Source organism: Pseudomonas sp. PAMC 26793 (genome assembly GCF_000313235.1).
In the GTDB taxonomy this organism is placed as follows: Bacteria; Pseudomonadota; Gammaproteobacteria; order Pseudomonadales; family Pseudomonadaceae; genus Aquipseudomonas; species Aquipseudomonas yamanorum.
The window spans coordinates 57,672-170,248 of the sequence record NZ_AMXG01000036.1; the positions used below are offsets into that span (position 1 = coordinate 57,672).

The following is a 112,577-nucleotide window of genomic DNA, read 5'->3' on the forward strand; positions in this document are numbered from 1 at the left end:
GCCGCGCACCACGGAAGATCCGGTGCTTGGCCAGGTGATAGGCCGGCAGGCCGCTGTAACGGTCCATGTGGTCTTCGCTGACGTTGAGCACGGTGGCCACTTCGGCGTTGAGCTGGTCGGTGGTTTCCAGCTGGAAACTCGACAGCTCCATCACGTACAACTCGACGTCGTCGCTGAGCAGGTCCAGGGCCGGCGTGCCGAGGTTGCCGCCCACGGCCACGCGCTTGCCGGCCGCAGCCGCCATCTCGCCCACCAGGGTGGTCACAGTGCTTTTGGCATTGGAACCGCTGATGGCCACGATCGGCGCCTTCGCGTTACGCGCGAACAGCTCGATATCGCCGGACAACTTCACCCCACGGGCCGCCGCCGCTTGCAGGGCCGGGGTCGCCAGGGCCAGGCCGGGGCTCACGTAGAGCTCATCGGCACGGCACAGAAACTCGACATCCAGCTCGCCACAACGCACTTCCACGTGCGGGTAGTCACGGCGCAGCGTGACCAGCTCCGGTGGATTTTCCCGCGTATCGGCCACGGCAAACGACGTGCCCCGGTTCGCCAGGAAGCGAACCAGGGACATGCCGCTCTTGCCGAGGCCGACAACGATGCGGAAGTGGTCTGAAGCGATCAGGGACACTCGTTTCTACCTCAGTTTCAGGGTGGCAAGGCCGAACAGAACCAGAATCACCGTGATAATCCAGAAACGGACGATCACTCGCGGCTCAGGCCAGCCCTTGAGTTCAAAGTGGTGGTGAATCGGCGCCATGCGGAACACGCGGCGCCCGGTCAATTTGAAGGAGGCAACCTGGATCACCACCGACAGGGTTTCCATCACGAACACACCGCCCATGATGAACAGGACGATTTCCTGGCGGACGATCACCGCGATGGTGCCCAGGGCCGCGCCCAGCGCCAGTGCGCCGACGTCGCCCATGAAGACTTGTGCCGGATAGGTGTTGAACCACAGGAAGCCCAGGCCCGCACCGATCAACGCGCCGCAGAACACGATCAGTTCACCCGCGCCCGGTACATACGGAATCAGCAGGTATTCAGCGAATTTCACGTTACCCGACAGGTAGCAGAAGATGCCGAGCGCGCCGCCCACCATCACCGTCGGCATGATCGCCAGGCCGTCGAGGCCGTCAGTCAGGTTAACCGCGTTGCTCGACCCGACGATCACGAAGTAAGTCAGTACCACGAAGCCAACACCCAGCGGGATGCTGGCGTCCTTGAGCATCGGGATGATCAGGGTGGTCTCGACCGCGCTTGGCGCAGTCGTATAAAGAAAGATCGCCGCCGCCAGGCCGAACACCGACTGCCAGAAATACTTCCAGCGGCTTGGCAGCCCCTTGGAGTTCTTCTCGATCACCTTGCGGTAGTCATCCACCCAACCGATGGCGCCGAACAGCAGGGTCACCAGCAGCACGGTCCAGACATAGCGGTTATGCAGGTCGGCCCACAGCAGCGTACTGATACCGATGGACGACAGGATCAACGCACCGCCCATGGTCGGGGTGCCGGACTTGGACAGGTGCGACTGCGGGCCGTCGTTGCGCACGGACTGGCCAATCTGCAGGTTTTGCAGGGTACGGATCATCCATGGCCCGAGGAACAGCGACAACGACAGCGCGGTCAGCACACCCAGAATCCCGCGCAGGGTCAGGTACTGAAAGACCGCGAAGCCTTTGTGGAACTGTTGCAGATACTCAGCCAGCAGCAGCAGCATTAATGTTTCTCCGTACTTGAGCCACACAAAGCCACGACGACGTTTTCCATCACCGCGCTGCGCGATCCCTTGATCAAAATAGTGGTGTGTTTGTCTTGTTCAGCTGCGCTCAGCGCCTGGATCAGCTCGGCCTGGCTGGCGAAATGCCTGGCGCCCGGCCCGAAGGTGTCCACGGCGTGAAGCATGTTCGGCCCAACGGCGTACAGGGCATCGACCTTACCGGCCGCGTACGCGCCGACTTCACGGTGAGACTGTTCGGCCCACTCGCCCAGTTCGGCGATATCCCCCAGCACCAGCACCTTGCGACCGGCGAAACCGGTCAGCAGGTCGATAGCAGCGCAAATCGAAGATTGGTTGGCGTTGTAGGTGTCATCAATCACGCGCATGCCGTTGCTGGCCAGTTGCGCGACGGTGCGGCCCTTGACCGGTTGCACCGCGCCAAGGCCGGTGGCGATACCAAACAACGACACGCCCAGCACATGGGCAGCGGCGGCGGCAGCCAGCGCATTGGCGACGTTGTGGTTGCCCAGCAGGTTCAGTTGTACGTGCTCGTCACCTTGCGGGGTATGCAGGGTGAAGGACGGGCAACCACGGGCGTCGGCCTTGATATTCGAGGCATGGAAATCGGCAGCGGCGTTGTGCACCGCGAAGCTCAAGACCTTGCGACCGGCGGCACGTACACGCCAGGTTTCGAAGGCCTTGTCGTCGAGGTTCAGCACGGCAGTGCCGGATGCGTCGAGGCCTTCGATGATTTCGCCCTTGGCTTCAACAATCTTTTCAGGGCCGCCAAACTCGCCGACGTGGGCGGTGCCAGCATTGCTGATCACCGCGACATGAGGCTTGGTCATGGCCACGGTGTAGGCGATTTCGCCGATGCGCGAAGCACCCAGCTCGATGACGGCCGCCGTGTGTTCCGGGGCCAGTTCGAGCAGGGTCAGCGGAGCGCCGAAGTCATTGTTCAGGTTGCCACGGGTCGCCAGGACCGGGCCGCGCGTGCGCAGGATGCCGGCCAGCAGTTCCTTCACCGTGGTTTTGCCGCTGGAGCCGGTGATTGCCGCAACAGGATTAGTGAACGCGGCACGGTTCAGCGCACCCAGTTGGCCGAGGGCCAGGCGGGTGTCGGCGACCAGCAATTGTGGCAGCGTCGAGTCAGCGACCTCGCGCTGCACCAGAGCGCCGACAGCGCCTTTGGCAGCGACGTCATTCAGGTAGTCATGGCCATCAAAACTCGGGCCGGCCAAGGCGACAAACAGCTGCCCGGGCTTAATGGTACGGCTGTCGATGCTGACGCCATCAAAGCTGCAATCTGCCGACAGCACGCGGGCCGACAAGGCCTGGGTCAGTTCGCTGAATGTGAGCGCCTTAAGCATGGGCCACCTCCCATGCGGTCAAGGCGTGATCAGCCTCGACCAGATCCGAGAAAGCATGGCGTTCGCCGTTGATTTCCTGATAGTCCTCGTGACCTTTACCGGCCAGCACCACCACGTCGTCAGCACTTGCACTGGCGATCAATTGGGCGATAGCTGCACCGCGACCGGCAACGAACGTCGCTTTGGACGCGTCTTTAAAGCCGACACGAATGTCATCGAAAATCTGGCTTGGGTCTTCGCTGCGCGGGTTGTCGTCAGTGACCAGGACGCCATCGGCCAGGCGCTCGACGATTTCAGCCATCAGCGGGCGCTTGCCGCGATCGCGGTCACCGCCACAGCCGAACAGACACAGCAACTTGCCCTTGGCGTGGGGACGCAGGGCTTGCAGGATTTTTTCCAGGGCGTCTGGGGTGTGGGCGTAATCGACCACCACCAGCGGCTGGGTGCCTCCGCCGAGGCGCTGCATACGACCGGCCGGGCCTTCCAGCTTCGGCAGCACGCGCAGGATTTCGTCGAGGGCGTAATCCAGGCCGAGCAAGGCACCAACAGCAGCCAATACGTTGCTCAGGTTGAAACGCCCGAGCAAGGTGCTGCGCAAATGGTGCTCGCCCTGCGGCGTCACCAGGGTGGCGCGCACGCCTTCGTCATCAAAGCTGGCTTCACGGCAATACAGGTAGGCGCTGGAATCTTCCAGGCTGTAGCTGATCAGGCGACCGTCGCCTTGGGCGGCGGCCAGCTGACGACCGAATTCGTCGTCCAGGTTGACCACCCGGCACTTCAGGTCATTCCAGGCAAACAGCCGGGCCTTGGTGGCTGCATAGGCCTCCATGGTCCCGTGATAATCCAGGTGATCCCGGGACAGGTTGGTCATCACCGCCACGTCGAACGCCAGGGCAGTGACGCGCCCCTGGTCCAGCCCGTGGGACGAGACTTCCATGGCAACTGCCTTGGCACCGGCCTTTTTCAGGTCGGCCAGGGTCGCCTGCACGGCAATCGGGTTAGGCGTGGTGTGCAGGCCGCTTCGCAGCGCGCCATAGAAACCGGTGCCCAGGGTGCCGACGATGCCGCAATGTTGGCCCAGCAGGTCAAGCGCCTGGGCAACCAACTGGGTCACGCTGGTCTTGCCGTTGGTGCCAGTGACGCCCACCAGGTTCAGGGTGCGGCTCGGGTCGCCATAAAATCGCCCGGCGATGTCCGACAGTTGCGCCGCCAGGCCCTTGACCGGAATCAATGGCACGTCGGTGATCGGCAGCACAGTGGCGCCTTCCACTTCATAGGCTACGGCCGCCGCGCCGCGTTGCAACGCGTCAGCGATATGGTGGCGGCCATCGAACTTGCCACCCGGCACGGCCAGGAACAGGTCACCGGCGCGCACATTACGGCTGTCCAGGGTCAACTCGCGAATCAGCAGATCGCGGCCAGCGTGGGCAAAAATCTTGTTCAGGCTAAGGGACATCAGCCGCGCCCTCCATTGGCTTTTACAGCAGCGGCCGGCGGTCCGGCGTTCGCTTGTTGGGTCGCCGGCAGGTTGTCCGGCGTGATGTTCATCAGGCGCAGCGTCCCGGACATCACCTTGCTGAACACCGGCGCCGATACCAGGCCACCGAAGTAACCGGCTTTGCTCGGCTCATCGATCACCACAACAATGGCGTAACGCGGATCGCTCATCGGGCCGAAGCCTGCGAACAGCGAGCGGTAGGAGTTCTCGGCGTAGCCCTTGGTGCCTACGGCGGTTTTACGCGCGGTACCGGACTTGCCTGCCACGTGATACGCCGGCACCTGGGCACGGAACACGCCACGCGGTGCTTCGATCACTTGTTGCAGCATGCCTTGCATGGTCTTGGCGACGTTTTCCGGGATGACCTGGGTCGCAGGCGGCGCCTCGTCCAGGTGGATAAGGCTCAGCGGCACCATGCGGCCATTGTTGGCCAACACCGAGAAGGCGTGGGCCAGTTGGATGGCCGTCACCGACAGGCCATAACCGTAGGAAAGCGTGGCGGTCTCGGCCTTTTTCCAGTCGCGGTAGTTCGGAAGGTTGCCCACACGTTCGCCCGGGAAGTCCAGGCCGGTGGGTTGCCCCAGACCGACTTTCTGCGCGAGGTGGTAGATGGCTTCGCCGCCGATATCGAAGGCGACTTTACTCATGCCCACGTTACTGGAGTTGATCAGGATACCTGTCAGATCCAGCACAGGACCTTCGGTACGGGACACGTCACGAATGGTGTATTTGCCCAACTGCAGCGTGCCCGGGTACACCTCGACCTTGTCGGAGGGCTTCCAGCGCCCGGTTTCCAGGGCGGCACTCATGGAGATGGCTTTCATGGTCGAACCTGGCTCGAACACGTCGATCATGGCGCGGTTGCGCATCATCGCCGGCTGCAGGTTGCGACGGTTGTTCGGGTTGTAGGTGGGCTGGTTGACCATGGCGAGAATCTCGCCGGTCTTCACATCCATGATCACCAGGCTGCCGGCTTTCGCACCGTTCTCGATGATCGCGTTACGCAGCTCACGGTTGGCCAGGTATTGCAGGCGCAGGTCAATCGACAACGCCAAGGGCTTACCGGCCTTGGCGTTTTTGGTGACCTGGACATCCTTGATCAGTCTGCCGCGCCGATCCTTGATGACCTGCCGTTTGCCGGGAACCCCGGCCAGCCATTCGTCGTAGGCGAGTTCCACGCCTTCGCGACCGTGATCATCAATGTCGGTGAAGCCCACCATATGGGCAGTGGTTTCGCCGGCCGGGTAGAAACGCCGAAACTCCTCGATGCCGTAGACACCGGGGACTTTTAGGTCGAGCACTTGCTGGCCTTGTTCGGGGGTGAGCCCGCGAACCAGGTAGATGAATTCTTTGTTGGCCTGGGCTTCGAGACGCTCGCTCAGGGCTTTCGGGTCCTGACCCAGGGCGGCAGCCAGTTCCGGCCATTTGTCCTTGGCGGTCTGCATTTCCTTGGCGTTGGCCCACAGGGTGGTTACCGGCGTACTGACAGCCAGAGGCTCGCCATTACGGTCGGTGATCAGGCCACGGTGCGCAGGAATCGGGATATGCCGCAGGCTACGGGCATCGCCCTGGCCAATCAGGAAGTCACGGTCCACCACTTGCAGGTCGATAATCCGCCAGGCAATCGCACCCACCATCAGTGCCAGCAACCCCAGCACTACGCGGAAACGCCATGGGTAGAGTGCGCCCTCGAGTTTCATCATGGCGCCACCATACGAACTTCTGCAGCGCCCGGGATGTGCATCTTCAGCTGTTCAGTGGCCAGCACTTCGATACGACTGTGGGCCGTCCAGGTGCTTTGCTCGAGGATCAACCGGCCCCACTCCGCCTGCGCCTTGTCGCGCACGCTCAGTTCCCCGTACAGGGTATTGAGCAACTGACGGTTGTAGTGGGCGCTGTAGGACACCGCAATCGCGGATACCAGGACGCCAACAAACAGCAGCAACATAAAGAAGCTGCCGCCCGGGAGGGGCTTGGCGAAAAGCTTGCTCACCGCAACTTCTCCGCAACGCGCATGACAGCGCTACGGGCACGTGGGTTGGCCTTGAGTTCGGCTTCGGAAGCGAACTGCGCTTTGCCATGGATTTTGATTTTCGGCACAAAGGCTTCGTAACGTACCGGCAGGTTGCGCGGCAGGTTGTCGGATTCGCCCTTGACCAGACGACGCATGAACAATTTGACGATGCGGTCTTCCAGGGAGTGGAAGCTGATCACCACCAGGCGACCGCCCACTTCCAAGGCTTCCAGGGCGGCTTCGAGGCCGGCTTCCAGATCGCCCAATTCGTTGTTGACGTGAATGCGCAGGCCCTGGAACGCACGGGTTGCCGGGTTCTTGCCCTTTTCCCACGCAGGGTTGGCGACTTTCAGCACTTCAGCCAAGTCGGCGGTGCGTTCGAACGGCTGGATTTCCCGGCGTTCGACCACGGCACGCGCCATGCGGCCAGCGAAGCGCTCTTCGCCGTATTCCTTGAACACACGGGTGATTTCTTCGTGGGGCGCGGTGGCGATGAACTGCGCGGCGCTGATGCCACGGCTTGGGTCCATGCGCATGTCGAGCGGGCCGTCGTTCATGAAACTGAAGCCGCGCTCAGGGTCGTCCAGCTGCGGCGAAGACACGCCCAGGTCCAGCAGAACCCCGGCCACCTTGCCCGCCATGCCACGCTCGGCAACTTCTGCGCCGAGTTCGGCAAAGCTACGCTGCACAACGACAAAGCGGCCGTCTTCGGCCGCTAGCGCTTGCCCGGTGGCAATCGCTTGAGGGTCTTTGTCGAACCCGAGGAGCTTACCGTCCGGACCAAGCTGGCTGAGAATCAGCCGACTGTGCCCGCCCCTGCCGAAGGTGCCATCCAAATAGCAGCCATCCGCGCGTACGGCGAGAGCCTCAACGGCTTCGTCAAGCAGTACGGTGATGTGGTTAAAGCCGCTATCAATAGTCACAGGATCAAATCACGCAGTTCATCAGGCATGGCGCCCGGTTGTTGAATAGCAGCCAGGTCAGCTGCAGAAACAGCATCCCAGGCATCTTCGTCCCACAATTGGAACTTGTTCAGCTGGCCTACCAGCATCGCGCGCTTGTCCAACTTGGCGTATTCGCGCAGACGCGGTGGAACCAGGAAACGACCACTGCCATCGAGTTCGAGGTCGACGGCATTACCAATCAGCAAGCGTTGCAGGCGGCGGTTCTCTTCACGCAGTGAAGGCAGCGCACGCAACTTGGTTTCAATCAGCTCCCACTCATCGAGCGGGTACACACACAAACAAGGATCAACGGCATCAATGGTGATGATTAATTGCCCGGAACTTCGCGAAATGAGCTCGTCACGATACCGGCTCGGCATGGCGAGACGGCCTTTTGCATCGAGACTGATAGCGTTAGCTCCGCGAAACACAGATGCGTTTCTCCAAATTTTAGCGTTTTGCGTTCAAAAAACCCACTTTGTGCCACTTTCCGCCACTTGCGCACACTATAGGAATGCGCCCACCACACCGTCAAGGCGCGGATTCAAGGAAAAGCCTTACAGAACGGAGATTTAGGAAGGTAAAGGGAGGAGAAACGAGAGTTTGACGGCGATTTTGACTCAACAACACCAAATAGCTCAAAGAGCTAGGGTTTAAAGTTAAAGTAATTTATTAAGAGTAAGATTTTTTCGGTATTACGAAGACGCATCTGCTGATGATTCAGCAGGGAGGGATTCTCGCGTTACTACCAGGTTCCTGCCCGAGATTCGGACAGAAGGAAAAAAGGTGGAGAGTCGATCTGTAAGCCGGGTTCTGTCTTGAACAGTCATTCGTCTACGATGGCCATCACTGGACATCTTTAGCAACCTACCCGGTCCCAGCGCGGGCCACGCCTTGGGACCCTATTTGGTCTTGCTCCAAGTGGGGTTTACCTAGCCACGAACTGTTGCCAGTCGTGCGGTGCGCTCTTACCGCACCTTTTCACCCTTACCGGTACCGAAGTACTTAGGCGGTTATTTTCTGTGGCACTTTCCGTAGGCTCACGCCTCCCAGGCATTACCTGGCACTTCGCCCTATGGAGCCCGGACTTTCCTCCCCCCTCTAATTTTCATAGAAGGCAGCGACTGTCCAATCGACTCTCCGCCGCGCAGGTTAACGGCACGGCGGCGTTAGAACAAGTATTAAAAGGCACGAATGCCATCATCTTCAGACGGAGTGCAAGTTAGCACCCGGAACTATTCGCCCTTTTGTTTATCCAGCGCGACTTGATACAACACGTTCTTGCGTACACCGGTAATTTCCGCGGCCAGGGCGGCTGCGCGCTTCAATGGCATCTCCTTGAGCAGCAGGTCAAGAATGCGCATTGCCTCGCCGCCCACCGCCTCTTCACTTTCCGGCGCCGACCAGCCCGCCACCAACACCACGCACTCGCCGCGCTGTTGATTGCTGTCGCCTTCGACAAATTCGCGCAGCTCTTGCAGCGGCAGGCCCTTGAGGGTTTCGAAGGTCTTGGTGATTTCCCGCGCCAGCAGCGCCAGGCGATCACCACCGAACACCAGCTCCATGTCTTGCAGGCACTCAAGGATGCGGTGCGGGGCTTCGTAGAAGATCAGCGTGCGCGGTTCTTCCTTCACCAACTCCAGGCGCGCCCGGCGACCAACAGCCTTGGCCGGCAGGAAGCCTTCAAAGATAAACCGGTCCGACGGCAAGCCGGCTGCAGACAATGCAGCAATCAGCGCGCACGCTCCCGGAACAGGCACTACATTGATACCAGCCGCCCGCGCCTGGCGAACCAGGTGATAGCCAGGGTCGGAAATCAGCGGCGTACCCGCATCCGAGATCAACGCCACGTCATCACCCGCCAACAAACGGGTGATAAAACGACTGCCTTCTTCACGTTCGTTGTGTTCGTGGCACGCGGCCAGGGGGGTCGGAATGCCAAAATGTTGCATCAACCGCTGGGAGTGCCGAGTGTCTTCGGCGGCGATCAGCTTTACGTCACGCAGCACTTTCAGTGCCCGCGCACTGATGTCGTCCAGGTTGCCAATGGGCGTCGCCACGACAAAAAGCGAGCCAGCAGTGGAATTCAAAGGACCTGGAGCAGTCAAAGCGCACACCTCGATGATTGGCAAAAGCCGCATTGTAGCGCGTAGATGCCTTGAATATATGCCCTCGGGGCAAGCTCCATTTCAGCTATCTGTAGGCTCTTGCAACATTTACACGACCTAAATAGACGGTTTCACGCCAGTAACATCGCGCCCCGGCCAGTGCTTGGGTACAATTCCACGCTAATTTGATCGGTATCAGGAACACTACATGATCGCTTGCCTGCGGCTGTTCTCTGCCCTCTGCCTCGCTGCCCTGTTGGCGGCTTGCGCCAGCTCGCCGTCGTCCAGCCTTGGCGACCTCCCCCGAACCCCGGATGCCAGCATCGAGCAACTGCTCGAACAGGCGACTTCGGCCAAGACTCCGGAAAAAGCCGCGCTGTTGCGCTTGAGTGCGGCAGACCTGGCGTTCCACCAAAACAATCCGGGACGCTCGGCGCAGATTCTTGCCCAAGTGCCACTGGACGTCCTGAAGCCGGCGGCGCAGGTATTTGCCAGCACCCTGTCGGCCGAACTGGCGATGGCCCGCAATCAGCCCAAGGCCGCGTTGACGGCGTTGAACCACCCGAGCCTGCAAAGCCTGAAGGAGCTGCCGCCTGAACAGCAGATCCGTACCGGCACCGTGCATGCCCGCGCCTATGAGGCCGACGGCCAGACCCTGGCCGCCGCTCGTGAGCGTGTCGCCATGGCCCCGCTGCTGACGGGCGACGCCTACAACAGCAACCACGAGGCCATCTGGGCACTGATTGCCGCCTTGCCTGCCGATCAACTGCAAGCCAGCGGCAACCCGACGCTGGACGGCTGGATCAGCCTGGCCCAAGCGGTCAAGGGCGCCGGCACTCTGGAGCAACAGCAGGCAGCCATCGATACCTGGCGCGCCCAGAACCCGGGCCATCCGGCAGCTTCGCAATTGCCGCAGCCACTGACCAAGCTCAAGGAACTGGCCAGCCAGCCGCTGAACAAGATCGCCCTGCTGCTCCCGCAGGAAGGTCCGCTGGCCGGCGTTGCCAAAGCGCTGCGCGAAGGCTTCATGGCCGCGCACTACCAGGCTGAACAAGCCGGGCAGAAGCCACCGGTGATCGAGTTCTACGACAGCTCGCGCCTGACCTCCATCGACGACTTCTACGCCAAGGCCCAGGCCGCCGGCGTGCAACTGGTGGTCGGCCCGCTGGAGAAACCGCTGGTCAAGCAACTCAGCGCACGCCCGCAGTTGCCGATTACCACCCTGGCCCTGAACTACAGCGAAGCCGACCAGAACCCGGCGCAACTGTTCCAGTTTGGCCTGGCCGCTGAAGACGAGGCCCGTGAAGTGTCCCGTCGTGCTCGCGCCGATGGCCTGCACCGCGCCGCGGCCATGGTGCCGAAAGGCGAATGGGGCGAGCGCGTCTACAAAGCCTTCCGTCAGGATTGGGAAGCCAATGGCGGCACCGTGGTGGGCGTCGAGTACGTTGACCAGCCGGTAGCCCTGGCCCAACAGATCGCCGACCTGTTCCAGCTGCGCAAAAGCGAAGGCCGTGCGAAGAGCCTGCAAAGCACCGTCGGTTCGGATGTTTCCGCCCAGCCGTCGCGCCGCCAGGACATCGAGTTCATCTTCCTCGCCGTAACCCCGCAACTGGCCCAGCAGATCAAGCCAACCCTGAACTTCCAATACGCTGGCGACGTGCCGGTGTATGCGACGTCCCATGTGTTCAGCGCCAGTGGCGACAAGAACCAGTACCTGGACATGACCAACGTGATGTTCTGCGAAACCCCTTGGCTCCTGAACACCACCGACCCGCTGCGCAACCAGGTTGCCGCCCAATGGCCACAAGCCAACGGCAGCCTCGGTCGTCTGTACGCGATGGGTGTGGATGCCTACCGCCTGGCGCCGCGCCTGGGGCAACTCAAGGCACTGCCGGACACTCGTGTTGACGGTCTGTCGGGGAACCTGGGCGTCAGCGCCAACCAGCGTGTCGACCGCCAGATGCCATGGGCCAAGTTCGTGGGTGGCGAGATCCAGCGCCTGCCTGATACCCCGCGCTGATGCCCGAGCGGTCAAGCGCACAAAGCGGCAAGGACGCCGAACTTCAAGCCCTCGAGTACCTGCAACAACAGGGTCTGCGCCTGCTGGCGCAGAACTGGTTATGCAAGCGCGGCGAGCTTGATCTGGTCATGCTTGACGGCGATACAGTAGTATTTGTCGAAGTCCGCTACAGAAAACACGCACAATGGGGTGGCGCGCTTGCCAGTAGCGACGGGCGCAAGCGCCAGAAGCTGATACTCGCCGCGCAGTTTTTCCTGCTCAAAGAGCGTCGCTGGGCCGATCACCCCTGCCGTTTCGATGTGGTTGCCATAGAAAGCACTCCCCGGGGAGCAGCCGATCTGAACTGGCTGCAAGATGCCTTTGACAGCTGATTCGCCGGACATCTACACCGCACACTTTTGCTCTTTGCTTTGCGGGCTGCACATTCCTGTGCCAAACAGCCGCGCTACTTAAGGTCACACAGATGGACATGCAATCCCGAATTCGCCAGCTTTTCCAGGCCAGTATCGATACCAAGCAACAGGCGATGGACGTACTTGCACCGCACATCGAGCAAGCCAGTCAGGTCATGGTCAACGCCTTGCTCAACGAGGGCAAAATGCTTTCGTGCGGCAACGGCGGTTCGGCCGGCGATGCCCAGCATTTCTCCTCCGAGCTGCTCAACCGCTTCGAGCGTGAGCGCCCGAGCCTGCCGGCCATCGCATTGACCACCGACACCTCGACGATCACCTCGATCGCCAACGACTACAGCTACAACGAAATCTTCTCCAAACAGATTCGCGCCCTTGGCCAGCCGGGGGACGTACTGCTGGCGATCTCCACCAGCGGTAACTCGGCGAACATTATTCAAGCGATCCAGGCCGCACATGATCGTGAAATGATTGTCGTAGCATTGACCGGACGCGACGGCGGCGGCATGGCCTCGCTGCTGCTGCCCGAAGACGTGGAAATTCGCGTCCCGGCCAATGTCACCGCACGTATCCAGGAAGTCCACCTGCTGGCGATCCACTGCCTGTGCGATCTGATCGACAGCCAACTGTTCGGGAGTGAAGAATGACCGTTAAACGCCTTAGCCTATTGGCAATCACGCTGTGCCTGGGCATCAGCGGCTGCAGCTCGGTAATCGAAGCGAGTCGCGACACGCCTATCCAGGACGATAAAGGCACCCGCACTTTCGGCAGCAAAATCGATGATTCGCTGATCGAAACCAAAGTTTCCGTCAACGTATCCAAGGCCGCTCCGGACTTGGGCAACGGCGCCTCGCGCATTGTGGTCGTCAGTTTCAACGGCGTGGTGCTGCTCACCGGCCAAACCCCGCGCGCTGACTTGAAGGCCCAGGCTGAACAAGCCGCCGCCACGGTTCAACGGGTCAAGAAGGTCCACAACGAATTGCAGGTGATGGACCCGATCACCCTGCTGGCCATCAGCAACGACGCCCTGCTGACCACCAAGATCAAGACGCAGATGCTGACCGACAGTGCAATCCCCGGCTCTCGGATCAAGATCGTCACCGATAACGGCATCGTCTACATGATGGGCCTGTTGACCCAGGCAGAAGCCACTCGCGCCGCCAACCTGGTACAGGGCGTGTCCGGCGTACAGAAGATTGTGAAGCTGTTCGAATACATCGACTGAGTCCTCGGCAGCCACAAAAAAGGGCGCCGTGCATTGACTGCACGGCGCCCTTTTTATTAGCTGACGGTTACTGGTACTGCTGGTACGGGTTGCCTTGGAACTGGTTGTTCTGCTGTGGCGCCTGTTGCTGCTGGGCACCTGGCTGACCGTACTGCTGGCCAGGGATCGGGCCCAGGTTAACCTCTACGCGACGGTTCTGGGCACGGCCATTAACGTCGGCGTTGCTGGCGATCGGGTTATCCGGGCCGGCACCGCGAGCACTCAGGTTGGTCGGGCTGACACCTTGGGAGGTCAGGTAATTAGCCACGCTCTGCGCACGGCGCTGGGACAGGTCCATGTTGAGCTGACGGCTGCCCGTGCTGTCGGTGTAGCCAACGATCTGGATGGTGTTCTGGTTGAACTGCTTGAGGGAGTTCGCCAGGTTGTTCAGCGGCGTGTAGAAGCTGCTGGAGATCGCGTCCGAGTTGGTGGCGAAGGTAATGTTACCCGGCATGATCAGTTTGATCTGGTCGCCCTGGCGCTGCACCTCGACACCGGTGTTGGCCATGCTGGCGCGCAGTTTCTTTTCCTGCTGGTCGGCGTAGTAGCCGTAACCCGCACCACCGATACCGGCGACGGCAGCGCCGATCAGCGCACCTTTGCCGCGGTTGTTGTGGTCGATGGCGGCACCGGCCAGTGCACCCGCCAGGGCGCCCAGGCCACCGTACTTGGCGGTGTTGCTCACACCAGAAGAGCCACCGCCCTGTGCCTGGCTGCCGTCATAAGGATTAGGTGAAGCGCAGCCCGACAACAAGGCTACGGCGGTAGCGACAACAAGCAGACGACGAGAAGTGAACATGAAGGAAGCTCCTACTTTTGCATTCTGTGATGCAGAGGACATTGGCAATGGACCTGTGCCGAGTTTGGAACACGACAAACGGTAAAAATTCCATCTCCACACAAGCCCGGCCGCACTCAAACCCTAGCAGAGACTTGCTGAACGGGAATTGTCATTTTTTCTATAAGGTTCGTCCGATAGTCGCCATTTGGTATCCGAAAAACTACCCCGGTTTCCCTTCACGCCCGCACGAATGGATTCTCACGCATTTCATCTCCCAGGCGTGTATCCGGACCATGCCCCGCCACCACAACCGCCGCCTCATCCAGGGTGTAGAGCCGTTGCTTGATCGAACGCACGATGGTCGCCTGGTCCCCGCCCCACAAATCCGTACGCCCTACCCCACGCCGAAACAGGGTGTCACCGGCAATCAACAACTTCGCATCGGCGAACCAGAAACTCATCGAGCCCGGTGTGTGTCCAGGTGTGTGCAAGGCCACCCCGCAACCACAGGCCAGCTCTTCTTCATCCTCCAGCCAGCGATCCGGCGACGGTACTGGCGTATAAGGCACGCGGAACATCTGGCACTGCATTTCCAGGTTGTCCCACAGAAACTGGTCTTCCTTGTGCAAGTGCAAGGTAGCCCCGGTCTTTTCCTTCAACTGGCCGGAAGCCAGGAAGTGATCGAGATGGGCATGAGTGTGAATGATGCTGACCACTTTCAGGCCCAGCGCATCAAGTCGCGCCAGGATCAACTCGTGGTTGCCCCCCGGGTCTACGACGATGGCTTTTTTGGTGACGGGGTCGCCGATGATCGTGCAGTTGCACTGCAACGGACCGACCGGGAAGGTTTCGCGGATCAGCGCGGGGGACTGAATATTCATGGGCATTCCTGCAAATTCAAAGGCACACTCTTTTGTACTGCATTCTGGCGCACAGTATGTTCGACGATGCGCCCGATCCGAAAGCGCCCACAAGCGCACAGGTATCAAACCCGCCAACTGCTAAGCTACGCTGGCGCCAGTCATACAACGCGCAACATAGAGCGCTTGGAGTGGGACTCATGGCGACCCTCAGCCCATTGATCATCTGCGAACACTGCGATTGCGTGTATGAAAAAGTCACGCTCGCCAAACATCAGAAGACCCTCTGCACCCGCTGCGCAGGCGTGCTCCAGCGCTACAACGGGCTGTCGGTGGAACAGCGCCTGGCCCTGACCCTGACCGCCGCGGTGCTGTGGGTCTTCGCCAACTTCTACCCGGTGATGAGCATCAGCCTCCAGGGCCTGAAAAGCAGCGCCACCTTGTGGGACTCAGTAGTGGCGCTGGCTCAGGGCCCGATTACCTTTATCGCGCTGGTGGCGGCCATTTCCATCATCATCGCGCCGGTGTTCCAGTTGTTGCTGTTGATCTGGGTGCTGGGCTTTGCGATGCAGGGCAGGCGCTCGCCGGCGTTCAAGATGTGCATGCGCTGGCTGGAAGCGCTCCGCCCCTGGAGCATGCTGGAAGTCTGCCTGCTGGGCGCCATGGTGGCGGTGTTCAAGCTCGCCGGGATGCTGGATGTGTTGCCCGGCACCGGCCTGTTTGCCCTGGCGGCGCTCAGCCTGTTGCTGATCCGCATCGCCGGGCGTGATATTCGCGACCTGTGGGACACTTTATGAGCCGGCCACCGACCGCCAGCGAGCTGAACCTGTGCCTGTGCCACAGCTGCGGCCAGGCCTGCGACGTCAGCGCCAACCCCGACGAATGCGAGCGTTGCAGCGCGCCCCTGCACCGGCGCAAGGTCCACTCGCTGACCCGTACCTGGGCCTACATGCTGACGGCGCTGGCGTTTTATGTGCCCGCCAATCTACTGCCGGTGATGAATACCTCGATGCTCGGCTCCGGCGCCGACAGCACCATCATGAGCGGCGTGCTGGAGTTCTGGCAGCATGGCGCCTGGGACATTGCCCTGATCATTTTCATCGCCAGCATCGCGGTGCCGGGCATCAAGTTCGTCGCGCTGACGTTGCTGCTGGTTACCGTGCAGCGCAATAACCAGTGGGCACGCAAGGAGCGCTCGAAGCTGTTTCGCTTCGTCGAAGTGATTGGCTACTGGTCGATGCTGGATGTGATCGTGGTGGCGCTGGTAGCCGCCTTGGTGCGTTTCCAGGCCCTGGGCACCATCGAGCCGCGCCTGGGCATTCTGTTCTTTGGCCTGGTGGTGGTGTTCACCATGCTCTCGGCCATGAGTTTCGACCCCCGCCTGATCTGGGAAAACCACCACAACGAGGAGATGCCGGATGGCGTCGCAACCCCCTGACAAACCGCTGCCGCCGGGCTCTCCGGCGATCAAGACGCGGCGCTTCAGCGTGTCGCTGGTGTGGATCGTGCCGATTGTCGCGGTGCTGGTGGGCATTTCGCTGGTGGTGCACAGCCTCCTTCAGCAAGGGCCGAGTATTACCATTACCTTCAAGACCGGCAGCGGCCTGACCGCCAACAAGACCGACGTGAAATACCGCAACGTGGTGATCGGTCAGGTGACTGACGTGGAGTTGAGCGACGACCAGAAAAGCGTCAACGCCACGATCAAACTGTCCAAGCAGGCTGAAAGCTTCACCCGTGAAGACTCGCAGTTCTGGGTAGTGCGCCCACGTATCGGCGCCGGCGGCGTTTCCGGTATCGATACGCTGCTCTCCGGGGATTACATCGGCGCCGACATCGGCCGGTCCGATACACGGGCCAACCAGTTCACCGGCCTGGAAAACCCGCCGCCCATCACCTATGGCGAGCCTGGTAAACGCTTCACCTTGCACACCCAGGATTTGGGCTCGCTGGACATCGGCTCCCCCGTCTATTACCGCAAAATTCCCGTCGGCCAAGTGGTCGCCTATGCCTTGGACGCCGATGGAAAAGGCGTGAACATCGACGTGTTCGTGCATGCACCGAATGATGCCTACGTGACCGAGAACACCCGTTTCTGGAACGCCAGCGGGATTGATGTGAGTGTCGGCGCCAACGGGTTTGCGCTGAAGACCGAATCCTTGTCGTCCATGCTGGTGGGCGGCATCGCTTTCCTGGCGCCGCCCTACAGCCCTGACGACAAGCCGGCCAGTGAGGAGCATTCCTATGAACTGTTCGCCGACCAGCAAACGGCGCTGGCGCCGCCCAATGGCAAGGGGCAATACCTGACCCTGCGTTTCGATCAAGCCTTGCGCGGGCTCACAGTGGGTGCGCCGGTGGAGTTTTTGGGGATTGAGTTCGGCAAAGTGGTGTCGATCAACCTGGATTTCGACGAGAAAAAACGTAGCTTCCCCGTTAACGTCGGCATCGTCATCTACCCGCAGCGTCTCGGCGAAGCCAACACCAAAATGCTCACGGTCCTGAAACATGACCCTAACGATGAGGCCGGCGGTGTACGCCTGATAGGCAGCTTCATTGAACACGGCCTGCGGGCCCAGGCGCGCAGCGGCAACCTGCTCACCGGCCAGCTGTACATCGCCCTGGACTTCTTCCCCAAGGCCGACAAAGTCGTGTTCGACCCGAACCTGCGCCCCGTCAGCATTCCGACCATCCCCGGCAACCTGGAACAACTGCAGGAAAAACTCGAAGGCATCGTCAACAAGATCAACCAGCTGCCGATCGAGCGGATTGCCGGCAACCTCGACGGCAGCCTGGTCGAATTGCGCAAAAGCCTCGGCCAGGTCAACGCCAAGACACTGCCGAGCGTGCAGAACACCCTGGCCGACGTGAGTAAAACCCTGCAGTCAGCCAGTTCGACCCTGGCCGAAGATTCGCCGCAGCGGGAACAGTTGACCCAGACCCTGGATGAACTGAGCCGCATGTCGCGCTCCCTGCGAGAGCTCTCGGATTACCTGGCACGCCATCCCGAATCCCTGATTCGTGGTCGCCCCGACAACGCTGCGCCATCGGACCTGCAAGGGCCACCGCGCAAATGACCACAGGAGCAACCACCATGGCTTTCCCACTGAAGATCACATTGCTCGCCGGGTTGCTGCTGCTGGCGGCGTGCCGCAGCGAGCCGATTCAATTTCACACCCTGACGCCGGTGCATCGAAGCACTGCGTCACTGGCCGCCGGTGGTGAGATCCGCATTGAAAGCATCACGGTACCGCCCCAGGTCGACCGTCCGCAGATTGTCATCCGCCAGGGCGACAGCGGCGTGGCGATTCTTGAGACGCAATGGTGGGCCGCCAGCCTGGTGGATGAGCTGCGCAGCGCGCTGGTGGATCAACTCGCCAGCAACCGGAAAAACCTGGCGGTGCGCATTGAAGTGCAGCGCTTTGACTCGATTCCCGGGCAGTACGCCCTGCTCGATGCCAAATGGCGACTTCGCCAGACGGGCGCCGACGAACGCACGCCGCTGACGTGCCGGACGGTGGTGCAGTCCCCCGCAGGTCCGACCATTGATGACCTGGTGATTGCGCAGCAAAACAACGTCAAACGGTTCGCCGCGCTGCTCAGCCAGGCCGCCGACAAGTCACCGAGTGAATGCCCTCCCGCGAATCTACCCTAACAACCCCATCTCCTGAGCGCGCGCCACCGCCTGGGTGCGTCGCTCCACTCCCAACTTGCTGTTGATATGGCTGGCGTGGGTTTTCACGGTGTGCAGGGAGATAAACAGCTGATTGCTGATTTCCTGGTTCGAGCAACCCTGGGCGATCAAGTGCAGCACTGCCAGCTCGCGGGTGCTCAGGGTTTCAAGGGTGTGTGGGGCTTCCACCACCGCAACATTCGGCAAGCGTGCCAGCAGGCTTTGGTTCAGCAGGCCATGGGGATCCCGCGACAGCTGCTCCCGCGTCCAGTCGGGATAACGCTCCAGCAAACGCTGGAAAGGCTGCATCGCACCACCGGCAGCCGCTTCCAGCGCGCGGGCAAACACCGGGCGGGCCAACGCTTCCTGACCGCCGTCCAGCAGTAACTGCGCCTGCTGGGTCAGCGCCATCAGGCTGATCATCTGCCGGCCGCTGTTATGGGCCTGGCGCGCCAGCTCGTCGAGCCGTTGCAGTGAGGCCGCCGGCTGCTGACGGATCGCGTCCAGCGCCGCCTGTTGCAGCTCGATATGTTGCGCCAGGTGCGGGTGAAACTCCGGCGCGGCCGCGGCCTGTTCACCGTTGTAGGTTTGCCCCAGCCGCGTCAACCAGGCATCGGCCAGGTCGGTGCGACCCTGGGCCAGCCACAGTTCGCATTTGACCAGGGTGATCATCGCCAGATAGAAAATCGGTGGCACATCCCAGATATGCATCAAGCGCTCGGCTTCGGCCAGTTCGGCAAAGGCCATGGGGAAGTCGCCCCGGCGGCCTTCGAAGCTGGCGATCACGCAATGGCCGATCAACACGCTGATATCCCGGCAGGCTCGCGCCTCGGTCAACCCGGCGCGCAGTCGAGCGAGCCCGGCTTCTGGCTGGCAGCGCATCAGCAGCAGGTAGCCTTCGTACAACGCCAAACGCGCACGGACCGCGTACAGCCGTTGCGGCGCCAGGCCTTGCAAACGTTGCAGGCCCTGGCGCACTTCATCCAGGGAACGCAGGATCTCGCCACGGGCCTGCAGTACGCGTGCGCGGTCGTAATGGGCGAGGGCCTCAAATAACGGATTGCCGACGCGCTGCGCCAGCTCCAGAGACTCGCGATTCAAACCCCGGGCGCGCCACAGGTCAGCGTCGACGATGGCCAAGTTGGACAGGGTCGACAGGCACATCAACCGCTGGCCATACCGTTTGTGCGGCAGGCTTTCCAGGGCCTCGCTGCAATACAACTGGGTCAGCTCGCGATCGCCACGGCCCCGGGCGATGATCCCGCTGAGGGCCAGCCATTGGGCCAACATCGATTTTTGCGCAGTGGCCGATGGCGCCGGCAGAAAGCGGCTGAGATGGCTGGCCAACTCTTGCGCTGCGTCCAGTTGGCAGGCCAACCCCAATGCCCAGCTGTAGAGCACGATCAGACGTGGCGTGCTCATCAACAGACTGTCGGGCAAGTCCATTTTCCAGCGCAGCAGCATGCCGACGTTTTGCTCCGCCAGCAGTTGCTCTTCGGAGAGGTTCTGCACCAGGTTTGCCGCCACGTCCAGGTGGCCGGCACGCAGCGCCTGCTCCACCGCCTCATCGATCAAGCCCTGGGCATTGAACCAACGGCAGGCCCGCAGGTGCAGACTGGCGGCCGGCAACACGGCATTACTCGCGCGCCGGGTGCGCAGCAGGTCGGAAAACAGATGGTGATAACGGTACCAATGGCCCTGCTCGTCCAGCGGCACCAGGAATACCTGGTGGGCTTGCAGGTAGCGCAGGATTTCCGTGCTGTCGTGGGCCTCACGCACGGCGTCGCACAGCTCGCTGCAAAAGCGCTCCTGGGACGCGGTGTCGTAGAGGAACGCCTGGACTTCCGAGGGCAGGCAGTCGATGACTTCTTCCAGCAGGTAATCGCGGATCAACCCTTCCCCACCGTGCAGGCCTTGGGGCAAGGCGCCTTCGCTGCCGGCTTCGGAGGCCGCCAGCAGCCAGAAACGCAGGCCGGCCACCCAGCCTTCGCTGCGCCGGATCAGGTTATCCAGGGCTTCGCCGCGCAATGAGCTGCTGTGGCGATCCAGCAGGGCCAGGGATTCGGCGCGAGTCAGGCGCAGGTCCTGCTCGTGCAGCTCCAGCAAATGGCGGGACAGGCGCAGGCGCGCCAGGTGCCAGTCGGGGCGCTGGCGGCTGGTCACCAGCACCAGCAGGCCGTCGGGCAGATGATTAAGGAAAAATTGCAGGCAGCGGTCGAGTACCGGGCCCTGGGCCAGATGGTAGTCATCCAGCACCAGCAACAGCGGCGCCTGGGTCGACAGGTGCACCGTCAGTTCATCCAGCAGGCCGTCGAGCCATTCTTCAAAGGCGAAGGGTTGATGACGCTGGCGCATTTTCAGCAAGCCCAGGGACTGGGCGCCCAACTGCGGAAAGTATTGCTGCAAGCCATCGAGCAGGCGTTCAAGGAAACGTCCCGGGTCGTTATCCCGCGGGCTGAGCCCCAACCACAGGCTTTGCCAGTGGGCCGGCAGGCTCTGGCAGAACTCCACCGCCAGCGAACTCTTGCCGAACCCGGCCGGCGCACTCACCAGCAATAAGCGCCCGGCCAATCCTTCACTCAGCCGTTCGCACAGGCGCGGTCGCAACACGTAGCCGTCAGGCAGTGGGGGTCGATAGAAGCGCCCTTCCAGGGTCGGAATCACCGCGCTGGCAGGCCCTTGAATTCGGGACAGATCAGTCATCGCCGGGCTCTTGTAGAAGGCTGTTGTCGGCATTGCAGATGTCCGCAGACTAGCGGTAAAAACGGCAGCTTTGTAGATCTTTGCAACAATTGTCTGAAAAAGACTACGACAAAAAATATCCGGCGGTCCTGGCTCAAATATTCCAAACACCCCAAATAAAAGGTGGGAGCCGGGCTTGTGTGGGAGCGGGCTTGCTCGCGAAGACGGTGGGTCAGTCACACATGTATTGACTGACACTCTGCTTTCGCGAGCAAGCCCGCTCCCACACAAGCCCGGCTCCCACCTTCGAGGATGCGGCCTCGTTTACAGCGGGTTAGCGAACACCATCCTGGCGCAGGGCCGCCGGGGTGAAGTCGCTGGTGGTGGCGGTGAAGCCGAAGTCATAGGCCTGTTTCTCTTCGTTCTTCATGCCCAGTGCCAGGTAGCGGCCGGACTGCAGGTCGTAGAGGGTTTCGAGGGCGTACCACGGCACTTGCTTGTCGTAGTAGTTCTCGGCATGGGCTTCCGCCACGCGCCACAATTGGCCACGACCGTCGTAGTGGTCGATGACCGCAGCTTGCCAGGTGTCTTCGTCGATGAAGAAGTCACGCTTGGCGTAGATGTGGCGCTGGCCTTCCTTCAGGGTTGCAACCACATGCCACACACGGCGCAGCTCGTAGCGCGCCAGGTCCTGGTTGATGTGGCCGGCCTTGATGATGTCCACATACTTGAGCTTCGGATCGTCGAGCTTGTAGCTGTTTTCGGCGATGTAGAGCTCTTTCTTGCCTTCCAGTTTCCAGTCGTAGCGGTCCGGCGCACCGTTGAACATGTCGAGGTTGTCGGAGGTACGCAGGCCGTCAGCGGCGGTACCCGGGCCGTCATAGGACACTTGCGGTGCCCGGCGCACACGGCGCTGGCCGGCATTGTAGACCCACGCCGAACGCGGTTCTTTCACCTGGTCGAGGGTTTCGTGCACCAGCAGCACACCACCGGCCAGACGTGCCGGCGCGGTTACTTGCTGCTTGAAGTAGAACAGGATGTTGCCCGGATTTTTCGGGTCGTAATCCTTCATCTTGTCGCGGAACACGAACTGGTCGCGGAAGTACACCAGGCTGAACGAGCCGTTGGTTTGCGGCGTGGCCTGGGTTACCAGGCGGGTCACGCTGCCACCGCGATAGCGGGTGATGTGGTTCCAGATCACTTCAACGCCGCTTTTCGGAATCGGGAACGGTACGGCGGTTTCGAAGTTTTCCAGGCCGTTGCCGCCGGACACCAGGTTGGTGCTGGTGGCGTTTTTCTTGATGGCGGCGAACACATCAGCCGGCACCGTGGCGCCGCGATGGGTGGTGTAGACCGGCATCTTGAAGGTGTCCGGGTAGCGCTTGAACATCGCGTACTGCCCCGGCGCCAGCTTGTCCTTGTACTGCTCGACGTTCTGCGCGGTGATGGTGAACAGCGGTTGTTCGCTGGCGTACGGGTTGGCCAGGAAGCCACGGGCATCCACGGCGCCGGCGTTGGTGGGCAGTGGCGACCATTTCGGGATTGTGCCGGCCGCGTTGCCGGCCATTTCAGCACCCATCGGGGTCAGGGTCGTGCCGAGCTTGGCGGCTTCATCGGCCGAGACCGCCGCCATGACGCTACCCGCCATGATCGACAGCCCCAGCACACCCACCTGCAACAGATTTTTAGTTATTTTCATGTTCTGGTTCTTCCTTAAAACATACTGCTTAAAGAGAGTGTGCTTAGAAGTTCACGCCGACGCTTAAGGCGATAAAGTCGCGATCATCCACGGTGCTGAAGTCGCCACCGAAGAAGTTGGTGTAGTTCAGGCTTGCGGTGTAGGTGTTCTGGTATTCAGCATCCAGGCCGAGGCTGACCGCCTTGCGGCCCTCTTCGAAGTTGCCGCCAGGGCCAGGCGAGTAGCCTTTGACGTCGTGCGACCAGGCCACGTTAGGTTTGAGGTTTACACCGGCAAACACGTCCGGGTATTCCCAGATCGCCCGGCCACGGTAGCCCCAGGAAGTCGCGGTGGTGAAGCCGTCATTGTTGCAGTTGGTATTCAGGCCATTGGCGTTAGGCAGGCCGGCGCCTTGGGCAGTGGAGTTGTTGAGCGCAGGGCATGCGCCGTTAGGCAGAGTGCCTGGGCCGAACACCGGATCACGTCCGTAACGCACTTTGGATTTGCTCTCCAAGCCACCGACATAGGTCATGCCGACTTCGCCCACCAGCGTCAGGCGGCTGGCGCCCATGACCTGGTCAAAGAAGTGGGTGAAGGTGGTTTGGAGTTGGGTGATCTCCTTGCGGTTGTAACCATGCAGGTCCTGCCCCGGCACCCCTTTCAACAGCGAGGCGTTGCCCAACAACGGGCCGCCCAAAGGCACCACGCCGGCATACAGGATGTCTGTAGAGTTCAACTGCACAGGTGCGTTCGGCCGATAGCTGACCTCGCCGCTCCAGGCCGTCCCCGTAGGCAATGTGGTAGAGAAGCTCAAACCAAAGAGATGGATGTCTTCGGGATACTCCATGAAGTATTGCGAGTTACCCGCCACGACCAACGGAGCAGCCGTCCCCAAAAAGGGCGCCCTGTTGTAGACCGACTGAGAGGCGCCGGTGGCACTGAAAATCGGCGCACGGCTGTGATAGTTCATGTAGTAGGCACCGAACTCGGTGTCCAGCGGCTCAAAGTTGTAATGCATCGCGAAACCGTACTGCCCGCCGTCGCGGGCGTTACGGTTCGGACCGCGGCGCACCAAAACACCTTCGTCGTTGATGTCCACGCCCAAGCCATTCAAGGTCGGTATAGCGGCCGGGTTGATCGTCGAGCGCTTGTTCAATACCCGCAAGTTGTCGTTACAGCCCGTCGTAACGATGTCCGGCTGCGAGAAGAACGTGCCGCAGTTATCGGTAACGGTCTTGTCCCAACCAATCTGATAGAAGCCCTCAGCCGACAAGTTATCGGTCAAGGTTTGCGACAGGTAGAACATGTTGACCGGAATCAGGCCTTCCTTGATCTCGGCCCCCGGACGACGGAACGCGGACACGTCAATCGGGTTGATGGCGTTGATGCCGCCACCAATAAAGGTGCTTTCGCCCCAACTCACTACCTGCTTGCCCAGACGCACGGAACCCGGCTCATCGGCAATCGAGTAGTTGTGGTAGATGAAGGCATCGAGAATCTGCCCGCCGGAAGACCGCGCGCCGGTTGGGCGATGGTCGTTACTGACGTTCTTGAAATCCAGGTCTTCGTTTTGCAGCGCGAAGTCATACCAGTACTTGCCCCGGACAAACACGCCGGTGTCGCCGTATTTCAACTCAAGGTCATGGATACCCTTGAAGATTTTCGAGAAGGAATCACCTTTGTCGAAGTTCAGGTGACCGTCATCCGAGGTTTGCGACAACCCCCTGCCACCGTTGTTGGCACCGATCAGGTCTTTATTGCGACCTGCGGTCGACCAACTGGCCCCGACCGACAGGGACGAGTCGAAGCTGCCTTCGATTTCACCGATGTTGAAACTGACGCCGAATGCGGGCCCGGCGAGCGTAGAGGCGAGACTGACGGCCAAGGGCAGTCTTGCCCGGCGCCAGAACTGGTGTGCTGAGATCATCGACGCTACTCCATGTGCATTATTGTTATGGCAGTGAGTCGTTTCTAAGGGCTTGTAACGGCCGGAATACAACGATTCCAATGCCGGGCGAACAGATGAACCCGCCAGGTTCACAGCACCGCACCTTGAAAAACTCTGGGATGGACTATAGCCAGCAGGGGGTAGCGCTTGATCCCTCTAAAGTGTGATTTGCATCACCAACCCGTCTGCCACAACCCTTTCGCCATGCTGGCGAAGGCCAGCGCGAGAAGGATGGCTGAAAATTGGCAAATCACAAGTGAAGGCTTGGACTAGAGCGCTGCCGTGCCCGCGAGGGCACGGCAAGCAGCGTCAGAGGGTGGAGAGGAAGGTGCTGTTGTTGGCCTGCCATTCGATGATGTCGATACGGATACGTTTTTTGTCGAGCTTGCCGACACTGGTCTTGGGAATTTCCGTAACAACGGCGATCTGGCTTGGAATCGCCCACTTGCTTAGGTGGCCCAATTCCACGAATGGCTTGAGATGTTCCTTGAGCTCCTTGGCCCCTATCACATGGCCATCACGCACCACCAGCAACGCAAACGGGCGTTCGCCCCACTGCGGGTCGGCAATCCCCACCACCGCTACTTCACGTACCGCCGGGTGGCGGCTGACCAGGTCTTCCAGCGCCAGGGAGGAGATCCACTCGCCGCCGGTCTTGATCACGTCCTTGATGCGGTCGCGAATATCGATCACGCCGAAGGCGTCGAGGGTGGCCACGTCGCCGGTGTGCATCCAGCCGCCGGCCCACAGCTCGGCGCCCTTCTCCGGCTCGTTGAAATAGCCTTCGCTGAGCCATGGCGCCCGCAGCACCAGTTCGCCCTGGGATTCGCCGTCGGCAGGCAGGAAGTTGCCGTCGCCGTCGATGATCGCTGCCTCCACCAGCGGCCCGGGCACGCCGGCCTTGATGCGGTAGGTGGTGCGTTCGTCTTCGGTGCCGGCCATCAATTCTTCGTTGAGGTGGGCGCAGGACACCAGCGGCCCGGTCTCGGACATGCCGTACGCCGCCGTCAGCTGAATCCCGCGAGCCTTCGACGCTTCATACAGCGAACGATTGAGGGCGCTGCCGCCGATGACGATTTTCCAGCCGCCGAAATCCACGCCCTGGCCGGCCTTGGCGTTGAGCACCATTTGCAGGATGGTCGGCACACAATGGGAGAACGTGACCTTCTCCTTGCGCCACAGCTCCACCAGGTATTCGGGGTCGTAGCGGCCGGGATAAACCTGCTTCAGGCCGAGCATGGTCGCCACATAGGGCAAGCCCCAGGCGTGCACATGGAACATCGGGGTGATCGGCATGTAGACGTCGTTGGTGCCCAGCAGGCGCACGCTGTCGACGCTGCCCATGATGGTCGCCACGCCCATGGTGTGCAGCACCAATTGGCGGTGGGTGAAATACACGCCTTTGGGATTGCCCGTGGTGCCGGTGGTGTAGAAGGTGGTGGCGACGGAGTTTTCGTCGAAATCCTGGAAATCGTAGCGCGGGCTTGCTGCTGCCAGCAGCGTTTCATACTCGCCTACGAGGTTGGGTAGCTCGGCGGTTTTGTCCGCGCCGTCGGTGAGCAGCAGGGTTTTGTCGACGGTGGTGAGGTGGCCGGCGATAGCTTGGTAAAGGCCCACGAACTCGCTGTTGACCAGCACAAAACGGTCCGCGGCGTGGTTCATGGTGTAGAGAATCTGCTCCGGCGACAGGCGCACGTTGATGGTGTGGATCACCGCGCCAATCATCGGGATAGCAAACATGCATTCCAGGTAGCGGTGGCTGTCCCAGTCCATCACGGCCACGGTGTCGCCAGCCTTGACGCCCGCCTCGGTCAGCACATTGGCCAGGCGGGCGACGCGCTCGATCAGGGTCGGATAGGTATAACGCAACTGGTCGCGGTAGACGATTTCCCGGGTCTTCTCGTAGCGTGTCCCGGACATCAACAGGCGTTTGATCAACAGCGGGTATTGGTAGGCGCCTTCGGCGGGCGGGATAACACGAGTCTGCAACATACGAATCCCTTATCTGACTGCACGGTCTTGGCTGAAACATCTGCACTGTAGAGCGCTTATGTTTCAGCCAAATCAGCCAAAGGAATGATTTGCAGAGCCCAATGAATGCTAGCTTTGCGCCAGCATCCAGCTTATTTCATGCTGGTAAACGCCAGCTTCACACCAATGGCAATCAACACCGCGCCCATGGTGCGGTCGAACCAGTGGCCCATGCGTGCAAAACCGGCACGTACCCGCTGCTGGCTGAACAGCATGGCCACCAGGCAGAACCAGATCGCGGTGGCGACGGCCAGGTACACGCCGTAACCGGCCTGGATCGCCAGCGGCGTGTGGGGATTGATCACCACGGTGAACAGCGACAGGAAGAACAGCGTGGCCTTGGGATTCAAGCCGTTGGTAACAAAACCCGAGGTGAACGCGCCACGGGCGGTGCGCTCGCCCACTTCCAGGTGCAGGTCTTCTTCGCTGGCAGGCTTGGCCGGCTGGGCGCGCAGGGCCTTGAAGCCGATGTACAGCAGGTAAGCCGCAGCCGCCCATTTCAATGCGTTGAACAGCACGATGGACTGCGACACGATCAAGCCGATGCCCAGCAGTGAATACCCCACGTGCAGGAAAATCGCCGAGCCGACGCCCAACGCCGTCCAGGTGCCGGCGCGCCGGCCATGGGTCACGCTTTCACGCACCACCACGGCGAAGTCCGGGCCAGGGCTGGCCACCGCCAACAGGTGAATCAGTGCCACGGTCAAGAACTCGGTGAGGTACATGCACACTCCAGGAAGTAACTGATTATTTCATCTGATAGGCTCGGCAGATTACGCCTTCGAACCTCGTCGCAAAAGGTACAGTTGATAATGAACAATCGCCGCGCCGCCTTCCTTGATCACCCTTCCCTGGACCTCGGGGACCTGGACCTCAGCGGGTTGCGGGCACTCTTCAGCGAGCTGAGCCTGCACCAGCAGACCACACCCGAGAACATTATCGAACGCCTGCAAGGCGCGCAGGTGGCCATCAGCAACAAGATCGCGCTGAATGCCGAGACCCTGGCGGCCTGCCCCGAGCTGAAGCTGATTCTGGTGACCGCCACCGGCACCAACAACGTCGACCTCGCCGCCGCCCGCGCCCACGGCGTTACCGTGAGCAATTGCCAGGGTTACGGCACGCCGTCGGTGGCGCAGCATACGATCATGCTGCTGCTCAATCTTGTGACGCGCCTGAACGACTATCAGCGGGATGTGCAGGCGGGGCTCTGGCAAAAAGCCAAGCAGTTCTGCCTGCTGGACCATCCGATCGTCGAGCTGGAAGGCAAAACCCTCGGGCTGCTGGGTCATGGCGAATTGGGCGGTGCCGTTGCGCGCCTGGCCGAAGCCTTCGGTATGCGCGTGATCCTGGGTGCGATTCCAGGCCGTCCGACCCGTGCCGATCGCGTGCCGCTGGACGAGTTGCTGGCGCAGGTCGACGCGCTGACCCTGCACTGCCCGCTCAACGAGCACACCCGCGACTTTATCGGTGCCCGTGAACTCGCCTTGCTCAAGCCCGGCGCCTTCATCGTCAACACGGCCCGCGGTGGTCTGATCAATGAACAAGCCTTGGCCGATGCCCTGCGCAACGGTCATCTGGGCGGCGCGGCGACCGATGTGTTGAGTGTGGAACCCCCGGTCAACGGCAACCCATTGCTGGCCGGCGACATACCGCGCCTGATCGTCACGCCCCACAATGCGTGGGGCAGCCGCGAAGCGCGGCAGCGGATCGTCGGCCAATTGATCGAAAACGCCCAAGGCTTTTTCAGCGGCGCCCCGCTGCGGGTCGTCAGTTGATAAACTGCGCCCCTTTTCAAGGAGCAGACCATGGATCCGCGCAGTGAAGTACTGCTTCGCCAGGCCGAACTTTTTCAGGGCGACGTGCTGCTGGTAGGCTTGCCCGCCGACGACCTGCTGGGCCGCCTGCCCAATGCCCATGGCTGGAGCTGGCATGCCGGCGACCAGGCCGCACTGGACGCGCGTTTTGCCGAGCGCAGCCAGTTCGGCGTGAACGTGCCCGAGCGTTCGTTCGACACGGCGGTGGTGTTCCTGCCCAAGTCCAAGGACCTCACCGACTACCTGCTTAATGCCGTGGCGGCGCGTTTGCCCGGCAAGGAGTTGTACCTGGTCGGGGAAAAGAAAGGCGGTATCGAAAGTGCGGCCAAGCAACTGAACCCGTTCGGCAAACCGCGCAAGCTCGACAATGCGCGGCACTGCCAGCTGTGGCTGATCACGGTGGCCAATGCCCCCGAGCCGGTTGAGCTGGAAAGTCTGGCGCAAGTGTTCGAGGTGCCGCTGGCTGAGGGCCCGCTCAAGGTGGTGAGCCTGCCGGGCGTGTTCAGCCACGGTCGCCTGGATCGCGGTACCGCATTGCTGCTGGAGCATCTGGACAAGTTGCCAAGCGGTCACTTGCTGGATTTCGGTTGTGGGGCGGGCGTGCTTGGAGCCGCCGTGAAACGTCGCTACCCGCATAACACGGTGACGATGCTCGACGTGGATGCCTTTGCCGCCGCCAGCAGTCGCCTGACCTTGGCGGCCAACGGTCTGGAAGCCGAGGTGTTGACCGGTGATGGCATCGACGCAGCGCCGATGAATCTGAACACGATTCTGAGCAACCCACCGTTCCATGTCGGGGTGCACACCGATTATTTCGCCACGGAGAACTTGCTGCGAAAAGCGGCCAAACATCTGGCAAAAGGCGGTGAACTGCGCTTGGTTGCAAACAGCTTCCTGAAGTATCAGCCGCTGATTGAAGAGCATCTTGGCGTGTGCGCAATCAAGGCAGAAGGCCAGGGTTTTCGCGTTTACCGTGCCAAGCGTGGCTGAAATCTTTTTCCGAAAGAAGGCTTGCCGAATGGATTTTGCCTAGGCAGAATCCGCTCCGTCCTAGGGGAGTAGTCTCCCACGAGCGCCACGCTCGTCCGGCATACGTCAACATACTTGGTCAACAGGCCATGGCGTATGCGACCCAGGAGTCCGCACAGACGGACCGGGGTTTGACAAGACCTATGACACGAACACCTTACCCGGGGCGGGAAGGCTGTACGTGTCATAGCCGTGTCGACCCGCCCCTGGAACTTACCTGATGCTGGATTCTCTGCTCGTCCCTACCGCAATCGTTGCCTTGGCCGAAATTGGCGACAAGACGCAACTGCTCGCACTCGTTCTCGCTGCACGCTTTCGCAAACCCTGGCCGATCATCGCCGGTATCATTGCCGCGACCCTCGCCAACCATGCGGCCGCCGGCGCCGTGGGGGCCTGGTTCGGGAGTTTCTTCTCGGATGCGGTGTTGCACTGGATCCTCGCGGCGAGTTTCTGTGCCACGGCGCTCTGGACCCTGGTACCCGACAAACTCGACGATGACGAAACCAGTACTGCACGCAAGTTCGGGCCCTTCCTGACCACCCTGATCGCGTTCTTCCTCGCGGAAATCGGCGACAAGACCCAGATCGCTACCGTGATGCTCGCGGCGCAATACCCGGAACTGTGGCTGGTGATTATCGGCACGACCCTGGGCATGTTGATTGCCAACGTACCGGTGGTGCTGGCGGGGAATTTTGCAGCGGATAAATTGCCGCTGACGCTGATTCGTCGACTGGCGGCTACGGCGTTTTTCATCCTGGCCATTGTTGCGGTGTACAAGGCCATGCAGAGCAGCGGCTGGATCTAAACGCAACCCGATAGGGGGGCTGGGCTTTGGTGGGAGTTGGCTTGCCTGCGATAGCATCACCTCGGTGCAACTGACACACCGAGGTGCCTGCATCGCGGGCAAGCCCGGCTCCCACACAAGCCGGGCTCCCACATTCAGATTTGCATTTCAGTCTTATAAATCAGGACTTTTTGGCCTGCTGATACAACGGCATCACCTTCGGAATCGCCGCCTGCAACGAGGCGATCCGGCTGTCGGAGGCCGGGTGAGTGCTCATGAACTCAGGTGGCGAACCTTCCGAGGCCTTGGCCATTTTGTTCCACAGGGTGATCGCCGCGTTCGGGTTGTAACCGGCACGCGCCGACAACTCCAGGCCAATCAGGTCCGCTTCGTTTTCGTTGCTGCGGCTGTTGGGCAAGGTCATGCCGTAGTTGGCCACGGTATCGGCCAGCGCCAGGCTGTCCTGACCCAGGCCGAACAAGGCACCAGCCCCCTGCTTCGCCATTTCGATACCGTAGGCCTTGGACATGGCTTCGCGGCCGTGTTCACGCAAGGCGTGGGCAATTTCATGGCCCATCACGGCGGCGAGTTCGTCGTCGGTCAGTTTGAGATTGTCGATCAACGCGCTGTAGACAAAGATCTTGCCGCCTGGCCCGCAGTTGGCGTTCATCTCGTCACTTTTGATCAGGTTCACTTCCCACTTCCACTGCGCCGCGTCCGCGCGGAAAGTGGGCGCCTGGGCGATCAAGCGGTTGGCAATCGCCTGCACCCGCTTGGCGTTGGCACTGGTTTTGTCCACCAGGCCTTTGCCGCTGGCTTCACCCAGGGTCTGCTGGTACGACTGCGCATACATCTGGTCGACTTCCTGGCTCGACAACATGCTGAACATGTACTGCTTGCGCTCAACGCCCACGGCACCGCCGCTGGTGGTGTTGACCGACTGGCAACCGGCGAGCAATACCGCAGCGCCCAATGCACATACCGCTACTGTCTTTTTCATCAACCTGCTCCCTGAAAACATGGCGCGTATCGTAGCCGGCCAATTGTATCGACGCCAGATACAACAGACGTGTAGCCGTCTATTTTCAGATACATCCCACACTGCCGCAAAAAATTCATAAACGCTGGCAATCATTCCATTTGCGACATTCGCCGATCCGGCACAGTCATTTCGAGGGTGTCGCCCTCATGTCTCCCCCGCCCGCGGCCGATACAAACAAGCAGCTAATCTCACCCCGCGCTCGGAGCCGTCATGAAGTTCAAGTCGATTCAATTTTCTGTCGCAGCCCTGGCCGGGGCCATTGTCCTGAGCGTGGTAGCGGTGTTGGTGCTCTACGCCTTGTTCGCCGGCGCGCGCACCCAGGAGATGGTGCAGGAACGCACCCAGGGGCAATTCGAACAGATCATCGAACAACGCCTGACGGCGCTGGCACACACCCAGGCGACGCTGATCCAGCGCGAACTCGAAGCACCGCTGGTGACGGCCAAGGGCCTGGCCACCGCCAACGCCCTGATGGGCATGAAGGACGCCAACGGCAACCCGCAACTGACCGTTTCCCGCGAACAACTGATCAACCTGATCCACGAAACCGTGGTGCGCAACCCGAAGATTCTCGGTGCCTACATAGGCTGGGAAGCCAACGCCATCGACCACAACGACGCCGCCTACGTAAACAGCCCGGTGGTGGGTATCGAAACCAACGGGCGCTTCCTGCCGTGGTGGTTCCGTAATGCCGACGGCAGCCTGGGCCTGGATAAACTTGCCGACGTGGCCGACCAGAAAATCCTCTCCACCGGCGTGCGCGCCAGTGAGTACTACCTGTGCTCCAAGGAAAGCAAAAAGCCCTGCGCCATCGACCCGGCCCCTTATAAAGTGGGCAACGCAATGGTGATGCTCGCTTCGTTTATCGAACCGATCATGATCGACGGCACCTTCCAGGGCATCGTCGGTGCTGACCTGTCGGTGAACTTCATCCAGGAAATGCTCACCAAGGCTGATCAGAATTTGTACAACGGTGCCGGTGAACTGGCGCTGATCTCCAGCAACGGCCGCCTGGTGGCCTATACCAAGGACGCCAGCAAGCTGGGGGAAAAAGCCAGCGACCTGCTCGACAGCAACGAGCTGTCCAACCTCGGCCAGTTGAAGATCGGCGAAGTGCGTTACGACGTGGATAAGGAGCACGGGCATATCGAGTTGTTCCTGCCGTTCAACATCGGCCAGACCGATGCCCGCTGGACCCTGTTGCTGCAACTGCCCTTGAGCGCGGTGATGGCGGACTTGCAGGCGATGCAACACGACCTCGACGCCCAGCGCAAAACCGATATTTTCGGCATGGCCGTGGCCGGGCTGCTGATCGCCGGCATCGGCTTGCTGGTGATCTGGCTGGTGGGCCACGGGATTGCCCGGCCGCTCAAGCAAATGGTGGCGATGCTCAATGACATCGCCCAGGGCGAAGGTGACCTGACGCGGCGCCTGACCAGTGATCGCGCCGACGAACTGGGGGCGATTGCCAGCGGTTTCAACACGTTCCTGGCCAAGTTGCAGGGAATGATTACCCAGGTGGTGAGTTCGGTGCAGAAGGTCAGCGACTCGTCGGAGCACACCGCCGACATCGCGATTCGCACCAACCAGGGCGTGCACAAGCAAATGGTTGAGATCGACCAGGTAGCCACCGCCGTGCACGAGATGACCGCGACCGCCCAGGACGTGGCGCGCAACGCCACCCAGGCCGCACAAGCCGCCAGCCACGCTGATCAAGCGGCGAGCCAGGGCATGCAGATTGTGCGCGACACCTCCACCTCCATCGGTGCCCTCGCCGAGGAAATCGGCAAGGCGGTCGATGTGGTGCAGGCGCTGGCCAAGGACAGCGAAAACATCAATGCCATCCTTACAGCGATTCGCGGAATTGCCGAGCAGACCAACCTGCTGGCGCTCAACGCAGCGATCGAAGCCGCACGGGCCGGAGAACAGGGACGCGGGTTTGCGGTGGTGGCCGACGAGGTGCGCAATCTCGCGCAGAAGACTCAAAAGGCCACTGAAGAAATCCAGACCATGATCCAGCAACTACAGCAAGGCACCCGCGACGTGGTGCGGGTGATGGAAGACAGCCAGAACCGTACCGATGAAAGCGTGCAACACGCGGCCAAGGCGGCTCAGGCGCTGGAGACCATTACCCAGGCGGTGTCGGTGATCAACGATATGAACACCCAGATCGCCAGCGCCGCCGAGGAACAGAGCGCGGTGGCCGAGGACATTAACCGTAACGTGATCAATATCGGGCAGGTGGCCAATGAAGTGGCGGGTGGGGCGGATGAATCGAGTGCAGCCAGTGCGGACCTGACCAAGTTGGCGGAGCAGCAGCGGCGGTTGATCAATCAGTTCAAGGTTTAACCCGGCGGCGCCCTTCAGGCCGCCTTCGCGAGCAAGCCCGCTCCCACATTCGACCGATTTTCACCTGTGGAATGCAATCAAATGTGGGAGCGGGCTTGCTCGCGAAGAGGCCAGCTGATTCAACATCTAACTCAACCCGGAGTCAGGCACTCCGGTCCATTCAGCTTCGGGTCGTTGACCATATTGGCCAACACCCGCTCGCGCAACGCGGTGGGCTCACTGGCCAACAAGGCTTGCAAGGTGTGCAACGGCGTCTCGGGGTTCAGCCAGGCTGCCTGCCCCGCCGCATCCAGGATCAGCGGCCGGCGCTGGCTCTGCGCCGCCTGGGTCACCACCGCCGTGCTTAGCCATACCTGTTCCTGCACCGGATACGCTTCCCAGATCGCCGCAAAGAACAGCGTGCTGCCCTCCCCCGGCGTCAGCCAGTACGGGCGCTTGCGCTGGGTGCCACGCCATTCGTAGAACCCATTGGCCGGCAACAGGCAGCGGCGCTGGCGAAAGGCTTCGCGAAACATCGGTTGCTCTGCCAGGGTTTCCGCCCGGGCATGGGCCGGGGTGCGCGAGAGATCGGTCAGCCAGGGCGGCGTCAGGCCCCAGCGCGCCCGCGCCAGGGTGTGCTGACCGTCGCTCAGGCGCTGGATCAGCACCGAATCATTCGGAGAAATGTTCCACTGGGCCTGCTGGTCGGCCGGAAAGCCCGGCAAGGCAGCAAACGTGGGGTTCCAGCGAAACAGGGCATAACGTCCACACATGGGGCAACACGACTCTTGGAGAAACTGGCCGACAGCCTAACAGACCAACACGTCGGGGAAGCTGTCGGGTTCATCACCGGGCAACGGTTGCGCACCGTTGTAGGCGGTAATCAGCTCACGGGCATAAGCGGCCTGGTCGTTCTCCACCGCCAAGGCCAGGAGGCCATAAATCGGTAATTCACCAGTGCCACCGAGCAAATCGCGTCCTACCAGATGCGCGGTGATGCCCTCGCTTTCGAGCATGCCTTGCAGCAGCTCGCCTTCCATCAGGTTTTCCGGCTCGTAGATTCGCTGCATGGGCGTACCTTTATTCGTTCTCGCTGCGCACGTTGAGCATCCATTCGTCGCCATGAACCTGCAGTTCGAAAACGATGGGCCGGCAGCACACCGGGCAATCTTCTATATATTCCTGATCGCCTGCCGACAGGTCCAGTAACGCCGTGACTACCTCGCCACAATAAGGACATTCGTACGACTCCTCTTCCATCGCGGTCTCCAAGGTGACTTGTGCGTATAATCGCCGGTCTATTTACAGGGCTATTTTTCGTCCCGGCCAATTGCCCGGACCACGCCCTGATATTTATTGTTCCAACCCTTTACTTACCCTAGCCGTTTCTAACAAGAGAGCATGATGGGCGAATTCGATACCATCCGACCTTACAACGACAGCGAAGTCCCGGCAGTGCTGGCCCGACTGTTCAGTGACAAGGCCTTTCTGGACATCCTGACCCACTTTCGCTTCCCGCGCTTTGCCGGCGCCTTCGGCTGGCTGCTCAAGCCGATGATCGCCCATAAACTGCGCCGTGAGTTCGCCGGCGTCACCACCGTGGCCACGCTGCAGGACAAAGTCGAATTTTACGTCGACCACACTATAGAGCGAGCGACCGACGGCGTAACTTATACCGGCGTCGAGCAGTTCAAGTCTGGCAGCGCCTACCTGTTCCTGGCCAACCACCGCGACATCGTGATGGACCCGGCCTTCGTCAACTACGCCGTGTACCACGCCGGCCTGCCCACGCCACGCATCGCCATCGGCGACAACCTGCTGCAAAAGCCGTTTGTCAGCGACCTGATGCGCCTGAACAAGAGTTTCATCGTGCACCGCTCGATTACCGGGCGCAAAGAGAAGATGGCGGCTTATCAGTTGTTGTCGGCGTACATCAACCATTCGATTCGCAACGACTGCCAGTCGATCTGGATCGCCCAGGCCGAAGGCCGCGCCAAGGATGGGGATGATCGCACCGAGTCAGCGATCCTCAAGATGTTCCACATGAGCCGCAAGGACGAGCCGTTCGCCGAGGTCATTCAGTCACTGAACCTGACGCCAGTGTCCATCAGCTACGAATACGACCCGTGCGACGCAGCCAAGGCCCGCGAACTGTACATCCGCGCCACCACCGGCACCTACAGCAAGGCGCCGGGGGAAGATGACGTGAGCATTGCCCTGGGCATCACCGGCTACAAGGGCCGGGTGCACGTCAACTTCGCGCCGCCGATCACCCAGGCGTTCGAAGACACCAAGCTGCTGGCCATCGAAATGGACCGGCAGATTCTGGGCGGTTATCGGTTGTTCCCGGTGCATTACCTGGCGTACGCCCAATGGAGCGATGCCGACCCGCAATTGCAGGTGCCGACCGCAGCCGAGGTATTCCCTGCGGACGAGCTGGCCAAGGCGAAAGCGGAGTGGGAGCGGCGCTTGAATGCGTGCCCGGCCGAGCATCGGCCGTATCTGGTGCTGCAATACGCGACGCCGGTGAGGAATCAGTACCGGGTCAAGGCCGGGATTGCCCTGTAACCCGGTACCAGCAACCGCGCAAACCTAATGTGGGAGCGGGCTTGCTCGCGAAGGCGGTGGATCAGCCAATCATCTATTGACTGACACCGCGCTTTTGCGAGCACGCCCGCTCCCACATTTGTTTCAGGGTGTTCTTACAATCGGGTACTGAACAAGGACACCAGCAACGCCAGCCCCAGACAGGCAAACCCCAGCCGGTAGAACAGGCGATGGGTACGCTGGGTCAGCACATCAAGAAACAGCATCGGTTGATCAATGGCACGCAGCTCGCTTTGCGCGGCAAGCCTGGCTATCGCGCGCTGTTCCCGCAGGCGTGTGACAAACAGCAGCCAAGCCGCCGGGCAGGCCAGCAACAGGGCAAGGGAATTGAGCAGTAGTGCGGTCAGCGACATCGCAAACCTCGATGTTTCAGTGTCTTGGTATCAGTTCAGATACAAACCTGAATGATATGCGCCGCATGCGCTTTATTACTCCTTCCCCATTGACAGCTAATGTATCCAGTAATTTACAGCGTCACCTGAACGTCACCTTAACAAGCCACTCTGTTGTCCTTCGAAAGCCCGGGAGCTTGTCATGTTGCACGCGCAGAACCAGGATCGACTGTATTTGATTGCCCCAAGCGACGAACAAGAGGCGCTGGTAGGCGGCCTCGCGTTCAATGTGCAGGACCGCCACTGGCTGGTGTATTGCGCCCTCGGCGGGCATCAGCATGCCGACCTGCCGGAGCTGGATTTACTGACTGGGGTGAGTGTGCTGGACTTTTATGTCGAAACGGCGGCATGAAAACCGCAGGCGTAAAAAAACCGGGCTCATCGCTGAGCCCGGTTGATCGTTCCCACGCGCCGCAAAGGAATGCCGACTGGGGCGCTCCGCGCCCGCCTGACGGTTATTGCGAGCTGAGCAGCGAACCGATACTCGGGTCCTTGAACAGACGCGTCAGGGCATCGCTCAACACATCGCTGACCAGCTTGGTGTTGGTTTCCTGGTTCGGCGCCATGCCGAAGCGCTGGTCCAGGGAGGCACCGTAACGGCCACTGTAGCGACGAGTGCCGGCAGTCACGTCGGACTTGAAGGTCGCGCCGATGGTGGCTTCAGTCACGTACAGGCCTTCCTTGGGCGACTGATACTTCAGCTCGGCCAGGGTAATGGTCAGTTGTGGAGCACCTGGCGAGTTGGCCGGGGTGAAGCCCAGCAGGCGCACAGCCGCTTCGGCCTGGGCTTGCAGCTTGGGCAGCACGTCGGCACCGGTCACCGTGATAGCGCTGGTTTCCGGGTACAGGCCGCCACGGGTGCCGAGGGTCGGCGACGGGCGCCCATCAACCACACGCACCGACACCGGCTGGCCATGGCCGACAGGCGCCAGTTGGGTGGTGATTTTCGGTTGCGGGCTGAGTTGTTGCGGGCTGTGGGCGCAGCCAACCAGGGTCAAACTGGTCACAGTGATCAAACCGAACAACAGGCGTTGCAACATACTCATTTCTCCAGGACTAGATGCAAACAGGGCGCCAGTATAACGGTGAGCGCTCGCCACTCACCAGAATTCCTGAACGGCGCCTGAACTGTCAGCGAAATTACAATTTTCACACAGAACCGTCACCCCACTGTCATGCCAGACTGCCAATCTTCGCAGCATGTAACGAACCGGGTACAAAATAATGCGCCTTCTCAAATCATTGTTCTTTTCCCACGACCATCTTCGTCATTTCGCCCTGCTCGACGCCCAAGGCTGCTGCCAGGCCTTCAAGCAGTGCAGCCTGCCGCCCGTCGGCGAAGGCTGGGTCGAAGTCGAAGAGACTCGCCTGAGCTGGATGCACCGCCCGCTGCCGGCCAGCGCCCGCATCAACCCACGGGTTTCGCAGCCACAGCAACGGCATGTGTTGGCCTCCTGACCAGACTGCTAATAAAAGTCATTAAACACGCCCATTTGCGCGCATTTCTTCGCTACAATCTCCCCCCGATTATAAGGACGTCTCCTGATCGGGCCTCGCAGCATCGCTAATGCACTTGTATTAGCTCCCCGCACCGCCCACAGAGAGCCGCCCACACAGATCGAGTGAAGCTGGCGAGCTTGCTGTTTTCTCTGCAAACCATCGTCTTTACCCGAATCTGCCAGAGCTGCCATGCGCTCGGCCACTTGAGTTGTTTGCCCGTTTTGCCGCTTGCCGGCAGTGATTTCGGGCCAGGTGCCAGGCTGGGGCAGCCCTTTTTTGAGGTTCACGTCTTCAAAAGAGCGTGAAAAAAACGGGTTTTCACAACTTCACAAGAGTGTGGCGAGCAAATGAATAGTTTTGCGTTTGTACAAGCACCATCAGCGTCTGGAACAGCCCCACCACACAGGACCGAGTACTCCTCAAAAACCGGAGCTTGAAGCCTGTCCGCTACGGATTTGGTTGCACGATCGGACGAGCTTGACCATAAGTCGAATTGCCACAGGTACCCTTAAATGCGTTCATACGCAGATCAGGCCCGGTCGGCAGCGTCCGCTTGCGATAAATTGCGAAGAATCGGACATGGCGATCCTGGCCATGGGTAACCTGGGGCATCACGTGAACCGCCCCGTCACTCCTGGCAGCCATGCCGTCAATTTGGTGCTGCAGATTTTGGAGACGCGTTAAATGGCGCATAACGAAGCAGTCGACGTAGTACTGGTAGGTGCGGGCATCATGAGTGCCACCCTCGCCGTACTGCTCAAAGAGCTCGACCCCGGCCTCAAGCTGGAAGTCGTTGAGCTGATGGATTCGGGTGCCGCGGAAAGTTCCAACCCGTGGAACAACGCCGGTACCGGCCACGCCGGGCTGTGTGAGCTGAACTACACACCGCAGGCCGCTGACGGCTCCATCGACATCAAGAAAGCCGTGCACATCAACACCCAATTCGAGGTGTCGAAGCAGTTCTGGGCTTACTTGACCAAGAAAGGCACCTTTGGCTCGTCCAAGTCCTTTATCAGCCCCGTGCCGCACCTGAGTTTCGTGCAGGGCGAGAAAGGCGTGTCGTTCCTCAAGAAGCGTTTTGAAACCCTCAGCCAGCACCACGCGTTCTCGGACATGCACTACACCGAAGACCGCAGCGAGATGGCCGAGTGGATGCCGCTGATGATGCCTGGCCGCCCGCTGGACGAAAAAATCGCTGCCACCCGCGTGATGAACGGCACCGACGTCAACTTCGGCGCCCTGACCAACCAACTGCTCTCGCACCTGACCAGCGCACCGGCTGCCCAGGTCAAGTACAGCAAGCGCGTCACCGGCCTCAAGCGCAACGGCGCCGGCTGGACCGTGAGCATCAAGGACGTCAACAGCGGCAATTCCCGTGATGTGGACGCCAAGTTCGTGTTCCTCGGCGCCGGTGGCGCGGCCCTGCCGCTGCTGCAAGCCTCGGGCATCGAAGAAAGCAAAGGCTTCGGCGGCTTCCCGGTCAGCGGCCAGTGGCTGCGTTGCGACAACCCGGAAGTGGTCAAGCACCACCAGGCCAAGGTCTACAGCCAGGCGGCTGTGGGTTCGCCACCGATGTCGGTGCCGCACCTGGACACTCGTGTGGTCGACGGCAAGAAGTCCCTGCTGTTCGGGCCATACGCCGGCTTCACCACCAAGTTCCTCAAACACGGCTCGTTCCTTGACCTGCCCCTGTCGATTCGCGCCGGCAACATCGGCCCGATGCTGGCCGTGGCCCGGGACAACATGGACCTGACCAAGTACCTGGTCAGCGAAGTGCGCCAGTCCATGGAGCAGCGCCTGGAATCCCTGCGTCGCTTCTACCCCGAGGCGAAAGCCGAAGACTGGCGCCTGGAAGTGGCCGGCCAACGGGTGCAGATCATCAAGAAAGACCCGAAGAAAGGCGGCGTGCTGCAATTCGGTACCGAACTGGTTGCGGCCAAGGACGGTTCGTTGGCCGCCCTGCTGGGCGCATCCCCGGGCGCTTCGGTGACGGTGTCGATCATGCTGGAACTGATCGAACGCTGCTTCCCGACCAAAGCGGCCGGTGAATGGGCTGCCAAGCTGCACGAGATCTTCCCGGCTCGGGAAAAGGTCCTGGAGACCGATGCCGAGCTGTATCGCAAGATCAACACGCAGAACAACATCAGCCTGGAACTGGTTGAGCAGAGCAGCGAGACCGAAAGCTACGCTTGAGCGTCGTGACGCAGAGCGTCAGTGGATGCATTCCCACGCAGAGCGTGGGAACGAAAAAACGCCCCGAATGGGGCGTTTTTTTTCGTGTGTAGCAATCAGCCGCGGGCTTGTTCGATCGCCTCGATGTACTCAGCGGCGTTGCGCTGGTCCTTGATCACTTCAACGAAGGTCTGGCCGTGCTCGTCCTTGCCATCGAGGTCCAGGCCGGCTTCCTTGAAAAAGCCCAGGAAGCGCTCGAAGTCGTCGATACGCAGGCCACGGTAGGCCTTGATCAGCTTGTGCAGGGACGGCGAAGTGGCGTCTACCGGCTCGAAATCCAGGAACAGCTTGATTTGCTCGTCGCCGATTTCGTCACCAATCACCTGTTTCTTATCTTTACGCATTACCGACTCCAGCCTGCAGACATTTACACGGGAAAAACAGTTTACCTGCGGCACAGCGGCTTCGAAAGCGACGCGAACCAATGTGGGAGCTGGCTTGCCTGCGACAGCGGTGGGTCCGCTGGCCCATCTGTTACTGATGCATCGCTATCGCAGGCAAGCCAGCTCCCACATTGACTGTATTTACACCGCCGAATCCGCGTCGGCTGGATTATTTGGCGCGCACCGCCCCGGTGTGCAAATCGGCCCAGATATGGCCGTTGGCGTAACTGAGGAACTGCACATACACCGTGTCGTTGCGCAGCAGATCGACGATCACCCGATACTGGGTCATCGGGTACGACAAGGTCAGGGTTTTGCTTTTATCGTCGAACACCGGTTTTTTCAGGCTTTTGCTTTCGGCATCGAAGTTGAGGATCACCTGGGCGATGGTCGCGCCCTTGTTCAGGGGCTTGCCCTTGAGGCGGATCATCAACGGCGAGGTCACCGGGATCGGCTGCTGGGTGGATTGGCGCTGGTTACCCACCACCACCGAATACTCGGTGACTTGCAACAATTGTTGCTGGTCCGGAGCTTCGGCGCGCAGGGTCAGGTCGTCAGGCGGCAGGAATTGGCTATGCAGCGGCGCCGGAGCAGCCGCCAGGGGCAAACTGAGGGTCAGCGCCAGGACGGCGCAACTGCGGATCAAAAAGCGCATGGGCCGCTCCGTGGAAGATGGCCCAGCACTTTAGCTCAATCGAACTGGGCAAGCATCCAGCGCTGATACTCAGGCACTTCAGCATCGCCTTCACGGGGAGCCCAACTCGCCAGCTCACCCTCGCCCACCGGTCGATACGGTCCGGCTTTGCATTCGAACATCAAGGTATCGGGCTCCAGCACCACCAGGCCGTGAAACACACCGGGCGGCAAATCGACACCCTGGCACTCACCGCCCGCCTGCATCACGCGCTTGGCCAGCACCTCGCCGGTCTCGCTGAAAATCAACAAGCCGAGACGGCCCTTGAGCACCAGCAAGGTTTCCGCCTTATCGGCACTCAAATGACGATGAGGCGGCACATAGGTGTTGGGCTGCATCGCGACGGCCATGCGATGGCATGGCTCTTCCATCTGGTGAAAGTTGTGGTGATGCCGGCCACGAGGACTGTCAGCCGCTTTCTCGGCCAACTCCGCAAACAGCGTTTGATCAAGAAAGCTTGCCATTGATTACATCCCCTTAACGGCGTAGATCCCATTGGCATTACGCCAGTAGCCTTTGTAGTCCATGCCGTAACCGAAGATGTAGCGGTCAATGCATGGCAGGCCTACGTAATCGGCCTTCAGGTCCGGACGGGCTTTGCGGTCGTGGTCCTTGTCGATCAGCACGGCGGTGTGCACTTTACGCGCGCCAGCGTGCTTGCAGAAGTCGATGATCGCGCCCAGGGTGTGCCCTTCGTCGAGGATGTCGTCGATGATCAGCACATCGCGGTCGATGAACGAGACTTCCGGCTTGGCTTTCCAGAACAGGTCGCCGCCGCTGGTTTCGTTGCGATAGCGGGTGGCGTGCAGGTAGGACGCTTCCAGCGGGAATTGCAGATGGGTGAGCAATTTGCCGGCGAAAATCAGGCCACCGTTCATCACGCAAAAGACCACCGGGTTGGTGTCGGCCATTTCACGGGAGATGTGCGCGCCGACCTTGGCGATGGCCTCTTCGACTTGCGCTTCGGTGTACAGGCAGTCAGCCTCGCGCATGATTTGACGGATATGCTCGAGATCAGCGGACATGGCGCTCTCCAAGGGGGTGCTGTGGCAAGAAAAGCGGGCAAAGGTACGCATGTGAGGCGCAACGTTCAAGCCTTAATGGACTAACGTACTAGATGTCTATAGGACAACACCCTCGGATAGATTAATCTAGGCCGCTTTTTTTTGCCCGCCGCCGGAGCCTTTCCCCATGCCCATCCGTGAGATCCGCCACCCGCTGATCCGACATAAACTCGGCCTTATGCGCCGCGCCGACATTAGCACGAAGAACTTCCGCGAGCTTGCTCAGGAAGTCGGAGCACTGCTCACCTACGAGGCGACCAAAGACCTGCCCCTGGAAAACTACGAGATCGCCGGTTGGTGTGGTCCTGTCCAGGTCGAGAAAATCGCCGGCAAGAAGATTACCGTGGTGCCGATCCTGCGCGCCGGTATCGGCATGCTCGAAGGTGTACTCAGCCTGATCCCGGGCGCCAAGGTCAGCGCCGTGGGCGTGGCCCGCAACGAAGAGACACTGCAGGCCCACACCTACCTGGAAAAACTCGTACCGGAAATCGACGAGCGCCTGGCGATGATCATCGACCCGATGCTCGCCACCGGCAGCTCGATGGTTGCCACCATCGACCTGCTGAAAAAAGCCGGTTGCAAGGACATCCGCGCCATGGTGCTGGTGGCCGCTCCCGAAGGCATCGCCGCCGTCGAGAAAGCTCACCCGGACGTGCTGATCTACACCGCGTCGATCGATGAACGCCTGAACGAACACGGCTACATCATCCCGGGCCTGGGCGACGCCGGCGACAAGATCTTCGGTACCAAGCAGAAGGACGCGTGACCATGCAGGATGAATTCAACGACCCGCTTTGGCGCCAGATCCTGTCTGGCGCACAGATGCTCTTCGTAGCATTTGGCGCGCTGGTGTTGATGCCGCTGATCACCGGTCTCGATCCAAACGTCGCCCTGTTTACCGCAGGCTTGGGCACCTTGTTGTTCCAAGTGGTCACCGGGCGCCAAGTGCCGGTGTTCCTGGCGTCGAGCTTTGCGTTTATCACCCCGATCATTCTCGCCAAGGGCCAATTCGGCCTCGCGGCGACCATGGGCGGCGTGATGGCGGCAGGCTTCGTTTACACCTTCCTGGGGCTGGCGGTGAAGATCAAAGGCACCGGTTTCATCGACCGCCTGCTGCCGCCGGTGGTGATCGGGCCAGTGATTATTTCCATCGGCCTGGCCATGGCGCCGATTGCCGCCAACATGGCGATGGGCAAGGCGGGTGACGGTAGCGAGTTGATCCACTACCAGACCGCCATGCTGATCTCGATGCCGGCGCTGCTGACCACGCTGATCGTGGCGGTATTCGGCAAAGGCATTTTCCGCCTGGTGCCGATCATCTCCGGCGTGCTGGTGGGTTTCGCCATGTCGTTCTACTTCGGTGTAGTCGACACGGCGAAGATCGCTGCCGCACCGTGGTTCGCCCTGCCCCACTTCACCGCGCCGGAATTCAACTGGCAGGCGATCCTGTTTATCGTCCCGGTAGCCCTGGCCCCGGCCATCGAACACATCGGTGGTGTGATTGCAGTGGGCAGCGTGACTGGTCGCGACTACCTGAAGAAGCCTGGCCTGCACCGCACGCTGCTGGGTGATGGTATCGCCACCACCGCTGCCGGCCTCTTCGGCGGCCCGCCCAATACGACCTACGCGGAAGTGACGGGCGCAGTGATGCTGACCAAGAACTACAACCCGAAAATCATGACCTGGGCGGCAGTGTTTGCCATCAGCCTGGCGTTTATCGGCAAGTTCGGCGCACTGCTGCAAAGCATTCCAGTCCCGGTAATGGGCGGGATTCTGTGCCTGCTGTTCGGATCGATTGCCGCAGTGGGGATGAACACCTTGATCCGCCACAAGATCGACCTGGGCGAAGCACGCAACCTGGTGATTGTGTCGGTGACCCTGGTGTTCGGGATTGGCGGCGTGCTGGTAGGTACCGGCACCGGCCCGGATGACTTTGGCCTGAAGGGCATTGCCCTGTGTGCGGTGGTAGCGATTGCATTGAATCTGCTGCTGCCGGGCAATGACGGCTGGAAGAACAAGAAGCCGGATGAGCCGCTGATCTAACTGCCAACGCAAAACCAATGTGGGAGCGGGCTTGCTCGCGAATGCAGTGTGTCATTCAGCACATCAGTGACTGAACCACCGCATTCGCGAGCAAGCCCGCTCCCACATTTTTTTGAGCTTCAGTGTGGCTTAGAGCTCGCCCAACGCATCGATCAGCGCCTGGTTCTGCTCTGGCGTGCCGATGCTGATCCGCAGGAACTGGGCAATCCGCTCCTGCTTGAAGTGCCGCACAATTACCCCTTGTTCCCGCACTTTGGCCGCCAGCCCGGCAGCGTCGTGCCGTGGGTGCCGGGCAAAGATGAAGTTGGCCGCAGACGGCAACACTTCAAACCCCTTGGCCTGCAACTGCTCCACCAGCTTTTCACGGCTGTCGATCACCAACTTGCAGGTGTTCTGGAAGTATTCGCGGTCTTCAAAGGCGGCGGCCGCGCCGACAATCGCCAGGCGATCCAGCGGATAGGAGTTGAAGCTGTTCTTGACCCGCTCCAGCGCCTCGATCAGGTCCGGATGGCCCACGGCCAGGCCCACCCGCAAACCGGCCAGAGAGCGCGACTTGGAGAGGGTCTGGGTCACCAGCAGGTTCGGGTAGCGGTCCACCAGGCTGATAGCGGTTTCGCCGCCGAAGTCGATATAGGCTTCATCGACCACCACCACCGAGTCCGGGCTGGCCTTGAGGATTTGCTCCACGGCGTCCAGCGCCATTACGCAACCGGTTGGCGCATTCGGGTTCGGGAAGATGATCCCGCCGTTGGGCTTGGCGTAGTCCGACACGCGGATCTGGAACTGCTCATCCAGCGGCACGGCGTCGAAGGCAATGCGGTAAAGGCCGCAGTACACCGGGTAGAAGCTGTAGCTAATGTCCGGGAACAGCAGCGGCAGGTCGTGCTGGAACAAACCGTGGAAGATGTGCGCCAGGACTTCATCGGAACCGTTGCCGAGGAACACCTTGCCCGCGTCGATCCCGTAATACTTCGCCACCGCCTGCTTGAGCAGGTCGCTGTTGGGGTCCGGGTACAAACGCAGGTTGTCGTTCAGCTCGGCCTGCATGGCCGCCAGCGCCTTGGGCGATGGGCCGTAGGGGTTTTCATTGGTGTTGAGTTTCACCAGTTTGGTCAGCTTCGGTTGCTCACCGGGCACGTAAGGCACGAGATCCTTGACGAGCGGGCTCCAGAATTTGCTCATGTTTCAGTTCCCCTGCTTATCGTCAACGATACGGTATTCGGCGCTGCGGGCGTGGGCGGTCAGCGACTCGCCACGGGCCAGCACGGAAGCGGTCTTGCCCAACTCCGACGCGCCCTGGGGCGAGCAGAAGATGATCGACGAGCGCTTCTGGAAGTCATACACACCCAACGGCGAGGAGAACCGCGCGGTGCCCGAGGTCGGCAGCACGTGGTTGGGGCCGGCGCAGTAGTCGCCCAGGGCTTCGCTGGTGTGGCGGCCCATGAAGATTGCGCCCGCGTGACGAATCAGCGGCAGCCAGGCTTGTGGATCGGCGACGGACAACTCCAGGTGTTCCGGCGCAATGCGGTTGGCCACCTCGATGGCCTGCTCCATGTCGCGCACCTGGATCAAGGCACCACGACCATTGATCGACTTCTCGATGATCTCGGCGCGCTCCATGGTCGGCAGCAGTTTGGCGATGCTGGCGGCGACCTTGTCCAGGAATTCGGCATCCGGGCTGACCAGGATCGCCTGGGCGTCTTCGTCGTGCTCGGCCTGGGAGAACAGGTCCATGGCGATCCAGTCCGGGTCGGTCTGGCCGTCACACACCACGAGGATTTCCGAAGGACCGGCGATCATGTCGATGCCGACCTGGCCAAATACATGGCGCTTGGCCGTGGCCACGTAGATGTTGCCCGGGCCCACCACCTTGTCGACCTTCGGCACGCTTTCGGTGCCATAGGCCAAGGCCGCCACGGCTTGGGCGCCACCGATGGTGAACACGCGATCAACGCCCGCGATGCAGGCCGCTGCCAGCACCAGTTCGTTGATTTCGCCGCGTGGCGTAGGCACCACCATGACCACTTCGGTCACGCCGGCCACCTTGGCCGGAATCGCGTTCATCAGTACCGAGGACGGGTACGACGCTTTGCCGCCCGGCACGTACAGGCCGGCGCGGTCCAGCGGCGTGACCTTCTGGCCCAGCACGGTGCCGTCGGCCTCGGTGTAGCTCCAGGAATCCTGTTTCTGTTTCTCGTGGTAGCTGCGCACCCGGGCGGCCGCCACTTCCAAGGCTTCGCGCTGGGGCGCGGTGATGCGGGTCAAGGCCAGTTCCAGGCGTTCGCGGGGCAGGATCAGGTCGGCCATAGAGGCGACGTCCAAGCCATCGAACTGCCGGGTGAAATCCACCAGCGCCGCGTCACCGCGCTCGCGCACGGCCTTGATGATGTCGAGCACCCGCTGGTTGACCGTATCGTCGGACACGCTTTCCCAGCTCAGCAGATGATCCAGATGATGGGCGAAATCCGGGTCGGCAGCGTTGAGTCGGGCAATTGCAGTGGACGTGGTCATAGCGAGGGCCTCAATAGAATTGGCAAAAACTCAGGCGCCCTAAACTAGCAGTCGTTTCCGCTTGGGCACCTGAGAATTCTGGCTATGAGGCGGATAGACGGGCGCGGCTTAGGGCCGCGCGGGTGAGTCAACCGCGGTGTCGAGACTCCACTGCCTTGCGCAGGGTGTCGATCAACGCCTGGATACGGGCGTGCTGCATTTTCATCGAAGCTTTGTTGACGATCAGGCGGGAGCTGATGTCGGCGATAAAGTCCTGGGGCTCCAGGCCGTTGGCGCGCAGGGTGTTGCCGGTGTCGACCACGTCGATGATCTTGTCGGCCAGGCCGATCAGCGGTGCCAGCTCCATCGAACCGTAAAGCTTGATGATGTCGACCTGGCGACCTTGCTCGGCGTAGTAACGCTTGGCAACGTTGACGAACTTGGTCGCCACCCGCAGGCGGCCCTTGGGCTCGACGTCACCGACGCGGCCGGCGGTCATCAGTTTGCACAGGGCAATACGCAGGTCCAATGGCTCGTACAGGCCCTGGCCGCCGTATTCCATCAACACGTCTTTACCCGCGACGCCGAGGTCGGCCGCGCCATGCTCAACGTAGGTTGGCACGTCGGTGGCACGCACGATCAGCAGGCGAACGTCGTCCTGGGTCGTGGGGATGATCAGCTTGCGGCTCTTGTCCGGATTCTCGGTTGGCACGATGCCCGCTTCAGCCAGAAGCGGCAAAGTGTCGTCAAGGATGCGGCCCTTGGACAGTGCGATGGTCAACATGGGAAACGTCAGTCCTTCATCAGGCTATTGCTGTCCGGTCGCAATCGGCGCCAGACACAGATCGAGGCCATTACAGCCTCGATTTGAAACAAATCAGTTAACAGCATACATCGTCCTGTGGCGAGGGCGCTTGCTCCCGCTGGGGCGCGAAGCGGCCCTGGTCTTTGTTTAAAAAGACTGGGACTGCTGCGCAGTCCAGCGGGAGCAAGCTCCCTCGCCACAATGACCGTGTTTGCAGTTCCTGGAACTAGCCCGGTACGCGGCGGATTTTCGCGCCGAGCATCTGCAGCTTCTCTTCGATGCACTCGTAACCACGGTCTATGTGGTAAATGCGGTCGATCAGGGTGTCGCCGTCAGCGCACAGCGCCGAGATCACCAGGCTGGCCGAGGCACGCAGGTCGGTGGCCATCACTGGCGCGCCCTTGAGCTTCTCGATGCCGGTCACGATGGCAGTGTTGCCTTCGACCTGGATCTTGGCGCCCATGCGGTGCAGTTCATACACGTGCATGAAGCGGTTTTCGAAGATGGTCTCGATCACGGCACCGGTGCCTTCGGCAATCGCGTTCAGGGAAATGAACTGCGCCTGCATGTCGGTCGGGAACGCCGGGTACGGAGCAGTACGCACGTTGACGGCTTTTGGCCGCTTGCCGTGCATGTCCAGCTCGATCCAGTCTTCACCGGTGGTGATCTCGGCGCCGGCTTCCTTGAGTTTTTCCAGGACGGCTTCAAGGATCGTCGGATCGGTGTCCTTGACCTTGACGCGACCACCGGTAACGGCAGCAGCCACCAGGTAGGTACCGGTCTCGATGCGGTCCGGCATCACTTTGTAAGTGGCCGAATGCAGGCGCTTCACACCTTCGATGGTGATGGTGTCGGTGCCGGCGCCGGTGATGTTGGCGCCCATGGCGATCAGGAAGTTGGCCAGGTCGACCACTTCAGGCTCGCGCGCGGCGTTTTGCAGGACACTGCGGCCGTTGGCCAGGGCAGCAGCCATCATGATGTTCTCGGTACCGGTCACACTGACGGTATCAAAGAAGAAGTTCGCGCCACGCAGGCCGCCTTCCGGCGCCTTGGCCTTGATGTAGCCGCCTTCGACGTCGATGGTTGCCCCCATGGCTTCGAGGCCACGGATGTGCAGGTCCACTGGACGCGAACCAATCGCGCAACCGCCAGGCAGTGCGACTTCGGCTTCGCCGAAACGGGCAACCATCGGGCCCAGCACCAGGATCGAGGCGCGCATGGTTTTCACCAGCTCGTACGGTGCGATCAAGGTCTTGATGGTGCGCGGGTCGATTTCGACGCTGAGTTTCTCGTCGATCACCGGCTCGATGCCCATGCGACCGAACAGCTCGATCATGGTGGTGATGTCATGCAGGTGCGGCAGGTTGGCCACGGTAACCGGGCCATCGCACAGCAAGGTCGCTGCCAGGATCGGCAGGGCGGAGTTCTTCGCCCCGGAAATACGGATCTCGCCATCAAGACGAGCACCGCCGGTAATAATCAATTTATCCATAAGAATCTCGACGCCTTGGGGGCTCAGGTGCGCTCGGCCCAGGCCGCGCGGCTGAAAAATTTCATAGTGACCGCATGGATGCTGCCATCGGTGATCCACGGGTTCAAATGGGCATAGATCTGCTGCTGACGCTTGACCGGGCTCAATGCCGCCAGTTCATCGCTAATCACGTTCAGCTGGAAGTTACAGCCTTCGCCCTCAACTTCTACTTGAGTTTCGGGGAGCTTTTCTTCGAGAAAGCGCTTCACTTCTAAGGCCTGCATGCTCAACCTCTATCGGCGCCCAGTGCGCGCGGGTCGCACATCATACAAAAAAGCCCCGCGCCTGCGAACCCCGCATAGCAGGACTCTGACGGGGGGCTTCTTTAATAATGCGTATTAAGGATGCGCCAACAGCTCGGTCAGCCCGGAAACTTCAGCGATTTCACGCATGTCTTCGGGCAACGCACGGATGCTCACCGGCTTTTTGACAGCCTGCGCATCACGCATGAAACACAGCAGCAACGACAAGCCGACACTGCTGGACTTCACCACCGCCGAGCAATCCAGCACCAGCGCGGACGCGGTGCTGGCGTTGATCAGCGCTTGGCCCTGCTTGCGCAGGGCTGGCCCGGTGCTGTAATCCAGCACGCCGCTGAGCAGCAGCTCACCGGACTCGCCAAGGCGAATGGCCGACTCGGTCATTGGGCAGGCTTCCCGGCAGCTTTGTCGGTTTCTTCCTTGGCCTTGGCCACTTCACCGGCCCAACCATTGATGGTTTTGTCCAGGTCGTTGCCATTGCGCTGCATGGCGTCCGCAAACTGATCACGGAACAGCTTGCCAATGTTGATACCGTTGATCACGACGTTACGCAGTTTCCACTCGCCATTGATCTTCGTCAGGGTATAGGACACCGGATACACCGCGCCATTGGTGCCCTTCACGGTCATGCCAACTTCGGCACGGTCACCCGTTTCGGACTTCGGCGCATCAACCGTAATGCCCTGGTTGTTGTACTCGAGCAATGCGTTGCCATAGAACTGGAACAGGCCGCGCTTGAAGTTTTCCTGGAAGCGGGTCATCTGCTCCGGGGTCGCCTTGCGCGAGTACTTGACGGTCATGATGCTTTTGGAAATGCCTTCAGCATCCACCACAGGCCCGACAATCGTGTTCAGCGCGTTATAAAACTGACTCGGGTCTTGCTTGTACTTTTCCTTGTTGGCGCTCAGGTCAGCCAACATCTTGTTGGTGGTGTCCTGCACCAGGTCATGTGCAGAGCCGCCGGCAGCGGCGTTAGCCATCAACGGCAATGCCGCGAGCAGTACCAACAGGCCACGTCGCAAAGTAGAGATCATCAACACATTCCTCATTTGGCGTCTTTATTGACGGTATTGAGCAGGAATTTACCGATCAAGTCCTCCAGCACCAACGACGACTGTGTGTCATGAATGGTCGAACCATCCTTGAGCAGAGCTGTTTCCCCGCCCACGCTGATACCGATGTACTTCTCGCCCAGCAAACCAGCGGTGAGAATAGACGCAGTGGAGTCAGTCGGCAGGTTATCGACCTTCTTGTTCACTTGCATCGTCACCCGGCCGGTGAAGCTGTCGCGGTCCAGATCGATCGCCGTGACCTTGCCGATGGTTACACCCGCCATGGTCACTTTAGCTCTGACAGTCAAACCGGCGATATTGTCGAAGTAGGCGTAAAGTTTATAAGTATCGGCGGTGGGGCTGGCCGATAGGCCGCTGACTCGCAGGGCGAGCAACAGTAAAGCCAGGATGCCAGCCAGCAAGAAAAGGCCGACACCGATTTCCACAGTGCGGTTTTGCATCAGAAATCTCCAAACATCAAGGCGGTCAAAATGAAGTCAAGGCCAAGTACCGCCAGCGAGGCGTACACAACGGTCTTGGTGGTGGCGCGACTGATCCCCTCTGAAGTGGGCTCACAGTCGTAGCCTTGGAATACGGCGATCCAGGTCACTACAAAGGCGAAAACGATGCTTTTAATGATGCCATTGAGCACGTCACCGGTGAAGGTCACGCTGTTTTGCATGTTGCCCCAGTAGGAGCCGTCGTAGACACCCAGCCAGTCAACCGCCACCCACGAGCCACCCCAGATGCCCACCACGCTGAACACCATCGCCAGCAGTGGCAGGGAGATGAAGCCGGCCCACAGGCGCGGGGCAACAATGTACTTGAGCGGGTCGACACCGATCATTTCCAGGCTGGACAGTTGCTCGGTGGCCTTCATGTTGCCGATTTCGGCCGTCAGCGCCGAGCCGGCACGTCCGGCAAACAGCAGCGCAGTCACCACCGGGCCCAACTCACGCAACAGCGTCAGGGCGACCATCTGCCCCACCGCCTGCTCGGAACCATAGCTGGACAGGATATTAAAGCCCTGCAGCGCAAGCACCATACCGATGAATACACCGGAGACCACAATGATCACCAGGGACATTACGCCCACCGAGTGCAGTTGCTTGATCAGCAGGCCGAAACCGCCGCCAATACCGCCGCGGCCGAGCAAGGCATGAAACAGGAAAATCGTCGAACGGCCCAGCACACCAATGATATCGATGCCGGAGCGGCCGAAAAGGCGAACCTTTTCGAGTAAAGATTTCTTGCGCATCAGCGCTTCCCCAGAAGATCTGAGCGGTAGTCCGCTGCCGGAAAATGAAAAGGCACCGGGCCATCGGGATCGCCGGTCATGAATTGGCGAATGCGCGGGTTATCAGCGTTCATCAGCTCTTCAGGCGTGCCCTGCCCCAGCACCTGACCATCGCCCACGACATAAAGGTAGTCGGCAATGCTCGCGGTCTCGGCCAGGTCGTGGGAGACCACGATACTGGTGATACCCAGTGCGTCGTTGAGCAGGCGGATCAGGCGCACCAGGACGCCCATGGCGATCGGGTCCTGGCCAACGAAAGGCTCGTCGTACATGAGAATTTGCGGGTCGAGGGCGATGGCACGCGCCAGGGCGACACGACGCTTCATGCCACCGGACAGCTCGTCGGGCATTAAATCGATGGCACCGCGCAGCCCTACGGCCTGCAATTTCAGCAACACAATGTCACGAATCATCTCATCGGACAGCTGTGTGTGCACCCGCAGCGGGAACGCCACGTTTTCGAAAACATCGAGATCGGTAAACAACGCACCGCTCTGGAACAGCACTCCCATGTGCTTGCGCGCATCGAACAGGTCGCTGCGCGAGAGGGTCGGCAGGTTCTGGCCATTGACCCAGACTTCACCGGCGGAGGGGCGCAATTGCATGCCCATCAGACGCAACAGCGTCGTCTTGCCGCAGCCGGAAGGTCCCATGATGCCCGTGACTTTGCCGCGGGGAATGCGAATATCCACATTATTGAAGATGCTGCGCGTACCGCGCTTGAAGGACAGACCCTTCAGCTCGACCGCGTAGGCGTTATCGGCACTCATCTAAACTCCTTGGGATGCAGCCTTTCACTCAGACACCTTGTTTTCGACAAATGCTTGCGCCGAATAGACAAAAAGGCTGCGCGGACCGAACTGGCGGAGAACTATATCACTGCTGGTGCAGCGCCCCCAAGGCCGGAACAGAGCTTGTTCAGAAACAGGACAGGTAATAAATCGCAATATTAAGGGTTGCTCGGAGGCTTGACTAAATAAAGGCTGACGAACTTACGTGAGCGATTCGATCATTACCGTTATAATCGCCGACTTTTCGTCAGGCTATACGATTTCAGACATGAGCCAATCCAGCGACCTTATTCAATCCGCACAACGCACCATCCGCCTCGAGCTTGAAGCCGTAGAAGGTTTACTGGCCCATATCGACGCGGATTTCGTACGCGCATGCGAGATGATTCTGGCCAGCAAGGGCCGCGTTGTCGTGGTCGGCATGGGCAAATCCGGGCATGTTGGCAACAAGATCGCCGCCACCCTGGCGAGCACCGGAACCACCGCGTTCTTCGTGCACCCGGCCGAAGCCAGCCATGGCGACATGGGCATGATCACCCGGGACGACATCATCCTGGCACTGTCCAACTCCGGCACCACCAACGAAATCGTGACCCTGCTGCCGCTGATCAAGCGCCTGGGCATCCAGTTGATCAGCGTGACCGGCAACCCGGACTCGACGCTGGCAAAAGCCGCCGAAGTGAACTTGAACGTGCACGTAGCCCACGAGGCCTGCCCGCTGAACCTGGCACCGACCTCCTCCACCACCGCCGCCCTGGTCATGGGAGATGCGCTGGCCGTGGCATTGCTGGAGGCCCGCGGATTTACCGCCGAAGACTTCGCGTTTTCCCACCCGGGTGGTGCCTTGGGCCGTCGTCTGCTGCTTAAAGTGGAAAACGTGATGCACGCCGGCGACGAGCTGCCGCAAGTGGCGCGCGGCACCCTGCTTAAAGACGCCTTGATGGAAATGACCCTCAAGCGCCTGGGCATGACCGTGATCCTGGAAGACGACGGGCGCCTGGCCGGGGTTTTCACCGACGGTGACCTGCGTCGCACCCTGGACCGCAACCTCGACATCCAGACTGCCACCATCGACGAAGTCATGACTCCCCACGGCAAGACCGCCCGCCCTGACATGCTTGCGGCCGAAGCGCTGAAGATCATGGAAGACCATAAAATCCTGGCGCTGGTGGTGGTCGACAGTGACGACCGCCCGGTTGGCGCCCTGAACATGCACGATTTGCTGCGTGCGGGAGTGATGTAAATGACCACCGACCTGTTGCAACGGGGCAAAAACATCAAGCTGGCGATTTTCGACGTCGACGGCGTGCTGACGGATGGCCGCCTGTACTTCCTGGAAGACGGCAGCGAATTCAAGACCTTCAACACCCTCGATGGCCAAGGCATCAAGATGCTGATGGCGGCGGGCGTGCAAACCGGCATCATCAGCGGTCGCAAGACCCCGGTTGTGGAACGCCGCGCACAAAACCTGGGGATTCCTCACCTGTATCAGGGCCGCGAGGATAAACTGGTGGTTCTGGACGAGCTTCTTGGCCAACTCAACCTAAGCTATGAGCAAGTTGCCTACCTCGGTGACGATTTACCCGACCTGCCGGTGATTCGCCGGGTCGGCCTGGGCATGGCCGTGGCCAATGCGGCGGCGTTCGTTCGCGAACACGCCCATGGTGTGACGACAGCCCGTGGCGGCGAAGGCGCCGCCCGTGAGTTCTGCGAGTTGATTCTGCGCGCCCAAGGCAGCCTTGAAGCGGCTCACGCCGCCTACCTATAGAGCGTTTTATGCTGAGTAAAAAGATTCGCAATTTCCTGATATTTGCCATCATCGCCGCGGTTTTCCTCGCGGTCGGCTACTGGAATATCAGCCCGGAGCGCTTCCTCGACAAGCCTGTTGCGCAGGTTGACGAGAGCGCTATCGACTATTACGCCATCAACGCCCACAGCATTCAGTACCTGCCCGATGGCAAGGTCCAGTATGAAATGACCTCCGACAAGGTCGAACACTTGAAGGCATCCGAGGTCACGTTATTGACCAAGCCGGACATGAACCTGTATCGCGGTGCCGAATTTCCATGGCACGTGACCAGCGAGCGTGGCGAGGTCAACCCGGACGGCACCCAAGTGGAATTGATTGACTCGGTGCGCGTAGCCCGCACCGACGCCAAGAACCGCGACACTATTATTACCAGCAGTCGCATGACCGTATTCCCACAGAAGCAATATGCGCAGACCGAGCAAGACGTTAGAATTGACGGCGCTGGCGGTGTATCGACTGGCAAGGGAATGAAAGCGTATTTGAAAGAAAGCAGGATACACCTGCTATCGAACGTAAGAGGACAGTATGAGGCTCGTTAAAACCCTCCCTATTTTGCTCGGCCTGGGCGCAGCACTGGGAAGCGTGAGCGCCTGGGCTCTGCCGAACGATAGCCAGCAACCGATCCACATTCAGGCTGACGATGCGCAGCTGGATGACAAGCAAGGTATCGCGACTTACACCGGTAGCGTGATCATCACCCAGGGCTCGATGAAGGTGACGGGTAACACCGTGACGCTGACTCGCACCCCGGCAGGCGATATCGACGTGGTCACTTCGGTGGGCAACCTGGCGTATTTCGAACAGCTGCAGAAAGTGGGCGACCCTACACCGGTCAAAGGCTATGGCAAGACGATCCAGTACCACGCCCAGCAAAACCGTATCGTGCTGATCGACCAGGCCCGCGTCATCAATGACGGCAACACCACCGACGGCGAAAAAATCGTCTACGACACGGTGAAGCAGATTGCCCAGGCCGGTCGCGCCACCGGTTCGAAAATCAGCACGCCGAAGCCGCGTATCGACATGGTTATCCAGCCGAAGCAGAAACCGGGCGCAGCCCAGCCGGCGCCGAAACCCGACGCGAAGAAGGCGAATTAATGGCAACCCTGAAAGCCCAGCATCTGGCCAAGGCCTATAAAAGCCGTCAGGTCGTGCGCGACGTCAGCCTGTCGATCGACAGCGGGCAGATCGTCGGCTTGCTCGGCCCCAACGGTGCCGGCAAGACCACCTGTTTCTACATGATCGTCGGCCTGGTACAGGCCGATCAAGGCCGCGTCCTGATCGACGACCTGGACGTGAGCCACCAGCCTATGCACGGTCGTGCGCAGGCGGGTATCGGCTATCTTCCCCAGGAAGCATCGATCTTCCGCAAACTGTCGGTTTCCGACAACATCATGGCCATCCTCGAGACCCGCAAGGAACTCGACCGCGCCGGGCGCAAGAAAGAGCTGGAAAGCCTGCTGCAGGAATTCCATATCAACCACATTCGCGACAACCTCGGCATGAGCCTTTCCGGCGGCGAGCGGCGTCGTGTGGAAATCGCCCGAGCCCTGGCCACTGCGCCGAAGTTCATCCTGCTGGACGAACCCTTCGCCGGTGTCGACCCGATCTCCGTCGGCGACATCAAGCAGATCATCCATCACCTCAAGGCCAAGGGCATCGGTGTATTGATCACCGACCACAACGTCCGCGAGACCCTCGATATCTGCGAAACCGCGTATATCGTCAACGATGGACAGCTGATTGCCGAAGGTGACTCCGCCACTATCCTGGCCAACGAACTGGTCAAGGAAGTGTATCTGGGTCACGAGTTCCGCCTGTAAACACGGTGGTATCAGGCCATTCGCCATGGAGCGCGGTAGTCAATAAAAACCTCAGTATTTTTATTGTTACCGCGCTCTAGGCAAAGCCCCCGATATCAGGCATATAATTTGCTTATGTTTGGCGCTCACGCGCCCTGTCGTGGATGGCGCATTGCGCCGGCGAATAAGGTGTTAAGCCCCTGCCATGAAACCATCGCTAGTCCTGAGAATGGGCCAGCAGCTGACGATGACACCGCAGCTGCAACAGGCCATCCGCCTGCTCCAATTGTCGACCCTGGACCTGCAACAGGAAATCCAGGAGGCCCTGGAGTCCAATCCGATGCTCGAACGCCAGGAAGAAGGCGACGACTTCGATAATGCAGACCCGCTGGCCGACAACATCGAGCAAAAGCCCAACCCCGACGTACAGGAACCCTCCTACCAGGAAACCGCCCCCACGGTCGACAACCTCGAGGAAGGCGAATGGAACGAACGCATTCCCAACGAGCTTCCCGTGGACACCGCCTGGGAAGACGTCTACCAGACCAGCGCCAGCAGCCTGCCCAGCAACGATGATGACGAGTGGGACTTCACCACCCGTACGTCCGCCGGCGAGAGCCTGCAGAGCCATTTGCTCTGGCAACTGAACCTGGCCCCGATGTCCGATACCGATCGCCTGATCGCTGTGACCCTGATCGATTGCATCAACAATCAGGGCTACCTGGACGAGACCCTTGAGGAGATCCTCGAGGCCTTCGACCCGGAACTGGACATCGAGCTGGACGAAATCGAAGCCGTCCTGCACCGCATCCAGCAATTCGAGCCCGCCGGCATCGGCGCCCGCACCCTCAGCGAGTGCCTGCTGCTGCAATTGCGGCAATTGCCGGCCAAGACCCCTTGGCTGGCCGAAGCGCAGCGCCTGGTCACCGACTATATCGACCTGCTGGGCAGCCGCGACTACAGCCAACTGATGCGCCGCATGAAGCTCAAGGAAGATGACCTGCGCCAGATCATCGAGCTGGTGCAGAGCCTCAACCCTCGCCCTGGCTCGCAGATCGAGTCCAGTGAAGCCGAATATGTCGTGCCCGATGTGATCGTGCGCAAGGACAACGAGCGCTGGCTGGTGGAGCTGAACCAGGAATCGGTACCGCGCCTGCGGGTCAATCCGCAATACGCAGGTTTTGTGCGCCGCGCCGACACCAGCGCCGACAACACCTTCATGCGCAACCAGCTTCAGGAAGCCCGCTGGTTCATCAAGAGCCTGCAGAGCCGCAACGAAACCCTGATGAAAGTCGCCACCCAGATCGTCGAGCACCAGCGCGGCTTCCTGGAATACGGCGATGAAGCCATGAAACCGCTGGTATTGCATGACATCGCCGAGGCGGTAGGCATGCACGAATCAACGATTTCCCGGGTGACCACGCAAAAATTCATGCATACCCCACGGGGTATATATGAGCTGAAATACTTTTTCTCCAGCCACGTCAGCACCTCCGAAGGCGGCGAATGCTCGTCCACGGCGATCCGCGCGATCATCAAAAAACTGGTTGCCGCGGAAAATCAGAAAAAGCCGTTGAGTGACAGCAAGATCGCTGGTTTACTGGAGGCACAAGGCATTCAGGTCGCCCGTCGAACCGTCGCCAAGTACCGCGAGTCCCTTGGGATCGCGCCTTCCAGCGAGCGTAAACGTTTGATGTGACGGGCGGGCCATAGCGTTCCAGTGGCGGGTATTCCTACCCGTCGCTTTATGCACTGGCAACGAAGGAGAAGCTGTATGCAAGTCAACATCAGTGGACACCATGTAGAAGTCACCCCTCCATTGCGCGAATACGTCGAGCTGAAGCTGAGGAAGCTTGAGGGCCATTTCGACAAGATCACCAACGTGCAGGTCATCATGAAGGTCGACAAGCTTCAGCAGAAAATCGAAGCGACACTTCAGATACCTGGTGGCGAAGTGGTCGCCAATGCCGAACATGAAGACATGTATGCATCAATCGACTTGCTCACAGACAAGCTTGACCGCCAACTTAAAAAGCATAAGGAAAAGCAGCAGAGCCTTCTTCAAGGCACTGGCCGCTAACACTCCCCACCCATGATTCGACTTGAAACCATCCTGACCCCCGGCCGTTCCCTCGTGAACGTGCCGGGCGGCAGTAAAAAGCGCGCCCTCGAACAAATTGCCAACCTGATCGGCCGCGAAGTGCCCGAAATGGATACGCAAGCTGTGTACGAGGCCCTGATTGCCCGTGAAAAGCTCGGCTCGACCGGCTTTGGCAACGGCATCGCCATTCCTCACTGCCGCCTGCAAGGCTGCGAGTCTCCAGTCAGCGCCCTGCTGCACCTGGACGCCCCTATCGATTTCGACGCCATCGATGGCGCGCCGGTCGACCTGCTGTTTGTACTGCTGGTCCCCCAAGCGGCCACCGATGCGCACCTGGAACTGCTTCGGCAGATCGCCAGCATGCTCGACCGCAAAGAAGTACGCGATAAACTGCGCAGCGCCCCCAGTAATGAGGCGCTCTATCAGGTTGTCCTGGATGAACAAAACGGGCAGTAATCATGCGTTTGATCATCGTCAGCGGCCGTTCCGGCTCAGGTAAAAGCACGGCTCTCAATGTTCTTGAGGACAACGGTTTTTATTGCATCGACAACCTGCCCGCTGGCCTGCTGCCGGAACTGGCGGAGCGGGCACTGATTCATACCGAGCTGGCGCAACCGCTGGTCGCCGTGTCGATCGACGCGCGCAACCTGCCCAGCCACCTCACACGTTTTCCGGAACTGCTCGAAGAGGTACGGGCCAAGCACATCCATTGCGACGTGCTGTACCTGGACGCCGACGAAGAGACCCTGCTCAAGCGCTTCTCCGAAACCCGTCGACGCCACCCACTGAGCAGCCCGCACCGCTCGCTGGCCGAAGCCATTGAAGACGAGACCAAGCTGCTCGGGCCGATCATTGACCTGGCCGACCTCAAGATCAACACCACCAGCCTGAACCTGTATCAACTGCGCGATGCGATCAAGCTGCGCCTGCTGAATCAGCCGGAGCCGGGCACGGCTTTTCTGGTGGAGTCGTTTGGCTTCAAGCGCGGCATGCCGGTGGATGCCGACCTGGTATTTGATGTGCGTTGCCTGCCCAACCCGTACTGGAAGCCGGAATTGCGCGATCAGTCGGGGCTGGACCAACCTGTAGCCGAGTACTTGGCGGCGCAACCGGATGTCGAGGACATGTTCCAGGACATCTCCAGCTACCTGCTCAAATGGCTGCCGCGTTTTGCGGCCAGCAACCGGGCTTATGTCACCATCGCCATTGGCTGCACCGGCGGCCACCACCGCTCCGTCTACCTGACCGAACGCCTGGGCCAGGTGCTGCAACAAACCCTCAAGAACGTCCAGGTTCGCCACCGCGACCTCAGCTGAAAGGAACACCTCCGCGATGCCCGCTCTGGAAATTGAAATCATCAACAAGCTGGGCCTGCACGCCCGGGCCTCGGCCAAGTTCGTCGGCGTCGCCGGGCAGTTCCCTTGCCAGATTCGCGCCGGGCGCACCCCGGAATCAATGGTCGACGGCAAGAGCATCATGGCCATGATGATGCTGGCTGCGGGCAAGGGCACGAAGATTCACTTGAAGACGGAAGGCGAGCAAGAGCAGGAAGCGATGGATGCGCTGGTGAAGCTGATCAATAACTACTTTGACGAAGGCGAGTAAACCCGCCTTCCTGTGACAGCGTGAAGCCGGCAAGCGGCTTCACCCCAACGCCGTATCCATCACCATCATCAAGCAAAACCCGATGCAGAGCCCCAAGCTGGCAAGCTTGTCATGGCCATTGCGCCGCGACTCGGGAATGACTTCGTGAGTCACCACCAGCAGCATCGCCCCGGCCGCCAGTGCCAGCCCCAACGGCAACAGCACCTCCGCCAGGCTTACCAGCCAGGCACACAGCACGGCAAACACCGGCTCCACCAGGCCTGACGCCGCGCCGATCAGGAACGCCTTGACCCGCGACATACCCGCCCCGGCCAGCACCAGTGCAATCACCAATCCCTCCGGCACATCCTGCAAGGCGATGCCCATGGCCAGGCTGTCGGCATCGGGCATGCCGCCGCCTGCCGAGACACCAACGGCCATGCCTTCGGGAATATTGTGGGCGATGATGGCGAACACAAACAGCCAGATACGCGGCGGTATCACCGGATATTCCGGACTGCCCACCAGCATTTCCGGGCTGGCGCCGGAGACCTTGCGATCCACCAGGTACAACCCGAACGCGCCTAGCATGATGCCGAAACTGATCAAGCCACTGGCGGCCCAGGGCGTCAGCCCCAGGCTTTGCGCAGCCGCAATACCCGGCACGATCAGCGAAAACGCCGTCGCCGCCAGCATTACCCCGGCGCCGAAGCCGAGCAGCGTGTCGCTCACCGCCAACGGCATTCGGCGGATCACCAGTACCGGCACAGCGCCCAAGGCGGTGCCAAGCGCGCAAATCGCACCACCTTGCAAGGCCCGCAGGATGCGGGGTTCCAGGTCAAGCCAGGCCAGCCCTTGGGCCACCAGCAACGCGGTTCCTGCCAATAGCAGCAGCGAGCCAAACGCATAACGAAACATTCGCACGCTGCTGATCGCCAGTGTTTCAGTGCCCATAGTCGGCCTTAGATCTTGTTATGGAGGAATTTCAGCCCAGCGCAGCCTGGTAGCGTCCGGCAACTTCCGGCCAGTTGATGACGCTGTAGAACGCATTGATATATTCCGGACGACGGTTTTGGTACAGCAGGTAGTAAGCGTGTTCCCAGACGTCCAGGCCGAGGATTGGCGTATTGCCGCTCATCAGCGGGCTGTCCTGGTTGCCGCTGCTTTCCACCACCAGGGTCTTTTGCGGGGTCACGCTCAACCACGCCCAGCCACTGCCAAAACGGGTCAAGGCCGCTTTGGTGAAGGCCTCTTTGAACGCATCGAAACCGCCCAACTGTTCGTCGATGGCTTTGCCCAGCGCACCGTCCGGTTTGCCGCCGCCCTTGGGCGACATTACGGCCCAGAACAACGAGTGGTTAGCGTGACCGCCGCCCTGGTTGATCACCGCCGCCCGCAGCTTTTCCGGCAGTTGCTGGACGCTGGACACCAGTTTCTCCACCGGCCAACCGGCAAACTCGGTGCCTTCGACAGCCGCGTTGAGGTTGTTGATGTAGGTCTGGTGGTGCTTGGTGTAGTGGATCTCCATGGTTTGCGCATCGATATGCGGTTCAAGGGCATCGTAGGCGTAAGGCAGGGCCGGCAAGGTGTAGGACATATCAATGAGCTCCATAAAAAGGGCTGTTGCGGGTCGACGCATGCGATGGCGCCACGTTGCTGCCCAGCAGGCGGTGGGTACGTGGGTACTCACCGTGATCGCTGATGAAATTCAGCAGTTCGACGTAGGTCTTGCTGCTCTGGCACAGGGCCGCTTCCCGCAATTGCGGGTTCAGGCGGGTGTCCTGCATGGTCTGCAACAGACGCTGGTGAATGGCACAGAGGTATTCCGCGCTCTCCTCCGGCTGGTTCAGGCGCAGGTGCAGGTCGGCCAGGTTGTGATGGGAAATGACGCAGGCCGCCACTGCTTCGTCGGCATCCGCCCAGCGCTCAAACAACACTTGAGCCAGGGCCAGGGCTTGCAGGTAGGCCTCGCGGGCATCTACCAGCTCGCCCGCCATAAAGCAGCGATTGGCCCGTTCGATCGTACGTTTCCAGTGCTCCATGGTGTGCCTCCAAAGCAGGGTCAGTGATTACACGCCGCCGGCCGTGAGCTTTTCCGGATCCAGCAGGATTTCCAGCTGGCTGCGGGGCAAGTCGGTGTGTTCGAGCACTACGTCAATCACCGGGCGGCCTTGTTGATAGGCCTTCTTGGCGATTTCGGCGGCCTTTTGGTAACCGATGATCGGGTTGAGTGCGGTCACCAGGATCGGGTTGCGCGACAGCGCTTCCTTGAGCTTGACTTCGTTGACCTTGAAGCTGGCGATGGCCTTGTCCGCCAACAGGCGGCTGGAGTTGGCCAGCAATTCCAGGCTGCTGAGCAGATTCTGGGCAATGATCGGCAGCATCACGTTGAGTTCGAAGTTGCCGGACTGGCCGGCGATGGTGATCACCGTGTCATTGCCGATCACCTGTGCGGCAACCATGGCGGTAGCTTCCGGGATCACCGGGTTGACCTTGCCCGGCATGATCGAGGAGCCCGGTTGCAGGCCTTCCAGCTCGATTTCACCGAGGCCGGCCAACGGGCCGGAGTTCATCCAGCGCAGGTCGTTGGCGATTTTCATCAGGGACACGGCGGTGGTCTTGAGCTGCCCCGAGACCGCGACGGCGGTGTCCTGGGAGCCAATCAGGGCAAACAGGTTCTTGCCCGGGGTGAACTGGACGTGGGTCAGATTGCTCAGTTGCTGGCTGAAACGCGCCGCAAACTCTGGATGCGCATTGATCCCGGTGCCAACTGCAGTGCCGCCCTGGGCCAGCGCCTGCAAACTCGGCAGCAGGTCTTGCAGATGGCCGATGTTGGCCTTGAGCTGCTGCGCCCAACCATTGAGCACCTGGCTCATGCGCACCGGCATCGCATCCATCAAATGCGTCCGGCCGGTCTTGACGAAGCGGTGCACCTCTTCGGCCTTGTGTTCGATCACCTGGACCAGATGCAACAGCGCCGGCAGGGTTTGCTCATGCAACACCAGCGCCGCACTGACGTGAATGGTGGTCGGGATGATGTCGTTGCTGCTTTGGCCGCAGTTCACGTGATCGTTGGGATTCACCGGCTCCCCCAGCAAACGGCTGGCGAGGGTCGCAATCACTTCGTTGGCATTCATGTTGGAGCTGGTGCCGGAGCCGGTCTGGAAGATATCCACCGGGAAGTGCTGCATGAAGTCGCCTTCCAGCAAGCCCTGGGCGGCATCGACGATGGCCTTGCCCTGGGCTTCGCTCAGTTGTTTCAGCTCGACGTTAGCTTTGGCCGCCGCAGCCTTGGCCAGGATCAGCGCACGAATGAACTGCGCCGGCATGCGCAGGTGGCTGATGTGAAAGTTGTTCACCGCACGCTGGGTTTGCGCGCCATACAGGGCCTCGGCGGGCACTTGCAGTTCGCCCATGCTGTCACGTTCGATACGGGTGTTACTCATCGGAAGATCCTTGCACCAAGTCGGAGTGAGAAATGGATGGAAGCAATTCGCAGGTCGCCAATTGCCAGGCAAAGGTCTGCCAGCGCTTGAGGCGGCAGGCACAGTGGGAAAGTTTTTCCAGGTCGCGCAACGGGCGCCAGGCCTGGTCCAGGCACATGGACCGCCAGTGCCAGGGCAAGGCAATGTCGGAGGCGGTGTCGAGCAGCAGGCGGAATGAGGTTTCGCCGATAGTCCACGGGTGGGTCGCGGTGCAACAGGCGAGGTACCGGCCTTCGGCCAGGTAATGTTCGATCAGGCGGGGCTCGTCGGGATCAAGGCCGCAGCGAATCTGACGACTCATCCAACGCCAGCTTTCCAGGTAGGGATCCTCATGCAGGACAGAACTCATGATCCACACTCATTCGGTAATGATATTTATTATTAAATGATATTGAGAATCAAAACAAGAGCCTGAGGAAATCACTCGGAATTCCAGGCACAAAAAAAGACGCGCCATCCAGTGGATGGCGCGCCTTTTTTTACAGCGTCTTTCGGCGGGTTAGCTGCCGGCGACGGTCATCTTCTCGATCAACACCGAACCGGTGCGGATGTTGCTGCGCAGTTCCAGGTCATTCCCCACTGCGACAATCTGCTTGAACATGTCGCGCATATTGCCGGCGATGGTCACTTCCTGCACGGCGAACTGGATTTCACCGTTCTCCACCCAGAAACCCGCCGCGCCACGGGAGTAATCACCGGTGACCATATTCAGGCCATGCCCCATCAACTCGGTGACCAGCAAGCCACGCCCCATGCGCCGCAGCAGCGCCGCCTGGTCTTCATCGCCATGGGTGATGAACAGGTTGTGCACGCCGCCGGAGTTGGCGGTGCTTGGCAGGCCGAGCTTGCGACCGGCATAAGTACCCAACACATAGGACACCAACTCACCGTTCTCGACGAACGGCTTGGCATAAGTCGCCAGGCCATCACCGTCAAACGACGAACTGCCCATCGCGCGCATCAGGTGCGGGCGCTCATCGATGGTCAGCCATTCCGGGAACAGCTTCTGGCCAATCGCGCCCTCGAGGAACGACGACTTGCGGTACAGGTTGCCGCCGGAAATCGCCCCAAGGAAGCTGCCGAACAGACCACCGGCCAGTTCCGCCGAAAACAGCACCGGCACTTCGCAAGTCGGCACCGGGCGTGCGCCCAGGCGGCTGGCCGCACGTTGTGCGGCACGTTGGCCGATGAGCACCGGGTCCATCAGCAATTCGCCCTGGCGGTTCACGTCGTACCAGTAATCACGCTGCATCTGGCCGTTGGCTTCGGCGATCATCACGCAGCTCAGGCTGTGACGCGTCGAGGCATAACCGCCGATAAAGCCATGGCTGTTGCCATACACACGGCAGCCCTGGTGAGTGCTCAAGGTGGTGCCATCGGCGTTCTTGATCCGACTGTCGGCGTCAAATGCCGCCGCTTCGCAGGTCAACGCTTGTTCAATAGCCTGCTCCGGGGTGATATCCCAGGCATGAAACAGGTCAAAATCCTTCAAGTCCCGAGCCATCAGGGCTGCATCTGCCAGGCCCGAGCTTTCATCTTCAGACGTGTGCTTGGCAATTGCCAGGGCTGCTGCGACGGTTTCGCGAATCGCTTCCGGGCCGCTGGCGGAGGTGCTGGCCGAGCCTTTGCGCTGGCCCACGTACAAGGTGATGCCAAACCCCTGGTCGCGGTTGAACTCAACCGTTTCCACTTCCCGCTGGCGTACCGATGTCGACAACCCCTGCTCCAGGGACACCGCCACTTCACAGGCACTGGCCCCCTGGCGCTTGGCCTCGGCAATGATCTGCTCGACTTGTTCCTGCAGTGCCGGTAACGCTTGCGGACCGACGCTTTGGGCTGCACTCATGGTTTTCTCCACTCAAATTCTGCTTTCGGTTAAGGCCTTCTAGCGACCGGGCCGGACAAGCGGCCCCCGACTGGTTATCATGGCGGCGTTTCTTTGCGGACTGCCACCATGGTTGATTCTTACGACGACTCCCTCGATGGGGAGAAAAGCAAATCTCAGGTCAAACGCGAGCTGCATGCTCTGGTTGACCTCGGCGAGCGCCTTACAACACTCAAGCCTGACTTGTGTGCAAAACTGCCATTGACCGACGCCCTGCGCCGGGCCCTGAACGATGCGCCCAAGCACACCGCGAATATCGCGCGTAAACGGCACCTCATGTTTATCGGCAAACTGATGCGCGACCAGGACACTGACGCCATTCTGACGTTGCTCGATCAACTCGATGCCTCCACTCGCCAGTACAACGAGCGTTTCCATAACCTGGAACGCTGGCGTGATCGCTTGATCGCCGGCGATGACGCGGTACTGGAGAAGTTCGTCATCGAGTACCCGGATGCCGATCGCCAACAATTGCGCTCCCTGATCCGTCAGGCCCAGCACGAACTGGCGCAAAGCAAGCCACCGGCCTCCAGCCGAAAAATCTTCAAATACATCCGTGAGCTGGACGATAGTCAACGCGGCCTGCGCTGACCCTCTTCCCCGGGTGGCGATCTTCGCCACCCGAAGCTCCCATTCTTACGACCCCGTGCCACCCACGGTGATCGCATCAATTTTCAAAGTTGGCTGGCCGACACCCACCGGCACCGACTGACCATCCTTCCCGCACGTCCCCACACCGCTGTCCAGCGACAGGTCGTTACCGACCATCGATACCTTGCTCATGGCTTCCGGGCCGTTGCCAATCAACGTTGCACCCTTGACCGGCGCGGTGATCTTGCCGTCTTCGATCAAATACGCCTCGCTGGTGGAGAACACGAACTTGCCGCTGGTGATGTCCACCTGCCCACCACCCAGGTTGGCGCAGTAGATACCGCGTTTCACCGAGGCGATGATTTCGGCCGGGTCGCTTTCGCCACCGAGCATGTAGGTGTTGGTCATGCGCGGCATCGGCAGGTGCGCGTAGGACTCGCGACGACCGTTACCGGTGCGAGCCACGCCCATCAGGCGGGCATTGAGCTTGTCTTGCATGTAGCCCTTGAGCACGCCGTTTTCGATCAGCGTGGTGCACTCGGTCGGGGTGCCTTCGTCATCGACGCTCAATGAGCCGCGACGCCCAGCCAGGGTGCCGTCATCGACGATGGTGCAGAGCTTGGACGCAACCATCTCGCCCATGCGCCCGCTGTAGGCCGAACTGCCCTTGCGGTTGAAGTCACCTTCCAGGCCGTGGCCCACGGCTTCATGCAGCAGCACGCCGGACCAGCCGGACCCCAGCACCACCGGCAACGTGCCGGCTGGTGCTGGAATCGCTTCCAGGTTAACCAGGGCCTGGCGCAGCGCTTCACGGGCATAGCCCATGGCGCGGTCTTCGGTGAGGAAATAACGGTAATCGGTACGCCCGCCGCCGCCATGGCCACCGCGCTCGCGGCGGCCGTTCTGTTCAACGATCACGCTGACATTGAAACGCACCAGTGGCCGCACATCCGCCGCCAGGCCGCCATCGGTGGAGGCCACGAGGATGCGTTCCCACACACCGGCCATGCTCACGGTGACTTGCTGGATACGCGGGTCCAGCGCACGGGTGGCCGCGTCAACACGCTTGAGCAGCTCGACCTTTTCAGCACGGCTGATCACTTCCAGCGGGTTATCCGGGGCATACAACTGGGCCACGTCCTGGGTGCTGAACGCCTGCACCGTGCCGTTTTGACCGGCACGGGAGATCGAACGCGCCGCGCGAGCCGCCAGGCCCAGGGCTTCAAGGGTGATGGCATTGCTGTAGGCAAAGCCGGTTTTTTCACCGGACTGCGCACGCACGCCCACACCTTGGTCGAGGTTGAAACTGCCTTCCTTGACGATCCCGTCTTCCAGGGCCCAGGACTCGGAAATCTGCCCCTGGAAATACAGGTCGGCGGCGTCGATGCCTGGCCCGGCCAGATCGCCGAGGACCGTTTGCAAGCTTTCGATGGTCACGCCACCGGGCGCCAGGAGGTGTTCACTGACTGAGGACAACAACTCGCTCATAGGTTTGGCCTTAAATTCATCGTTCTGAAGCAGGTAGCTGCGCGCCCTGCGAGAAAAAGCGCCGGTGGCCCGCCACCGGCATGCGCGTCCGTATCGACGCCTGTTCGCTGCTATCGCGCTCGGCCAACAACACCGCTTCGCCTTGATCCTGTTGTGCCAGCACGCGTCCCCATGGGTCGATGATCGCCGCATGCCCGAAGGTTTCCCGGGGCCCCGGATGCACGCCACCCTGGGCGGCCGCCAGCAGGTAGCACTGGGTCTCGATGGCCCGGGCACGAATCAGCACATCCCAGTGCGCGGCCCCCGTCACCGCCGTAAAGGCGGAGGGTGCGGTAATCAGTTCAGCACCCGCCGCGCGCAATTCGCTGTACAGCTCCGGAAAACGCAAGTCGTAACACACTGTCAGCCCCAGGCGGCCGACCGGCGTATCCGCCACCACCACCTGGCTACCATGAGCATAGTCATCGGATTCACGATAACGACCCCGGGCATCAGCCACGTCGACATCGAACAGGTGCAGCTTGTCGTAGCGGGCAACGACTTCGCCCTGATCATCGATCAGCAACGAGCAGGCGTTGGACTTGGCGTTTGGTTGGTCCTTTGGAGGCAACGGCAAAGTGCCGGCCACTATCCATAAGGTGAGGTCGCGGGCGGTCTGTTTCAACCATGGCAGGATCGGACCCTCGCCCAAGGCCTCGGCGCGACCGATATCGGCCACATCGCGACGGCCCATGGCGGCGAAGTTTTCCGGGAGTACCGCAAGCCTTGCACCACCCGCCGCCGCTTGCTCCAGCAGGCGCCGAGCCTGGGCCAGGTTGGCCAGCACATCGCTTTGGCTGACCATTTGGATTACCGCAAAGGACATGGGCCTACACTCCAGAAAAGGCATGAGGCCATGCTACTCCACAGGTACTCAGTTTGGCTTTTCAAATGGCTTGTCGAAGGTGATTTTCGGGTCCTTCCACGGGCCTTCTACCTTGTACTGCACGCTGGCGAAACGCGAAACACGGTCGCCAATCAGCTTGTCGATCAGGAACAGCGCACCGCCAATGGCCGGCGCGCCGACGATCAGCGCGGCAATCGGCAGGTTGTTGGTGACCGGCAGCGTCACCAGCAGCTTGGCATCGACACGATCAGCGACCAGGTCCAGGGTGCCGTTGATCTCCAGGTTGCTCGACGGGCCGGTCATGGTGATCGGCTCACGGGTCACAAACACACCATTACTGGCCGCCAGCAAGCCCTTGACCCGGTCATAGCTCAAGCCTTTGCCGAGCAAGTCCGAGAAGTCCAGGCGCAGCCGGCGACCGATGGAGTTGAAGTTCAGCAAGCCAAATACCCGAAGCGCCTGGGCGCCACCTTCCACTTCAACAAACTGGCCTTTGCGGAAGCTTGCGTCCAGGCTGCCGGAGAAGCGCTTTGGACCGACCCAGGCTGGCGAGCCCGGCCAGCGGCCATCCACGTCCACATGAAACTCTTCACTGGTCACGCTAGGCGCAAACCCCCAGCCCTTGAGCACGTCCCCGATGTTCTTGCCGTCCAGGCGACCCTTGTACCAACTGCTGCTGGCGCCGGGAGCGCCCTCCCAACCGCCGGCGCCCTGGAGCAGCATGCCCTTGAGCCCCAGGTTGAGGCTGTTGAACGCCATGCCCTTGGCCGTCGGCCGCACTTTCAACGACCATGCACCTATCAGGTCAGGGCCCTGGAACAACTGGGCAATCGCGATATCCAGCGCAGGAATATCCTTGGGATTAACGTCAGCCAGCGGGTCCGGCGCATTTTCATCTGCCTGCACCGTCGGATCCACAGCAGGCAACTTCACGTACTGCAGGTTGACCGCAATCGGCGCGCCCTTGGCATCCGGCAACCCCACGGTACCCTTGGCCTGCTGGCTGTCGAACTGCAAGCCCCAGGCGGCGGGTTTGCGATCCAGTTGCAGGTTGACCTGATCGAACTGGGTGCCGAAGCCCGTCAGCTTTCCAATCTTGAAGTCCGCCCCGCTCAACAGCTGCTTGGCACTGCCTCCCGGATCGTTGCCGGCGTAGCGGTCCACGAGTTTTTTCCAGGGATCGATATCCAGCTCCGACAACACACCGCGGATACGCAAGCCCTTGCCGGCCGGCAACACCGCATCGCCATCCCCCAGGAATAGCTCGCCACGGCCATCGGCAAAACTGTCGGCCGGGGCGGCGAAGGTGAAGCTGCCCAACTCGCCATAATCGAACCAGTAACGGCGCTCCTTACCCTGCAAGGTCATGCGGAACACGCTGTCACGGCCCTGGCTCGCTGGCATGCCGAACGGCGCCGGCAGGTCCACGGCCACACCCTTGAGGTTGGAACTGACCATCAACTGGCTGTCGGCGCCGTCGAGGTTGAGCTGCAATTGGTAGGGGATATCGCCGGACACCGGCAACGGCTGGCTGACCTTCAGCCAGTCAGTCAACCGCTTGACGGTCACCTGCCCTTTCGCGGTGACGCGAGTGTTGAGGTTGCCTGGCTTGCCATCGGCGAAAATCTGCGCGGTGATCGGCCGGTCGAAGGCCTGTGCGCTGATGTTCTGGCCACTCAGGCCCTTGGCGCTGTCGAAGCGGAAATCACCCTTGAGCTGGCTCAGGTCCAGCGCAGGATCGGCCAGTTGCAGGCGCGCCTTGTCGGTCTTGAAGTCCACCACAATCTTGGGATCGGCGTCCTTGGCCAGGGGAATATCCAGGTCCAGCTTGCCTTGCAGGTCACCCTCGCCTTTCCAGCCGGCGAAGGTCGAAGCGGTACCGATCGGCGCGTCCTGAAGGATTTTCAGCCCATCGCCCAGGCCGCCAGCAAAGTTGCCGGTGAGCAGCAGGTGACTGTCCTTGCCTTCGGGCGCATGGGGAATGTTGACGTAGATGTCATTGACCTTGGTGTCGAGCAACTGGCCCTTGCTGGCCAGGATGCGCACGCCGCTCTCCTCGACAAACACTTCACCCTTGACCTTGCTGACGTGCGGCCAGCCCGGCTGAAAGGCCAGCTCGGCATCATGCACCTTGAAGAACAGGCTGATATTGCGTGACGCGGGCAGCGCATCGTGATTCAGCGAGCCCTGGTACTGGAAGAAACCTTCGTCCACCGCGCCCTTGAGAATTGCGGTGCGCAGCCACTCATCGAGTGCCGGGCTCAACACGGCCGGGAGGTATTTGGGGGTAAAGCGGCCATCGCCATCGACCATACCGACCCGCAGGTCCATATAGTCTTCCTGACTATGGTCGAAATGCAGGCGAATCAGGAAGTCGGCGGCGACCTTGCCCTCCTCGCCCAGCACCTTGATATACGGCGCGATCAGGGTGAAGCCTTCCTTGTCCAGCTTCCACGTCAGGCGGGCGTTGGCCTGGATGTACTGCCAGGGCTTGGCGAAGATCGGAAACAGGTGCAAGGAGAAATCCTTGCTGTCCATGCGCAACTCGCCCTTGCCCAGGTCACCGCTGATGCTGCCGCTGACATTGCGGGCGGCCGGCGCGCCGAAGTAGGCATCAAAGCCGATGCGGTCGAGGTTGGCCGCAAAGCTCACGCGCTGGTCGGTGGTGTCTTGAGGACGGTAATCCAGCAGCACGTTACGCAGCGTGCCGGTGGCCTTCAGATGATCCAGGGTCGTGGCCACGGCTTCCGGCAAGGGCGCCAAGGCGTGCAGCAATGGCGTGATCGGCGTCAAGTCCAGGCGATCGGCCTGCAGGTTCCAGACTTCCTGGGCCTTGTCGGTCGCCAGGGTTTGCTGCAGTTGCAGGCGCGATTCCCAGCGGGTGTCGCCGAGGTTCATCGCCAACGAGTCAAACAGCACCTTAAGGCCGTTATTACTGCGTTGCAGGTAGGCGGTGAGGGCCAGGTTCTCGATGTGTGTCGGCTTGCGATCGGCATAGCTGCCTTTGAGTTGCGGGGCGTTGAGGCGTACGGCAGCACTTTGCACAGTACCCTTGGCCCAGGTCAGCCAGAATTCGCCGCCGGCCTTGAATTCGGTGAGTTTCCATTGCTGGAGCAGTTTCGCCGGGATCCATTTTGCCCAGTCACTCTGGGGCAAGCTCAGGTAAGCCTGGGCTTCGCCGTCTTTCCAATGGCTGGCGCGGATCCGGGTGCTCAGGTTCAACGCCAGGGGCTGGCCGTCGGGCAGGGTCAAGCGCGCGTCCAGGCGCTGGTGGTTGGCCCCGGTCTGCAGGCTCACGCCGACATAGGTCAAGGTCAGTGGCGCCTGGTCGAATGGCTGCAGGGTCACCTGGCTGTCGAGCAATGAAACCTGCCCGACCATTTGCATGCGCGTCAGCAGTTGTTCGGGATCCAGCGGCTGGTCGTCCTGCACCGGCAGGCCTTGCAGCGCCCAATGGCCATCCTGGTCTTCCTTCACGCTGACCTGCAGGCCGCTGACTTCCAGGTGGGCAATGCGCACTTCGCGCGCCAGCAGGCTGGCCCAGATGTCCGGCACCACTTGTACCTGGTCCAGGCGCAGGGCATTGGTGCCCTCGCCGACCATCACGTCGTGGGCCATCAATACCGGGGCGAAGCCGCTCCAGCGCCCTTCCAGGCTGCCGATGCTCAGGGGCATATCCAGCGCCGTGCGAGCCTTGGCTTCGATTTCGCCACGGTATTCCGCCACCAGCGGCGTCAATTCACGGCCAAGGCTCACGTACACCGCTGCCAATACCAGCAGCAAGGCGCACAGGCCGAGGCCCCAGCGGGTCAATGCGGCAAAAAAGCGTATCAGACGCTCCATGTCAGGCGACCCTCAAAGGCAATAGTCGGACGGCAGATCAAGGTCTGCCCGTCTCGTTGATAAGAGCTAACGCGAATCAGAGCAGCACCACGTCATATTGTTCCTGGGAATACATGGTTTCGACCTGGAAGCGAATCGTGCGCCCGATAAAACCCTCCAGCTCGGCCACGTTGCCGGACTCTTCATCCAGCAACCGGTCGACCACCTTCTGGTTAGCCAGGACTCTATAGCCCTCGGCCTGGTAGGCGCGCGCCTCCCGTAGGATTTCACGGAAAATCTCGTAGCAAACCGTTTCCGGAGTTTTCAACTTGCCGCGCCCCTGGCAACTGCTGCACGGCTCGCACAGCACTTGCTCCAGGCTTTCACGGGTGCGCTTGCGGGTCATCTGCACCAGGCCCAACTCGGTAATGCCGATGATGTTGGTCTTGGCGTGATCGCGCTCCAGCTGCTTCTCCAGGGTACGCAACACCTGGCGCTGGTGCTCTTCGTCTTCCATGTCGATGAAGTCGATGATGATGATCCCGCCCAGATTGCGCAGGCGCAGCTGGCGAGCAATCGCGGTGGCCGCTTCGAGGTTGGTCTTGAAGATGGTTTCTTCGAGGTTGCGATGGCCCACAAAGGCGCCGGTGTTGACGTCGATGGTGCTCATGGCTTCCGCCGGGTCTACCACCAGGTAGCCGCCGGACTTAAGTGGCACTTTGCGCTCAAGGGCTTTCTGGATTTCGTCTTCGACGCCATACAGGTCGAAAATCGGCCGCTCCCCCGGGTAGTGCTCGAGGCGGTCGGCGATTTCCGGCATCAGTTCGGCAACAAATTGCGTGGTGCGCTGAAAGGTTTCCCGCGAGTCGATGCGAATTTTCTCGATCTTCGGGCTGACCAGATCGCGCAAGGTGCGCAGGGCCAGGCCGAGGTCTTCGTAGATCACGCTGGGCGCACCGATGGTCTTGATCTGCGCGCCGATCTGGTCCCAGAGGCGACGCAGGTAGCGGATGTCCATGAGGATTTCATCGGCACCCGCGCCCTCAGCGGCGGTACGCAGGATAAAGCCACCGGCCTCCTTGATGCCCTCCAGCGCCACGCAATCGCTGACCACCTTTTTCAGGCGCTCGCGCTCGGCTTCATCTTCGATTTTCAGGGAAATGCCAACGTGGGCGGTGCGCGGCATGTACACCAGGTAGCGCGAAGGGATCGACAGTTGCGTGGTCAGCCGCGCACCTTTGGAGCCAATCGGGTCCTTGGTGACTTGCACCACCAGGCTCTGCCCTTCGTGCACCAGGGCGCTGATGCTTTCGACCGCCGGGCCTTCACGCAGGGAGATTTCCGAAGCATGGATAAACGCAGCGCGGTCCAGGCCGATGTCGACGAACGCCGCCTGCATCCCCGGCAACACGCGCACGACCTTGCCTTTATAGATATTGCCAACGATCCCGCGCTTTTGGGTGCGCTCGACGTGCACTTCTTGCAGAACACCGTTCTCTACCACCGCCACGCGCGATTCCATCGGCGTGATATTGATCAGAATCTCTTCACTCATGGCTGGGTCTCGTTCAGGCGTTTTCACAATAGTGACCGATCGCTTAAGGCTTGGCGCTGGGATACGGCGTTTAGCGCACGGTAAGGTTTTGCCAACAGGGTATGCCGAATTGAGCCAGCAGTTCTGCGGTTTCGCAGACAGGCAGGCCTACGACGGCGGAGTAGCTGCCATTGAGTCCGGCGACAAACACCGCCGCCAAGCCTTGAATAGCATAGCCGCCCGCTTTGTCCTGGGGCTCGCCGCTGTGCCAATAAGTGGTGGCTTCATCCGCTGAAATCTTGCGAAACCGCACGCGGCTGCTGACCAGCCGCGTTTCGCAACGCTGGCCGTCAATCAGGGCGATGGCAGTCAAAACTTCATGTTCACGATCAGAAAGGGCCAGCAACATGGCCAGGGCATCGACTTGGTCCAAGGGCTTGCCGAGGATTTGGCCGTCGAGGATGACCGCCGTATCGGCGCCAAGCACGCAGGCGCCGGTTGCATCGGCCAGGGCCGCGCGACCGGCCGCAGCCTTGCCGCGCGCCAGGCGTTCTACGTAGGAAGCGGGCGATTCATTTGTAAGGGGAGTTTCATCAATGGCGGCGCTGACGACGGTGAACGGCACGCCGATCTGTGTCAGCAGTTCACGCCGCCTCGGGGAGCCCGAGGCCAGATAAAGCGAATTCATGCAGACTCTCCCTGTAGGGTTCGATAACCAGGCAGAGCCTCGCGATCCATTCAATTGATTTTATAGCGACGACGCAACCCACGCAGGCCAAAACTGACCCAAGGCCACAACAGCGCGCTGACCAGCGCCGGCAACACCAGCGCGAGGGTCGGTTGGCGGTTGCCGGTCAAGGCACTGAGCCACAGCTGTACCAACTGCGCCAGGCCGAAGATCACCAGGATCACCAGGCACTGTTGCCACATGGGGAACATGCGCAGACGCTGCTGCAACGACAGCACCAGGAAGGTGATCAGGGTCAGGATCAGCGCGTTCTGGCCGAGCAAGGTGCCGTAGAGCACATCCTCCATCAGCCCAAGGCACATGGCCGTGACCATCCCGACCTTGTGCGGCAGCGCCAGGGCCCAGAACGCCAGCAACAAGGCGAGCCACAACGGACGCAGGATTTCCATGAATTGCGGCAGCGGCGAAACGCTGAGCAGCAAGCCGATGGCAAAGGTCAGCCAGACAATCCAGCCGTTACGCGAATGAGTACCAGCCATTATTCTTCCCTCTGCCGAGTGGTTGCCGGGGCCGCAGCCGGTGGCTTGGTGGCGGCAGGCGGTTTGGCAGCGGCAGGTGTTGCAGCCGCAGGCTTGGCCGGACGTGCGCTATGGGCCACAGGCTTGACCGGCGTCGCGACCGGCGCGGCTGGCGTTGCCGGAACCGCTGCCGGTGCAGCGGGTGCGGCCGGCTTTGGCACGGTCGCAGGAATGATCGGCGCCGTGCCGTTTTGCTTGTCTTCCGCTTCCTGGGCCTGGGCGGCTTCGTTGGCGCGCTCTTCCGGGGTGCGGTTGTCGCTGAACACCAGCAGCAGGTAACGGCTGCGGTTCAACGCAGCGGTCGGCACCGCACGTACGATAGCGAATGGCTGGCCGGAGTCGTGGATCACTTCCTTGACCGTCGCAACCGGGTAACCCGCCGGGAAACGCTGCCCCAGGCCGGAGCTGACCAGCAGGTCGCCTTCCTTGATATCGGCAGTGTCTGCGACGTGACGCAACTCCAGACGTTCCGGGTTACCGGTACCGCTGGCAATCGCCCGCAGGCCGTTGCGGTTAACTTGCACCGGAATGCTATGGGTGGTGTCGGTCAGCAACAGCACACGGGAGGTATAAGGCATCAACTCCACCACCTGGCCCATCAAGCCACGGGCATCGAGCACCGGCTGGCCAAGGACCACGCCGTCGCGCTCACCCTTGTTGATGATGATGCGATGGGTGAAGGGGTTCGGGTCCATGCCGATCAACTCGGCCACTTCGACCTTCTCGTTGACCAGCGCGGAGGAATTGAGCAACTCGCGCAGCCGAACGTTCTGCTCGGTGAGGGCCGCCAGCTTTTGCATGCGCCCCTGCAGCAGCAGGTTTTCGGTCTTGAGTTTTTCGTTCTCGGCCACCAGTTCGGTACGGCTGCCAAACTGGCTGGCCACACCCTGATAGAGACGTTGCGGCAGGTCGGTGATCCAGTACGTCTGCATCAGGACCAGCGACATCTGGCTACGCACTGGCTTGAGCAGTGTGAAGCGGGCATCGACCACCATCAGCGCAACCGATAGCACGACCAGCACCAACAGGCGCACGCCCAATGAGGGGCCTTTGGAAAAAAGCGGTTTAATAAGCCGCTCCTCCCAGGCAAATGTTTTCTTTATTCATACGGCATCAAACCGGCCTGGATGCAGATTGAAGAAGATAAACGCCAACAGGCAGCACTGCAAAGTGCTGCCTGTGAGCGAAACATGGGCAAACCAGCAAACGCTTATTCGCTGGAGAGCAGGTCCATGGTGTGTTTATCCATCATTTCCAGTGCACGGCCACCGCCACGGGCGACGCAGGTCAGCGGGTCTTCAGCGACGATCACTGGCAGACCGGTTTCCTGGGCCAGCAACTTGTCGAGGTCGCGCAGCAAGGCGCCACCACCGGTCAGTACCAGGCCACGCTCGGCGATATCGGAAGCCAATTCCGGAGGCGATTGCTCCAGGGCGCTCTTCACAGCCTGAACGATGGTGGCCAGGGACTCTTGCAGAGCTTCCAGCACTTCATTGGAGTTCAGGGTGAAGGCACGTGGAACGCCTTCGGCCAGGTTGCGACCGCGAACATCAACTTCGCGAACTTCGCCGCCCGGGTAAGCGGTACCGATTTCCTGCTTGATGCGCTCGGCGGTGGATTCGCCGATCAGGCTGCCGTAGTTGCGACGCACGTAGGTGATGATCGCTTCGTCGAAGCGGTCGCCGCCAACCCGTACGGATTCGGCATACACCACACCATTGAGGGAAATCAGGGCGATTTCAGTGGTACCACCACCGATATCCACCACCATCGAACCGCGCGCTTCTTCAACCGGCAGGCCGGCACCGATCGCAGCAGCCATTGGCTCTTCGATCAGGAACACTTCACGGGCACCGGCGCCAAGGGCCGATTCACGGATGGCACGACGCTCCACCTGGGTGGACTTGCACGGAACGCAGATCAGCACACGAGGGCTGGGCTGCAGAAAGCTGTTTTCGTGAACCTTGTTGATAAAGTACTGCAGCATCTTTTCGCAGACGCTGAAGTCGGCAATCACGCCATCCTTCATCGGACGAATGGCAGCGATGTTGCCCGGTGTTCGGCCAAGCATACGCTTGGCCTCGGTGCCAACGGCAACGACACTTTTCTGATTACCATGGGTCCGAATAGCCACAACCGATGGCTCATTCAGGACGATACCGCGCTCGCGCACGTAAATAAGGGTGTTGGCAGTGCCCAGGTCGATGGAAAGATCGCTGGAAAACATGCCACGCAGTTTCTTGAACATGGGAAAGGGACCCTAGGCAACGCGTGGGTAAAAAAGTGCGGCAAACTCTAACAACGACAGGGATTTTGGGCAAGGCGCCAATGTGCTAAATTGGCCGACTTTCTGTGCACCAACCCCCACAATCGCGGCCATATGACCGTAGAAATGCGGTAGTGTTCCTACAATCTAACACACGGATAGCTTCCGTTCTGTTTTCCACTGGAGAATCCCATGGCGCTTGAACGCTCCGACGTGGAAAAAATCGCTCATTTGGCCTGTCTTGGCCTCAATGAAGCCGATCTTCCACAGACCACCGCAGCCCTGAACAGCATTCTCGGGCTGGTCGACCAAATGCAAGCCGTGAATACCGACGGCATCGAGCCCCTGGCTCACCCGCTGGAAGCCAGCCAGCGCCTGCGCGCCGACGTCGTGACCGAGCGCAATAATCGCGAGGCCTACCAGTCCATCGCGCCAGCGGTCGAAAACGGCCTGTACCTGGTTCCGAAAGTCATCGACTAAAGGGAAAGAGCCTGCAATGCATCAATTGACTCTGGCCGAGATCGCCCGCGGTCTCGCCGACAAAAAGTTTTCTTCCGAAGAGCTGACCAAGACCCTGCTGGCGCGTATCGCCGAGCTGAACCCCAAGGTCAACAGCTTCATCAGCATCACCGAAGAACTGGCCCTGAGCCAGGCCAAGGCCGCCGACGTACGTCGCGCCAACGGTGAGAACGGCGCCCTGTTGGGTGCGCCGATCGCCCACAAAGACCTGTTCTGCACCCAGGGCATTCGCACCAGCTGCGGCTCGAAGATGCTCGACAACTTCAAGGCGCCGTACGATGCCACCGTGGTCGCCAAGCTGGCTGCTGCCGGGGCTGTGACCCTGGGCAAGACCAACATGGACGAATTCGCCATGGGCTCGGCCAACGAGTCGAGCCACTACGGCGCGGTGAAAAACCCGTGGAACCTTGAGCACGTACCAGGCGGTTCGTCCGGAGGTTCGGCTGCAGCGGTTGCCGCTCGTCTGTTACCTGCCGCCACGGCCACCGACACCGGCGGTTCGATCCGCCAACCGGCCGCGTTCACCAACCTCACCGGTTTGAAACCGACCTACGGTCGCGTTTCCCGCTGGGGCATGATTGCCTACGCTTCCAGCCTCGACCAGGGCGGCCCTCTGGCTCGCACCGCTGAAGACTGCGCAATTTTGTTACAAGGCATGGCAGGCTTCGATACGCAGGACTCCACCAGCATCGATGAACCTGTGCCGGACTACAGCGCCAGTCTGAACACCTCGATCAAAGGCCTGCGCATCGGCGTGCCGAAAGAGTATTTCAGCGCCGGCCTCGACCCGCGTATCGCCGAACTGGTGCACAACAGCATCAAGGCGCTGGAAAAGCTCGGTGCCGTGATCAAGGAAATCAGCCTGCCGAACAACCAGCACGCGATTCCTGCCTACTACGTGATCGCCCCGGCAGAAGCGTCCTCCAACCTGTCGCGGTTCGACGGCGTGCGTTTCGGCTACCGCTGCGAAAACCCGAAAGACCTCACCGACCTTTATAAGCGCTCCCGTGGCGAAGGTTTCGGCGCGGAAGTACAACGCCGGATCATGGTCGGTGCCTACGCCCTGTCGGCCGGCTACTACGACGCGTACTACCTCAAGGCGCAAAAGATCCGTCGCCTGATCAAGAACGACTTCATGGCAGCCTTTAATGAAGTCGACGTGATCCTCGGCCCAACCACGCCGAACCCGGCCTGGAAGATCGGCGCCAAGACCGGCGACCCGATCGCCGAGTACCTGGAAGACCTGTACACCATCACCGCCAACCTCGCCGGTCTGCCGGGCTTGTCCATGCCTGCAGGTTTCGTCGACGGTTTGCCGGTGGGCGTGCAACTGCTCGCCCCGTATTTCCAGGAAGGCCGCCTGCTCAATGTGGCGCACCAGTACCAGTTGAACACTGACTGGCACACTCGCACCCCTACCGGCTTCTGAGGAGAACACTATGCAATGGGAAGTCGTGATCGGGCTGGAGATTCATACCCAGCTCGCCACCCAATCGAAGATTTTCTCCGGTAGCGCCACCACGTTCGGCTCCGAGCCCAACACCCAGGCCAGCCTGGTAGACCTGGGCATGCCCGGCGTGCTGCCGGTGCTGAACCAGGAAGCGGTGCGCATGGCGGTGATGTTCGGCCTCGCCATCGATGCCGAGATCGGCCAACACAACGTGTTTGCCCGCAAGAACTACTTCTACCCGGACCTGCCCAAGGGCTACCAGATCAGCCAGATGGAATTGCCGATCGTTGGCAAGGGCTACCTGGACATCCCGCTGGAAGACGGCACCATCAAACGTGTCGGCGTGACCCGTGCGCACCTGGAAGAAGATGCCGGCAAGAGCCTGCATGAAGAGTTCAACGGCGCCACCGGCATCGACCTGAACCGTGCCGGCACCCCGCTGCTGGAAATCGTTTCCGAGCCAGACATGCGCAGTGCCAAGGAAGCCGTGGCCTACGTCAAGACGATCCACGCGTTGGTGCGTTACCTCGGGATCTGCGACGGCAACATGGCCGAAGGCTCCCTGCGTTGCGACTGCAACGTGTCGGTGCGACCGAAAGGCCAGGTCGAGTACGGCACCCGCTGCGAGATCAAGAACGTCAACTCGTTCCGTTTCATCGAGAAAGCGATCAACACCGAAGTGCGTCGCCAGATCGAACTGATCGAAGACGGCGGCAAGGTGATCCAGCAGACCCGCCTGTACGACCCGAACAAAGACGAAACCCGCGCCATGCGCAGCAAGGAGGAAGCCAACGACTACCGTTACTTCCCCGATCCAGACCTGTTGCCGGTGGTCATCGAGGACTCGTTCCTGGCTGACGTGCGCGCCACGCTGCCGGAACTGCCACCGCAGAAACGCGAGCGCTTCCAGGAGCAGTTCGGTCTTTCGGTGTACGACGCAAGCGTGCTGGCGTCGAGCCGCGAGCAAGCCAACTACTTCGAAAAAGTCGTGAGCATTGCTGGCGACGCCAAACTGGCGGCCAACTGGGTGATGGTTGAGCTGGGCAGCCTGTTGAACAAACAGGGCCTGGAAATCGACGAAGCACCGGTATCGGCCGAGCAACTGGGCGGCATGTTGCTGCGGATCAAGGACAACACCATCTCCGGCAAAATCGCCAAGACCGTGTTTGAAGCCATGGCCGCAGGCGAAGGCAATGCTGACGAGATCATCGAGAAGCGTGGCCTGAAGCAAGTCACCGACAGCGGCGCGATTTCGGCGGTGCTCGATGAGATGCTGGCAGCCAACGCCGAGCAGGTTGAACAATACCGTGCGGCGGATGAAGCCAAGCGCGGCAAGATGTTCGGCTTCTTTGTCGGCCAGGCGATGAAAGCCTCCAAAGGCAAGGCCAACCCGCAACAGGTCAACGAACTGCTGAAAAGCAAACTCGAAGGCTAAACGCGGTGAAATGGTCGGAGCAGGACCTCACGTCCAACTCTGACCCCTTGTGGGAGCGGGCTTGTGTGGGAGCGGGCTTGCTCGCGAAAGCGGTGGATCAGTCAGCCTATTCGTTGCCTGACACACTGTATTCGCGAGCAAGCCCGCTCCCACCCAAGCCCGCTCCCACATTTGTAATGGGGAAACCTTGAAAATGAAGCGTCTACTCGGCCTGTTGGCCCTGTTCTCTCTGCTCGCCGGCTGCGCCAGCGGCCTCATCGACCCCAACGGCTACGACGAAACCGGATCCGCCTCCTACTACGGCGCCAAACACCACGGCAACCGCACTGCCAGCGGTGAACCGTTCAACCAGAATGCCCTGACCGCCGCCCATCGTCGCCTGCCCTTTGGCACGCAAGTGAAGGTCACCAACCTCGGCAACAACAAAAGCGTCGTTGTCCGCATCAACGATCGCGGCCCGCACACCCGCGGGCGCCTGATCGACCTTTCACGCAAAGCCGCCGAACAGCTGGGTATGATAGGCAGCGGCACCGCGCGTGTTCGCGTGCAAGCCCTCAGCAACTGACCGACGGAGCCCTGGCCATTTCCGCATTAACCGCCCTCTCGCCCTTTAGCGTGATCGAACTGATCAGCGGCCTGCTGCTGTTGATCTTCGGTGCCGAAGTATTGCTGCGCGCCGCCGTGCGCCTGGCGGCAAGCCTCAAGGTGCGTCCGCTGATCATCGGCCTGAGCATCGTCGCCTTCGGCAGCAGCGCGCCGCAGATGGCGATCAGTTTGCAAGCCACCCTGGCGGACAACACCGACATCGCCGTGGGCAGTGTGATCGGCAGCAGTATCTTCAACACCCTCGTAACCCTTGGCCTGGCGGCCCTGATCATTCCGCTGCGAGTCTCCCGGCAACTGGTGCGCCTGGACATCCCGATGATGATCCTCGCCAGCCTGCTGGTGTTTGTGCTCGCCGCCAATGAAGAGCTCACGCCGATTGATGGCCTGTTACTGCTGGCGGCCCTGGTGGCCTACCTCGGCGTGTTGCTCTACCAGACCCGCCACTCCCGCCGCCCCCGCACTCGCGATACCGTGGTGCAAGCACCGTGGCTGAGCAGCGTGCTGCTGATGATCAGCGGGCTGTTGATCCTGGTGCTGGCCGGGCACCTGCTGCTGGGCGCGGCGGTGGACGTGGCCTCTGACCTGGGCCTGTCGGAACGCATCATCGGCCTGACGCTGATTGGCGTCGGCACCTCCCTGCCCTGCCTGGCCACCTCATTGATCGCCGCACTGCGCGGCCAGCGGGAAATTGCCGTGGGCAACGTGATCGGCAGCAACCTGTTCAACCTGCTTGGGGTGCTGGGCTTTACCGCGCTGGTGGCGCCCTCGCCCTTGTCGGTGTCGCCCAACGCCCTGGATTTTGACCTGCCGGTGATGCTCGGCGTGGTCGCCCTGTGCCTGCCGGTGTTTTATTCGGGCTACCGCGTCACCCGAGCCGAAGGCCTGGTGTTCCTGGGCCTGTATCTGGTGTATGGGTTGCATGTGGTGTCGTTCACGTTCGGCATGCCGCTGGCCAACAAGCTTGAACAACTGATGCTGTATTACGTCCTGCCAGCGCTTGTGGCTTTCCTGTTGTTCACCTCGCTGCAAGCCTGGCGCCGCCAACACAAGAGGGAATCGCAATGACCGAACAGAAAAAGCCCGGCGTTGAAATGCGCCGTCAGGTGATGGGTGATGTGTTTGTCGATCGGGCGCTGGGCAATGCCACCGAGTTCAGCCAACCGCTGCAGGATTTCGTCAACGAGCATGCCTGGGGCAGCGTGTGGAATCGAGAAGGCTTGCCGCTGAAAACCCGCAGCCTGATCACCCTCGCCGCGCTGACCGCGCTGAAGTGCCCGCAGGAACTCAAGGGCCACGTGCGCGGCGCGCTGAATAACGGTTGCACCGTGGAGGAGATTCGCGAGGCGCTGCTGCATTGTGCGGTGTATGCCGGCGTGCCGGCGGCGATTGACGCCTTCCGCGCCGCTCAGGAAGTGATCGACAGCTACCAGAAAGACGCCTAGATCCAGCCGCCCGCCTGCAACACGAAAATCCCGATATTCGTGGTCACTGCCGCCATCAAGGTGGTGATCACGATAATCGCGGCCGCCAGCTCATGATTACCCTCCGCAGCCCGCGCCATCACAAAACTGGCCGCCGCCGTGGGCGCACCGAAGTACAGGAACAGAATCCCCAGTTCCGGCCCGCGAAACCCCAGCAGCCATGCGCCAAGGGTGGCGAGCACCGGTAGCCAGACCATCTTCATCAGGCTGGCACTCAGGGCCATGTCGCCGCTTTTGCGCAGTGCCGCCAGCGACAGCGTGCCGCCGATACAGATCAACGCCAATGGCAACGTCATGTCCGCCAGGTACTGCCCGGAGGATTCCAGCCAGCCAGGCAAGCCGATCTGAAAGTACGCGAAGGGCGCCGCCGCGATCACACTGATGATCAACGGGTTGGCCAGCACGCTCTTGAAGATGCTCCACGGGTCGGACTTGATCACCGGGCTGTACACCGCCAGCACAATGGTCGACAGGGTGTTGTAGAACAGGATCACCAGCGCCGCGAGCACCGCGCCGAGGGAAATCCCATAGTCGCCGTACATGCTGGCCGCCAGGGCCAGGCCGATCACCCCGTTGTTACCACGAAACGCGCCTTGGGCGTAGATGCCACGGTCTTCCCGCGGGCACCGGAAGATCGCCCAGCCCCAGGCCAGGGCGAAGCTCAGCAGCGTGGCGACGGCGAAATAGATCAGCAGGCCGGGCTTGAGGGCTGAATGCAGGTCGGCATGGAGAATCCCGAGGAACAGCAACGCCGGCATGGTGACGTTGAACACCAGGGCCGAGGCGATGTGGATAAAGTTGTCGTTGATCCAGTTGATGCGCTTGAGCAGGACGCCCAGGAACAGCATGGCAAACACCGGCGCGGTGATGTTCAGGGTTTGTAGGAAGATAGCCAGCATGCCGGGGAGAACCTTGGGTGGGCGTCGGTAGGAGGCTAATGATAAGCCAGCATGGCCAGCTTCGTCTGGACTACCGTTTTCGCGAGCAAGCCCGCTCCCACATTTGACCGAGTTCTACCTTTGGAATGTAGTCAAATGTGCGGGCTTGCTCGCGAAGCAGGCGACTCGGTCTTAAGTAATCGGCGCCGGATTGAACAACGTAATGTCGTTATGCAGCTTGTGCTGCTCCGCCCACGTCTGCTTCTTACCGCTGGCCACATCCAGGTAGAAGTGGAACAACTCCCAACCCAACTCCTCGATCGTCGCCCGCCCAGTGGCGATCCGCCCGGCGTCGATATCAATCAGGTCAGGCCAACGCTGCGCCAGCTCCGTCCGGGTCGAGACCTTCACCACCGGCGCCATCGCCAGCCCATAGGGCGTGCCACGCCCGGTCGTAAACACATGCAGGTTCATCCCCGCCGCCAACTGCAACGTCCCGCAGACAAAATCACTGGCGGGCGTGGCACAAAAGATCAGGCCCTTGCGATTGAACCGCTCGCCCGGGCCAAGCACGCCATTGATCGCACTGCTGCCCGACTTGACGATAGAACCCAACGATTTCTCGACAATATTCGACAACCCGCCCTTCTTGTTCCCCGGCGTGGTATTGGCGCTGCGATCCGCCTCGCCCTTGGCCAGGTAGCGGTCGTACCAGTCCATTTCCCGCACCAGCTCCCGGGCCACGTCCTGGTTCTCGGCACGGGAAGTCAGCAGGTAGATGGCGTCGCGCACTTCGGTCACTTCAGAAAACATCACCGTCGCGCCCGCCCGCAGCAGCAGATCCGAGGCATAACCCAGCGCCGGGTTGGCGGTGATCCCGGAAAACGCATCACTGCCACCGCACTGCATCCCGAGGATCAACTCCGACGCCGGGACGGTTTCCCGCCGGCGCAGGTCAAGTTTCTTCAGGCGGAATTCGGCCAATGCCATGATCTGTTCGATCATTTCGGTAAAGCCGTGGCTGGAGTCTTGCAACCGATACAACCATGGCTCACTCAGATCTACCGAGCTGTCGTTGTCGTGCATCACCTGCCCGGCCTGCAATTTTTCGCAACCCAGGCTGATCACCAGGGCTTCACCGCCCAGGTTCGGGTTACGCGCCAGATTGCGCACGGTGCGGATCGGGATGTAGGCGTCGGTGGCCGTAATCGCCACGCCGCAGCCGTAGCTGTGGGTCAGCGCCACCACGTCATCGACGTTCGGGTACTTGGGCAGCAACTCGTCCTTGATGCGTTTCACCGCGTGGTCCAGCACCCCCGTCACGCACTGCACCGTAGTGGTGATGCCGAGGATATTGCGCGTGCCGACGGTGCCGTCGGCATTGCGATAACCCTCGAAGGTAAAACCCTCCAGCGGCGCCTGGGTCTCGGGCACTTCAGTGGACAGCGGCAAGCTGTCCAGCGGCGGCGCCGTGGGCATGCGCAGTTGATCTTCCTGGACCCAACTGCCGCGGGGAATCGGGCGCAACGCATAACCGATGGTCTGGCCGTAGCGAATGATCCGGCCGCCTTCGGGAATGTCTTCCAGGGTCACCTTGTGGCTTTGGGGAATGAAATCCACCGTCACCAGGCCGTCGGGAAACTCGGTCCCCGCCGGTACGCCCTGGTCGTTGACCACAATCACCACGTTATCCAGCGCGTGCAAACGGATGGAGCGTGGCGAATCGGCATGTTCAATCAACTGCATGACGCGGGCCCCTTCAGGAATGCGCTTGGGAAAGTTTAGTCAGCTCGGGGCCGTTGGCCGGCGGCTCTTTAAGCACCACACGCTTGATCGGGCCGACGATCACCAGGTAGCTGAACACCGCCAGCAACGCGTTGGCACCGACGAACACCAGCGCCCACTTGAAGGAGCCAGTGGTGCTGATAATGTAGCCGATCACGATCGGGGTGCTGATGGATGCCAGGTTGCCGAACATGTTGAACAGACCGCCACTCAAGCCGGCGATTTGTTTCGGCGAAGTGTCGGACACTACCGCCCAACCCAGTGCGCCAACGCCTTTACCGAAGAAAGCCAGGGCCATGAAGCCCACCACCATCCATTCGATGTCGACGTAGTTGCACGCGACAATGCTGCTGGAAATCAGCAAGCCACCAATGATCGGCGCCTTGCGGGCGAAGGTCAGCGAATGGCCTTTGCGCAGCAGGTAATCGGAAATCACCCCGCCCAGCACACCGCCGATAAACCCGCAGATCGCCGGCAAGGACGCGATGAAGCCAGCCTTGAGGATGGTCATGCCACGCTCCTGAACCAGGTACACCGGGAACCAGGTCAGGAAGAAATAGGTGATGCCATTGATGCAGTACTGGCCCAGGTACACGCCGAGCATCATGCGGTTGGTGAGCAACTGACGGATGTAATCCCACTTAGGCCCGTCGGTTTTCTTGCCTTTGCCCTTGTCCTGGTCCATGTCGACCATGGCCCCGTTGGCAGCGATGTGCTGGAACTCAGCCTCGTTGATCATCGGGTGCTGGCGCGGGCTGTGGATAACTTTCAGCCAGACCAGCGAGAACACGATACCGATGCCGCCCATCACCACAAACACGTGCTGCCAGCCGAAGGTGTAGACGATCCACCCCATCAGCGGCGCGAACAACACCGTGGCGAAGTACTGCGCCGAGTTGAAGATCGCCGAGGCCGTACCCCGTTCAGCCGTAGGAAACCACGCCGCCACGATGCGGGCGTTTCCGGGAAAGGATGGCGCTTCAGCCAGGCCCACCAGGAATCGCAACATGAACAGCGCAACGATGGCCGTGGAAACACCGAACTCACCGACATAGCCTTGCAGCACGGTGAACAGTGACCAGGTGAAAATGCTCAGGGCGTAGACTTTTTTCGAACCGAATCGGTCCAGCAGCCAGCCGCCGGGAATTTGCCCGGCCACGTAGGCCCAACCGAATGCGGAGAAGATATAACCGAGGGTGACCGCGTCGATGCCGAGGTCTTTTTGCAGGCTGGAGCCGGCGATGGCGATGGTGGCCCGGTCGGCATAGTTGATCGTGGTCACCAGAAACAGCATGAGCAGGATCAAATAGCGGACATGGGTCGGCTTGGTCGCTTGCATGAAGATGTACTCCCACTAATTATTTTTTTTGCGGGTAAACAAATTGTAAGCCTGCGGCGGGCACGGACCCGCCACAGGATGTTGCCGTTACGAACCGATGTAGCTGGTTTTCACCACGGTGTAGAACTCTTGCGCATAGCGACCCTGCTCACGCGAACCGTAGGATGAACCCTTACGGCCACCGAATGGAACGTGGTAATCCACGCCGGCAGTCGGCAGATTGACCATCACCATCCCGGCCTGGGAATGACGCTTGAAGTGATTGGCGTATTTCAGCGACGTGGTAGCGATACCGGCCGAGAGGCCGAACTCGGTGTCGTTGGCCATTGCCAGCGCCGCCTCGTAATCCGCCACGCGGACCACGTTGGCCACCGGGCCGAAGATCTCTTCACGGCTGATGCGCATCGCGGCTTCGCTGTCGGCAAACAGCGTCGGTGCAAGGAAGTAGCCTTCGGTGTCGCACGTCACCAGTTCACCACCGCTGACCAACCGGGCACCTTCGCTCTGGCCGATGTCGATGTACTTCAGGTCCTGGTCCAGTTGGGCCTGGGACACGACCGGGCCGATGTCGGTACCGGTTTTCAGGGCGTGGCCGACTTTGATCGACTTCATCCGCTCAGCCATGGCCGCGACGAACTGGTCGTGAATCCCGGCGGTGACGATAAAGCGGCTGGACGCGGTGCAACGCTGGCCGGTGGAGTAGAACGCGCTCTGCACCGACAGCTCGACGGCTTGCTTGAGGTCGGCGTCGTCGAGAATGATCTGCGGGTTCTTGCCGCCCATTTCCAACTGCACCTTGGCCTGGCGCGATACACAGCTGACGGCGATCTGGCGACCTACGCCAACGGAGCCGGTGAAACTGATGCCGTCGACTTTCGGGCTGTTGACCATGGCATCACCCACCACACGGCCGCTGCCCATCACCAGGTTGAACACCCCGGCGGGGAAACCGGCGCGGGAGATGATTTCAGCCAGGGCCCAGGCGCAGCCCGGTACCAGCTCAGCCGGCTTGAGCACCACGCAGTTGCCGTAGGCCAGGGCCGGGGCGATCTTCCAGGCCGGGATGGCAATCGGGAAGTTCCACGGGGTGATCAGGCCAACCACGCCCAAGGCTTCGCGGGTGACTTCGACGTTGACGCCCGGACGCACCGACGGCAGGTAGTCGCCGGACAGGCGCAGGCATTCACCGGCGAAAAATTTGAAGATGTTACCGGCGCGGGTCACTTCGCCGATGGCTTCCGGCAGAGTCTTGCCCTCTTCCCGGGCCAGCAGGGTGCCCAGCTCTTCGCGGCGGGCGAGGATTTCGGTGCCGACTTTATCCAGGGAGTCATGGCGCGCCTGGATGCCGGAAGTGGACCACGCCGGGAATGCAGCGCGCGCAGCATCGATGGCCGCGTGGACCTGGGCGAGGTCAGCCTTGGCGTATTCGCCAATGACATCAGACAACTCCGACGGGTTGATGTTGGCCGAGTAGTCGGCACCGGCAACCCACTGGCCACCGATATAGTTTTCAAAACGCTTGGCTTGGGACACGAATTCTCTCCTGACGCAAAAAGCCGCTGATTACTCAGCGGCCTTGGTGATGGGTTATTGCGCGCCTTGCTTGTCGATCAACGCGGCCAGGGCTTCGTATTCTTCCGGCAGCAGATCGGTCAGCGGCGTACGCACGGGGCCTGCGTCGTAGCCGACGATTTTCGCCCCGGCCTTGACGATGCTCACGGCGTAACCGGCCTTGCGGTTACGGATGTCGAGGTACGGCAGGAAGAAGTCGTCGATGATCTTGCCGACGGTGGCGTGATCTTCCCGGGCAATGGCGTGGTAGAAATCCATCGCGGTTTTTGGAATGAAGTTGAACACCGCCGAGGAGTAAACCGGCACGCCCAGGGCCTTGTAGGCAGCAGCGTAAACCTCTGCAGTCGGCAAGCCGCCCAGGTAGCTGAAACGATCACCGAGACGACGGCGGATCGACACCATCAATTCAATGTCACCCAGGCCGTCCTTGTAGCCGATCAGGTTCGGGCAGCGCTCGGCCAGGCGCTCCAGCAGCGGCGCGGTCAGGCGGCAGACGTTGCGGTTGTAGACCACGACACCGATCTTGACCGACTTGCACACCGCTTCAACGTGGGCGGCAACCCCGTCCTGGCTGGCTTCGGTCAGGTAGTGCGGCAGCAGCAGCAGGCCTTTGGCGCCAAGACGCTCGGCTTCCTGGGCGTACTCGATGGCCTGGCGGGTGGCACCGCCGACACCGGCCAGAATCGGTACGCTGGTGGCGCAGGTATCGACCGCAGTTTTTACCACTTGCGAATATTCGCTGGCCGCCAGGGAGAAAAACTCACCGGTGCCGCCAGCGGCGAACAAGGCAGTAGCGCCGTAAGGGGCCAGCCACTCCAGACGCTTGATGTAGCCCGCCTGGTGGAAATCACCCTGGGCGTTGAAATCGGTCACCGGGAAAGACAGCAGACCGTGAGAGAGGATGGACTTCAGTTCTTGTGGATTCATTATTCGAACACCCTGGGCGAAGATTTTCTGTTGAGAGATTACGGACGGTTATCTTGATGTCGTACGTCATCGTACAACTATAAAAATATTCGTCAACTGCAATTCATCGCTGCCCTCCCCGATTGCTGCTTTCTTGACGTAGGGAGTTTTTCCTCTATGCTCGGACTGACTGTATATGCATACAGCCATTACGGAAGATTCCTACGACATAGCAAGGAGCTAACATGTCAGATCTTGAACTCGTCACACCTGAAAAAAGACCACCCACCCTGCGCTTCGAAGGCGGCGAACACACCGCCATCGGCGACGACACCCTGTTGCGCTTCGCCAAGGACGCCCCGCCGATTCCCGCCCGGCAGGTTGAATTGCACCTGCCTAATGGCCTGGCCCTGAGCTACGGCCAGATCATCGCCCTGGGCGGTGATTTCTATGGCATTCCCGGGCGCCCCATCAACGAGGGAGCGTCGCCTGCTGACCGCGTGCAGCGCTTTACCGATGCGTTCAACTCGTTGGCGGTATTGCCGGCATCGCGAGAGGAAGCGGGCAAGATCCTCGCGGTGATGCAAAAGGAGATCAATGCAGTCAACCAGGCGATCAAGGATGGCAAGCAACCCCATGAAGCGTATGACGCACTGGGTGACACCTTGTCCGAAGAATGGAACCGCATCACCGGCGGCGGCAGCGTCGTGTCGGCGCTGATTCCACTGGGACGCTACCTGAAACTGGCGGCAGACAATGCCGACCACTTCGGCGAATGGGCGTTGGCGGCCTATCTGGCGGGGCATACGGCAGCGCTGCAACAAGCCGTCGTCGCTCATCAGACCGGCACCGACCAGGCGCTGGAACTGGCCTATGCCATGAACGGCTTTGCTGATCACTTTTTGACCGACCTGTTTTCCGCCGGCCACCTGCGGGTACCACGCAAGCAACTGGCGGCGGTGGTGACCCCGGGTGAACTGGGCTCGCTGATCAGCCGCTTCATGCACGATGAAGACAGCAAGTTCGGGCTCAATGTGCGCAATGCCTTCGGCGATCAGTGGCACGCCTACGGTGACAAACGTTATTTCGACAGCAACGACGCGGCCAACCGGGCCATGGTCAGGCGCGCCGTACAGGCTTCGGCGGATGAGATCTTCGAAACCTTTATCAGCGGCATGGCGCCCTCCCCGGCCAACTTCAAGGCACCACTGTATGTGCCGGACCTGAACGCCGCGCAAAACCCGGCGAACAACTTCTCACCGCTGTTCAAGGCTGAAGGCGACAAGGTGCTGCGGCGCAAGGACGTCAACAACCTGAACGACAAGCAGTGGACCAATGACTGGTGGGGTTGGAGTACGTATCTGTTGCTCAAGGACTACAAGCCGAATGACATGAGTTAAGCCTCACGCATTAACCTGTGGCGAGGGAGCTTGCTCCCGTTGGGCTGCGAAGCAGCCCCAGCAAGAACACGGGGGAATGGATTTTGGGGCCGCTGCGCGGCCCAACGGGAGCAAGCTCCCTCGCCACAATGAGCTTTCAAACCACACGCTTACGTCCAGCCTGGAATCAACCGCGCTGCGCTTCCGCCTCTTCATGGGCATGGCGCAGCCGCTCACGGCTGTTGGTCAGGTGTAACCGCATGGCCGCCCGTGCCGCATCCGAGTCCTGGCGAGCGATCGCCTCATAGATCTCTTCGTGTTCGCGGCTCAGGCGGCTCATGTAGTGCTGCTGGTCATCATGGGCCAGGCGTGCCGAGTTCAGCCGCGTGCGCGGAATGATGCTGGTGCCCAGGTGGGTCATGATGTCGGTGAAGTAGCGGTTGCCGGTGGACAGGGCAATCTGCAGGTGGAACTGGAAGTCCGACGCCACCGCATCACCGGCGTGGGCCGCACTTTCGTTCAGGGCATCGAGGGCAGCACGCATCCCTGCCAATTGCTCGTCGCTACGCCGCTGGGCAGCAAGCCCGGCAGACTCCACTTCCAGGCTGATCCGCAGTTCAAGGATGGCCAGTACATCACGCAGGGTAACGACAGTGGCCGGGTCTATCCGGAAACCGCTGGGGCTTGGCGTATCCAGCACAAAGGTGCCGATGCCATGGCGGGTTTCCACCTGCCCGGCCGCCTGCAATCGCGAGATGGCTTCACGCACCACGGTGCGGCTGACCCCATGGGCGTCCATGATCGCCGACTCGGTGGGCAGTTTATCGCCACGTTTCAGTTGGCCGTCGCGGATCTGCTCGGACAACACCGTGACCAATTCCTGGGCAAGGCTGCGGCGCTTGCGGGGAAGACGAGGGGCGGCGCTGGAGTTTTCCATGATGAATCATCTGTCTCGGCGATCTGAAGCACGCATGATAGCCCATGGCGGTTGTACGATCACCGTCCTGTCATGACTTTCATCTATATACGACGGGGTTTTCGCCAGACAAAAAAAATGCCCCGGCATCGCCGAGGCATTTTCAACACTGGCCCGAGGGCCTGCGCCTTGTTACTTCACCACTTTCAGACTCGGCCGACCGCTTGGACGCGGTGGCTCGGAATCCGGCGGCGGCACATCATCTTCGCCTTCGAGCTCGATCGCTTCGTCATCCGCAAGGGACGACTCCAGATCAAACACCATGCCCTGGCCATTTTCCCGGGCGTAAATCCCGAGGATGGCGCCGATGGGCACGAACAGCGTATGCGGCACGCCGCCGAAACGCCCTTCGAAGCTGACCGCCTCATTGTCCATGTGCAGGTGTCGCACGGCACTGGGTGAAACGTTCAGGACGATTTGTCCGTCACTGGCAAAACCTTGCGGTACCTGAACCGCGGGAAACTCGGAATTGACCAGCATGTGCGGGGTGCAATCGTTGTCCACTATCCACTCATAGAGCGCGCGGACCAGGTAAGGTCGACTGGAGTTCATCAACGGCTCCTTAAGCCTTAGCGCATATCGCGTTCGACACCAGACAGACTCGCCTGGAAAGCCTCACGCGCAAACTGGCGCTCCATGTAGTCAAGCAGCGGCTTGGCAGGCCGCGGCAATTCAATGCCCAAAATCGGCAAGCGCCAGAGTATGGGTAATAGGCAGCAATCCACCAGACTTTGTTCCTCGCTGAGGAAAAAAGGTTTGTCGGCAAATAACGGCGAAACACCGGTCAGACTCTCGCGCAATTCCTTGCGCGCCTGAACCCGGGCCGCTTCTTTGCTGCGTGAATCCAGAATCAGGTCCACCAGGCCACACCAGTCACGCTGGATCCGATGGATCAGCAGGCGGCTGTTGGCACGTGCCACCGGATAAACCGGCAACAACGGCGGATGGGGATAACGCTCATCCAAGTATTCCATCACCACGGTTGACTCCCACAACGCCAGGTCACGATCGACCAGGGTGGGCAAGCTGCCGTAAGGGTTCACTTCGATCAGTTTCGGCGGGTGACGACCTGCCTCTACAGTGATGATCTCTGCGCTGACACCCTTCTCTGCGAGCACGATGCGTACTCGGTGGGAATAGTGGTCGGCGGGGTCGGAGTAACAGGCCAACCGATTGGTCACGCCCATGGCGGTCCTCCTCGCTTGTTGAAATTATCGGAAGCTCAAAAACGAGCGCGCCCAGTGAGCATCTCCGTGACGCCTGGATAAACCAGACTTACCTTCAGAGATGCCGCTGGGCGCGCAAGATTAACAGCAATTACTTACGGTTGGATCAATGCACATCCTTCCAGTATTCGCGTTTCAGCAGATAGGCGAACACGAAGAGGAAGGCCAGGTACAGCAACACATAGGTACCAATGCGCTGATGCTGCAGCTTCACTGGGTTGGCCGAGTAGGCCAGGAAGGTCACCAGATTCTTGACCTTCTCGTCGAACTGCTCTTCGTTCAGCGCGCCGGTCTTCGGCACTATGGTCATCTGATCGCACGCTTCATGAGTCAAAGGCGTACCGGTGAGCGGATCATACTGCTTCTTGCCGTCTTCGACGATTTGTACTTGCTTGCATCCTACCACTTGGCGGCCTTGCAGGCCGACCAGAACGTTCGGCATACCGACGTTCGGGAACACTTTGTTGTTCACGCCGTAGGGACGCGACGGGTCTTCGTAGAAGGATTTCAGGTAGCCGTAGAGCCAATCGGTGCCACGCACACGAGCCACCAGGGTGAGGTCGGGCGGCGCAGCCCCGAACCAGGTCTTGGCGTCGGCCGGTTGCATGCCGATGGTCATGTGGTCGCCGATCTTCGCGCCGGTGAACACCGAGTGGCTGAGCATCACGTCATGGGGGATGCCCAAGTCGTCGGCCACACGCTCATAACGCTGGAACTTGGCACTGTGGCAGCCCATGCAATAGTTGGTGAACGTACGCAGCCCGTCCTGCATCGCGGCCTTGTCCGACACGTCGATGTCGACTTTTTCCAGCTCTGGGCCGTGTTCAGCGGCGAAAGACAGCAGCGGCAGGGCCGCAAGAATGAATGCAACGAATAATTTTTTCATCAGCCAGTCACCCTTTCCGGTACCGGTTTGGTCTTCTCGAGCCGGGTGTAGAACGGCATCAGAATGAAGTAGGCGAAGTACAGGAAGGTGCAGACCTGCGACAGCAACGTACGCTCCGGGGTCGGCGCCAGTACACCCAGTACACCCAGGATCACGAACGCGATGCAGAACACCCACAGCCAGATCTTGCTCAGCCAGCCCTTGTAGCGCATGGACTTGACCGGGCTACGGTCGAGCCAAGGCAGCACGAACAGCACCGCAATCGCCGCGCCCATGGCCATGACGCCCATGAGTTTGTCGGGAATCGCGCGTAAGATCGCGTAGAACGGGGTGAAGTACCAGACCGGGGCAATGTGTTCCGGGGTCTTGAAGGCGTTCGCCTGTTCGAAGTTCGGCTTCTCGAGGAAATAACCGCCCATCTCCGGGAAAAAGAACACGATCGAGCAGAAGATGAACAGGAACACCACCACGCCGACGATATCTTTCACGGTGTAGTACGGGTGGAACGGAATGCCGTCCAGCGGTACGCCGTTTTCGTCCTTGTGCTTCTTGATGTCCACGCCGTCGGGGTTGTTCGAACCCACTTCGTGCAGCGCCAGGATGTGCAGCACCACCAGGCCGAGAATCACGATCGGCAAGGCCACCACGTGCAAGGCGAAGAAGCGGTTCAGGGTGATCCCGGAGATCAGGTAGTCACCACGAATCCACTGGGTCAGGTCGTTGCCGATGACCGGGATCGCACCAAACAGCGAGATGATCACCTGGGCACCCCAGTAGGACATCTGGCCCCACGGCAGCAGGTAGCCCATGAAGGCCTCGGCCATCAGCGCCAGGTAGATCAGCATGCCGAACACCCACACCAGCTCACGGGGCTTCTGGTACGACCCGTAGAGCAAGCCACGGAACATGTGCATGTAGACGACGATGAAGAACGCCGAGGCGCCGGTGGAGTGCAGCAGACGCAGGATCGAGCCGTACTCGACGTCGCGCATGATGTATTCGACGGAGGCGAAGGCTTCTTCGGCCGACGGGGTGTAGCTCATCGTCAGCCAGACACCGGTAACGATCTGGTTGACCAGTACCAAAAGTGCCAGGGAGCCAAAGAAATAGAAGAAGTTGAAATTCTTCGGTGCGTAGTACTTGCTGAGATGGTCTTCCCACATTTTGGTCGCGGGGAAGCGCGCATCCACCCAATCCATGAACTTGCTCATCAGGCTTTCTCCCCCTCGTCGACGCCAATGACAATGACACTGTCAGTCTCGTAGTGATGTGGCGGAACTGGCAGGTTCAGTGGTGCGGGTTGTGACTTGTAGACGCGGCCAGCGAGGTCGTAGTGAGAACCATGGCACGGGCAGAAATAGCCCCCGACCCAGTCCTTGCCCAGATCCGCAGGCGCCACTTCCGGGCGGAAGGTGGGAGAGCAACCCAAGTGGGTGCAGATACCGATCAGCAGCAGAATCTCCGGCTTGATCGAGCGAATTTCCTTATCGACGTAAGCGGGTTGGTCGGAATTCTTCGAGTCGGGGTCGGACAGCTGGCCCTCGATCTTCTTCAGATTTCCCAGGATTTCCTCGGTACGACGAACGATGAACACTGGCTGACCGCGCCATTCAGCAATCATTTGCTGGCCTGGGTCGATCTTGCTGATATTCACCTTCACCGGTGCACCTGCGGCTTTCGCCTTGGCACTGGGAAACCATGACCCCACGAACGGGACCGCAGCCCCCACCGCTCCTGCAGCACCCACCACGGATGTGGCTGCTACCAAGAAGCGACGCCGGCCTGCATTCACGCCGTCATTGCTCATTCAGTCCTCTCCCATCAGCTTTGTGGCCTGTTAAATCAGGCGTCTACTAAGTGTTAAATCTGAACTTATAAAAATTTTGCCGAATGGTAATGAAAAGCCCCACGTCTGACAAGGTAATTACCCCCGGCACTGGCTCCAAGCCTTTGAGTATAGGGGCTCTACGGATGTGGCAAGTTGTCACAGAGATTTTTTTACATAAATAGCAGGCAATAAAAAACGCCCAGCTCCGTGAGGAGGCTGGGCGTTTTCTGGAACGTAAAAGCGAATTAACGCTTCGAGTACTGCGGACGCTTACGCGCTTTACGCAGACCAACTTTCTTACGTTCAACTTCACGAGCATCGCGAGTCACGAAGCCAGCTTTGCGCAGAGCGCCACGCAGGGTTTCGTCGTACTGCATCAGAGCGCGAGTGATACCGTGGCGGATTGCGCCAGCTTGACCACTTACACCGCCACCGATAACGGTGACGTAGATGTCGAACTTTTCAACGGTCTCGGTCAATTCCAGCGGCTGACGAACTACCATGCGGGCAGTTTCGCGACCGAAGAAGTTTTCCAGAGTGCGGTTGTTGATCGAGATGTTACCAGTACCCGGACGCAGGAAAACGCGAGCGGTAGCGGTTTTGCGACGGCCAGTGCCGTAATTTTGAGTCGCCGACATAATGAACTATTCCGTTAAAACTTCAGTTCTTGGGGCTGCTGAGCAGCATGAGGGTGAGCAGCGCCCGCATAGACTTTCAGCTTGCGATACATGTCGCGACCCAGTGGGCCCTTCGGCAGCATACCTTTGACCGCGATTTCAATCGGGGCTTCAGGCTTTTTGGAGATCAGGCCTTCGAAGTTCGAAGACTTGATACCGCCTGGGAAACCGGAGTGACGGTAGTACATTTTGTCTTGCGCTTTGTTGCCGGTAACACGTACCTGCTCAGCGTTGATGATGACAATGTAGTCACCGGTATCAACGTGAGGGGTGTACTCAGGCTTGTGCTTGCCACGCAGACGGCTGGCGACTTCAGTGGCCAGACGACCCAGGGTCTGACCAGCGGCGTCGACGACAAACCAGTCGCGCTGAACTGTTTCTGGTTTTGCAGTAAAAGTTGTCATTCTTTAATAGCCTCAGGGGCCGCCCTGTAAATTAGACGGCGGATCTTACTGAATAGTGCGTACTTTGACAAGTCAAAGGCAGCCGGATACAGACGCTATCGGGGGCTCGGGTCGGCGCGTCCGTTCAACGGCAAGATTCTTCGGCAGGCGGCGCATCACTTCCACTGCAGAAAGAGGTGGGCAATTATGCAGATTGCCAAAAAAATTTCAACCTGCTTTTATGATTGTTTTCCCTGAAGGAGTACCCGATGGACTATCGACAGCTGGGCCGAACCGATCTGAACGTGAGCGCGATAGCCTTGGGCACCATGACCTGGGGCGAGCAGAACAGCGAGGCAGAGGCCTTCGCACAGATCGAGCGGGCCAAGGCCGCCGGGATCAACTTCCTCGACACCGCGGAAATGTACCCGGTACCGCCCAAGGCAGATACCTACGCCACCACCGAGCGCTACATCGGTAATTACTTCAAAAGCCGCGGCGACCGTGCCGACTGGATCCTCGCCAGCAAGATCGCCGGCCCCGGCAACACCATCGACTACATCCGCGATGGCAGCCTCAAGCACAACCGCAAGCACATCGTCGAAGCCCTGGATGCAAGCCTCAAGCGCCTGCAAACCGACTGGATCGACCTCTACCAGCTGCACTGGCCCGAGCGCAGCACCAACTTTTTCGGACAGCTGGGCTACAAGCACAAGGCCGAAGAAGACCTGACGCCGCTGGAAGAAACCCTTGAAGCGCTGGATGAGCAGGTCAAGGCCGGCAAGATCCGCCACATTGGCCTGTCCAACGAAACCCCGTGGGGCACCATGAAGTTCCTGGCCCTGGCCGAAGCCCGCGGCTGGACCCGTGCGGTATCGATCCAGAACCCTTACAACCTGCTCAACCGCAGCTTTGAAGTGGGCCTGGCGGAAATCGCCATCCGTGAGCAATGTGGTTTGCTGGCGTATTCGCCACTGGCGTTCGGCATGCTCAGTGGCAAGTACGAAGGCGGCGCACGCCCGGCCAAGGGTCGCCTGAGCCTCTATAGCCGCTTCAGCCGCTACTTCAACCCGCAATCGGAAGCTGCGTGCAGCCGTTACGTGGCACTGGCCCGTGAGCACGGCCTGGACCCGGCGCAGATGGCATTGGCGTTTGTGACCCAGCAACCGTTCGTGACCAGCAACATCATTGGCGCCACGACCCTGGAGCAGTTGGACAGCAACATCGCCAGTGCCGACCTGAAACTGTCGGATGAGGTGCTGGCGGGGATTGAGGTGATCCAGAAGGACCATCCGAATCCTGCGCCTTGATTGATTCCTAGACCGCCTTCGCGAGCAAGCCCGCTCCCACATTCGACTGCATTCCAAAGGTGGAACCCGGTCGAATGTGGGAGCGGGCTTGCTCGCGAAGAGGCCCTCAAAAACACCAGGAATTCAAAGCGCCCGCGCAATAATCTCCTTCATGATCTCATTCGTCCCCGCATAAATCCGCTGCACCCGCGCATCCGCCCAGGCCCGTGCAATCGGGTATTCCCACATGAAACCGTAACCCCCGTGCAGTTGCACACACTCATCCAGCACCTTGCATTGCAGGTCTGTGGCCCAGTACTTGGCCATCGCGGCCGTCGGCACATCAAGCTTGCCTTCGAGGTGCAGTTCCATGCACTTGTCGACAAACACCCGGCCAATCTGGGCTTCCGTCGCAATCTCCGCCAGTTTGAAGCGGGTGTTCTGGAAGTCGATGATCGCCTTGCCGAACGCCTTGCGGTCGCGGGTGTACTCCAGCGTCCATTGCAACGCCGCCTCGGCTGACGACAACGCCCCGATGGCCACCGTCAAACGCTCCTGCGGCAGCTCCTGCATCAGATAGGCAAAGCCCATCCCCGCCTGCCCCAGCAGATTCTCCTTGGGCACTCGCACATCCTGGAAGAACAGCTCCGACGTATCCTGGGCCTTCATCCCGACCTTCTCCAGGCGCTTGCCCTTGTCGAAGCCCGGCGTGTTGGCTTCCACTAGAAACAGACTGGTGCCTTTGGCGCCGGCCTTGGGGTCGGTCTTGGCGACGACAATCACCAGGTCCGCGAGGAAGCCATTGGTGATAAACGTCTTGGAGCCGTTGATCACATATTCATCACCGTCCAGCACAGCCGTGGTCTTGACCCCTTGCAGGTCGGACCCGGCCCCCGGTTCGGTCATGGCGATGGCCGTGACCATCTCCCCGGAGATCAACTTGGGCAGGTACTTGTGCTTCAGCGCCTCACTGCCGTAATGCAGGATGTATGGCGCGACAATGTCCGAATGCAGGGAGAAACCGATCCCGGTCAGCCCCAGGCGACTGATCTCTTCGATCACCACGGCGCTGTAGAGAAAGTCCGCCCCGAGGCCGCCGTACTCCTCCGGCAAATGCGAGCAGAGCATCCCCGCCTCCCCTGCCTTGTTCCACAGGTTACGGTCGATGTAGCCCTGCTTTTCCCATTGCCCGTGGAACGGTGCCGCGTCTTTTTCGAGGAAGGTGCGCACGCTCTGGCGGAAGAGTTCGTGCTCCGAGCTGAACAAGGTTCTGGGAATCATGGGTCACCTGCGTGAATTGTCGGACAAGACCGGGATCACAGAGCCTAAGCCGCGAAGGCGTCACAGGACACTGGACACATGCGACAAAAAATAAGACGATCCAGCCGTCTGGTGACCACTTTCCCCTATAAGAATAAATGAAATTATGTCTAACCAAATCTCCACGCCTTTGCGGCGCGTCAGCATTTTGGCCATTGATCGGGTATTCGCTTCAACCCTCATGCAAGCCAAGGATTTCTTCCACCTCGCGAGCCTGCGCTACGGCAAACAGCTGGGCCAGGGCCTTACTCCCGCTTTCGAAACACGCCTGGTCAGCCCCGACGGGCAATCGGTACGCAGCTTCAGCGATGTGATCATGCCGGTGGACGGCGGCCTCGAAAACGCCGACATCATCGTGCTCCCGGCCTTCTGGGACGACTTCGACTCGTTGTGCCAACGCTACCCCCAAGTGCTGCCCTGGCTGCGCGAACAACATGCCCGTGGCGCCGTGCTGTGCGGCGAAGCCACCGGCGTGTTCTGGCTCGCCGAAGCCGGCCTGCTGGACGGCAAGGAAGCGACCACCTACTGGCGCTTCTTCAACGCCTTCAGCGAACGCTTTCCCAAGGTGCAACTGAACCAGGACAAGCACCTGACCGACGCCGACAACCTCTACTGCGCCGGCGGCACCACCTCGGCCTGCGACCTCTATATCTACCTGATCGAACGCTTCTGCGGCGCCAACATCGCCCAGGCCGTGGCCCGCGACATCCTCTATGAAGTGCAACGCAGCTACGCCCCCGGGCGCATCGGTTTTGGCGGCCAGAAGCTGCATCAGGACGTGATCATCCTGCAGATCCAGCATTGGCTCGAAGAGCACTTCGCCGACAAGTTCCGCTTCGAAGACGTGGCCCGGGAACACGGTATGAGCATCCGCAATTTCATGCGCCGCTTCCAGACCGCCACCGGCGACAAGCCGCTGCATTACCTGCAACGGTTGCGAATCGAGACGGCCAAGGGCTTGCTGTCCGGCAGCCGAAAAAGCATCAAGACCATCAGTTATGAAGTGGGTTACGACGACGCAAGCTTCTTTGCACGGCTGTTCCGGCAGCACACCGAGTTGTCGCCCAACCAGTACCGCCAGCAATTCCAGCAGGCGGCATAGGCCGCCCTTACTGTAGGAGCGAGCTTGCTCGCGAAGGTCGTTAACGAAAACGCGGGGCATCTGAAGCCCCGCGTTGTCCTTGAGTTCTTCGCGAGCAAGCTCGCTCCTACAGGGGGCTAGCGCTTAAGGCTTGTGCGCCCGCGACAGGAACTCGTGGGACTGCATTTCCAGCAAGCGGCTCAAGGTCCGTTGGAACTCGAAGTTCAAGCGGCCGCCGGTGTAGAGGTCCTTGAGTTCGACTTCCGCCGAGATGATCAGCTTGACGTTACGGTCGTAGAATTCGTCGACCATGTTGATAAAGCGCCGCGCGATGTCGTCGGTGGTGACGCTCATCTGCTCGACGCCGCTCAGGATCACCGCGTGGAAGATCTTGCCCAGTTCGATGTAGTCGTTCTGGCTGCGAGGGCCGTCACACAGTTCGCGGAAGTCGAACCAGGCCACGTCGTCGCAGGTGCGCAGCGCGATAATTTCGCGGTTTTCGATGATCAACTTGTCGTTTTCCACCGCTTGGGTGCATTCCGGCGTCAGGGCACGGAAGCTCTTGCGCAGGCTTTCCTGGGCCACTTCATTGAGCGGGAAGTGGAACAGTTCGGCTTGCTCAAGGTGACGCAGGCGGTAGTCGACGCCGCTGTCGACGTTGACGATGTCGGTGTTCTGCTTGATCAGGGCGATGGCCGGCAGGAAGCGCGCACGTTGCAGGCCGTCCTTGTACAGGCCGTCAGGCACGATGTTCGAGGTGGCGACCAGGGTCACGCCGTTCTTGAACAGCTCCTCCATCAAGGTGCCGAGGATCATCGCGTCGGTGATGTCGGAGACGAAGAACTCATCGAAACAGATCACCCGGGCTTCTTCCGAGAAACGCTTGGCGATGATGGTGAGCGGGTTCTTCTCGCCCGGCAGGGTCTTCATCTCTTCGTGCACGCGCTTCATGAAGCGATGGAAGTGAGTACGGACCTTTTCCTTGAACGGCAGCGCTTCAAAGAAGGTATCGACCAGGTAAGTCTTGCCCCGGCCAACGCCACCCCAGAAGTACAAGCCCTTGACCGGCGTGTGGTCTTTCTTGCCAAACAACTTGCTGAACATGCCCGGCTTGTTCTGCGAGGCCTGGACCAGATCGTCGTACAGGCGCTGCAAATGACGCACCGCAGTTTCCTGGGCAGCGTCATGGAAGAATTCAGGGCGTTTCAGATCAGCTTGATATCGTTCTAGGGGCGTCATAATTCGTTAGCAAGGCAACAAAAACGGGCCGCCACTGTAACGACGGCCCTGAAGAATGGCAATCAACCCTTGGTCGGGTTAATCCTCGATTGGGGTCAACGCAACGCGTAAGGCTTCGATCGCGGCATCCCGCGAGGCGCTGTCGGCGAACGCCGGGCTATCGGCGACAGCAGCACCTTCCAGCCATACGCTGAAGCTCAGGGCCTCGCTGCGTACATCCAGCGCCTGGCCCGATTGCAGCTGCTTGGTCACCGCGCCGGCGGTTTTACCGTCGGCAAAGTTACGCGACAGCAGCAGTTGCTCGCCTTCGGCCGCCAGCAAACGGAAGCGGAAGCTGCCGTCGTCTTCGCGGAAGCTGACAAAACGTGCAGCTTTCGCCGCTTTTTTCTTGGTGGTAGCGGCAACGGCGACCGGGTTGACGAACGAACGCAGGCCCACCGCTTCACGCAGCTCGGCCAGGAACGGTGCAGCCACGGCACGGGCTTTACGGGCGCCGATCAGCAGCAGGTCTTCCATGTCCGACGGACGCGACATCAACTGGTGGTAACGCTCGCGCGCTTCGCCCAGTTGGCCGTCCAGCAACTGGAACAGACGGTTCTTCGCCTCGCCCCAGCCCAGGCCTTGCAGCAGCTCGCCGCGGAACGCTTCTTCCTGGGCCTTGGTGGCAAATGCCTGGTACAGGGTGAACAGGTGCGAGTTGTCCGGATCCTTGGCTTCGCCCGGCGCGCGGGAGTCGGTGACGATCCGCGAGATCGCGTCCTTCATGTCCTTGGCGCTGGTGAACAACGGGATGGTGTTGTCGTAGCTCTTCGACATCTTGCGGCCATCCAGGCCTGGCAAGGTGGCGACGCTTTCTTCAATCAGCGCCTCGGGCATGGTGAAGAATTCTTTACCGTTGCCGAACAGGTGGTTGAAGCGCTGGCCGATGTCACGGGCCATTTCCACGTGCTGGATCTGGTCACGACCGACCGGCACCTTGTGGGCGTTGAACATCAGGATGTCCGCGGCCATCAGCACCGGGTAGCTGTACAGGCCCATGGTGATGCCCGCATCCGGGTCTTCGCCGTTCTCCAAGTTCTTGTCCACCGAGGCCTTGTAGGCGTGCGCACGGTTGAGCAGGCCCTTGGCCGCCACGCAGGTCAGCAACCAGGTCAGCTCGGGGATTTCCGGGATGTCGGACTGACGGTAGAACGTCACCCGGTTCACATCCAGGCCACCGGCCAGCCAGGTCGCAGCGATTTCCATGCGCGAGCGCTGGATGCGCTGCGGGTCATCGCACTTGATCAGGGCGTGGTAGTCGGCCAGGAAGTAAAAGGAGTCGGCGTTGGCGTCCTGGCTGGCAAGGATCGCCGGGCGAATCGCGCCGGCGTAGTTGCCCAGGTGCGGCGTGCCGGTGGTGGTGATGCCGGTAAGGATGCGGGTACGGGTCGTCATGGGTGATCGCTTGTCATCAATTCGAAAGACGTGGCAGCACAAGATCCTTGAGATCGGTCAGCTTGCCATGAAAAAAGTGTCCGCATTCTGCCACTTTCAGCAGCTCATGGGGGCGATTCAGGGCGGCGGACCAGTCGTAGACGAGTTGTGGGTCGACCACTTCGTCGGTTTCCGGCTGGATCACGGTCAATGGGCAGCCTTGTGGCAGCACGTCGTTATCCCGCAGGCGCATCACCGCCGCGGCCACCATGAACAGGTGCGCGAGTTTTTCGCCCTTGGCTTCCAGGCGGCCGCCGAGGGTGGCCGCCACAAACCCGCCGAAGGAAAAACCCAGCAGGGTGATCGGCAGGTCGGGATGTTTTTCACGCAGCCAGGTGGCCGCGGCCTCGGCGTCGTCGACTTCACCGGTGCCCATATCGTGCGTACCGGCGCTGGCGCCGACACCGCGATAATTGAAACGTAACGTGATCAAGCCGGCATCCCGCGCAGTGCGCTGCAGGGTCGATACGACTTTGTTGAGCATGGTGCCGCCCTGCACCGGGTTAGGGTGGCAGATCAGCGCCAGGCCACGTGGCTCGGGGTGATCCAGATACAGGGCTTCCAGTTGGCCTACCGGGCCATCGATCAAAACGGGGGTTTCACGCATCAGCAAGGAAGGAACTCCGTGACCTCTCAAGGGGTCGACTCGTCTAGCTAAAAGTCTGTGCATGGCATCATTGCGAGCTTAATCGCGGTATACAGCGCAGGTCCGAGCCGTTAACGTAAAGCAAAGCCGTTTATAGAGGAAGGACTCGTGGAACACTCGCTCTTAGTTTGGTTGTTGCCGACTCTCGCCTTGGTTGCCGGTGTCGCCATTGGATTCCTGGTTGCCCGCCTGCTGCCGAATGCCGCGCCTAACCGCACGCAGCGTCAGCTGGATGACATTCAGGAACGTTTTGACAGTTATCAGAACGAGGTTGTTACCCACTTCAACAGCACCGCGACCCTGGTGAAAAAGCTCACTCAGAGCTATCAGGAAGTACAGGATCATCTCGCCGAGGGTGCCAACCGCCTGGCCCTGGACGACATCACCCGCCAGCGCCTGCTGGCCGCGCTGCATTCCGATGCACCGCACGCTCCACGGGAACGCCTGACCCCACCCCGGGAAAATCAGGAACCACCACGGGACTACGCGCCAAAAACGCCAAACGCCCCGGGGATGCTGGATGAGCATTACGGCTTGAAGAAGTAATACCTTTTCAAGCGACATGAAAAAGCCCGGCTGATCGATGATCAGCCGGGCTTTTTTGTTGGACACAGGTCGACCAGACAACACTGATCCATTGTGGGAGCGGGCTTGCTCGCGAAGGCGGTGGGTCAGCTAATACATCGGGTGACTGACACACCGCATTCGCGAGCAAGCCCGCTCCCACATTGACCGCGCCCTGCCTCAGGACACGGGTTGTTCTTGTAGCTGCCCGTCCTGTATCCGCACATGCCGCCCATGGAAACGCTTGAGGCTGCTGCGATGGCCGACGCTGACGATGCTCAAGCCCGGCAACTCATCGATCAACGCCTGATAAAGCGCCGCCTCATCCTCTTCGTCCATCGCCGACGTGGCCTCGTCCATGTACAGCCATTGCGGCTCAAACAACAACGCCCGGGCAAACGCCAGGCGCTGCTGCTCACCCGGTGACAGCATGCGCTGCCAGTGATTGGCTTCGTCCAGGCGTGGAATCAGGTGCGCCAGGCGGCAGGTTTCCAGGACCTGTGCATAACGTTCCGCCGGGTACGCGCCCTCCTCCTGTGGATAACTCAACACGCCACGCAGAGTGCCAATCGGTAGATACGGCTTCTGCGGCAGGAACAGGTAACGCTCGGCCGGCAAACGAATGTTGCCGTGGCCGTTTGGCCACAAATTGCCCATGGCCCGCAGCAAGGTTGATTTGCCGCTGCCGGAACGACCGCTGAGCATCAGGCGCTCACCTTCGGCAACCGTCAGGTTGGCGCCTTCGAGCAGATGACGACCATCCGCCAGGTCCAGGCTGAGGTTGTTCACCTGCAAGCCGCCGCCCTGGCGCTGCAACTCGATGCCCATGTTGCGGCCTTCGTTTTCTTCCATCGCCTCGCCGAAGCTCAGCAGACGATCACAGGTCGCACGCCAGCTGGCCAACACGGTGTACGCGTCGACAAACCAGCTGAGGCTGCCCTGCACACTGCCAAACGCCTGGGCCACTTGCATCAGTACGCCCAATTCGATCTTGCCGGAAAAGTAACGCGGCGCTGCCACCACAAACGGGAAGATGATCGCGATCTGCGAGTAACCGCTGGTGAAGAAATTCAGGCGCTTCTTGAGCTGCATGATGCTCCAGAAGTTGCTCCACACCCGCCCGAAACGCGCACTCAGCTGCTGGTGTTCATTGGGCTCGCCATTGAACAGCGCGATGCTTTCCGCGTTCTCGCGTACCCGCACCAGGCTGAAACGCAAGTCAGCCTCGAACCGTTGTTGACGGTTGCTCAAGCCGATCAGTTTTCGACCAATCAAGTGGGTCAACCAACTGCCCAGCACCGCATAGACCAGCGCCGCCCAGAACATGTAGCCGGGAATGGTGATGCCCCACACTTCGATGCTGCCGGACACGCCCCACAGGATCACCGAGAACGACACCAGGCTCACCAGGTTACTGATAAAACCCAGGCCCAGGCTCAGGGTGCTGCTGGTGAAGGCGTTGAGGTCTTCGGAGATACGTTGGTCGGGGTTATCCGTGTAGCCGCCGTATTCCAGGTGGTAGTAGTTCTTCTGGCTCAGCCACTTGGCAAAATAGGTTTCGGTCAGCCAGCGCCGCCAGCGGATGGTGAGCATTTGCTGCAAATAGGAGGTGAACACCCCGGTGACGATCGCCACCACGGCGATCACGCTGAAATACATCAGCAAGTGGGTGAAGGCGTCGTAGTCCTTCTTTTCCAGAGCGTTGTAGAAGTCGCGGTTCCAGCTGTTGAACCACACCGACACCGCCACACTGAACAGTGACAGCCCCAGCACCACCAGCAGCAACAGCCAGGCCTTGCCCTTCTCCTCACTGCGCCAGTAAGGGGTGATCAGCGCCCACACTTTCCTTAAAAATTGCCCACGCACCGCGTCATTGACCGCGGAATACTCAGCGTTCTGATTCATTGTTCAGGCTCGGTAGGAAAAAAATAACAGGCGTTTGAACCGATCATAGACGATCGGTTCAGGGCTCCGTGCGGCCTGACGCAGATTGTTCAGTCGCCGTTCAACGTCGAACCGGGCGTTTCTGCAACTTGCGCTGCAACGTTCGACGGTGCATGCCCAGGGCGCGGGCCGTGGCGGAGATATTGCCTTCGTGCTCGGTCAACACCCGCTGGATGTGTTCCCACTGCAGGCGGTCCACCGACATCGGGTTTTCCGGCACCAGGGTGTCGAGGTCGGCGTGCTCGGAGAGCAAGGCGGCCAGCACGTCGTCGGCGTCCGCCGGTTTGCACAGGTAGTTGCAGGCACCCCGCTTGATCGCCTCGACGGCGGTGGCAATGCTGGAATAGCCGGTGAGGATCACCACGCGCATTTCCGGGTCCAGCTCCAGCAGCTTGGGCAGCAGCACCAGGCCGGAGTCGCCGTCCATTTTCAGGTCCAGGGCCGCGTATTCCGGCAGGTCGGCCGTGGCGATGGCCAGGCCTTCTTCGGCGGAACCGGCGGTGCTCACGCGAAAGCCACGACGGCTCATGGCGCGGGCCATCACGCGGGTAAAGGTGGCGTCGTCATCTACCAGCAGCAGGTGCGGCAGTTCTTCGCCTTCGACTTGGATCTCGTCACTCATCGATGTCTCCTCGTGCGACACGGGGCAGGCGCAGCTCGGTGAGCGTGCCGCCTTCCTCATGACTATAGAGTTTCACTGAGCCGCCCGCGCGAGTCACGCTGGCCTTGCTCAAAAACAGGCCGAGGCCGAAGCCTTTGCCCTTGGTGGTAAAGAAGGGTTTGCCGATCTGCTCGGCAATCGCCAGCGGCACGCCGGCACCGTGGTCGCGAATGCTGATGGTGAAGTCTTCCGAGTCCCAGTCCAGGGTCACTTCCAACCCTTCCGGGCAGGCATCGGCGGCGTTGTTCAGCAGGTTCAGCAGCGCCTGGGTCAAGTCCGGCGGCGGCGCCATGCGCGGCACCGTGCCCTGGCCCAGCAAGTGGAAACGGTAGCTGGCTTCGGGACGCATCAGGTGCCAGCGGTTCAGGGCTTCGTCCAGCCACTGGGTGACGTCCTGCATCTCCACTGCCAGGCGGCGATTGGCTTCGGCGGCGCGCACCAGTTGTTGCAACGTCAGCTTGCACTGCTTGACCTGCTCCTGCAGCACACTCAGGTCGTCTTGCAGGGCCGGGTCGTGGTGGTCCTGGGTCATTTCCTTGAGCAGTACGCTCATGGTCGCCAGCGGCGTGCCCAATTCATGGGCTGCGCCGGCAGCCTGGGTGGCAACGGCCAACAACTGCTGGTCACGCAGGCCTTCTTCACGGCGAATGGCGCGCAACTCTTCCTGGCGGCGCAGCTCTTCCGCCATTCGCGCGGCAAAAAAGGTGATGACCGCCGCCGACAGGGCAAAGCTCAGCCACATGCCATAGATCTGCAGGTTTTCCCGGGCGATGGGGAAGGTCTGTAACGGGTAGAACTGCGCCAGCAGCAGGGTGTACAGGGTCAGGGCGATGCCCGACAGCACCACCGAATAGCGCCACGGCAGCGTCACCGCCGCAATGGTCAGTGGCACCAGGTAATAAGAAACGAAAGGGTTGGTGGAGCCGCCGGAGAAGTACAGCAACACACTGTGGATAAACAGGTCGCAGGCCAGTTGCAGGGAGTACTCCAGTTCGGTCACCGGCCATGTGGTGCGCAGGCGAATGGCGGTAAACACGCACAGTACCGTGGAAAACCCGAGGGTCACGGCCAGTTGCAGCCAAGGCAGCGGCAGCAGGTTGAACCAATAGGCGAGCCCCACCGAACCGGCCTGTGCGGCCAGTACCAGGGTGCGGATGAACGTCAGGCGCCAGAGGTTCTGGCGGGTGGCGGAAGTCAGTTTTACGGCGGCGAGCATGAGCTCTCCCGATGAGCGCTGCAGGCGGATCGCACGGAGTATAAACGAAGCGACAGCGCTGGCACGGCGTGTGTGGCTCTTTGACGCAGGGGTCAGGATCATGACCGTTCGTCGGCATCCGCCAACTTGTAGCGAATGTGTAAACCCGAAGAACTGAAACCTTGCGTCTACAGTCTTACCGAACACGAACATCTCAAGGAGCTTACATGTCTCGTTTCATTCGCAGTGCAGCCACCCTCACCCTCGGCGCCGCTACCCTCGCCAGCCTGCCGGCCATGGCCGCTGACGAACTGCATTACAACCAGATTTCCCTGCGTGCCGAAGTCAGCCAGGAAGTGGCGCGCGACCAGATGATCGTCACCCTGTACACCGAGTCGCAGAACACCGACCCGGCCAAGCTGGCCGCCGAAATCACCACCACCATGAACAAGGCGCTGGCCCAGGCCCGCGAAGTCAAAGGCGTGACCTTGCGCCAGGGCAGCCGCAACAGCTACCCGATCTACGACAACAAGAACCAGAAAATCACCGGCTGGCGTGAACGCGCTGAACTGCGCATGGAAAGTGCCGACTTCGCCGCGCTGTCCAAGCTCACCGGCGACATGCTGACCAACCTGAAAATGGACAGCATGGATTTCGCCATCGCCAACCCGACCCGCAAGGCCAGCGAAGATGCCCTGCTTAAAGAGGCGGTCACCGCGTTCAAGGCCCGTGCACAACTGGCCACCGATGCGCTGGGCGGCAAGGGCTACAAGATCGTCAACCTGAACTTCAACACCAATGGTTATCCACAGCCGTATGCACGTGGCGGGATGATGATGAAAGCGGCGGCGATGGATTCAGCGCCGACGCCGGAAGTTGAAGCGGGTACCAGCCAGGTCAATATGACCGCTGATGGCGTGATCGAAGTCCAGATGCCCTGATTGAGCGGTACCCGAGTTGCAATGACGCTGCCTACGGGCAGCGTTTTGTATTCAGGTGAGAACATATCCTGTAAATCACCTCTGATTTCACTACGGAATCGATAGCCCGGCTTTTGACACCTATATATACCCCCCACGTTGACAGGGATTGCTCTGCGGGTATGTGTCCAAACCACTATCGAGTACCGCACCCATGTCCCATCGTTTGTCCGCGCCCACACAGAGCGTAACTGAACGCTTCATGCTCCCAGCAGCGTCAACGACGCCGCGCCCCTATTCCAGCGCAACCGCAGCAAGTTGAAGCCGCAGCTCCCGGGGACCCAGCCCTGGTCCAGGCTTACATGAGCGTGATACAACGTAAGGCCGAAGGTCACCCGCCCGGCTTGGTCAAGGTCCCCGCCCAGACGGTGTTGGGCCAATGGCTTGAGCTGTATCGCTCGCAACTGGAACACCCGGTTATCCAGGGCTGGATGCGCGAGCAGAACATCGACCCGTCCACTCTGTCGGTCGTGCCTTCCACCGGTGCCATGTCCGCCAACGTCAACGGCGTGAAGAAGGACTTTTCGCTGACCGACGGTTCAGGCTGGGCACAGGTTTCCGGGCCCCTTCTGGCGTCCGCCCAGGTTATCGTTCCCGTCGCCGGACAGACGTTACGCATACGCTCAGACGAGAATACGGTGGAGGTCAGCGCGAGAGTGGTCGCTAACTTCTACGGTATACCGCTCCCCGCCAACCTCGCGCAGGGCAGAACTCAGATAAGGCAGCTGGAGCACAGCCAGTCTTTCGGCGCCATTGCCGCCGATGACCGCCTGCGACCGGCCAACCTGCGTTCAGCGCAGGCGCTGGAAATACAGAAGCGCAACGCCGAGGCTTCATATGCCGCGGCACCGCAAAAACTGGCTTTTACGCGCCTGGCAAGCAACATGGCGAACGCCTACCCCAGCGTGCGCGACGAAGCCAAGAAATGGGCTGGCGAATTGGTCGAGCGCTTGACCGGCGAAAAAAACGTGGACGTCGACACTCTGTATTTCAATCGTTTCCGTCACGCGCAAAGCGCCTCTCCGGGCACCGCCACCGGGGCGATGCACATGAACGAAGAGCCGTTCTATTCGAAACCCCTCCCGGATGCGCTGCTGGATAACTTCTCGGAACACGACCAGATCCCGGGGCAACTTGACACTGAAGCGGGCATTTACAAGGCCGGCACCGGAGAAAGCACCAAGGGTGGGTATGGCGCCCACAACCAGTTCCCGCTCGCCCCTTCGACGTTGATGCACGAGAGTTGGAAAACTGACTTCCAGACGCACATGAGTAAGAAAATAGACCAGTTCTGGAAAGCCCACGGCGAAGATTACCGCACCGTCTTGAAGGGAAAATTCGTCCAGCAGGCGCGCCAGCAACTGAATGAGTATGACGTAAAGACGCCCCTCGAAAAAAAACTGATGCCGGCTGAACACCAGTTCACCCAGGAGGACTACAACCTGGTCATGAAGGCCGCGTCCAATCTTCCCCAAGATAAAAACGCACCACTGACCGTCTCCCAACTGCAGGCAGAAGCACCGGCCAAGGATCAGGTAAGAGCCTACCCGTTCGATATCAATGGCTGGGGTTCCAGCGACATCATCCGTTTCTCCGCCCTGGATGACAAACAGTACAACTATCAGAACAACCGTCGCGACGGAACGCAAATCCTCTATATCCCCGGTGCCAAGCCGGCATTCCTGAGGTTCCCCTCCCTGGACAAAATGGATGAATGGGTGGTGGAGCAGGCCAAGGACCCCAAAAAACGCGAGGCACTCGCTTCGCATTTCTCCCTGTACAACCGCCAGGATGGCGGCGCGCTCGGAAAATTCGGCGTCGACTCCTCACTGGCTCATCTGGGCAACGGCGATTGGTCGAAGATGGAAGGCGAAACCATTGATCGCAACTATGTGCGCATCGAAGGTGACGTCTTCAGCCATATGCGGGACCAGGCGAAGGAGCGCATGACCAGCGATGCGGACATCGCGATTAAATCCAACAGCGAAGTAACCAGGGACAGCTGGCTCAATGACATTTCCGCAGCCGCCAAGCTCGTAGCCCCCATTGCGCCGGCGGGTGCCCCCGTTGCCGCCGCAGCCGTAACCCTCGGCGTCACGGAATTGGCGTTGGGTGCGGAAAAATCCGCTTCGGGCGACACCCAGGCCGAACGCAGCAATGGCGCCTGGAAAGCCTTTGATGGAGCGCTCAACACCTTGTTTTCCGCCGGCGCAAGCGCGAAGGTTGAAGTCCCGTTTGCAATACCCCGCGAGAACGGAACGACGCTACCCAGCCAGGAAACCTCTCTCCCCTCCTTGGAGGGCCGGGCAGGCCGTGGCTTGCCGAATCGGCTACAGCCCTCACAGGCAGGCAATATCAGTGGCCATGCCGTAGCAGACGGTGATCAGTTGATTGCCAACAGCACACCCAACGCGAAGGGCATTTATCAGATCAAGGACGGTAACGGCGTTGATCAGTGGTTAATCCGGCATACCGACGACACAGGCGTCAGCAAGGTGTACGAGATCAGGGGAGATTTCAAACTCAGTGACGACTATGTGCAGATCATTGACCCCGTCAGCCGAAAGCCGGTGATGACGGTACACCATACCAATGATGGCGATTGGGTGCGGGCGAGTGGCAAAGGCGGATGGCCATGGAGCCGAAATTCATCTTCGTCGTCCTCCATAGACCAATTGCCGCCCTCACCCATCGCGAGAAATTTCGAGGTAGAGGGGCTGGAAACGAAGGGAGCCGAAAAGATTGATGAATATTTGATGTTTGATGAGAACGTCAAATATGAGTACGCCGTTCAAAACACCCGGCAAGTGAAGGGTGTTGTCACCGAAAAAAAATTCCAGGTTTCCTGGCAGCTGGAAGAAGACAACTTCACGGTTCTGGACTCTGAAAAAGCCAAGCCCACTGCGTTGGGTACAGGCGATTACTCGGATAGCTTCGTAAAAGACATTCATCGCTTCGATTACTCGGTTATCAACAAAGAAAAACCTGAGCTCAGCATGGACCTCAGTAGCACGGCCGCCACCGAGGATGAACTCAAAGCAGGACGGCTGCAGCAATTCGAGAACATCGTTCCCGACCCATTGATGCGCGCACGTATATCTGAAGTGGCGCATCAAGGTTCTCTGGCACCCGCCACCCATTACATAAACGGGACGGAATCGGGCCTGAAAGACGGGTATTACCTCAGCGGAGGAGAAACTAAG

The 112,577-nt window shown here is 60.4% G+C and carries 112 protein-coding genes, 1 other RNA gene, 1 pseudogene and 1 riboswitch (2 of these 115 cut by a window edge); of the genes and pseudogenes, 42 read left to right on the top strand and 72 right to left on the bottom strand.

Translation table 11 applies throughout. From position 1 onward, the window contains the following. From murD to rsmI, 10 genes are all read right to left on the bottom strand, one after another. Window positions 1-631 carry the start of a UDP-N-acetylmuramoyl-L-alanine--D-glutamate ligase gene (gene murD, locus D109_RS0115325; RefSeq protein WP_017477687.1) on the bottom strand. Its footprint begins 716 nt before the window's first position, so 631 of the gene's 1,347 nt are visible here — the first part of the coding sequence; the start codon lies at window positions 629-631; the stop codon falls past the left edge of the window. 6 nt (window positions 632-637) lie between these two features. After that, complete coding sequence (gene mraY, locus D109_RS0115330) at window positions 638-1,720, bottom strand: phospho-N-acetylmuramoyl-pentapeptide-transferase (RefSeq protein WP_017477688.1); 1,083 nt, start codon at window positions 1,718-1,720, stop codon at window positions 638-640. Further along, window positions 1,720-3,090, bottom strand: coding sequence for a UDP-N-acetylmuramoyl-tripeptide--D-alanyl-D-alanine ligase (gene murF / locus D109_RS0115335; RefSeq protein ID WP_017477689.1), 1,371 nt, complete (start codon window positions 3,088-3,090; stop codon window positions 1,720-1,722). Before murF ends, mraY begins: the two co-directional genes overlap by 1 nt. Next, window positions 3,083-4,546, bottom strand: coding sequence for a UDP-N-acetylmuramoyl-L-alanyl-D-glutamate--2,6-diaminopimelate ligase (locus tag D109_RS0115340; protein ID WP_017477690.1), 1,464 nt, complete (start codon window positions 4,544-4,546; stop codon window positions 3,083-3,085). Before D109_RS0115340 ends, murF begins: the two co-directional genes overlap by 8 nt. Beyond that, entirely contained in the window at window positions 4,546-6,288 is a 1,743-nt protein-coding gene (locus tag D109_RS0115345; protein ID WP_017477691.1) for a penicillin-binding protein 2, read from the bottom strand. The genes D109_RS0115340 and D109_RS0115345 overlap by 1 nt, the downstream gene beginning before the upstream one ends. Beyond that, window positions 6,288-6,581 (bottom strand): cell division protein FtsL, encoded by a 294-nt coding sequence (gene ftsL, locus D109_RS0115350; protein WP_003216203.1) that lies wholly within the window; start codon window positions 6,579-6,581, stop codon window positions 6,288-6,290. Before ftsL ends, D109_RS0115345 begins: the two co-directional genes overlap by 1 nt. After that, the gene (gene rsmH, locus D109_RS0115355) at window positions 6,578-7,525 is read right to left on the bottom strand and encodes a 16S rRNA (cytosine(1402)-N(4))-methyltransferase RsmH (RefSeq protein WP_003216201.1); all 948 of its coding nucleotides are present in this window, start codon (window positions 7,523-7,525) and stop codon (window positions 6,578-6,580) included. Before rsmH ends, ftsL begins: the two co-directional genes overlap by 4 nt. Next, complete coding sequence (gene mraZ / locus D109_RS0115360; protein ID WP_003171868.1) at window positions 7,522-7,977, bottom strand: division/cell wall cluster transcriptional repressor MraZ; 456 nt, start codon at window positions 7,975-7,977, stop codon at window positions 7,522-7,524. The genes rsmH and mraZ overlap by 4 nt, the downstream gene beginning before the upstream one ends. 355 nt (window positions 7,978-8,332) lie before the next feature. After that, window positions 8,333-8,686: RNase P RNA component class A (gene rnpB / locus D109_RS1000000132335), an RNA gene on the bottom strand. A 95-nt stretch (window positions 8,687-8,781) separates the two neighbouring features. Then, window positions 8,782-9,687: a 16S rRNA (cytidine(1402)-2'-O)-methyltransferase gene (rsmI, locus tag D109_RS0115365; protein ID WP_177325523.1), complete on the bottom strand. Its 906-nt coding sequence runs from the start codon at window positions 9,685-9,687 to the stop codon at window positions 8,782-8,784. Window positions 9,688-9,862: 175 nt separating this feature from the next. Between rsmI and D109_RS0115370 the strand changes: the two genes are divergently transcribed. The 4 genes from D109_RS0115370 (at window position 9,863) to D109_RS0115385 (ending at window position 13,309) form a co-directional block, all read left to right on the top strand. Then, the gene (locus tag D109_RS0115370; protein WP_017477693.1) at window positions 9,863-11,674 is read left to right on the top strand and encodes a penicillin-binding protein activator; all 1,812 of its coding nucleotides are present in this window, start codon (window positions 9,863-9,865) and stop codon (window positions 11,672-11,674) included. Further along, a complete protein-coding gene (locus D109_RS0115375; RefSeq protein ID WP_017477694.1) occupies window positions 11,674-12,045 on the top strand; it encodes a YraN family protein in 372 nt (123 codons plus the stop codon). Before D109_RS0115370 ends, D109_RS0115375 begins: the two co-directional genes overlap by 1 nt. 92 nt (window positions 12,046-12,137) lie before the next feature. Then, window positions 12,138-12,731: a phosphoheptose isomerase gene (locus D109_RS0115380; protein ID WP_003216190.1), complete on the top strand. Its 594-nt coding sequence runs from the start codon at window positions 12,138-12,140 to the stop codon at window positions 12,729-12,731. Then, window positions 12,728-13,309, top strand: coding sequence for a BON domain-containing protein (locus D109_RS0115385; RefSeq protein ID WP_017477695.1), 582 nt, complete (start codon window positions 12,728-12,730; stop codon window positions 13,307-13,309). The genes D109_RS0115380 and D109_RS0115385 overlap by 4 nt, the downstream gene beginning before the upstream one ends. Before the next feature lie 67 nt (window positions 13,310-13,376). Here D109_RS0115385 and D109_RS0115390 read toward each other — a convergent pair whose 3' ends face one another. Together D109_RS0115390 and D109_RS0115395 are read right to left on the bottom strand one after the other, a co-directional pair. Beyond that, window positions 13,377-14,147, bottom strand: coding sequence for an OmpA family protein (locus D109_RS0115390; RefSeq protein ID WP_026077998.1), 771 nt, complete (start codon window positions 14,145-14,147; stop codon window positions 13,377-13,379). A 218-nt stretch (window positions 14,148-14,365) separates the two neighbouring features. After that, the gene (locus D109_RS0115395) at window positions 14,366-15,010 is read right to left on the bottom strand and encodes an MBL fold metallo-hydrolase (RefSeq protein ID WP_010170511.1); all 645 of its coding nucleotides are present in this window, start codon (window positions 15,008-15,010) and stop codon (window positions 14,366-14,368) included. Between the two features lie 179 nt (window positions 15,011-15,189). Between D109_RS0115395 and D109_RS0115400 the strand changes: the two genes are divergently transcribed. From D109_RS0115400 to D109_RS0115415, 4 genes are read left to right on the top strand one after another with little or no spacing between them, the layout of a single operon-like run. Next, complete coding sequence (locus D109_RS0115400; protein ID WP_017477697.1) at window positions 15,190-15,786, top strand: paraquat-inducible protein A; 597 nt, start codon at window positions 15,190-15,192, stop codon at window positions 15,784-15,786. Further along, entirely contained in the window at window positions 15,783-16,427 is a 645-nt protein-coding gene (locus D109_RS0115405; protein ID WP_017477698.1) for a paraquat-inducible protein A, read from the top strand. Before D109_RS0115400 ends, D109_RS0115405 begins: the two co-directional genes overlap by 4 nt. After that, the gene (locus tag D109_RS0115410) at window positions 16,408-18,063 is read left to right on the top strand and encodes an intermembrane transport protein PqiB (RefSeq protein WP_017477699.1); all 1,656 of its coding nucleotides are present in this window, start codon (window positions 16,408-16,410) and stop codon (window positions 18,061-18,063) included. Before D109_RS0115405 ends, D109_RS0115410 begins: the two co-directional genes overlap by 20 nt. A 17-nt stretch (window positions 18,064-18,080) precedes the next feature. After that, entirely contained in the window at window positions 18,081-18,641 is a 561-nt protein-coding gene (locus tag D109_RS0115415) for a PqiC family protein (RefSeq protein WP_017477700.1), read from the top strand. On the opposite strand, the gene D109_RS0115420 is transcribed toward D109_RS0115415, so the two are convergent. The 5 genes from D109_RS0115420 to D109_RS0115440 form a co-directional block, all read right to left on the bottom strand. Beyond that, window positions 18,633-21,362, bottom strand: a complete 2,730-nt coding sequence (locus D109_RS0115420) for a LuxR C-terminal-related transcriptional regulator (protein ID WP_017477701.1) — start codon at window positions 21,360-21,362, stop codon at window positions 18,633-18,635. The two genes, D109_RS0115415 and D109_RS0115420, sit on opposite strands and share 9 nt — an antisense overlap. Before the next feature lie 313 nt (window positions 21,363-21,675). After that, window positions 21,676-23,040, bottom strand: coding sequence for a DUF1329 domain-containing protein (locus D109_RS0115425; protein ID WP_017477702.1), 1,365 nt, complete (start codon window positions 23,038-23,040; stop codon window positions 21,676-21,678). Window positions 23,041-23,083: 43 nt separating this feature from the next. Next, the gene (locus D109_RS0115430; RefSeq protein WP_017477703.1) at window positions 23,084-24,946 is read right to left on the bottom strand and encodes a DUF1302 domain-containing protein; all 1,863 of its coding nucleotides are present in this window, start codon (window positions 24,944-24,946) and stop codon (window positions 23,084-23,086) included. A gap of 330 nt (window positions 24,947-25,276) precedes the next feature. Continuing rightward, window positions 25,277-26,959, bottom strand: a complete 1,683-nt coding sequence (locus tag D109_RS0115435) for a fatty acid--CoA ligase (protein WP_017477704.1) — start codon at window positions 26,957-26,959, stop codon at window positions 25,277-25,279. 131 nt (window positions 26,960-27,090) lie between these two features. After that, a complete protein-coding gene (locus D109_RS0115440; protein WP_010170532.1) occupies window positions 27,091-27,723 on the bottom strand; it encodes a LysE family translocator in 633 nt (210 codons plus the stop codon). 84 nt (window positions 27,724-27,807) lie between these two features. Between D109_RS0115440 and D109_RS0115445 the strand changes: the two genes are divergently transcribed. From D109_RS0115445 to D109_RS0115455, 3 genes are all read left to right on the top strand, one after another. Next, entirely contained in the window at window positions 27,808-28,773 is a 966-nt protein-coding gene (locus tag D109_RS0115445) for a 2-hydroxyacid dehydrogenase (protein WP_026077999.1), read from the top strand. Between the two features lie 30 nt (window positions 28,774-28,803). Next, a complete protein-coding gene (locus D109_RS0115450) occupies window positions 28,804-29,802 on the top strand; it encodes a class I SAM-dependent methyltransferase (RefSeq protein ID WP_017477706.1) in 999 nt (332 codons plus the stop codon). A gap of 51 nt (window positions 29,803-29,853) precedes the next feature. Then, window positions 29,854-29,973, top strand: a riboswitch (yybP-ykoY riboswitch). 88 nt (window positions 29,974-30,061) lie between these two features. Further along, complete coding sequence (locus D109_RS0115455; RefSeq protein WP_017477707.1) at window positions 30,062-30,646, top strand: TMEM165/GDT1 family protein; 585 nt, start codon at window positions 30,062-30,064, stop codon at window positions 30,644-30,646. A 160-nt stretch (window positions 30,647-30,806) separates the two neighbouring features. Here the strand turns inward: D109_RS0115455 and D109_RS0115460 are convergent, their stop codons facing one another. Continuing rightward, the gene (locus D109_RS0115460) at window positions 30,807-31,625 is read right to left on the bottom strand and encodes a M48 family metallopeptidase (protein WP_017477708.1); all 819 of its coding nucleotides are present in this window, start codon (window positions 31,623-31,625) and stop codon (window positions 30,807-30,809) included. Window positions 31,626-32,957: 1,332 nt separating this feature from the next. On the opposite strand from D109_RS0115460, the pseudogene D109_RS1000000135260 reads away from it, so the two are divergent. Together D109_RS1000000135260 and D109_RS1000000135265 are read left to right on the top strand one after the other, a co-directional pair. Next, window positions 32,958-33,158, top strand: a pseudogene (locus tag D109_RS1000000135260) (HAMP domain-containing protein); the annotation flags it as partial. 114 nt (window positions 33,159-33,272) lie between these two features. Next, window positions 33,273-34,016 (top strand): methyl-accepting chemotaxis protein, encoded by a 744-nt coding sequence (locus D109_RS1000000135265; RefSeq protein ID WP_371103573.1) that lies wholly within the window; start codon window positions 33,273-33,275, stop codon window positions 34,014-34,016. Window positions 34,017-34,147: 131 nt separating this feature from the next. On the opposite strand, the gene D109_RS0115470 is transcribed toward D109_RS1000000135265, so the two are convergent. From D109_RS0115470 to D109_RS0115480, 3 genes are read right to left on the bottom strand one after another with little or no spacing between them, the layout of a single operon-like run. Beyond that, window positions 34,148-34,768, bottom strand: a complete 621-nt coding sequence (locus tag D109_RS0115470) for an SOS response-associated peptidase (protein WP_010170537.1) — start codon at window positions 34,766-34,768, stop codon at window positions 34,148-34,150. 36 nt (window positions 34,769-34,804) lie between these two features. Further along, window positions 34,805-35,065: a putative signal transducing protein gene (locus tag D109_RS0115475; RefSeq protein ID WP_017477710.1), complete on the bottom strand. Its 261-nt coding sequence runs from the start codon at window positions 35,063-35,065 to the stop codon at window positions 34,805-34,807. A gap of 10 nt (window positions 35,066-35,075) precedes the next feature. Continuing rightward, the gene (locus D109_RS0115480; protein WP_017477711.1) at window positions 35,076-35,255 is read right to left on the bottom strand and encodes a CPXCG motif-containing cysteine-rich protein; all 180 of its coding nucleotides are present in this window, start codon (window positions 35,253-35,255) and stop codon (window positions 35,076-35,078) included. 144 nt (window positions 35,256-35,399) lie between these two features. Here D109_RS0115480 and D109_RS0115485 point away from each other — a divergent pair, with 144 nt between their 5' ends. Next, window positions 35,400-36,563 (top strand): 1-acyl-sn-glycerol-3-phosphate acyltransferase, encoded by a 1,164-nt coding sequence (locus tag D109_RS0115485; protein WP_017477712.1) that lies wholly within the window; start codon window positions 35,400-35,402, stop codon window positions 36,561-36,563. Window positions 36,564-36,697: 134 nt separating this feature from the next. On the opposite strand, the gene D109_RS0115490 is transcribed toward D109_RS0115485, so the two are convergent. After that, window positions 36,698-36,955, bottom strand: coding sequence for a hypothetical protein (locus tag D109_RS0115490; RefSeq protein ID WP_017477713.1), 258 nt, complete (start codon window positions 36,953-36,955; stop codon window positions 36,698-36,700). Between the two features lie 181 nt (window positions 36,956-37,136). Between D109_RS0115490 and D109_RS0115495 the strand changes: the two genes are divergently transcribed. Beyond that, the gene (locus D109_RS0115495) at window positions 37,137-37,346 is read left to right on the top strand and encodes a hypothetical protein (protein WP_008434269.1); all 210 of its coding nucleotides are present in this window, start codon (window positions 37,137-37,139) and stop codon (window positions 37,344-37,346) included. A 103-nt stretch (window positions 37,347-37,449) separates the two neighbouring features. Here D109_RS0115495 and D109_RS0115500 read toward each other — a convergent pair whose 3' ends face one another. Further along, window positions 37,450-38,034 carry a YajG family lipoprotein gene (locus tag D109_RS0115500; protein ID WP_010170546.1) on the bottom strand — a complete coding sequence of 195 codons (585 nt, stop codon included), beginning with the start codon at window positions 38,032-38,034 and terminating at the stop codon, window positions 37,450-37,452. A 184-nt stretch (window positions 38,035-38,218) separates the two neighbouring features. On the opposite strand from D109_RS0115500, the gene D109_RS0115505 reads away from it, so the two are divergent. Then, on the top strand, window positions 38,219-38,452 hold the full coding sequence (locus D109_RS0115505) for a hypothetical protein (protein WP_017477714.1): 234 nt from the start codon (window positions 38,219-38,221) through the stop codon (window positions 38,450-38,452). Window positions 38,453-38,460: 8 nt separating this feature from the next. Here the strand turns inward: D109_RS0115505 and D109_RS1000000134120 are convergent, their stop codons facing one another. Further along, entirely contained in the window at window positions 38,461-38,781 is a 321-nt protein-coding gene (locus tag D109_RS1000000134120; RefSeq protein ID WP_152416375.1) for a hypothetical protein, read from the bottom strand. Window positions 38,782-39,178: 397 nt separating this feature from the next. Here D109_RS1000000134120 and mqo point away from each other — a divergent pair, with 397 nt between their 5' ends. Continuing rightward, window positions 39,179-40,687 carry a malate dehydrogenase (quinone) gene (gene mqo / locus D109_RS0115515; protein ID WP_017477715.1) on the top strand — a complete coding sequence of 503 codons (1,509 nt, stop codon included), beginning with the start codon at window positions 39,179-39,181 and terminating at the stop codon, window positions 40,685-40,687. Window positions 40,688-40,782: 95 nt separating this feature from the next. Here the strand turns inward: mqo and D109_RS0115520 are convergent, their stop codons facing one another. The 4 genes from D109_RS0115520 to D109_RS0115535 form a co-directional block, all read right to left on the bottom strand. Next, complete coding sequence (locus D109_RS0115520) at window positions 40,783-41,070, bottom strand: PA4642 family protein (protein ID WP_017477716.1); 288 nt, start codon at window positions 41,068-41,070, stop codon at window positions 40,783-40,785. Window positions 41,071-41,278: 208 nt separating this feature from the next. After that, on the bottom strand, window positions 41,279-41,764 hold the full coding sequence (locus D109_RS0115525) for a hypothetical protein (RefSeq protein ID WP_017477717.1): 486 nt from the start codon (window positions 41,762-41,764) through the stop codon (window positions 41,279-41,281). Window positions 41,765-41,799: 35 nt separating this feature from the next. Next, window positions 41,800-42,267: a WbuC family cupin fold metalloprotein gene (locus tag D109_RS0115530; protein ID WP_017477718.1), complete on the bottom strand. Its 468-nt coding sequence runs from the start codon at window positions 42,265-42,267 to the stop codon at window positions 41,800-41,802. Window positions 42,268-42,270: 3 nt separating this feature from the next. Next, on the bottom strand, window positions 42,271-42,828 hold the full coding sequence (locus D109_RS0115535) for a hypoxanthine-guanine phosphoribosyltransferase (protein ID WP_003216150.1): 558 nt from the start codon (window positions 42,826-42,828) through the stop codon (window positions 42,271-42,273). 166 nt (window positions 42,829-42,994) lie between these two features. Here D109_RS0115535 and upp point away from each other — a divergent pair, with 166 nt between their 5' ends. Both upp and D109_RS0115545 read left to right on the top strand, forming a co-directional pair. Further along, window positions 42,995-43,633 carry a uracil phosphoribosyltransferase gene (upp, locus tag D109_RS0115540; RefSeq protein ID WP_003216149.1) on the top strand — a complete coding sequence of 213 codons (639 nt, stop codon included), beginning with the start codon at window positions 42,995-42,997 and terminating at the stop codon, window positions 43,631-43,633. A 2-nt stretch (window positions 43,634-43,635) separates the two neighbouring features. After that, window positions 43,636-44,910: a uracil-xanthine permease family protein gene (locus tag D109_RS0115545; RefSeq protein WP_003216147.1), complete on the top strand. Its 1,275-nt coding sequence runs from the start codon at window positions 43,636-43,638 to the stop codon at window positions 44,908-44,910. Between the two features lie 129 nt (window positions 44,911-45,039). On the opposite strand, the gene hisC is transcribed toward D109_RS0115545, so the two are convergent. The 10 genes from hisC to D109_RS0115595 form a co-directional block, all read right to left on the bottom strand. After that, window positions 45,040-46,092, bottom strand: a complete 1,053-nt coding sequence (gene hisC / locus D109_RS0115550) for a histidinol-phosphate transaminase (protein WP_017477719.1) — start codon at window positions 46,090-46,092, stop codon at window positions 45,040-45,042. A 3-nt stretch (window positions 46,093-46,095) separates the two neighbouring features. Beyond that, the gene (gene hisD / locus D109_RS0115555; RefSeq protein WP_017477720.1) at window positions 46,096-47,421 is read right to left on the bottom strand and encodes a histidinol dehydrogenase; all 1,326 of its coding nucleotides are present in this window, start codon (window positions 47,419-47,421) and stop codon (window positions 46,096-46,098) included. Between the two features lie 127 nt (window positions 47,422-47,548). Continuing rightward, a complete protein-coding gene (hisG, locus tag D109_RS0115560) occupies window positions 47,549-48,184 on the bottom strand; it encodes an ATP phosphoribosyltransferase (protein ID WP_003188599.1) in 636 nt (211 codons plus the stop codon). A 247-nt stretch (window positions 48,185-48,431) separates the two neighbouring features. Then, a complete protein-coding gene (murA, locus tag D109_RS0115565) occupies window positions 48,432-49,697 on the bottom strand; it encodes a UDP-N-acetylglucosamine 1-carboxyvinyltransferase (protein WP_017477721.1) in 1,266 nt (421 codons plus the stop codon). Between the two features lie 23 nt (window positions 49,698-49,720). Next, complete coding sequence (locus D109_RS0115570) at window positions 49,721-49,960, bottom strand: BolA family protein (protein WP_017477722.1); 240 nt, start codon at window positions 49,958-49,960, stop codon at window positions 49,721-49,723. A 114-nt stretch (window positions 49,961-50,074) separates the two neighbouring features. Further along, window positions 50,075-50,380 carry a lipid asymmetry maintenance protein MlaB gene (locus D109_RS0115575; protein WP_010170571.1) on the bottom strand — a complete coding sequence of 102 codons (306 nt, stop codon included), beginning with the start codon at window positions 50,378-50,380 and terminating at the stop codon, window positions 50,075-50,077. Beyond that, window positions 50,377-51,030, bottom strand: a complete 654-nt coding sequence (locus D109_RS0115580) for a phospholipid-binding protein MlaC (protein WP_017477723.1) — start codon at window positions 51,028-51,030, stop codon at window positions 50,377-50,379. Before D109_RS0115580 ends, D109_RS0115575 begins: the two co-directional genes overlap by 4 nt. Window positions 51,031-51,041: 11 nt before the next feature. Then, window positions 51,042-51,509, bottom strand: coding sequence for an outer membrane lipid asymmetry maintenance protein MlaD (mlaD, locus tag D109_RS0115585; protein WP_017477724.1), 468 nt, complete (start codon window positions 51,507-51,509; stop codon window positions 51,042-51,044). Further along, window positions 51,509-52,306 carry a lipid asymmetry maintenance ABC transporter permease subunit MlaE gene (gene mlaE, locus D109_RS0115590; RefSeq protein WP_017477725.1) on the bottom strand — a complete coding sequence of 266 codons (798 nt, stop codon included), beginning with the start codon at window positions 52,304-52,306 and terminating at the stop codon, window positions 51,509-51,511. Before mlaE ends, mlaD begins: the two co-directional genes overlap by 1 nt. Then, window positions 52,306-53,115 carry an ATP-binding cassette domain-containing protein gene (locus D109_RS0115595; protein WP_003216128.1) on the bottom strand — a complete coding sequence of 270 codons (810 nt, stop codon included), beginning with the start codon at window positions 53,113-53,115 and terminating at the stop codon, window positions 52,306-52,308. Before D109_RS0115595 ends, mlaE begins: the two co-directional genes overlap by 1 nt. Before the next feature lie 289 nt (window positions 53,116-53,404). Between D109_RS0115595 and D109_RS0115600 the strand changes: the two genes are divergently transcribed. From D109_RS0115600 to D109_RS0115645, 10 genes are all read left to right on the top strand, one after another. Continuing rightward, window positions 53,405-54,379 (top strand): KpsF/GutQ family sugar-phosphate isomerase, encoded by a 975-nt coding sequence (locus D109_RS0115600; protein WP_017477726.1) that lies wholly within the window; start codon window positions 53,405-53,407, stop codon window positions 54,377-54,379. After that, the gene (locus D109_RS0115605) at window positions 54,380-54,904 is read left to right on the top strand and encodes an HAD family hydrolase (RefSeq protein ID WP_010170579.1); all 525 of its coding nucleotides are present in this window, start codon (window positions 54,380-54,382) and stop codon (window positions 54,902-54,904) included. It begins immediately after the preceding gene. Window positions 54,905-54,912: 8 nt separating this feature from the next. After that, window positions 54,913-55,485: an LPS export ABC transporter periplasmic protein LptC gene (gene lptC, locus D109_RS0115610; RefSeq protein WP_017477727.1), complete on the top strand. Its 573-nt coding sequence runs from the start codon at window positions 54,913-54,915 to the stop codon at window positions 55,483-55,485. After that, the gene (gene lptA / locus D109_RS0115615) at window positions 55,472-56,044 is read left to right on the top strand and encodes a lipopolysaccharide transport periplasmic protein LptA (protein ID WP_023659193.1); all 573 of its coding nucleotides are present in this window, start codon (window positions 55,472-55,474) and stop codon (window positions 56,042-56,044) included. The genes lptC and lptA overlap by 14 nt, the downstream gene beginning before the upstream one ends. After that, window positions 56,044-56,769, top strand: coding sequence for an LPS export ABC transporter ATP-binding protein (gene lptB, locus D109_RS0115620; protein WP_003216119.1), 726 nt, complete (start codon window positions 56,044-56,046; stop codon window positions 56,767-56,769). The genes lptA and lptB overlap by 1 nt, the downstream gene beginning before the upstream one ends. A 184-nt stretch (window positions 56,770-56,953) precedes the next feature. Next, a complete protein-coding gene (locus D109_RS0115625; RefSeq protein ID WP_026078000.1) occupies window positions 56,954-58,447 on the top strand; it encodes an RNA polymerase factor sigma-54 in 1,494 nt (497 codons plus the stop codon). 75 nt (window positions 58,448-58,522) lie between these two features. Continuing rightward, window positions 58,523-58,828 (top strand): ribosome hibernation-promoting factor, HPF/YfiA family, encoded by a 306-nt coding sequence (gene hpf / locus D109_RS0115630; protein ID WP_017477729.1) that lies wholly within the window; start codon window positions 58,523-58,525, stop codon window positions 58,826-58,828. Window positions 58,829-58,840: 12 nt separating this feature from the next. Further along, on the top strand, window positions 58,841-59,305 hold the full coding sequence (gene ptsN, locus D109_RS0115635) for a PTS IIA-like nitrogen regulatory protein PtsN (protein WP_017477730.1): 465 nt from the start codon (window positions 58,841-58,843) through the stop codon (window positions 59,303-59,305). Window positions 59,306-59,307: 2 nt separating this feature from the next. Beyond that, complete coding sequence (gene rapZ / locus D109_RS0115640) at window positions 59,308-60,165, top strand: RNase adapter RapZ (RefSeq protein ID WP_017477731.1); 858 nt, start codon at window positions 59,308-59,310, stop codon at window positions 60,163-60,165. 16 nt (window positions 60,166-60,181) lie between these two features. After that, a complete protein-coding gene (locus D109_RS0115645; RefSeq protein WP_017138240.1) occupies window positions 60,182-60,454 on the top strand; it encodes an HPr family phosphocarrier protein in 273 nt (90 codons plus the stop codon). A 39-nt stretch (window positions 60,455-60,493) separates the two neighbouring features. On the opposite strand, the gene D109_RS0115650 is transcribed toward D109_RS0115645, so the two are convergent. From D109_RS0115650 to pmbA, 6 genes are all read right to left on the bottom strand, one after another. After that, the gene (locus D109_RS0115650; RefSeq protein ID WP_017477732.1) at window positions 60,494-61,387 is read right to left on the bottom strand and encodes a ZIP family metal transporter; all 894 of its coding nucleotides are present in this window, start codon (window positions 61,385-61,387) and stop codon (window positions 60,494-60,496) included. 31 nt (window positions 61,388-61,418) lie between these two features. Continuing rightward, window positions 61,419-62,030, bottom strand: coding sequence for a superoxide dismutase (locus D109_RS0115655; RefSeq protein ID WP_017477733.1), 612 nt, complete (start codon window positions 62,028-62,030; stop codon window positions 61,419-61,421). Window position 62,031: 1 nt separating this feature from the next. Further along, on the bottom strand, window positions 62,032-62,475 hold the full coding sequence (locus D109_RS0115660) for a hypothetical protein (protein WP_017477734.1): 444 nt from the start codon (window positions 62,473-62,475) through the stop codon (window positions 62,032-62,034). Window positions 62,476-62,502: 27 nt separating this feature from the next. Beyond that, window positions 62,503-63,879: an aspartate ammonia-lyase gene (locus D109_RS0115665; RefSeq protein WP_017477735.1), complete on the bottom strand. Its 1,377-nt coding sequence runs from the start codon at window positions 63,877-63,879 to the stop codon at window positions 62,503-62,505. Further along, window positions 63,872-64,267: a hypothetical protein gene (locus D109_RS0115670; protein WP_010170602.1), complete on the bottom strand. Its 396-nt coding sequence runs from the start codon at window positions 64,265-64,267 to the stop codon at window positions 63,872-63,874. Before D109_RS0115670 ends, D109_RS0115665 begins: the two co-directional genes overlap by 8 nt. A gap of 150 nt (window positions 64,268-64,417) precedes the next feature. Beyond that, window positions 64,418-65,764: a metalloprotease PmbA gene (gene pmbA / locus D109_RS0115675; protein WP_003216094.1), complete on the bottom strand. Its 1,347-nt coding sequence runs from the start codon at window positions 65,762-65,764 to the stop codon at window positions 64,418-64,420. Window positions 65,765-65,872: 108 nt separating this feature from the next. Between pmbA and yjgA the strand changes: the two genes are divergently transcribed. Further along, the gene (gene yjgA, locus D109_RS0115680; protein WP_003216092.1) at window positions 65,873-66,394 is read left to right on the top strand and encodes a ribosome biogenesis factor YjgA; all 522 of its coding nucleotides are present in this window, start codon (window positions 65,873-65,875) and stop codon (window positions 66,392-66,394) included. A gap of 45 nt (window positions 66,395-66,439) precedes the next feature. Here yjgA and tldD read toward each other — a convergent pair whose 3' ends face one another. The 8 genes from tldD to mreB form a co-directional block, all read right to left on the bottom strand. Beyond that, window positions 66,440-67,882, bottom strand: a complete 1,443-nt coding sequence (gene tldD / locus D109_RS0115685) for a metalloprotease TldD (RefSeq protein ID WP_010170608.1) — start codon at window positions 67,880-67,882, stop codon at window positions 66,440-66,442. 16 nt (window positions 67,883-67,898) lie between these two features. Continuing rightward, the gene (locus D109_RS0115690) at window positions 67,899-68,747 is read right to left on the bottom strand and encodes a carbon-nitrogen hydrolase family protein (protein ID WP_017477736.1); all 849 of its coding nucleotides are present in this window, start codon (window positions 68,745-68,747) and stop codon (window positions 67,899-67,901) included. Window positions 68,748-68,795: 48 nt separating this feature from the next. After that, window positions 68,796-72,611, bottom strand: a complete 3,816-nt coding sequence (locus tag D109_RS0115695; RefSeq protein WP_017477737.1) for a YhdP family protein — start codon at window positions 72,609-72,611, stop codon at window positions 68,796-68,798. A 76-nt stretch (window positions 72,612-72,687) separates the two neighbouring features. Then, window positions 72,688-74,145 (bottom strand): ribonuclease G, encoded by a 1,458-nt coding sequence (rng, locus tag D109_RS0115700; RefSeq protein WP_003216085.1) that lies wholly within the window; start codon window positions 74,143-74,145, stop codon window positions 72,688-72,690. Window positions 74,146-74,215: 70 nt separating this feature from the next. Next, a complete protein-coding gene (locus D109_RS0115705) occupies window positions 74,216-74,812 on the bottom strand; it encodes a nucleoside triphosphate pyrophosphatase (RefSeq protein WP_017477738.1) in 597 nt (198 codons plus the stop codon). 50 nt (window positions 74,813-74,862) lie between these two features. Further along, window positions 74,863-75,351, bottom strand: a complete 489-nt coding sequence (mreD, locus tag D109_RS0115710) for a rod shape-determining protein MreD (protein WP_003216081.1) — start codon at window positions 75,349-75,351, stop codon at window positions 74,863-74,865. Beyond that, window positions 75,351-76,460: a rod shape-determining protein MreC gene (mreC, locus tag D109_RS0115715; protein ID WP_081585352.1), complete on the bottom strand. Its 1,110-nt coding sequence runs from the start codon at window positions 76,458-76,460 to the stop codon at window positions 75,351-75,353. The genes mreD and mreC overlap by 1 nt, the downstream gene beginning before the upstream one ends. A gap of 140 nt (window positions 76,461-76,600) precedes the next feature. Then, window positions 76,601-77,638 (bottom strand): rod shape-determining protein MreB, encoded by a 1,038-nt coding sequence (gene mreB / locus D109_RS0115720; RefSeq protein WP_002555108.1) that lies wholly within the window; start codon window positions 77,636-77,638, stop codon window positions 76,601-76,603. Window positions 77,639-77,848: 210 nt separating this feature from the next. Between mreB and gatC the strand changes: the two genes are divergently transcribed. From gatC to D109_RS0115750, 6 genes are all read left to right on the top strand, one after another. Then, a complete protein-coding gene (gene gatC / locus D109_RS0115725; RefSeq protein WP_003216077.1) occupies window positions 77,849-78,136 on the top strand; it encodes an Asp-tRNA(Asn)/Glu-tRNA(Gln) amidotransferase subunit GatC in 288 nt (95 codons plus the stop codon). A gap of 16 nt (window positions 78,137-78,152) precedes the next feature. Next, window positions 78,153-79,604, top strand: a complete 1,452-nt coding sequence (gene gatA / locus D109_RS0115730; protein ID WP_017477740.1) for an Asp-tRNA(Asn)/Glu-tRNA(Gln) amidotransferase subunit GatA — start codon at window positions 78,153-78,155, stop codon at window positions 79,602-79,604. Window positions 79,605-79,614: 10 nt separating this feature from the next. Continuing rightward, window positions 79,615-81,060: an Asp-tRNA(Asn)/Glu-tRNA(Gln) amidotransferase subunit GatB gene (gene gatB, locus D109_RS0115735; protein ID WP_017477741.1), complete on the top strand. Its 1,446-nt coding sequence runs from the start codon at window positions 79,615-79,617 to the stop codon at window positions 81,058-81,060. Window positions 81,061-81,253: 193 nt separating this feature from the next. Then, the gene (locus D109_RS0115740; protein ID WP_017477742.1) at window positions 81,254-81,625 is read left to right on the top strand and encodes a septal ring lytic transglycosylase RlpA family protein; all 372 of its coding nucleotides are present in this window, start codon (window positions 81,254-81,256) and stop codon (window positions 81,623-81,625) included. 59 nt (window positions 81,626-81,684) lie between these two features. Next, window positions 81,685-82,731 (top strand): calcium/sodium antiporter, encoded by a 1,047-nt coding sequence (locus tag D109_RS0115745; RefSeq protein WP_026078001.1) that lies wholly within the window; start codon window positions 81,685-81,687, stop codon window positions 82,729-82,731. After that, window positions 82,728-83,108: a carboxymuconolactone decarboxylase family protein gene (locus D109_RS0115750; RefSeq protein WP_003216068.1), complete on the top strand. Its 381-nt coding sequence runs from the start codon at window positions 82,728-82,730 to the stop codon at window positions 83,106-83,108. Before D109_RS0115745 ends, D109_RS0115750 begins: the two co-directional genes overlap by 4 nt. Here D109_RS0115750 and D109_RS0115755 read toward each other — a convergent pair. The 5 genes from D109_RS0115755 to kdgD form a co-directional block, all read right to left on the bottom strand. Continuing rightward, window positions 83,105-84,046: an AEC family transporter gene (locus D109_RS0115755; protein ID WP_010170731.1), complete on the bottom strand. Its 942-nt coding sequence runs from the start codon at window positions 84,044-84,046 to the stop codon at window positions 83,105-83,107. The two genes, D109_RS0115750 and D109_RS0115755, sit on opposite strands and share 4 nt — an antisense overlap. A gap of 171 nt (window positions 84,047-84,217) precedes the next feature. Beyond that, entirely contained in the window at window positions 84,218-85,771 is a 1,554-nt protein-coding gene (gene garD / locus D109_RS0115760) for a galactarate dehydratase (protein ID WP_017477744.1), read from the bottom strand. A gap of 13 nt (window positions 85,772-85,784) precedes the next feature. Beyond that, window positions 85,785-87,149 carry an MFS transporter gene (locus D109_RS0115765; RefSeq protein ID WP_017477745.1) on the bottom strand — a complete coding sequence of 455 codons (1,365 nt, stop codon included), beginning with the start codon at window positions 87,147-87,149 and terminating at the stop codon, window positions 85,785-85,787. Between the two features lie 87 nt (window positions 87,150-87,236). Continuing rightward, a complete protein-coding gene (locus D109_RS0115770) occupies window positions 87,237-88,682 on the bottom strand; it encodes an aldehyde dehydrogenase family protein (protein WP_003216060.1) in 1,446 nt (481 codons plus the stop codon). 54 nt (window positions 88,683-88,736) lie between these two features. Continuing rightward, window positions 88,737-89,648 (bottom strand): 5-dehydro-4-deoxyglucarate dehydratase, encoded by a 912-nt coding sequence (kdgD, locus tag D109_RS0115775; protein WP_003216058.1) that lies wholly within the window; start codon window positions 89,646-89,648, stop codon window positions 88,737-88,739. 224 nt (window positions 89,649-89,872) lie between these two features. Between kdgD and D109_RS0115780 the strand changes: the two genes are divergently transcribed. After that, window positions 89,873-91,027, top strand: coding sequence for a hypothetical protein (locus D109_RS0115780; RefSeq protein ID WP_017477746.1), 1,155 nt, complete (start codon window positions 89,873-89,875; stop codon window positions 91,025-91,027). Window positions 91,028-91,193: 166 nt separating this feature from the next. Here D109_RS0115780 and D109_RS0115785 read toward each other — a convergent pair whose 3' ends face one another. The 8 genes from D109_RS0115785 to rplM all read right to left on the bottom strand — a co-directional run bounded on the left by D109_RS0115785 (window position 91,194) and on the right by rplM (window position 97,003). After that, the gene (locus tag D109_RS0115785) at window positions 91,194-91,943 is read right to left on the bottom strand and encodes a FadR/GntR family transcriptional regulator (protein WP_008437251.1); all 750 of its coding nucleotides are present in this window, start codon (window positions 91,941-91,943) and stop codon (window positions 91,194-91,196) included. Window positions 91,944-92,114: 171 nt separating this feature from the next. Further along, on the bottom strand, window positions 92,115-92,534 hold the full coding sequence (locus D109_RS0115790) for a ClpXP protease specificity-enhancing factor (protein ID WP_017477747.1): 420 nt from the start codon (window positions 92,532-92,534) through the stop codon (window positions 92,115-92,117). 17 nt (window positions 92,535-92,551) lie between these two features. Continuing rightward, window positions 92,552-93,169, bottom strand: coding sequence for a glutathione S-transferase N-terminal domain-containing protein (locus D109_RS0115795; protein ID WP_010170749.1), 618 nt, complete (start codon window positions 93,167-93,169; stop codon window positions 92,552-92,554). Window positions 93,170-93,314: 145 nt separating this feature from the next. Continuing rightward, window positions 93,315-94,094, bottom strand: a complete 780-nt coding sequence (locus tag D109_RS0115800) for a cytochrome c1 (protein ID WP_017477748.1) — start codon at window positions 94,092-94,094, stop codon at window positions 93,315-93,317. Then, window positions 94,094-95,305, bottom strand: a complete 1,212-nt coding sequence (locus D109_RS0115805; RefSeq protein WP_017477749.1) for a cytochrome bc complex cytochrome b subunit — start codon at window positions 95,303-95,305, stop codon at window positions 94,094-94,096. The genes D109_RS0115800 and D109_RS0115805 overlap by 1 nt, the downstream gene beginning before the upstream one ends. Further along, on the bottom strand, window positions 95,305-95,901 hold the full coding sequence (gene petA, locus D109_RS0115810) for a ubiquinol-cytochrome c reductase iron-sulfur subunit (RefSeq protein ID WP_017477750.1): 597 nt from the start codon (window positions 95,899-95,901) through the stop codon (window positions 95,305-95,307). Before petA ends, D109_RS0115805 begins: the two co-directional genes overlap by 1 nt. Before the next feature lie 266 nt (window positions 95,902-96,167). Then, the gene (gene rpsI / locus D109_RS0115815) at window positions 96,168-96,560 is read right to left on the bottom strand and encodes a 30S ribosomal protein S9 (RefSeq protein WP_003216038.1); all 393 of its coding nucleotides are present in this window, start codon (window positions 96,558-96,560) and stop codon (window positions 96,168-96,170) included. A 14-nt stretch (window positions 96,561-96,574) separates the two neighbouring features. Then, window positions 96,575-97,003 (bottom strand): 50S ribosomal protein L13, encoded by a 429-nt coding sequence (gene rplM / locus D109_RS0115820; RefSeq protein ID WP_003216032.1) that lies wholly within the window; start codon window positions 97,001-97,003, stop codon window positions 96,575-96,577. 248 nt (window positions 97,004-97,251) lie between these two features. Here rplM and D109_RS0115825 point away from each other — a divergent pair, with 248 nt between their 5' ends. Continuing rightward, the gene (locus D109_RS0115825) at window positions 97,252-98,292 is read left to right on the top strand and encodes an NADP(H)-dependent aldo-keto reductase (protein ID WP_017477751.1); all 1,041 of its coding nucleotides are present in this window, start codon (window positions 97,252-97,254) and stop codon (window positions 98,290-98,292) included. Window positions 98,293-98,415: 123 nt separating this feature from the next. On the opposite strand, the gene D109_RS0115830 is transcribed toward D109_RS0115825, so the two are convergent. Then, the gene (locus D109_RS0115830; RefSeq protein WP_026078002.1) at window positions 98,416-99,552 is read right to left on the bottom strand and encodes an acyl-CoA dehydrogenase family protein; all 1,137 of its coding nucleotides are present in this window, start codon (window positions 99,550-99,552) and stop codon (window positions 98,416-98,418) included. Between the two features lie 220 nt (window positions 99,553-99,772). On the opposite strand from D109_RS0115830, the gene D109_RS0115835 reads away from it, so the two are divergent. After that, window positions 99,773-100,693, top strand: a complete 921-nt coding sequence (locus D109_RS0115835; protein WP_172834601.1) for a GlxA family transcriptional regulator — start codon at window positions 99,773-99,775, stop codon at window positions 100,691-100,693. Window positions 100,694-100,816: 123 nt separating this feature from the next. Here D109_RS0115835 and zapE read toward each other — a convergent pair whose 3' ends face one another. The 3 genes from zapE to D109_RS0115850 all read right to left on the bottom strand — a co-directional run bounded on the left by zapE (window position 100,817) and on the right by D109_RS0115850 (window position 103,991). Continuing rightward, window positions 100,817-101,911, bottom strand: a complete 1,095-nt coding sequence (gene zapE, locus D109_RS0115840) for a cell division protein ZapE (protein ID WP_026078003.1) — start codon at window positions 101,909-101,911, stop codon at window positions 100,817-100,819. Between the two features lie 78 nt (window positions 101,912-101,989). Then, on the bottom strand, window positions 101,990-103,345 hold the full coding sequence (locus D109_RS0115845) for a tryptophan--tRNA ligase (RefSeq protein ID WP_017477755.1): 1,356 nt from the start codon (window positions 103,343-103,345) through the stop codon (window positions 101,990-101,992). A gap of 16 nt (window positions 103,346-103,361) precedes the next feature. After that, on the bottom strand, window positions 103,362-103,991 hold the full coding sequence (locus tag D109_RS0115850) for an alpha/beta hydrolase (protein ID WP_026078004.1): 630 nt from the start codon (window positions 103,989-103,991) through the stop codon (window positions 103,362-103,364). Window positions 103,992-104,138: 147 nt separating this feature from the next. On the opposite strand from D109_RS0115850, the gene D109_RS0115855 reads away from it, so the two are divergent. Next, entirely contained in the window at window positions 104,139-104,576 is a 438-nt protein-coding gene (locus tag D109_RS0115855; protein WP_003216019.1) for a YhcB family protein, read from the top strand. Window positions 104,577-104,774: 198 nt separating this feature from the next. On the opposite strand, the gene D109_RS0115860 is transcribed toward D109_RS0115855, so the two are convergent. The 3 genes from D109_RS0115860 to D109_RS0115870 all read right to left on the bottom strand — a co-directional run bounded on the left by D109_RS0115860 (window position 104,775) and on the right by D109_RS0115870 (window position 108,415). Further along, on the bottom strand, window positions 104,775-106,499 hold the full coding sequence (locus D109_RS0115860) for an ABC transporter ATP-binding protein/permease (RefSeq protein WP_026078005.1): 1,725 nt from the start codon (window positions 106,497-106,499) through the stop codon (window positions 104,775-104,777). A 100-nt stretch (window positions 106,500-106,599) separates the two neighbouring features. Next, entirely contained in the window at window positions 106,600-107,160 is a 561-nt protein-coding gene (locus D109_RS0115865) for a response regulator transcription factor (protein ID WP_003216016.1), read from the bottom strand. Next, a complete protein-coding gene (locus D109_RS0115870; protein WP_017477759.1) occupies window positions 107,153-108,415 on the bottom strand; it encodes an ATP-binding protein in 1,263 nt (420 codons plus the stop codon). The genes D109_RS0115865 and D109_RS0115870 overlap by 8 nt, the downstream gene beginning before the upstream one ends. A 206-nt stretch (window positions 108,416-108,621) precedes the next feature. Between D109_RS0115870 and D109_RS0115875 the strand changes: the two genes are divergently transcribed. After that, window positions 108,622-109,335 (top strand): SIMPL domain-containing protein, encoded by a 714-nt coding sequence (locus D109_RS0115875; protein WP_003216012.1) that lies wholly within the window; start codon window positions 108,622-108,624, stop codon window positions 109,333-109,335. A 341-nt stretch (window positions 109,336-109,676) separates the two neighbouring features. Next, on the top strand, window positions 109,677-112,577 hold the 5' portion of the coding sequence (locus D109_RS01000000131960; RefSeq protein WP_017477760.1) for a dermonecrotic toxin domain-containing protein. Its footprint extends 231 nt past the window's final position; 2,901 of the gene's 3,132 nt are visible here — the first part of the coding sequence; the start codon lies at window positions 109,677-109,679; its stop codon lies off the right edge, out of view.

Excerpts from the sequence above, each read along its gene's own strand:
- mraY (WP_017477688.1), bottom strand. The coding sequence starts at position 1,720 with ATGCTGCTGCTGCTGGCTGAGTATCTGCAACAGTTCCACAAAGGCTTC.
- murF (WP_017477689.1), bottom strand. The coding sequence starts at position 3,090 with ATGCTTAAGGCGCTCACATTCAGCGAACTGACCCAGGCCTTGTCGGCC.
- D109_RS0115340 (WP_017477690.1), bottom strand. The coding sequence starts at position 4,546 with ATGTCCCTTAGCCTGAACAAGATTTTTGCCCACGCTGGCCGCGATCTG.
- D109_RS0115345 (WP_017477691.1), bottom strand. The coding sequence starts at position 6,288 with ATGAAACTCGAGGGCGCACTCTACCCATGGCGTTTCCGCGTAGTGCTG.
- rsmI (WP_177325523.1), bottom strand. The coding sequence starts at position 9,687 with ATGCGGCTTTTGCCAATCATCGAGGTGTGCGCTTTGACTGCTCCAGGT.
- D109_RS0115370 (WP_017477693.1), top strand. The coding sequence starts at position 9,863 with ATGATCGCTTGCCTGCGGCTGTTCTCTGCCCTCTGCCTCGCTGCCCTG.
- D109_RS0115375 (WP_017477694.1), top strand. The coding sequence starts at position 11,674 with ATGCCCGAGCGGTCAAGCGCACAAAGCGGCAAGGACGCCGAACTTCAA.
- D109_RS0115380 (WP_003216190.1), top strand. The coding sequence starts at position 12,138 with ATGGACATGCAATCCCGAATTCGCCAGCTTTTCCAGGCCAGTATCGAT.
- D109_RS0115385 (WP_017477695.1), top strand. The coding sequence starts at position 12,728 with ATGACCGTTAAACGCCTTAGCCTATTGGCAATCACGCTGTGCCTGGGC.
- D109_RS0115390 (WP_026077998.1), bottom strand. The coding sequence starts at position 14,147 with ATGTTCACTTCTCGTCGTCTGCTTGTTGTCGCTACCGCCGTAGCCTTG.
- D109_RS0115395 (WP_010170511.1), bottom strand. The coding sequence starts at position 15,010 with ATGAATATTCAGTCCCCCGCGCTGATCCGCGAAACCTTCCCGGTCGGT.
- D109_RS0115400 (WP_017477697.1), top strand. The coding sequence starts at position 15,190 with ATGGCGACCCTCAGCCCATTGATCATCTGCGAACACTGCGATTGCGTG.
- D109_RS0115405 (WP_017477698.1), top strand. The coding sequence starts at position 15,783 with ATGAGCCGGCCACCGACCGCCAGCGAGCTGAACCTGTGCCTGTGCCAC.
- D109_RS0115410 (WP_017477699.1), top strand. The coding sequence starts at position 16,408 with ATGGCGTCGCAACCCCCTGACAAACCGCTGCCGCCGGGCTCTCCGGCG.
- D109_RS0115415 (WP_017477700.1), top strand. The coding sequence starts at position 18,081 with ATGGCTTTCCCACTGAAGATCACATTGCTCGCCGGGTTGCTGCTGCTG.
- D109_RS0115420 (WP_017477701.1), bottom strand. The coding sequence starts at position 21,362 with ATGACTGATCTGTCCCGAATTCAAGGGCCTGCCAGCGCGGTGATTCCG.
- D109_RS0115425 (WP_017477702.1), bottom strand. The coding sequence starts at position 23,040 with ATGAAAATAACTAAAAATCTGTTGCAGGTGGGTGTGCTGGGGCTGTCG.
- D109_RS0115430 (WP_017477703.1), bottom strand. The coding sequence starts at position 24,946 with ATGATCTCAGCACACCAGTTCTGGCGCCGGGCAAGACTGCCCTTGGCC.
- D109_RS0115435 (WP_017477704.1), bottom strand. The coding sequence starts at position 26,959 with ATGTTGCAGACTCGTGTTATCCCGCCCGCCGAAGGCGCCTACCAATAC.
- D109_RS0115440 (WP_010170532.1), bottom strand. The coding sequence starts at position 27,723 with ATGTACCTCACCGAGTTCTTGACCGTGGCACTGATTCACCTGTTGGCG.
- D109_RS0115450 (WP_017477706.1), top strand. The coding sequence starts at position 28,804 with ATGGATCCGCGCAGTGAAGTACTGCTTCGCCAGGCCGAACTTTTTCAG.
- D109_RS0115455 (WP_017477707.1), top strand. The coding sequence starts at position 30,062 with ATGCTGGATTCTCTGCTCGTCCCTACCGCAATCGTTGCCTTGGCCGAA.
- D109_RS0115460 (WP_017477708.1), bottom strand. The coding sequence starts at position 31,625 with ATGAAAAAGACAGTAGCGGTATGTGCATTGGGCGCTGCGGTATTGCTC.
- D109_RS1000000135265 (WP_371103573.1), top strand. The coding sequence starts at position 33,273 with ATGGTTGAGATCGACCAGGTAGCCACCGCCGTGCACGAGATGACCGCG.
- D109_RS0115470 (WP_010170537.1), bottom strand. The coding sequence starts at position 34,768 with ATGTGTGGACGTTATGCCCTGTTTCGCTGGAACCCCACGTTTGCTGCC.
- D109_RS0115475 (WP_017477710.1), bottom strand. The coding sequence starts at position 35,065 with ATGCAGCGAATCTACGAGCCGGAAAACCTGATGGAAGGCGAGCTGCTG.
- D109_RS0115480 (WP_017477711.1), bottom strand. The coding sequence starts at position 35,255 with ATGGAAGAGGAGTCGTACGAATGTCCTTATTGTGGCGAGGTAGTCACG.
- D109_RS0115485 (WP_017477712.1), top strand. The coding sequence starts at position 35,400 with ATGGGCGAATTCGATACCATCCGACCTTACAACGACAGCGAAGTCCCG.
- D109_RS0115490 (WP_017477713.1), bottom strand. The coding sequence starts at position 36,955 with ATGTCGCTGACCGCACTACTGCTCAATTCCCTTGCCCTGTTGCTGGCC.
- D109_RS0115495 (WP_008434269.1), top strand. The coding sequence starts at position 37,137 with ATGTTGCACGCGCAGAACCAGGATCGACTGTATTTGATTGCCCCAAGC.
- D109_RS0115500 (WP_010170546.1), bottom strand. The coding sequence starts at position 38,034 with ATGTTGCAACGCCTGTTGTTCGGTTTGATCACTGTGACCAGTTTGACC.
- D109_RS0115505 (WP_017477714.1), top strand. The coding sequence starts at position 38,219 with ATGCGCCTTCTCAAATCATTGTTCTTTTCCCACGACCATCTTCGTCAT.
- mqo (WP_017477715.1), top strand. The coding sequence starts at position 39,179 with ATGGCGCATAACGAAGCAGTCGACGTAGTACTGGTAGGTGCGGGCATC.
- D109_RS0115520 (WP_017477716.1), bottom strand. The coding sequence starts at position 41,070 with ATGCGTAAAGATAAGAAACAGGTGATTGGTGACGAAATCGGCGACGAG.
- D109_RS0115525 (WP_017477717.1), bottom strand. The coding sequence starts at position 41,764 with ATGCGCTTTTTGATCCGCAGTTGCGCCGTCCTGGCGCTGACCCTCAGT.
- D109_RS0115530 (WP_017477718.1), bottom strand. The coding sequence starts at position 42,267 with ATGGCAAGCTTTCTTGATCAAACGCTGTTTGCGGAGTTGGCCGAGAAA.
- D109_RS0115535 (WP_003216150.1), bottom strand. The coding sequence starts at position 42,828 with ATGTCCGCTGATCTCGAGCATATCCGTCAAATCATGCGCGAGGCTGAC.
- upp (WP_003216149.1), top strand. The coding sequence starts at position 42,995 with ATGCCCATCCGTGAGATCCGCCACCCGCTGATCCGACATAAACTCGGC.
- D109_RS0115545 (WP_003216147.1), top strand. The coding sequence starts at position 43,636 with ATGCAGGATGAATTCAACGACCCGCTTTGGCGCCAGATCCTGTCTGGC.
- hisC (WP_017477719.1), bottom strand. The coding sequence starts at position 46,092 with ATGAGCAAATTCTGGAGCCCGCTCGTCAAGGATCTCGTGCCTTACGTG.
- hisD (WP_017477720.1), bottom strand. The coding sequence starts at position 47,421 with ATGACCACGTCCACTGCAATTGCCCGACTCAACGCTGCCGACCCGGAT.
- hisG (WP_003188599.1), bottom strand. The coding sequence starts at position 48,184 with ATGTTGACCATCGCACTGTCCAAGGGCCGCATCCTTGACGACACTTTG.
- murA (WP_017477721.1), bottom strand. The coding sequence starts at position 49,697 with ATGGATAAATTGATTATTACCGGCGGTGCTCGTCTTGATGGCGAGATC.
- D109_RS0115570 (WP_017477722.1), bottom strand. The coding sequence starts at position 49,960 with ATGCAGGCCTTAGAAGTGAAGCGCTTTCTCGAAGAAAAGCTCCCCGAA.
- D109_RS0115575 (WP_010170571.1), bottom strand. The coding sequence starts at position 50,380 with ATGACCGAGTCGGCCATTCGCCTTGGCGAGTCCGGTGAGCTGCTGCTC.
- D109_RS0115580 (WP_017477723.1), bottom strand. The coding sequence starts at position 51,030 with ATGATCTCTACTTTGCGACGTGGCCTGTTGGTACTGCTCGCGGCATTG.
- mlaD (WP_017477724.1), bottom strand. The coding sequence starts at position 51,509 with ATGCAAAACCGCACTGTGGAAATCGGTGTCGGCCTTTTCTTGCTGGCT.
- mlaE (WP_017477725.1), bottom strand. The coding sequence starts at position 52,306 with ATGCGCAAGAAATCTTTACTCGAAAAGGTTCGCCTTTTCGGCCGCTCC.
- D109_RS0115595 (WP_003216128.1), bottom strand. The coding sequence starts at position 53,115 with ATGAGTGCCGATAACGCCTACGCGGTCGAGCTGAAGGGTCTGTCCTTC.
- D109_RS0115600 (WP_017477726.1), top strand. The coding sequence starts at position 53,405 with ATGAGCCAATCCAGCGACCTTATTCAATCCGCACAACGCACCATCCGC.
- D109_RS0115605 (WP_010170579.1), top strand. The coding sequence starts at position 54,380 with ATGACCACCGACCTGTTGCAACGGGGCAAAAACATCAAGCTGGCGATT.
- lptC (WP_017477727.1), top strand. The coding sequence starts at position 54,913 with ATGCTGAGTAAAAAGATTCGCAATTTCCTGATATTTGCCATCATCGCC.
- lptA (WP_023659193.1), top strand. The coding sequence starts at position 55,472 with ATGAGGCTCGTTAAAACCCTCCCTATTTTGCTCGGCCTGGGCGCAGCA.
- lptB (WP_003216119.1), top strand. The coding sequence starts at position 56,044 with ATGGCAACCCTGAAAGCCCAGCATCTGGCCAAGGCCTATAAAAGCCGT.
- D109_RS0115625 (WP_026078000.1), top strand. The coding sequence starts at position 56,954 with ATGAAACCATCGCTAGTCCTGAGAATGGGCCAGCAGCTGACGATGACA.
- hpf (WP_017477729.1), top strand. The coding sequence starts at position 58,523 with ATGCAAGTCAACATCAGTGGACACCATGTAGAAGTCACCCCTCCATTG.
- ptsN (WP_017477730.1), top strand. The coding sequence starts at position 58,841 with ATGATTCGACTTGAAACCATCCTGACCCCCGGCCGTTCCCTCGTGAAC.
- rapZ (WP_017477731.1), top strand. The coding sequence starts at position 59,308 with ATGCGTTTGATCATCGTCAGCGGCCGTTCCGGCTCAGGTAAAAGCACG.
- D109_RS0115645 (WP_017138240.1), top strand. The coding sequence starts at position 60,182 with ATGCCCGCTCTGGAAATTGAAATCATCAACAAGCTGGGCCTGCACGCC.
- D109_RS0115650 (WP_017477732.1), bottom strand. The coding sequence starts at position 61,387 with ATGGGCACTGAAACACTGGCGATCAGCAGCGTGCGAATGTTTCGTTAT.
- D109_RS0115655 (WP_017477733.1), bottom strand. The coding sequence starts at position 62,030 with ATGTCCTACACCTTGCCGGCCCTGCCTTACGCCTACGATGCCCTTGAA.
- D109_RS0115660 (WP_017477734.1), bottom strand. The coding sequence starts at position 62,475 with ATGGAGCACTGGAAACGTACGATCGAACGGGCCAATCGCTGCTTTATG.
- D109_RS0115665 (WP_017477735.1), bottom strand. The coding sequence starts at position 63,879 with ATGAGTAACACCCGTATCGAACGTGACAGCATGGGCGAACTGCAAGTG.
- D109_RS0115670 (WP_010170602.1), bottom strand. The coding sequence starts at position 64,267 with ATGAGTTCTGTCCTGCATGAGGATCCCTACCTGGAAAGCTGGCGTTGG.
- pmbA (WP_003216094.1), bottom strand. The coding sequence starts at position 65,764 with ATGAGTGCAGCCCAAAGCGTCGGTCCGCAAGCGTTACCGGCACTGCAG.
- yjgA (WP_003216092.1), top strand. The coding sequence starts at position 65,873 with ATGGTTGATTCTTACGACGACTCCCTCGATGGGGAGAAAAGCAAATCT.
- tldD (WP_010170608.1), bottom strand. The coding sequence starts at position 67,882 with ATGAGCGAGTTGTTGTCCTCAGTCAGTGAACACCTCCTGGCGCCCGGT.
- D109_RS0115690 (WP_017477736.1), bottom strand. The coding sequence starts at position 68,747 with ATGTCCTTTGCGGTAATCCAAATGGTCAGCCAAAGCGATGTGCTGGCC.
- D109_RS0115695 (WP_017477737.1), bottom strand. The coding sequence starts at position 72,611 with ATGGAGCGTCTGATACGCTTTTTTGCCGCATTGACCCGCTGGGGCCTC.
- rng (WP_003216085.1), bottom strand. The coding sequence starts at position 74,145 with ATGAGTGAAGAGATTCTGATCAATATCACGCCGATGGAATCGCGCGTG.
- D109_RS0115705 (WP_017477738.1), bottom strand. The coding sequence starts at position 74,812 with ATGAATTCGCTTTATCTGGCCTCGGGCTCCCCGAGGCGGCGTGAACTG.
- mreD (WP_003216081.1), bottom strand. The coding sequence starts at position 75,351 with ATGGCTGGTACTCATTCGCGTAACGGCTGGATTGTCTGGCTGACCTTT.
- mreB (WP_002555108.1), bottom strand. The coding sequence starts at position 77,638 with ATGTTCAAGAAACTGCGTGGCATGTTTTCCAGCGATCTTTCCATCGAC.
- gatC (WP_003216077.1), top strand. The coding sequence starts at position 77,849 with ATGGCGCTTGAACGCTCCGACGTGGAAAAAATCGCTCATTTGGCCTGT.
- gatA (WP_017477740.1), top strand. The coding sequence starts at position 78,153 with ATGCATCAATTGACTCTGGCCGAGATCGCCCGCGGTCTCGCCGACAAA.
- gatB (WP_017477741.1), top strand. The coding sequence starts at position 79,615 with ATGCAATGGGAAGTCGTGATCGGGCTGGAGATTCATACCCAGCTCGCC.
- D109_RS0115740 (WP_017477742.1), top strand. The coding sequence starts at position 81,254 with ATGAAGCGTCTACTCGGCCTGTTGGCCCTGTTCTCTCTGCTCGCCGGC.
- D109_RS0115750 (WP_003216068.1), top strand. The coding sequence starts at position 82,728 with ATGACCGAACAGAAAAAGCCCGGCGTTGAAATGCGCCGTCAGGTGATG.
- D109_RS0115755 (WP_010170731.1), bottom strand. The coding sequence starts at position 84,046 with ATGCTGGCTATCTTCCTACAAACCCTGAACATCACCGCGCCGGTGTTT.
- garD (WP_017477744.1), bottom strand. The coding sequence starts at position 85,771 with ATGCAGTTGATTGAACATGCCGATTCGCCACGCTCCATCCGTTTGCAC.
- D109_RS0115765 (WP_017477745.1), bottom strand. The coding sequence starts at position 87,149 with ATGCAAGCGACCAAGCCGACCCATGTCCGCTATTTGATCCTGCTCATG.
- kdgD (WP_003216058.1), bottom strand. The coding sequence starts at position 89,648 with ATGAATCCACAAGAACTGAAGTCCATCCTCTCTCACGGTCTGCTGTCT.
- D109_RS0115780 (WP_017477746.1), top strand. The coding sequence starts at position 89,873 with ATGTCAGATCTTGAACTCGTCACACCTGAAAAAAGACCACCCACCCTG.
- D109_RS0115785 (WP_008437251.1), bottom strand. The coding sequence starts at position 91,943 with ATGGAAAACTCCAGCGCCGCCCCTCGTCTTCCCCGCAAGCGCCGCAGC.
- D109_RS0115790 (WP_017477747.1), bottom strand. The coding sequence starts at position 92,534 with ATGAACTCCAGTCGACCTTACCTGGTCCGCGCGCTCTATGAGTGGATA.
- D109_RS0115795 (WP_010170749.1), bottom strand. The coding sequence starts at position 93,169 with ATGGGCGTGACCAATCGGTTGGCCTGTTACTCCGACCCCGCCGACCAC.
- D109_RS0115800 (WP_017477748.1), bottom strand. The coding sequence starts at position 94,094 with ATGAAAAAATTATTCGTTGCATTCATTCTTGCGGCCCTGCCGCTGCTG.
- D109_RS0115805 (WP_017477749.1), bottom strand. The coding sequence starts at position 95,305 with ATGAGCAAGTTCATGGATTGGGTGGATGCGCGCTTCCCCGCGACCAAA.
- petA (WP_017477750.1), bottom strand. The coding sequence starts at position 95,901 with ATGAGCAATGACGGCGTGAATGCAGGCCGGCGTCGCTTCTTGGTAGCA.
- rpsI (WP_003216038.1), bottom strand. The coding sequence starts at position 96,560 with ATGTCGGCGACTCAAAATTACGGCACTGGCCGTCGCAAAACCGCTACC.
- rplM (WP_003216032.1), bottom strand. The coding sequence starts at position 97,003 with ATGACAACTTTTACTGCAAAACCAGAAACAGTTCAGCGCGACTGGTTT.
- D109_RS0115825 (WP_017477751.1), top strand. The coding sequence starts at position 97,252 with ATGGACTATCGACAGCTGGGCCGAACCGATCTGAACGTGAGCGCGATA.
- D109_RS0115830 (WP_026078002.1), bottom strand. The coding sequence starts at position 99,552 with ATGATTCCCAGAACCTTGTTCAGCTCGGAGCACGAACTCTTCCGCCAG.
- D109_RS0115835 (WP_172834601.1), top strand. The coding sequence starts at position 99,773 with ATGCAAGCCAAGGATTTCTTCCACCTCGCGAGCCTGCGCTACGGCAAA.
- zapE (WP_026078003.1), bottom strand. The coding sequence starts at position 101,911 with ATGACGCCCCTAGAACGATATCAAGCTGATCTGAAACGCCCTGAATTC.
- D109_RS0115845 (WP_017477755.1), bottom strand. The coding sequence starts at position 103,345 with ATGACGACCCGTACCCGCATCCTTACCGGCATCACCACCACCGGCACG.
- D109_RS0115850 (WP_026078004.1), bottom strand. The coding sequence starts at position 103,991 with ATGCGTGAAACCCCCGTTTTGATCGATGGCCCGGTAGGCCAACTGGAA.
- D109_RS0115860 (WP_026078005.1), bottom strand. The coding sequence starts at position 106,499 with ATGAATCAGAACGCTGAGTATTCCGCGGTCAATGACGCGGTGCGTGGG.
- D109_RS0115865 (WP_003216016.1), bottom strand. The coding sequence starts at position 107,160 with ATGAGTGACGAGATCCAAGTCGAAGGCGAAGAACTGCCGCACCTGCTG.
- D109_RS0115870 (WP_017477759.1), bottom strand. The coding sequence starts at position 108,415 with ATGCTCGCCGCCGTAAAACTGACTTCCGCCACCCGCCAGAACCTCTGG.
- D109_RS0115875 (WP_003216012.1), top strand. The coding sequence starts at position 108,622 with ATGTCTCGTTTCATTCGCAGTGCAGCCACCCTCACCCTCGGCGCCGCT.